This window comes from Vibrio ruber DSM 16370 (genome assembly GCF_900163965.1).
GTDB lineage: Bacteria > Pseudomonadota > Gammaproteobacteria > Enterobacterales > Vibrionaceae > Vibrio > Vibrio ruber.
In genome coordinates, this window is record NZ_FULE01000013.1 from 1 (window position 1) to 115,343 (window position 115,343).

Genomic DNA, 115,343 nt, shown 5'->3' on the forward strand with positions numbered 1-115,343 from the left:
TTTTCTTGCTTGAGCTGCCTTACCCACTTATCCATTGTCGATTTACCAACACCCATGGCTTTTGCAGCTTCAACAACGGTGTAGTTTTGATCGAGAACAAGTTGCGCTGCTTCGAGTTTGAATTCCGCACTGAAAGTGCGTCTGGTACGCTTGGTCATAGTTTCACCTGTCATGCTATGAGGTGTATTTTAACACCTCTAATCAGGTGGCCAAATTCACCGTACCACTACATTCAAAGCGCAATGGAATTGCTTGGGCATTCAATTTCACACTACAACGGAAAGAAGGAGCTTGACCGAAAGCTTCTCATACTACATCTGGCTAATGCTGTTGAGCTCATTCTTAAAGACTTGGTACTTGACGCAGGTCAGTCTATATATAAGAACGCCAAAGAGACAATAACAATTCAAGGATGCTTAAGTGCTTTAAATGAAGCTAATGTAGGGCTTCCATTCTTAAATAAAATTGAGCTTTTAATCGATGAGCGTAATGCACTTCAACACAGGTTTGGATCACCCAATGAACTTACAAGCATTTTCTATATGAATATTGCCCAGAGTTTTTTTCAAGAGGTTCTAAAAAAGCACTATGGCCAAGATTATGATGAGGTTGTGAGTCAATTTGTTGATGAGCAAGACTTAGTTGCGTTCAAATTGGGTGAACCTACCAATGATCAAGAATTAGACAGATTAGTGGAGCTCGCCAAAATTCACCCATTAGGAGCTCTTCTATCTGCATGGTCATATCTAGAAAAAACTACGGAAAAATTCACTAACGATGCCGGCATGAATTTTCGGAGGAGGCGCCCATTTATTATGGAGTTAACACGCGGGAGCCTAGAACAGTTCGGCGTTGATATTCCTCAAGAGTTGATGGAAAAAATCGATGTTATGCGCCAAGTTAGGAATATGTCTGCACATGGTCGTATGGAGCCAACCCAAGAGCAGGTTCAAGAAACAATTACAACTATTGAAAACCTTGAAAAGCACCTTTATTCCTTAGATTTAGCTGAAATACAAAAACGAGCTCAAGTTGAAATAGAAAAAGAAGAAGCTGCGCGAATGAAACGAAGAGAAGAGATGCGCGAGTATCAAGAAAGAATGGAAGCCCAGAAAAAACTAGAGCTAGATAATGACTAACAAGGCTATTAACTACGCGCCTGCGGCACCGGACGCTCGTACCTCGTGCTAGTTATTGCAGCATTATATCCCCCAATAACCCCAACACCCCATAATCGAAAAATGATAAGAAAATACAACGAAGAAGACTTAGATTCAGTGCTGGATATCTGGCTGAAAGCATCAGTGAAAGCCCACGATTTTGTTTCAGCAGAGTTCTGGGAATCTCAAATCGAGAACATGCGCAATATTTATATTCCAGCCTCAGAGGTCTGCGTTTTCGAAACCGAGTCTCAAGTGGTCGGGTTTTACGCATTGTACGAAAATACCCTTGCTGCTCTATTTGTCGTACCTGAACTTCAGGGAAAGGGGTATCGGTAAGCAACTGTTAAATCATGCTAAAATGCAGAGAGCCCGGTTAAGTCTGTCCGTGTACCAAGAAAATCAGGCCAGCTATCAGTTCTATGTATCGCAAGGTTTTCATGTGGTGAGTGAACAACGCGATGAACATACGGGACATCCCGAATACACCATGCGTTCGGCCACATAAGCATCATTGTGTGTGATGCCTCGAAGCTGAAACTTGAGACAATCATCGGGGGACAGAAATAAAAAAGAACCGCGTCGCATTTTATCTTCCCACAATGCTAAAACTATGATAAACAGTGTTTTTTGCTGGATGCTTCTTTTATGCTAGAGCCATGTTATCCACCAAAGCGAAGCACGATTATGAAAACCTCCCTCGACCACCTGCCTGAATTCAAACAGCAAGAGCTTGCCACGATCTCGACCATTCTGCGCGATACGCTGGAAGACTATCTTGAGGGCAAAACGGGGAGTAAAAGTGAATTTCGTATCCTGAAAATTATTCTGTTCGGCAGCCACGCTAAAGGCAATTGGGTCAGCGATCCGGTCAATGGTTACATCAGTGATTACGATATTCTGGTGATCGTCAATAAAGCTGCCTTGGTGGAAAATTATGTGGTCTGGCAGCGTGCTGAAGAGCAAATTGATCGCAAAGTGAAATCCGCGCCGTTGGGTTTGATTGTTCACGATTTGCAGGAAGTAAATGAACGATTGCAGCAGGGGCATTATTTCTTTAAGGATATCCGTGAAGAGGGGATTGAACTGTTTGCCGCAACACCGAAACCGCTGATTGAGCCGGGGGATTTGACGGAGGAAGAATTGCGGGAAATTGCCCGAAAGCATTATGAACAGTGGTTAAAAGCGGGTAGTGATTATGTAAAAACATACCATTACCATCAATCAGAAGAAGATATGATTAATCTTGCGGCTTTCGATTTACATCAAGCCACAGAAAGATTCTTCGCCTGCGTATTACTCACATGCACCAACTACTTACCCAAATCCCACAATATCGAAAAGCTGAGTAAACTGTGCGCGCAAATCGAGCCTGAGTTTAAAACGATTTTCCCGCTCGACAATAAATTCCACCGTCGCAGCTTCCGCCGTTTGCAACGCGCCTATATCGAAGCCCGTTATTCCGAACATTATGAAATTACCGCAGAGGAGCTGGCTTATCTCGAAGGGAGAGTGTTGCAGTTAAAAGCAGTGGTTGAACGGGTCTGTTTAGCGCGGATAGATTCTGCTTAACCATTCTTCCTTGAATGATTTTCTTGGTTGAGTGGTTGATTTGAATAGAGTGAAATCTTTTTAAAAGCCAACTTGATCGATGATCTCAGGGGGAAAATTCAAGGATGAATTTTCAGGATTGCTTGAGCAGGATGCGAATCAATCCGACCCTGATTCAGTGCGCTGAACTCAAACCCTAGGCATTTTTGGGTACTTTTTCGGCCTTGAAAAAGTATCTGGGGCGCAGTCGGAGACGCTAACGAAACCGAGGAAAGTGATTGCGTCCCAAACTCAGCATCACAATTTTACTTTCCTACAGCCTATGGCTTCCAAATTTATCGTATAAACTGGATATCAACCGACGTACAGGGAAAAAGAAGATGAAAGTGTATCAGGGAAGTTGTTTATGTGGTCAGGTGACTTATGAGGTTCGTGGGCTGAGTAAGGACGGCGCACACTGCCACTGCTCGATGTGTCGTAAATTTCACGGCGCAGCATTCGGAACACTGTTTACTGCCGAACATGTACAGTGGACATCAGGACAGTCACTGGTGAAAGAATATGTTGCTCCGAACGGCACCATCCGGACTTTTTGTCGTGAGTGCGGGTCGAGTCTGGGATTCCGGGGGGAAGGACGTCCCTCAGAGCCGGATGGAAGTTGCTATCGCGACATTGGATGATGATATTGAAGCCACACCGGATGCGCACATTTATACCCGATATAAATCAAACTGGTATGTCATTGACGATCATTTGCCCCGGTTCGATGAAGGAAGAGAGGGGGAGTGAGGCTTTTTTCAGCAGAATATTGAAAACAGATTCTTAGCAATATACTGTACATAATTACAGTAAATAGCGATGAGATAAGAATTAATGAAAGAATCTGTTTCTTTATCTGCGCAGCGAGTGTGGCAGGATACACCTTATCGGAGGATTCGTTATGCGTGGTTGCACCAGTCAGAACCCGGCCCGAATATAGCATTACTTCAGCTGGAACAAGGCGCTTGTCTTCCGCGACATTTTCACCCGGGCTGGGAGCAAATCGATGTGATTTCTGGTCACATCGAAGTGAACGGGTGTCACCTGTTTGCAAACGATCATATATACATCGGAAAAGAGCAGGCACATGAAGTGATTGCCCGCGAAGCGTCACTCTATCATACCGTTTCTGAGGTTCAGGGCGTGACGATTTGTGATACGTCACCTGCCTCGCTGAACAACTAACGTTCCATCGTGGCCAGTTTTATTCCCATTAATACAAACAGTCCGGCGAAGCTTTTTTGGATCCGACGGACAATTTTGGGTGACTGGATGATGGCATGACGGATTTTATTGGCCAGCAGGCCGTAGATGACAAACACGATAAAGGTCATCAGCATGAACACCAGACTCAGGATCAACATGTGCAGTATCGGAGCCGTCTGTTGCGCGGGGACAAACTGAGGTAAGAAAGCGAGGAAAAAGATCGACAGTTTCGGGTTGAGTAAATTAATCAATACGGCTTTGGATGCAATAGCAAGATAACCCGTTTGAGATGTGTTCTCATTCTGAAGTGTCAGTGCTCCGGCGTCTTTCCACATCCCCCAAGCCAGATAAGCCAGATAGATCACGCCGGCATATTTCAATAGCTGAAACAGGACTGCGCTGGTATGTAAAATGGCCGCCAGCCCGAAAACGCTGGCAACCAGATGCGGAATAATACCGGCAGTACAGCCGAGCGCCGCATAGAGGCTGGCTTTGGCACCGCGAGTCAGGCCAATCGATACGGTATATAACACCCCCGTCCCGGGAAGCAGAACAACAATCAGTGAAGTCAGAAGAAATTCAATTGGCATAAACAATCCTTGTGCTGAGCCAGCATGTTTTGAAAACAATCGGATATATCATATCGGAGTGGTGAAGTATTGACCATCATTGTTTGGTTTGGGTCGTTATCGTTCCATCGATGCCATCCAGTCACAGTGATCGTATTGAGGTATAGATATCAGCAGATATGGGATCCTCGTGTTGTTGTCCCATGAGGCCGGAACGTCTCGGCATCATGGGAATGTTCATACATCGAAAAGGCGGCGAGTGGATACGATTTATTTGCTGTTCAGCGCGTTAGTATACTCTACGGGTAACCAGCGATATCCGCGTTGTGCTTTTACGACATGCCCGAAGCCCGGGAAGGAGATATGCGCAGCCGCGACGAGATCGCCTTCTTTGACCACTTGTTGCAAGACTTTCTTCCGTGTTTCAACGGCTTTTTGCTGATTGACGTCAAAGTGAATTGCGACTGAAGGTGAGGGGAGTTGGATGGTTTTGATATGGATAATATCGCCCCACAACACCAGATTTTTCCCTGCGCTGGACACTTTGTAAATCACGCTGCCCGGTGTGTGTCCCGGTGCCGGAATCGCTTGTATGCCCGGAAATAATGCTACCGGTGCCTGAAACGTGGTTAATTTACCGGCATCTTTGACCGGGCCGACCGTCTTTTGGGTGTCGGCAAATGTATGGCGCTGGTCTGCCTCAACATGGCTGATGTTTTTCTCGTTCAGCCAAAAGTCAGCATCATGCTGATCGACATACACGGTGGCGTTAGGAAATGCCAAATGTCCGTTTCTGCTGACGCCACCGGAATGATCGGCATGGATGTGGGTCAGTAATACCGCGTCGATGCTCTCTGCCGGATATCCGGCGGCGGCAAGATTACTGAGCAGGTGTCCGCCCAAGTCGCCAAATAGATCGCCAGCTCCGGCATCGACTAAAATCTGTTGTTTACCATCATCAATCACAAATGTATTGATTGATGTTTCTACCGGTGATTGCAGATAGGCGGATTGGAGTGCCTGATGAATCGATTTTTTGCTGGTATGGGTCAGGATTTTATCGAACGGTACATTGACCGTCCCGTCTGAAACTGCCGTCACAAGTAGTTTACCGAGTTTAATCCGATAGTAGCCCGGCGCTTGCTGTGCATCGAGATAGGTGGATGCATTGGCGAAACTCGCTACCAACATAAAAGATATGATCCAAAATTTTTTCATGGTTTCCTCTGATGAGATTGATCGATTGAGTTTCTGGAGTATATTCATACTCTGTTTATTAATTAAATTGATTATCTTGATGAACCATATTGTTATTGATGATATTAGACGGGTGGACTTAAATTTGCTGGTGGTGTTATTGGCTTTGTATCATGAGCAAAGTGTCACCAAAGCTGCGGAACGCTTGTATCTGGGGCAGCCTGCCGTGAGCGGTGCGCTGAAGCGACTCAGAGAGCTCGTCGGCGATCCCTTGTTCGTGAGACAAGGCAGCGGGATGATTGCAACCCCCCGTGCTGAAACATTGGTTCAAGCGCTGACACCGTTGATGGCATCACTCCACAGCCATCTGTTTGATGTGCCGGTTTTCTCCCCCCAAACCAGTGTAAAAACCTTTCGGATTGGCATGAGTGAATGGGTTGAGCAGTGGGTGATGCCAAAGTTTTTACAGCAGACATATCAAGATGCACCGGGGGTTTACTTCAAGGTTGTCAATGTCGATCCTTATACGGCGCGTGATGCGGTAGAAGAAGGGATTGTTGATGTGGCCATCTCGCTGGATACCATATCGACGCAGGAAACTGAGAGTGTGCAGGTCAGGAATATGGGCTATAAAACCGTTTGGTCACAAGCGCAAATGTCACTCTCAAACCCGATCACTTTGGATGAGTTTCTGAGCAAAGAGCATCTTTTGGTCTCTTACCGCAATGCATCAAGCAGTCAGCTTGACCAGTATCTGGCACAACAAGGCAAGTCACGCCGGATTCGTTATGTTTCGCCTAATTTCTCTTCCTATCCGCTGCTTTTAAATCAGCAGCCATTCTTAGCAACGGTGCCACATGGGCTCGCTGTCATTTGGCAACAGAATTACAATCTGACGGTAAGTGATGTGCCGGTGGATTACGAGGACATTAAGCTTTGTTTGTTGTGGCATAAAAGACAGACTCAGGATCCGGCGCTGAGCTGGCTTTTAGCACATTTGCAGCAAGCCATGAATGATGGATTAGGGCACCCATAGATAAAAAAAGCCAATCACAAAGCGTGTGATTGGCTATCGATATGAACAATTTGGTTCACTAACAACGTCAGTTGGCTAGGTGACCCTCGGCTTAATAAGGGTCATATGTACTAATGCACCATGTGTGCCAACTTTTTAATTGGTATTTAATTTATTGATTTATTTGTATTTGTTTGAATATTGGTCAGCATTCAATACAGTCATGCTCATATCTTGATTGCAAAATGCAAACGAGTTTCTATTTTGCAATGGTGGGGCGTGGTGTTTGATCCTAAAAATGAACGGGCCACTCGTTAAAGTGGCCCGTATTGAGAGAACATTCTGGCTTAACTTAATATCTTGGCCAGCCGTTGCTATCCCAGTTAAGTGTGCTAATCAGCAGTTTAGCCTTACCGCCATCAGTCGCATCATAAGCATGACGGACAATCACATCGGTATTGGCAATGTCCTGACCGCCGGGGCCAATCCACCGGTTGCTGCCGCCATCAAGTAAAGTCCCGCCGCCTTTCATCATGTCTTTACCACTTTTATCCAGATACGGGCCGATAATTTTGGTCGCCCGGCCATAACGGATCTGGTAGGTGCTGTCGACGCCACGACAACAGCGGCCTGTGGATACAAACAGATAATAGTAACCGCGACGATAAACAATACTAGGGGCTTCAATCCCACCGGAACGACTTGCCAGACTCAACAGATCGCCAATCGGTTTCATGGTGATTGGGTTGAGCCGAACCAGCTTGATACCCGAACCAAAAGAACCAAATGTCAGCCACGGATCACCGTCTTTATCAATCACTAAGTCAGGATCAATGGCGTTGTAGTTACTGGCTGCAGTGGTATGAATCACCACCCCGTGATCTTGCCAGTCACTATTGGCTAAACTTGAGGCCGAAGCCAAACCAATCGCTGACACACGGGAGCCAAATGTTGAAACTGCATAATAAAGCCATACCCGGCCATTATAATGTTTCACATCCGGTGCCCAGACGTCATCGTTTTCCAAATCGGGGACATAGCTGTACCACCAGCGTAAGCCATTCGGAAAAACGGATGGCAGCGGGTTCCAGTCCAAGCCGTTATCACTGACTTTACCGTAGATACCTTTGCCGGTCTGGAATTCCCACCAAGTCCCGTTTTCATAGGCAAGCGTCGGATCATGTGTGCCTAGGTTACCGCTCAGCGGCCAGTGATTGGCACGACCATTGGTGGATGAGGTATCCACCGGCTTGCCGCCAGAGGCCTTAATTAAGCTTAAGCGAAACTGCTGGGCATCGAGATTATTGACCTCCCACTGATCAAGATTGGCACCGTCAGATGTGTTCCAGTCCCATAAATCCAGTGCTTTACCACTGTTTTTATTGACCAGCACATGGTAGTTGTTATTCAGATCCCGGATATCCCACTTTTGGGCATCACCACCCCAATACTGCCATTGTGAGACATTATCACCATTCGCCTTACCAGCCTCGTATACTTCCATTGCTTTGGCACTGTTAAGATTAATGATGGAGTAGTAGCCGTCATCGCGCTTGGTAATGAGCCAACGTTGTGTGTTATGGCCGTTATCCGGCCATTGACTAATGTTGGCGCCATTACTTTTGTCAGCATTCGCGACTTCGACTAACTTACCACTGACCTTCGACTGAATGGTATACACACCATTTCTGACGTCTGCCTGTACAGTTCCTGCGAGCGTTATGCCCGCAAGAAATATAATGTAGAGTGTTCTCATTGAAACGCCTTCACTATAATGAGAGGTCAACGATCAACAGTTACTTAACGGTGTTTGAATCCCACAACCGTTGTAACATGTCCCATTTCTCAGTTTCGAAGCCAGTCCATTCACCCCAGCCAGATGTGTTGGTCCGTGCATCATAGGCGTGACTGTACAAACCACCTGTATCGTCTGATTCTGGGTTGATACTCCAGTAGCAACCTTCAATGTTCTTGTCTGACATGTAGTCAACCAGCGCATTTTGCCATTTTTTATCGTAGTCAGAACGAGGGAGGTAGCCCCACAAGTCTTGGATACGGATTGCACCAGATTCCGGCCAGTCATAGTGACCACCGAATTCACCGATCACAATTGCATAGCCTTCATCTTTGAGATAACCAAAGTGTTCTTCCCAGCCTTCTCTGAGCAGTTCAGGGTTAATCACAATGTTACATTTTGCTTTAGCCGCTTCGTCTTCAGACAAGCCAGCACATTCTGGTTGAGCAGGGTCCATAAACTGTTTCTGTACAGATACAGAAGGACCATAGGTATGTGGTGACAGCACTAAACGGTCTTTTGGAATATTCAGTGGGTCAGTCGCCATTGAGAAGAAGTTTTCACCCCAGTTTGGATTAGTTGCTTCATCACCATGAGGGCTTTGTGTACCAGCTGATGTACCACCACTGATCCCTTCAACCCAGATCAACACATTTTTGTTTTCTTCGTTGATGGCTTCATATGCATGTTCAGCCAGCGTTTTCCAATCAGTCCAAGTGTAATCCCATGGTTCGTTAAAGATATCGATCCCGAGGATGTTATTCACTTTCAACTCATCTGCGAAACGTGCCAGTTGACGGAGGTCTTCAAGCCATTTCTGTTCGTTGTATTCCTGAACAGTGACACCGGGGCCGACATCAGTACCGCAGGAGTAGTTTTCACGTTTGTAAGGGTAGTTATTACGATTGGCATCTGCATAAGGTGGTGTCGCGTCTAAACGTCCGGCACGCCAGCCAAGATAATTCGAGCATGAGTGAATATCGAGCAGGATATCAAGTCCGTTTTTGTCAGCAAGTTTGATGAAGTCTTCAAGTGCCTGACGTGCACTGGTAGCACGTACTGATGGGTGGTTTTTAAAGACACGAGGCTGACCTTGCGGGTCATCCGGATCGAGTGTTTGCGGTGCAATCGGCAGACGAATCAGGTTGATGCCTTTGGCTTTGATTTCATCCATGGTTTGTTGGATTGTCCGGCCTGTACCTTGGCTGTTGTTCGCCCAGAATGTGTTACCCATATAGAGTTCCATCGGTGCGCCGCTAGGGTTGGTAGCGTCATTTGCCTGTTCGTGACGACCTTCCAGACCAAACCATGAGCCACAGCGAACCGGTTTGACGACATCATCTTTGGTGATATGACCATTTTCATTGACCCGGAAGACAACTTGGTTGCCTTTACCGCCGTCGCCAGGGTCACCGGGGTCACCGGGATCACCGGGGTCACCACCGTCACCACACAGTGAACCGGTTAGAGTCGGAACTTCCGATGTGCCAGTGCCTTGAAAGCCGAATGAGGTGCTGGATCCGGGCTGTAAGCTACCGTTTGAAGGGGTATTAGTTGCTGTGTATGGGTTACTGCCTGACAGGACAGCGTTCCAGATATTGGTAATTTGAGCACCTTTGGTATACTCCCAGCCCACGTTCCACGCTGATACAGCACTGGAGGTATCATTTTTGACAGTCACGTTCGCAACGAAACCAGAGCCCCAGTCACTCTGAACTTCATAGGTACATCCTGCATACGCAGAACCGGATAAAGCAGCCAGAGCCAGACTGATCCCAATACTGAGGGTCTGTTTCTTACAACTGATGTTTTTGAAAACTTGCTGTTTTCTCATTTGTTACTCCTTTCAATTATTTTTAAGTATTTATTTTTATTGCTGAATATGATCTGTTGCTATCCATAAATGAATGTTCATCCACCCCCTGACTCAACCCTGAGTCCATAAGTTGAGATAAAAATTTGAGATGATTTATTTGCTTGAATTGGTGACCGTTTGGCAGAACTACAAATTCGTCAGTAAAAAACTGAAAATAAACTAAAGTCAAATAATCTCATCAAACACATTAACCATTAGTGACAGAATAACGGCCTGTCAAAATTTGAATGTGTTATTCATCGAATTAATTATTGAACTGTTATTTTTATCGAAAAAAATAAGCGAATAACTTATATGCCTATCATCATAAATTATTGTATCGTAGGGTGGATTGGTCTGTTGGGTAAATAAATAATTATTGATTTTTATCAAGTAATAAATAAAACGTCATACGTTATGGTGAGGATGAGCTGAATCAGTAGGATAACTGATGATATTCGAGGGTTAGTTTGTTTTTAATTGTATTATGTATGTAAATATATGATTTAATTTATTTTTTATAATTAATTCTTTCTGTTGTCTCTCATCGGTGCCGATGATGTTGTTGTGGTTTTTTTGAAATGTGTCATTGTTTTGAGCTCTTCGTGAAATATTTCATGATATTTTTAATGTTATAGTTTTATCTTATTTAATAATGACATTGATAAATTTTGTTTTAAAAATGAAATATTATTTCAAAACATTAATAAAATATAAAAATGGAAGATGTATCATGTTTTATGTGATTGAAAATTACAGGCTGGTATTCAGTTTAAAGTAGTAATTTCTAATCAATTATCGGTGAGGATTTAAATGATTAATCTGGATGATTTAATCAAGAAACTGTCTCCGTATGCATTGAAACGGCAATTAGCTTATCATCATACAATGTAGACCGAAGCGATGTTGCTTCGGCCGGGGTGTTATTGTACGGATAATCAATGATGCCAATGGTTAAGATTATCTTGAGGATTTGTCATAGGCTTTGATGAGCACTGAAGTGTCCATTCTTCCTAGGCCTTGATCCTGAAGTTTTGCGTACATGCTATCCACTTCTTTTGTCATCGGGAGCTCAATCTGGTGACGAGCCGCTTCATTCAGGCAGAAGCCTAAATCTTTTCTCATCCAGTCTATAGCAAAGCCAAAATCAAATTTATTTTGTGACATTGTCACAGCACGATTCTCCATCTGCCAGGATCCGGCAGCACCGTGTTTGATCACATTGACCACTTGTTCAATATCCAGATCAGCGGCTTGTGCCAGTTGCAATGCTTCACTTAATCCCTGAAGTACCCCGGCAATACAAATTTGGTTGACCATTTTACAGCGTTGGCCTTGGCCGTGCGTACCGAGTAACTCCGCCTGTTTAGCGTAGTTAGCCATAACAGGTTGAATTTGGTTGAAAATGTCTGCTTCACCACCACACATGATTGTGAGTGTGCCATTCTCGGCGCCGGCTTGTCCTCCGGATACGGGGGCATCGATGAATGAGATATCTTTTTCTTTACACGCCTGAGCCAGTTCAAGTGCAAGTTCTGCCGAGGTCGTGGTGTGATCCACGATAATTGCCCCCGGTTCAGTACCGGCAATTATCCCATCATCCCCATACATGACGCTGCGGACATCTTGGTCGTTCCCGACGCAAAGAAAAATGACTTCACAGCCTTTCGCAGCGAGTTTCGGGGTTGGATAAGATTTTCCGGGATAGTGTTGTTCCCAAGCGGCTGCTTTGGTCTGTGTCCGGTTATAGACACGTGTTTGATAGCCAGCTTTGGCAAGATAACCAGCCATTGGGTATCCCATCACACCTAAACCGATAAATGCGACATTGGTAATATTCATGTGTGCTCCTTGCGTAATAGAGTGAACAATTGATATATGTTATTTTATAAATATGATTTTTAAGGAAAAATTATATTTATATGCAGCTTTTACGAGTTGATGTCACTATAAAATGACAATTGACATATGTCAATTGGTAATTGTGAATGATTGCTTCTGCTATGAGTGTTGATCGCTTCAGGCGAGATGAACAACAAATTCAACCGGTGAGGTGGTCCGATTCCATCGTGAATCATGCGAGAGTACCCTGATTCAAAGAGATAACCTTCAAAGCAGAGAAACTGAGAGATCACTCAGTGATTTTGTGCATGTGATTCAAATAATGAACATTTTTAGTATAGAATTGCACAATAATTCCCAGTCATCTCATGATGATCCGGTATAGGTTGTATTGAATTTCGTGAACTAAACTGTCATTAACCGCGAAAATAATCAGTATTATAATTATATAGAGTCGGGGATTACTCGGTTGGTATTACCTAAGTACGGAAGTCGCAAACTAGGATTTAATATGGCAGATCATCCATCCGGTAAGCTGAATAAGACCAGCAAAATCAAATCATACGCTTTAGCTTTGAAGCAACCAGTGCAATTGATTTTTCTTACCGTTCTCTTTCTTGGCATTTTTGCGCAGATGATGATGACGACATTTCATCGTGAAGAAATGAAAAGTGTGGCTTATCTTGCTCTCAGTCATGCAAGTCAAATCGCAACCCAGTTGACGCAGGCAATGGAATTGCTGGCTGACAGTGATACGATTCCATGCAGTCCGGAAGATGAAAATATAATGCAGGACATTCTGCATGTTAACCACTTTGTTGCCGATATCGGGCGGATTGAAGATGGGATGATTCAATGCCTGACGCTCAAGAAATTAGAGATGCCACTCCGGTTGCCTGAAGCACAATATCGGTTAAATGGTTATTCTTTCGTGAAACGTTACCAGTTTGCATCATTGCCGAATCATTCCCCGATTGATCTGACTTTTCGCGATAATATCATTGCAATGACTGCCCCCCGAGCCTTTGAGGGCTTTGAAATCTCGACGAATTATACGGTTGAAATCCGCAGTTCTACACTAGCGCATACTTTTGAACGGTTAGGTGATACGAAGTTACCGGAAATTCAGCCGGACGGACGCATGTCACATTTGCTGATTGAAAAGCAGTGTAGCCGTCAACCGTCGCTCTGCGTGTTAGTCAGAGATAATCATCCCTTTCTCTACAATGCTTTGAATGGCCCGACCTTAAGTGCTTTTTTGGTCGTGATCTTATTTATCTTGCTGAGTTATAAAGCATGGGGAATGCCAGCTTCCCGGGATAAACAATTGAAGAGCCGTTTACGCAAGGCGATTGCGAACCGGCAACTCTCATTGGTCTATCAGCCTAAATTTGTGCTCAAAGATGAACGGATCCAAGGATTCGAAGTGTTATGTCGCTGGCATGATCCATTGTTGGGGAGTGTCAGCCCTGAGGTGTTTATTCCTTTGGCGGAACAGACAAAGCAGATTCGCCAGTTAACGTTGTTTGTTGTCGAACAGTCGATTCAGGATATGGCACGGGTTTTACAAAAGTATCCGGAATATACGTTGAGCATTAATTTGGCGGTGGATGAGTACCTGACTGAGACTTTTATTGAGCGTGTCACTGAGATTGTGAAAAAGTATTCGGTCAATGTGAATCAGATTATGTTTGAAATTACCGAGCGTTCATCTTTTGGTTGTCAGGATGTGGTTTCCGTGTGTGATGCGCTCCGGTTACGTCATTTCCGAGTATCGCTTGATGATTTCGGGACAGGATATTCAAATTTGTCGTGGCTGAGTGATATCTATACGGACGAAATCAAAATTGACCGGATGTTTACCAGTGCGTTGGGGACTGACACGATTGCTGGACGAACCGTGAACATGATGTTAGATCTGCTGGAAGGATTTGAGGATGTTACAATTGTGTTGGAAGGGATAGAGACTCTCGAACAGGTTGATTATCTGCGTAAACGAGATATCGCAGTCATCGGGCAGGGATGGTACTACGCCAGACCAATGCCGATTGAAGAGGTTAAAGCCTTCATTCATCGCCATTCGGTCAGAAATATCATTTAGGTCTGACACGTCAAATCAGGATAAAGTATTGCTGGTTTAGAGTATCGGTGTTGATTTTGTCATATCCGACATCACAGACATGGCGGGAGGTTTGAGTGAAAGAATCCGAGCAGATGCCTGATATTTATCGGTTAGGAGAGCACAGTTATGTGCTTCAGGCACCGGAACCGGTGACATTAACTCAGCAACATAAAATCTGGTTCATCGCAGAACAGCTTAGAATCAGGGCTGAAATGGTTGATGTTGTACCCGGGATGAATAATCTGACGGTGCGTATTCAACACCATATGACCGGTAATGACTCCGATGAATATAACTATGTCCACGAGCTGTTTTGTCACTATTGGACCAGTGATGACATGATATTGACCGACGGACGAGAACTCGATATTGCCGTGAGATTCGGCGGTGAGGATGGCCCTGATTTGACCCATGTTGCCGACCTCGCCGGATTGAGTATTGACGCGGTGGTTCGTCTTTATACTGAGGCTGAATATCGCGTTTATTTTTTAGGTTTCCAACCGGGTTTTGCTTATCTTGGCGGATTACCTGAAGCGCTGCATACCCCCCGACATGCCTCGCCCCGGACCACAATCCCCGCGGGTTCGGTGGCGATTGGCGGGGCTCAGACTGGTGTCTATCCCAATGCTTCGCCCGGAGGCTGGCAAGTGATTGGACGGACTGACGTAGTCTTGTTTGACCCACAACGCACTCCCCCTTCTTTTTGGTTACCCGGTGATCGGGTTAAATTTTCCGTTGCGGAGGTTGCTTGTGATTGAGGTGCTACAAACCGGCCCGTTGGTGAGTGTTCAGGATTTGGGGCGCGTCGGCTTTCGTCATCAGGGTGTGTCTCGTTCCGGGGCGCTCGATAACCTTGCGCTGACGATTGCCAACCGACTGGTCGGTAATCCTGACCATGCCGCGGGACTGGAAATCATGTTCGGGAATAGCACGTTTCTTTTTCAGGCTGATATTTGTTTTGCACTGACCGGTGCGGATAGTTTTGCCCGGTTAGATGATACCCCTGTCTACCCGGGATGGCGTTACCACGCCCATGCCGGACAAAAATTAAAGCTTCACATGCCTAAGCGAGGATTGTGCACTTATCTGGCGGTTCAGGGTGGGATTGATGTACCGCTGGTGATGGGCTCTGCTGCAACCGATTTACAGGCTGGTTTCGGTGGTATTGATGGGCGAGGGTTGTGTAAGGCTGACCGGCTGGTTGTGGGAGAAAACCGTCATTCCTGTGATGCGTTGTCGGATAACACGGGGATTTTACTCCCGGTGCCTGATGGCGTGCTTCGTGTTTGTACCGGGCCTGAATTTGACCACTATTCTGTTCAGGCTCAAACCCAGTTTTTTACCACTGCGTGGCAAGTGAGTGCCAATAGTAATCGGATGGGATTTCGACTGAAGGGATCGCCAATTGAAGCACAGACTGAGACCAGTCTACTATCTCATGCGGTCTTCCCCGGTGTGATTCAATTACCACCGGACGGGCAACCGATCATTCTTGCGGCGGAAGGGCAGACCAGTGGGGGTTACCCGAGAATGGCTGTGGTGATTGACAGTGATTTGTGGCGTTTAGGTCAACTGCGCCCGGGTGAGTCGGTTTATTTTCAACAGGTCTCTTTGGCTGAAGCTCGGATGGCTGCCGAAGTTCAGGCGCGTTATTTACAACGCGTGGCACTGGCCTTGGCTTCTCGGTGAACGGGAATTGCAAGGGGTCTGGTTATTTACTGATTAAGCAATGAGGGCAACATGAACAGCATCGATCTGAATTGTGACATGGGAGAAAGCTTCGGGGTGTATTCACTCGGTAATGATGTAGCATTGATGGATTATGTCAGTTCAGTGAATATTGCCTGTGGTTTTCATGCCGGTGATCCGGGAGTAATGCGTGAGACGGTCAGACATGCATTAGAGAAAAGTTTAGCGATCGGTGCACATCCGGGATTGCCGGATCTCGCTGGATTCGGTCGCCGGACGATGGCGATTTCCCCCCGGGAAGCTTATGACATGGTGGTTTACCAGATCGGGGCATTGTACGGGTTTGTCCGTGCTGCCGGGGGACATTTGCACCATGTAAAGCCACATGGCGCTTTATATAATATGGCCGCTCAGGATACGTCGCTGGCAGCCGCAATTGCGCAGGCGGTGAAGGATGTTGATCCGACTTTGATATTGTACGGACTATCCGGCAGTACGCTGATTCTGGCCGGAGAAGCTGAAGGGTTACGTGTGGCCAATGAAGTTTTCGCTGATCGCACTTATCAGTCTGACGGGACGTTAACACCACGTAGCCAGCCTGATGCTTTGATTCATCATGATGATGAGGCATTGAATCAGGTTCTTGATATGGTCAGCCAAGGTAAGGTTCAGGCAACTGACGGACAGTGGATCGATATTCAGGCTGACACCATCTGTATTCACGGTGATGGTGCCCATGCCCTTGAATTTGCCGTAAAAATCCATCAGACCTTGCAGCAGTCAGCTGTAGTTCAGTCAATGTAGATTCAGTCAATGTACGTGGTGATGTCACACTCCTCATTCATTGATGAAGGTTCTGGCAACACGCCGGGTCAGCTGAATCACCAGTTCATAGGGGATCGTTCCGACTAATTTCGCGACTTGCTCAATCGGAACATGCTGACCCCAAAGTTCAACGCAGTCACCGACCTGATCGGTTGCATCCGGGCCTAAATCGACGGTGATCATATCCATCGAGATCCGACCGGAGATTGGCACAATGCGGCCATTAATATAGACGGGTGTACCATTCGGAGCCGATCTCGGATAGCCATCACCATAACCCATTGCAATCACACCGATGTAAGTCTCTCGATCTGAGGTCCAATTTTCACCATAGCCAACGGGTTGGTTTGCCTGATGGCGGCGAACGGCAATTAATCGGGACTGTAATGTCATCACCGGTGTCAAATGATGGTGCTGACCGATTTCGTCAACATTCGGGGCAATACCATATAAAGCGATTCCCGCACGGACGGCATCAAAGTGAGATTCAGGCCAGTAGAGAATTCCCGCTGAATTGGCCAGAGTTTTCATCCCTTGATACGCTTGAGTCTGAGTTTTAAAACGTTCAAGCTGAGCCGGTGTTGTGTGTGAACTCGGAATGTCAGCGCAGCTGAAATGGCTGATAAAGCCAATGTTCCCCGCGATTTTACCGCTCTTTTCCAACCGCGTGACGTAAGTGTTGATTTCGTCAGCCTGAACACCGAGGCGGTGCATCCCTGTATCTAACTTTAACCAAACTGAGGTGTGTTGCGTCAGTGGTGTTTGCTCGAAATCCTGAAGTTGCTCAATGCAATGGATCGTGGTGTGTAAACTGAGCTGTGCGGCAAGCTGGAGATCCTCGGGGCAGAAGCAGCCTTCCAGTAGTAAGATGGGTTGAAGAATATCTGCTGAACGCAATTCAATTGCTTCTTCAATCCGAGAGACGGCAAACATATCGGCATTTGGTAGTGCGCGTGCGACTTGGATAGCGTTATGCCCGTAAGCATCACCTTTTAATACCGCGATCACTTTGGTGTCACTATCACAGTGAGATTTCAATAAGGCGAAATTATTCCTTAATGCATTTAAATCAATAACCGCTTCAGCAGTAATCATAATCGTTCCTGATTTGGGCAAACATAGAGCTCATCTTTTATTTTCGGTGACAACAGTGTATATCGCCTGATTAAGCAATGCATATATTAATCATTAACATATTAATAATACGGATCATATCGCGTTTGATTCAACGTGTGTGTCATCAGCGGATAAGATTTGTACAATTTTCATTGATATCCAAACGTCAGGGCAGAGGAAGCAATATACAGGCCAGTGCTTGTCGCATACTGACATCGGTTACGGGAAATTTTCCGACCGTGTACTGATGTCAGCAAGCCACATCGGTGCTGTATGTGCCAGAGAAATATGAATCATAATGAGTTGTTTCATTTTATGCTGCAAAACTTGTATTTTTTGGTTTTAAATTTTAATAACCCCAGAGGGTGGTTGGATGCGTGATTTGTTATCTGTATCCGTTGATATCACGTGATTCCTATTCCCTGATGGTGTTTTATATCAGCAAGATATCCATATTGAGCACCTTTTTAGTGCAATATGCACCACTAAGATGCATTCTCAACATTGGGTCCGACAGATATATACATAAATTATCACTATTTTAGTGACTATAGTCACACATTTGTAAGATTTTGTTTAGCTCACTTTAATAGTTTGAATCACTGATAAATGGTCGATCCTGTAAAATTATATAAATTTAAAAAAGGGAGATAGGCCGTGTATTTTTCTGATTCAGCCAGTCGGTTTAGAATAAGACTCTGAGAAAATGCCCAGAGCTGGCGGTTTCTATAAGTATATTTATGTTTGAATTGGATGAATTTTTATTCTTTTATTGGCTTTAAATTGAGTTTTTATTCACTTTTTGTGCTCAAAAATGATTCTGTTGTGCATTCCTTTCCTTCATGTTGTCATGTATTTTGCTCTGTAAATGATGATTGACCCATAATGAACATTTTAATATTCATGCTGATTCGGATGGAGTGACTGCGAGATGGAACTGAAGAAACCGTATTTATTATTTTTAGGTGATGCAGCCGATGCATTAGCAGCGAAGGTTGCTCAAGGCATTAAAACATGGCGTCCTGAGTATTGTGTCGGACAGTTTCGTTTAGAGAACTGTCATGCAGATTGCGGCTTGCCTGATATGAGTATATCGGACGCCGTGGCAGCCGGGGCCCAAACGTTGGTGATTGGCGTTGCCAACCGTGGGGGCATCATTTCTGATGAGTGGATTAATGTACTGGTTGAAGCATTAGAAGCCGGGATGGACATTGCGTCGGGATTACACAATAAGTTGACTGATATCCCCACCTTGGTCGCGTGTGCTGAGAAACAGGGGCGGGCTTTGTTTGATGTGCGTTATCCGACTCAGGTTTACCCCGTTGCAAATGGTAAAAAGCGAAGTGGTAAGCGGTTGCTCACCGTCGGAACCGATTGTTCTGTCGGGAAAATGTATACCTCTCTTGCGATTGAAAAAGAGATGCGTGATCGTGGGATGGATGCTGATTTTCGGGCCACCGGTCAGACCGGGATTTTGATTTCAGGAGAAGGTGTTAGCGCAGATTGTGTGGTGTCTGACTTTATTTCTGGTGCGATTGAAACCATATCTCCTGCCAACAGCCCTGATCACTGGGACGTTATAGAAGGCCAGGGTTCGTTATTTCATGCGTCGTTTGCCGGAGTGACAACCGGATTGATTCACGGCTCTCAGGCAGATGCGCTGGTGCTGTGTCATGAGCCAACGCGTCAGCATATGCGAGGATTACCGGAGTATGCATTGCCGGATATTGACGTCTGTATGGCTGCCAATCTGGCGACAGCGCGCTTAACCAATCCGAATGCTCAGTTTGTTGGCGTGTCGATCAATACATCCGGTTTAGAAGAACAAGCGGCACTGTCTTACATGGCCGAACTGGAGGAGCAGCTTGGGTTACCTGTGGTTGATCCTTTCCGGCAAGGTGTCGGACGTATTGTTGATCAGCTGGTGGTGGGTGCATGAATATTCGTCTCTATCGCAAAAGCTGGCCAATCCGGGGGAGCTTCACGATTTCTCGTGGTAGTAAGACCTCCGCGGAAACCATCGTGGTTGAGATTGAAAAAAACGGTTCTATCGGGCGGGGAGAATGTGTGCCCTATCACCGTTATGGTGAGTCTGTAGACAGTGTTATCGCCCAGATTGAAGGGATTTTTCCTGAAATCAAGTGTGGGATTAACCGTCAGCAGCTGCAACCTTTATTACCTGCCGGAGCAGCCCGAAATGCAGTCGATTGTGCGATGTGGGATCTGGAATGTAAGCTTAGTCAAACCACAATTTGGTCACAGCTCAAGATCACACCGGATGCGCTGACAACCGCATATACCTTGTCGCTCGATAAACCTCACAAGATGGAAGAGGCGGCGGTCGCGAATGCTTTTCGGCCGTTGCTCAAGTTAAAGTTAGGTGGTCCGGAGGATCTGGAACGTGTTCGGGCGGTTCGTCGTGGTTCACCTCAGGCAACTATTATTCTGGATGCCAATGAAGCTTGGGATGTCGCGACCTATCAAACGTTGATTCCTGAGTTAGAGCAGCTCAATGTGGCGATGATCGAACAGCCATTCCATGCCGATGAAGATGGGGTTTTAGATCAACTGCCTCGGCCGATTCCAATTTGTGCTGACGAATCTTGCCATGATCGGCATAGCCTGAGTCATGTGATTGGTCGCTATGACATGATTAATATTAAAACCGATAAAAGCGGTGGTTTGACTGAAGCACTGGCGTTGAAGCAAGCCGCTCAGGAAGCCGGATTACAGATTATGGTGGGTTGTATGTTGTCATCCTCACTCAGTATGGCACCGGCATTCGTCGTTGCTCAGGGGGTTGATGTTGTTGATTTGGATGGCCCGTTATTGCTGAGTCAGGATATTGAACATGGCTTTGAGTTTGAAAAAAATCAAATGCTGCCTTTTGGTTCAGAACTCTGGGGATAAAGGAAAAAATTATGGAACGGATTGTTTATGTTAATGGGGCGTATGTTCCTGAATCAGAAGCGAAAGTATCAATTTTTGACCGAGGTTTTCTGTTTGCTGATGCCGTGTATGAAGTGACATCGGTATTGGATGGTAAACTGATTGATAATGCGGGACATCTTGCCCGTCTGGAGCGTTCTTGTCGTGAGTTAGGGATCAAAATGCCGACGACAGCAGAACAGCTGACGTCCATTCAGCAGACGTTGATCGAAAAAAATCATCTGGTTGAAGGGGGCATCTATCTGCAATTAACCCGGGGTAATGAAGGGGATCGTGACTTTTCTTACCAAGATGCGATTGAGCCGACATTAGTTTTATTTACTCAGGCAAAGCAATTGGTTGATAGCCCGAAAGTGAAACATGGGATTAAAGTGATTTCATTTGGTGATATCCGCTGGAAGCGCCGGGATATTAAAACCACCAGTCTGTTGCCGGCGTGTCTGGCAAAACATGCAGCACATGCAGCGGGAGCTGATGATGTGTGGCTCATTGAAGACGGATATGTGACTGAAGGCGGTTCCAGCAATGCTTACATTGTGACGCAAGAAGGGACATTAGTCACTCGGCCACTCAGTCATGATATCTTGCATGGGATTACTCGTGCGGCTTTGATGAAGCTGGTTCAGGATACCGGAGTGGCGATTGAAGAACGCTTATTTACTATCGAAGAAGCCATGCAAGCCAAGGAAGCATTTATCAGTTCGGCAACTACGTTTGTCTGGCCGGTTGTGGCAATCGATGACCAGCCCGTTGGTGATGGTCAGCCGGGGTCGATTGCGTTGCAGCTCAGAGATATTTATATCCAGACTGCGAGAGCACATTCCTGATTCAAATTGCGCTGTTCATGCCGACTTGAAACCCAATCATTTTGATTGGTTTTTTTTGTTTGTACCGATCTTATTTCAGATAAGTATCTGTAATAATTATATTCAACTTGTATGGTAATCTATCATTCCTGTTATGAATATTCATTGATAAATATATTATATTAATTACTTCAATTACTTAAAATATGGTCATTATTAACCACGCTTTAACCCGATAAATATCTAGAATATAGTTAGTTCTCTGTCATTTGGTGACAGTATGATTTGTGACGGCTGATAAAGTGCCTCCATACTCTATACGTATGGGTGATTGATGCTGCTTGATTTGTGTAGGCTTGTAGAAATTCTTCGCAGCGTCACTGTGAACACAATGATGACTGAATCACGTACAGAATAAGGAATGAGGTGCTGAAGTGATGTAACTTGAGTACCAGTAGCATAGTTTTAGGAGAGTAATTCATGACGAAAACCTTCCCCTTTTATCGCCGGTCACTAGTTGCCTTTGGGCTGGTGTTTACACTTGCCGGATGCCAGCCGGATGGCTCTCAGGCTGAAGCAACCGCACCACAAAAGCCACAAGCTGTCGCGGTCGATGCTGTTGCGATTCAATATCAGCCTGTTGAGTTGACGACTCGTCTCCCCGGCCGGACAAGTGCCTACCGGGTGGCGGAAGTGAGACCTCAGGTGGCTGGGATTATCATTAAACGTTTATTTGTTGAAGGGAGTCTCGTCAAAAAAGGCGAGGTGTTATACCAAATCGACCCCGCAACATATGAAGCGACGCTTGATAGTGCTAAGGCCAGCCTTGCTTCTGCTCAAGCCACGTTAGAAAAAGCGAAACTACAAGCTGAACGTTATCAGACACTGGTGAAAAGCCGTGCGATCAGTGAACAGGATTATGAAGATTCCCGCGCGACTTACCGTGAAGCGCTTGCTGCGGTGATGTCTGCTGAAGCCTCCGTGAAATCTGCGCAGATCAATTTAGATTATACCCATATTAAGGCACCGATTTCCGGACGGATTGGTAAATCAAGTGTGACCGAAGGTGCACTGGTGACCACAAATCAGACGAACTATTTGGCAACGATTCAGCAACTTGATCCTTTATACGTCGATCTTTCTCAATCCAGTAATGAACTGTTGAAACTGAGAAAACAGACTGTCGGCGGTGACAAGAAACTCAGCGGCATTAAATTGAGTCTCGATGACGGGACCCAAATTGAACAGGAAGCGACGTTACAGTTTGCTGATGTAACGGTGAATGAGAAAACCGGTACAGTAAATCTGCGTGCTTTACTACCAAACCCTGATCAGGTTTTGCTGCCGGGGCTGTATGTCCGAGCTGATGTGCCGACAGAATACCGTGAAAAAGCGATTTTGGTCCCTCAGGCTGCTGTGGTGCGTGATGCCCAAGGCCAAGCCCACGTGATGGTTATTAATGCAGAAAACAAAGTCGAAGATCATGTGATCACCACCAACCGGATTGTCGGAACTCAATGGTTGGTTGATTCCGGCCTTAAAGCCGGAGACAAAGTTATCGTAAACGGATTACAAAAAATTCGTCCGGGAGCGATGGTGACGGCAAACATGGTAGAGCAGGGGCAATAAGATATGGTTCGCTTTTTTATCGACAGACCGATTTTTGCATGGGTGATCGCGATCGTCATCATGCTGGCCGGTGTTCTGTCTATCAAAACCTTACCGATTGAACAGTATCCGCAGATTGCGCCGCCAGCGGTTAGCATTTCTGGTGTTTACGTCGGTGCATCTGCGAAAACCGTGGAAAACAGTGTGACGCAGGTTATCGAACAAAACATGAACGGTATCGATAACCTGTTGTATATGTCTTCCAACAGTGATTCGTCCGGTTCATTTTCTATCAGTCTGACGTTTGCGACGGGGACAGACCCTGATATCGCACAGGTTCAAGTACAGAATAAATTGTCTGCCGTTGAATCGTCTCTGCCTGAGTCGGTTGTGACGCGGGGGATTACGGTTGCAAAATCAACCAGTAGTTTCTTGATGGTCATCGGTTTTATTTCTTCTGATGGCAGCATGGATAACACCGGTATCGCGGATTACATCGTTTCAAACGTAAAAGATCCGATTAGCCGTGTGCAGGGCGTGGGTGAAACCCAAGTTTTTGGGGCGCAACATGCGATGCGAATCTGGCTTGATCCACACAAACTGAACAAATTCAGTCTGACTTCTAATGATGTTGTCAGTGCGATTCAGTCTCAGAATACCCAAGTATCCGTCGGTGAACTGGGTGGCACGCCCGCAGTAAAAGGGCAGCAACTGACTGCAACGATCACGGCTCAGGGGCGTCTGAAGAGCGTAAAAGATTTCAAAAATATTTTGCTTAAAGTTGATACGGATGGCTCTCAAATCCGGTTACAGGACGTTGCACGCGTTGAAATCGGTGGTGAAAGTTATGCCGCTGTTGCTGAGTTTAATGGTTCACCGGCGACCGGTCTGGCGATTCGGCTTGCGACAGGCGCTAATGCACTGGATACAGCGGATGCTGTACGTGCCAAAATGGAAGAACTGAAACAATTCTTCCCCAACTCTCTGAAAATCGTTTATCCGTATGACACGACCCCATTCGTTAAAATTTCGATTGAAGAGGTGGTTCATACCCTGATTGAAGCGGTCGTGCTGGTCTTTTTGGTCATGTACCTCTTCTTGCAGAACTTCCGTGCGACTCTGATTCCGACCATTGCGGTACCGGTGGTGTTATTGGGGACGATGGGCATCATGGCTGCCTTCGGCTTTTCGATTAATACTCTGACGATGTTTGGTTTGGTGCTGGCGATCGGTCTGCTGGTGGATGACGCAATTGTCGTGGTCGAGAACGTCGAGCGGGTGATGGCTGAGGATGGTTTATCGCCATTAGAAGCAACCCGTAAGTCGATGGGGCAGATTACCGGTGCATTGGTTGGTATTGCTCTGGTTCTGAGTGCGGTATTTATTCCAATGGCTTTCTTTGGTGGTGCCGCCGGGGCGATTTACCGGCAGTTCTCCTTGACGATTGTCTCTTCTATGGCGCTGTCTGTGTTGGTGGCGATGATCCTTACACCGGCACTGTGTGCGACGATTCTGAAGCCGCTTTCAGAAGGTAGTCATCAGGCAAAACGCGGACCGATTGGCCTGTTTAACCGATTGTTTAATCAGGGAACGGTGCGTTATAAAGGCACGGTCGAAAAAGGAATTCATCAGAAAATCAGATATCTGGTAGTTTATGTCTTAATCGTCGGTGGCTTAGGTTTGTTGTGGCACAAACTACCGACTTCATTTTTGCCTGATGAAGATCAGGGTGTCTTAATGGTGATGGTTAAACTACCTTCCGGTGCAACGCAAGAACGGACACTCAACGTGATGGAGAAAATCCGGGGTCACTTCTTGCAAGATGAAAAAGATGATGTGGTTTCGGTCTTTACTGTTGCAGGGTTTAGTTTTGCCGGTCGCGGCCAGAATATGGGGCTGGCATTCGTCAAACTCACTGACTGGAGTGAACGAACCAAGCCTTCACAGTCCGTCGAAGCCATTATCGGGCGAGCATGGGGCGCTCTGGGACAGATCAAAGAAGCGCAAATATTTGCGTTCAACTTGCCTCCGATTATTTCGTTGGGAACAGCCAGTGGCTTTGATGCTTATCTGGTTGACCGGGGTAACCTCGGTCATGAGGCATTGATCCAGGCTCGTAACCAACTGTTGGGAATGGCAGCAAAGAACCCGAATCTGGTGTCTGTCCGGCCAAACGGGATGGAAGATACCGCTCAGCTCCGGATTGATATCGATTATGAAAAAGCGATGGCAATGGGCGTTTCTGTGAACGATATTAACTCAACCTTATCGACGGCATGGGGTTCGACTTATGTGAACGACTTTGTCGATAACGGGCGGATTAAGAAAGTGTACGTTCAGGCTGATGCGCCATTTCGGATGAACCCTGAAGACTTCGACCTGTGGCATGTTCGCAATTCAGAGGGGGACATGGTGCCGTTTAACGCCTTTGCCAAAACGTACTGGACCTATGGATCGCCACGACTGGAGCGTTTTAATGCTTCCCCTGCGGTCAATATTCAGGGTTCGGCTGCGCCCGGAAAGAGCTCTGGTGAGGCGATGCTTGAGATTGAAAAAATGGTTCGCCAGTTGCCAAAAGGCTTTGATGTGGAATGGAGTGGATCTTCGTATCAGGAAAGACAGTCCGGTTCCCAAGCCTCGTTACTGTATGGTATTTCTTTGCTTATCGTATTCCTCTGTCTGGCTGCACTTTATGAAAGTTGGAGTGTTCCTTTCTCGGTGATTTTGATTGTGCCGTTGGGGATTTTCGGGGCTGTATTAGCGACCACCCTGAAAGGATTAGCGAACGATGTTTACTTTCAGGTCGGCCTGTTGACGACGATTGGTTTGTCGGCGAAAAATGCGATTCTGATCGTTGAGTTTGCCAAAGCCCAATATGATGAGGGCATGGATCTGTTCAAAGCAACCGTTGAAGCTTGTCGGATGCGTTTACGTCCGATTCTGATGACCTCTTTTGCATTTATTCTGGGGGTTTTACCGTTGGCACTGAGTAGTGGTGCGGGGGCTGCCAGCCGGAATGCGATTGGTTGGGGGGTTGTCGGCGGCATGGTGTCTGCAACGGTGTTGTCTATTTTCTTTGTTCCGGTGTTCTTTGTCTTGGTAATGCGTTTGTTCCGCACTAAACCAAGAGGCGATCTCTCTGCCGCTCCTGCCGTGGAGGATAAGTCAGATGCAAATTAAGTTACTGCCGCTGATAATGACTGCTGTTTTAAGTGGCTGTAGTCTGGCGCCGGATTATCAGCAGCCAGAACCCCCGTCAACACAAGGGTGGCAAGGTGTTGAGGCAAGCCAGACGGCTGAAACCGAGCTGCCTGACTGGCGTACTTTTATGCCGGATGAGCGGTTACAATCGCTGATTGAGTTAGCGCTGGCAAATAATAAAGACTTGAAAACAACATTGCTGAATGTGGCTTCTTTACGGGCAACATACCGAATTCAGGATGCTGAACGCTATCCGGGGCTGGATGCCTCGGGAAGCGGTTCGAGAACACGTTTTTCTGATGCAAATACAGGCAATGGCAAGTCATATTCTTCGCAGTATAAAGCAACGGTCGGTGTGACGAGTTATGAGTTGGATCTGTTTGGCCGGGTACAAAACCTGAGTGAGCAGGCGCTTGAGAGTTATCTGTCTCAGGATGAGAATCGTCGCAGTACCGTGATTGCGCTGATTAGTGAAATTGCCAGTGCCTACATGAATTTGCTGACCAACCAAGAGTTGCTGACATTAACGACAGAAACGGTTGATGCCTATCAGGAAACCTTGTCACTGGTGCAAACGCGTTATGATGCCGGATATAGCGATGCTTTGACGCTCGCACAAAGTAAGACTGCATTATATAGCGCCCAAGCGAAGCAAGCACAGTACAAGTTGGCTGTTGCGAAGGGATACAATGTGTTGCGACAGCTGGTCGGTGCACCGATCATGCAATATATCGATGGCCGTTTACCTGAAGAAAGCGGGCAAATGTTATCTGCGTTGCAAGTTGGTACATCATCGGAACTGTTGCTCACGCGTCCGGATATTCTGGCTGCTGAACATGCACTTAAGGCGGCCAATGCGAACATCGGTGCGGCCCGGGCTGCATTTTTCCCGAGTATTCGTTTAACCGCGAATGCCGGTAGTGCCAGTAACTCCCTGTCAGGATTATTTAACTCAGATTCGGGGTATTGGCAATTTTCACCCTCTATTTCTTTACCGATCTTCGATTGGGGAAGTAATCAAGCGTCTCTGGATGCGGCAAAAATCAAGAAACAGAGTTCGATTGTTGCTTATCAGCAGGCGATTGAAACTGCATTTAAAGAAGTTTCTGATGCTTTGTTAGGGCAGACGTATTATATGGAGGAGTGGCAAGCGCAACAGAATAATATGGCTGCGAATCAAGAGTATTATGAGCTGGCAAAAATGCGTTATGAAAAAGGGAATGACAGTTATATGGATCTTCTGGACGCGCAACGGTCATTGTTTAGCGCCCGGGAGAGTGAATTGTCATCGCATTTGAATTTACTGCTGAGCCGGGTCAATTTATATAAAGCACTCGGTGGTGGTTGGCGTGCGGCTGATGAACAAGAGTCTGCTCAGGTTTCATCGGTTCTGGAAACCATGGAACAATAAATCTGAGACTGATGATTTGTTGGCGGGATATAACGTGTTTGTAATGAATAAGCGTGCCGAAAGCACGCTTATTTTTTTGCCTGAAATGTTGATTCGTGCGCCATTCGCTGTTGATCATACTGGTGTTGAATGTGCCGGATATCGATAATATTGTCTTCGAGCCATTCGATAAGAACGGCTGCTTTTTGCGTCACGGTGTGACCATGCGGTGTGAGCTGATACTCCACATGCGGTGGTACTACAGGATGCGCAATCCGCGTCAGAAAACCATCACGTTCTAAAGTTTGTAGGGTCTGCGACAGCATTTTTTCACTGATCCCGGTAATTTTCTTCCTCAATTCACTAAAGCGATGTCGCGCGTCGTCATTCAAAGCGATTAATACCAAAATCCCCCAACGGCTGGTGATATGGTTGAGTACCTCCCGCGACGGACATTGCGCAATAAAGACATCACCACGTTGATGTTGTTCAGACTGAGATATTTTTTCCATACTTACCTTTTTGTACGTACTTACTAAAAGTTAGCTTTGGTTCTATTATAGGATGAGTCGGTCTTGTGAGCAATGAATCAGTCATACTCAATAAGTAGGCCGTAATTGATTTTGAGATGATAGCAAGTCAAGGTAAAAGGAGAAATTATGTTAGCGATTACTGGAGCAACCGGCCAACTTGGCCGTCTCGTGATTGAAGCTTTGTTACAGAAAGTACCTGCATCACAAATTGTCGCAGCGGTTCGTGACGTTGATAAAGCGAAGGAGCTGGCCGGGCAGGGAATTCAGGTGCGGTATGCCGACTATTCTCAACCAGAGTCATTGCGTGATGCCTTTGCCGGTGTGGATAAAGTGCTGCTTATTTCTTCCAGTGAAGTGGGGCAGCGTGTTGAGCAGCATCGGGCTGTGATTGAGGCCGCAAAAGCCGCGAATATTGCTTTACTGGCTTATACCAGTATTTTGAATGCTGACCGTTCTTCACTCATGCTGGCCGAAGAACATGTTGCGACAGAAGCCATGATCCAAGAATCCGGACTGCCTGCGGTGATTTTAAGAAACGGCTGGTATTCGGAAAACTATACCATGGGGATCCCAGCGATTTTGCAACACGGAGTTATGATTGGGTGTGCCGGAGAAGGACGTATCTGTTCTGCGCCGCGTCGCGATTATGCGGAAGCTGCAGCGCATGTTCTGACACGTGACGGACAGGCTGGCAAAATCTACCAACTGGCGGGTGATCATGGTTTCACGCTGGCTGAATTTGCCAATATGTTATCTGAGGCAACAGGACGGCCGATTGTTTATCAGAATCTGTCTGAAGCCGATTATATTCAAGCGTTGGAGAATGCAGGTGTTCCGGCGCCATTTCCGAAGGTATTAGGGAATTCTGAAACCGGTGCGTCTGCCGGTGATCTATTCAGTCCATCGAGTGATTTGAGCCAGCTTCTCAATCGTGCCACGACACCGATAGAGGTGACGATTAAAGAGGCGTTATCCGAGGTTGCGGCGTAACGATATTGATCGTGCTCCGCGATGTTTGATGTATCAGTGATCCCCCGAAGCGCTCCGGGGGATTTTTCATTTCTTGCTGACAGAACATCGGAATTTCTGTTAACAGGCGCACTGTTTTGTCCCTTCGCGTTGCTGAGAATCAGCTACACTAAACCTAACGCATTGAGAAAACAGCGTTCGTAAAATATTACGTATCGATTTCATCTCAGTTACCTTGAGGAATGATCATGGCGGACTTACAGTATTTTCAGCCGGCAAGGGTTGCAGACATGGTTGGTGAAGAAAACGTCGATGAGATGCTCAGCGGCTATCTTACTTCCTTGGACGAATCTCTCTCCTTGTTACGCTCCTACTGGCACAAAGGTGATGTACAACATGTCAGAATGACGTCTCACCGCATGAAATCCTCAGCCCGATTTATCGGTGCCGATGAACTTGCTGAAGTTCTGCAGAAAATTGAAACGAATTCGCTCAATGAAGCGAATAATATTTGTGCGCAGACGACTCAGCTTAGTGTGGTTGAACAATGGTGTCATGAACTGACACAGGAGATTAACCACTATCTGGATTCTGCGCATTAAGGATTAGGCTATGGCAAGTCTTGAAGTTATATGTGTTGATGATGATGAATTTATGCTAAAAGCCATTGGCCGTCTGGTGCGTCGTTTGCGTCCCGAATGGCGGTTCCTGCTCCTCGATGAGCCGATGAGGTGGGAGGAGATTATGGCTGCTTCGGAAATTGAACATCCGGCGATATTTATTTCTGATCTATTGATGCCAAAGAAGCGTGGTGATGTATTACTCAATGAAGTCAAAATGAATTTGCCAGAATCGATCCGGGTGCTGCTGACGGGCGATACAACCCAAGAATTACCCCAAAAAGCACACGGTTATGCCCACTTTGTCTTACCCAAACCTTTTACTCAGGAAGATTTTGAGCACCTGTTTCAGTGTGCAGAACGTTTGCACAAAATGCCGTTTAATGCTGAATGCAGACAGAAATTAGGCTCTTTATCCGGTTTGCCGGTATTGCCACATACGGTGCAGGAATTGCAGAGCACGATTGCTTCCCCGAATTGTGACATGCATTTAATGGCTGATGTTGTCAGCCATGAGCCTTCGTTAGTTGCCCGGATATTCCAAATTGCTAATTCATCGTACTTTGGATTCAGAAGACATACCGACTCGCTCTCTGAAGCGGTCAGCCGATTAGGGGCGACATTAATTGAAACGATCGCGGTTTCTTTGTTAACTCAAATTCAGCATCACCGGGTTTCACCGAGTCAGCATAAGCAAGTCGCTGAACGAGCTCTGAGAGTCGGATCGATTGCACGATTGATCGCGAAAGAGATGAGTTTTGCCCGGTGTGAACAGGATAAAGTATTTGTTGCCAGCCTATTGACGTCGATTGGCACACTACTCGTACTTGAAGAAGGTGCAACGCTTGAAAATGTCAGAACCTATCTGGGATTACAGGAGGGTTTCTATGATCATCATGTTGCCGCGGCTTATCTGCTGATTTTGTGGGGATATGATATTGATATCGGTGACATTATTTTATCTCAGAGCAATATCGATTTTCTCAGTCCGGATGAGACAGTCGTGTATGGCAGTATTGTTGGTTTGGCTTATATGATTGAGAAATTAAAAACGGAAGCACAACTGAAGCAAGTTGCCGGGCAGTTACCCGACTCTGTCGGTGACGTGGTGCTAACGCTAATCCCGTTATTATTAGAAACGGCATAACCGTATGATTAAAAACAATATAATTACTGCAATATGCTGTAAGTGATATCACAACAGCGCAGCGTTGAGGATTTTTGACTGTGGGGGAGATGTAAATGGCGATTAATGTAACGATAGCGGATGATTCAAAAATGTCGCGTAAATCAGTGATGAGAGCATTACCTGAGCGATGGGATGTGAATATTCACGAAGCGTCGAATGGGAAAGAGGCGATTCTCAATTATAGTCAGGGGCTGGCGGATGTGATGTTTCTCGATTTAACCATGCCTGAAATGGATGGTTTTCAGGTTTTGGAGCACCTGCATCAAATTGATGCGAAAAGTATTGTGATCGTCATTAGTGCAGATATTCAGCCTTATTCTCAGGAAAGAGTGAAGCAATTAGGTGCCGCATCATTTATTCAGAAGCCGTTGGATCCGACACAATTGGAACATGTATTACATGGGGTAGGGTTGCTATGAATACGGTTTTTTCCGCAGATCACCAAGATGCGCTCCAAGAGTTTATGAATATATCGATGGGTCGGGCAGCGAATAAGCTGGCGACTTTACTCGATCTTCATATCACGATTTCTGTGCCGAATATTCGTTTAGCCACCGATGAAGATTTAGCCCGACTGCAAAAATCAGAGGCGGATTACTATTATACGCGGCAGTCATTTTTTGGCGGGATGGATGGGGAGCTGATTACGTTGCTCAGTCGTCTCGGGTGCCAACAGATTGTGACAGATTTGAATCGGATTAAGGGCGATACTTCCAATTCAATTAATATAGAAGAAAGTATTCTGGATATCTCGAATATTCTGTCCGGAGCGAGTCTCAGGGGGTTGTGTGAACAGATCGGTGTTAAAACTAAGATTCAGCCGCCGGTATTATTTGAACCCTCTAAGCAACCTTTACCGATCTCTGAGTGGAAGCTTTCTCTAATCATGGAAATTTCATTTCTGGTTGAAAAAGACTCGTTTTCAGCGAGGACGATTATCTGTTTTGCGGACAGGGAATTAGACAGAATGCTTGAACGCCTGGATGAATTATTATAGGAGTCACTATGGCAAAAAGTAGGCTATTGCTGTCAGATTTATTAGATCAGCTCAATTTTGCATTGTGTATTATTCGTAACGATTACGTGATTGTTAAAGCAAATGAGTATTTTCAGTCACGGGCGATCTACGCGGGTGACACAATGCAAGGGCAGAATGTTCTGACGCTATTTCCTCAGTCGGCTGATTATCTGAAGCGCAAAATAGATACTGCATTAGTGATTGAATCATCGAGTTTTTCGTCATGGGAGCAAAAACCCCACGTTTTACCCTTCAAAAGTTCTCGTCCGGTATCGGGCGAAGAAGAGCAGATGTTCCAAAATTTAGAAGTGATACCGATTCATAATGAAGATGGCTCGATTGAGCATGTTTGCCTGTGTATTTATGATGTGACCATTCAAGCCAGCCAGCAAGCGCAGCTACGGAATATTTCCCAACAATTGGAAGCTGAACATCAAGCACAAAAGTTGTTGATTAAGAAACTGGAAGATACTCAGGGGCAGTTGATTCAATCTGAAAAAATGGCATCTATCGGTCAGCTATCGGCGGGGATTGCGCATGAGATTAATAATCCGGTCGGTTTCATCACATCGAATATTCAGACATTGCATGATTACTTTCAGCGCCTGGCTCAAGTCATCGATAAGATGAAAGAGATGATTGACGAGGCAGGTGATCGTGCTTTGGCGGAACATTGTGAAACCGTTTTACACCAGCAACAAGTTGATTTTATTTTAGGAGATACATCTGATTTAATTCAGGAGTCGTTGGAAGGGTCATCCCGGGTGATGTCGATTGTGAAGAATCTGAAAGATTTCTCGCATGTTGATGGTTCGGAGTGGGGATATGCGAGTCTTGTGAATGGGATTGAATCAACACTGAAAATCATTCATAACGAGATTAAGTACAGTATTAAGATTGAAAAAGATTACCAGCCTGATATTCCGGATGTTTATTGTCAGCCTATGCAAATCAACCAAGTATTGCTGAACGTTTTACTGAATGCCAGTCAGGCAATTGAAGGGGAAGGAACGATTTATATCGCTGTACATCAGGCCAATGACCGCTATGTTGAAATTCGGATTCGGGACACGGGAACTGGCATTCCACCTGAAATTCAGGATCGTATTTTTGATCCATTCTTTACTACGAAAGCTGTTGGCTCCGGCACAGGGTTGGGATTATCGGTATCTTATGGGATTATTAAAACGCATAAGGGGACAATTGCCGTTCAGAGTGAGATCGGCGTCGGCAGTGAGTTTATTATTCAGCTCCCTATCGATGAAGTAACCGCAACCGATGAAGCCATTGCACAAGCAACAAGATGAGTTGTGCTGTCTGGTTTTGACCTGAACAGTGAAGGGTAGATAATGTGGGACATCCGTCAATAAAAAACGACATTCAAGTCAAACCGGTGATTTTTTCTGAAGCGGTGCAGCCATTTACAGAAAAAAAGTGCACAGAAAAAAAATACACAGAACAAACCCTTTTTCTGGATATTCTGCGGTTGATGCTGGCAACTGAAAGTCAGGACGACAGCATCGACCTGTTTCTCGATTTCATGAGAAAAACCTTTGCTAATACAAAAGTCTATCTGTTTGCTCTCCATGAACCTGAGGTGCTGCGTTTAATTCGTTCTCATCCGGTATTGACCGGTTCGATCTGTGAGCAGTCCTTTCCGGTTTTGACACAAGATGAGTTTTGTTTGATTGAGCAACTCGAAAACTCTGCTTTCTGGGCTGAACATTATGCCCCGTTTTTCCCGAAAATGAGCAAAGCACTGGTGGTGACTGTTCAGGTTCGTTCTCGTCACTATGTGATGCTTTTGACTTCCCCGTCTGAAGTGCTGTGGCAGCAACACAATTTAGAGACATTGTATTACATTGTTGAAACGGTGAAGATTGCGCTCACTTATATTACATCGACCGAGGTGATATATCATAAGCGGGATATGGAACAGACCGAGAAATTTGCTTCTTTAGGGAAACTGGCAGCGGGCGTTGCCCACGAAATTAATAACCCTTTGGGATTCGTTATGAGTAATTTAGGGACGTTAAGTGCCTATATGGACGAATTTAAACAGTGGATTTCGGCATTGCCTGATGCACAAAAAACAACCATAGCCGATGTGCTGGATGACAGTGCGGATATCATCTCTGAGACACTTGAAGGTTTGACCCGAATTCAGAATGTTGTTTCGAGTTTAAATGTCTACAACCATGTGGCCAGTTCAAACGTTAGGGTGGTTGACCTGCGGGATGTGATTAGTTCATCGCTGGGACTGATTCTGGGTGAGCTTAAGATGCGGGCTAAGATTGATTATCAGGCTCCGGAGCGAGCTATGTATGTCAAAGGCCAATCCAATAAGCTGCAACAGGCTTTTATCCATTTGCTCATGAATGCTTTTCAGTCGATTACCAATGCCGATGGTGTGATTCGCATTCAGCTGACATATGAAACCAGTATATTGCAGCCAAGAAAGCGCAATCTTTGTTTGTCGATCCAAGATAACGGGAAAGGGATTGCCGAGGAAGATTTACAACATATTTTTGAGCCGTTTTTTACCACCAAGCAAGTGGGGAGCGGTGCCGGGTTAGGGTTATCGGTTGCCAAAGAAATTATTGAAGAGCACCTTGGTTTCATCTCGATTGAGTCTGAATTAGGCAAAGGGACTGAGGCGGTGATTCGGTTGCCTTGTGTTGTCAGCATGCCTTAGGCGCAATCTAATCGTCAAATTAATGTTCCCTTGGCTCATCTCTGCCAGAGCCGCTCAAAGCCATCTCTGATATCAAATCAATGCTGATGACCGATCCATTTCCGGGACATTTTTCACCAATTCTTGAAAAGTATAATATAATTGAATTACTTACAGAGAAAATTCTCTTGGCAGTGATTCGGGGTCGGTAGCTCGATCTGATCAGTTCAAGCACAACATTGTTCTCTCACAGCAAACAGAAGCGGGAGCGATCATCATGGAAAGCCATGCAACAGCGTCGGAACGACTGACTCTGCTCTTATTAGATGATGAAAATGATATTCTGAAAGCGCTTAATCGGGTGCTGCGTCTTGATTATGATGTCGTGAGTTTCAGTGATGGTCGGGAAGCATTGACGTATTTGAAAGAGAATGAAGTCTCAATCATTATTTCCGATATGCGAATGCCCGAGATGGATGGTGCGGAGTTTTTATCTCAGGCGAAAGAAATTGTACCGGATGCGATCAGGATTCTTCTGACGGGATACAGCGATATTCAGTCGACCGTCAGAGCGGTGAATTCCGGAGGCATTCACACCTATATCAGTAAACCTTGGGATAATGAAAATTTAAAACTGATCATTGCTAAATCTGCTGAATTTTTCCGTTTAACCAAAGAAAGAGAGCGATTAGCACAAGAACTCGAAGAACGTAATCAACAGCTTGAAACTATGAACCAGGCGTTGGAAGCATCCAATCAGAAATTATCTGATTTTAACCATCAACTGGAATTACAAGTTCAGGAAAGAACCAAAGCATTAAGTTCATCGAACTCCCGGCTGGAAATGTTGTTGAAAAGCCGCAATAAAACTTTCAGAGATATTCTGGGGATGGTGACTGCGATTATTCAGCATCGAACTGGATTCCCCGCAGATCATGCTGAGCGGATAGCTAATCAGGCGAAATCCGTTGCCCAGCGTCTCAAATTACCGGAGACAGAAATCGGACATATCTATTTGTGTGGTCTCATGCACCAGATTGGCCTGATTGGTGCGCGGGATTCGGAAATTGAAATGACCAAAGTCGATCCGGAAAGTCAAATCCCGATTTCACCGAGCGCAAATGCGGTTGTCGGAGCAACGATTGTCGAACGAATCAAGCGTTTTGAGCCATTGGTCGAAATTATTCGTCATCAGGATGAACTCTATAATGGTCTGGGACGGCCGGATCATTTGCGAGGGCAGGAGATACCGATCGGCGCCAGAGTGATTAAGGTGATTAAAGATTATGATTTTTATGTTGCTTCACCTTATAACCCGAAGAGAATGACCACTCGCAGTGCGCAAGGCTACCTCAAACAACAGGCAGGTGAAATATATGACCCGCAGGTAGTTGAAGTGTACCTTGAGATGCTGAAACAGCCCAGCAAGGTCGAGGAAGGCGTCGAACTTTGTATCGGTTTGAGTGAAATTAAACCGGGGATGGTGATTAAACGCGATCTCTATCTGCCGAATGGCAACCTGATGTTAACTGCAGGCCATGCCATCAGTGCCGCTTTATTGTCTCGGTTGAAGTCAATCGAGAAGCAGACCAATATGCCGATTACGGTTTATATTGGTTGATGATACCGAACCTACGGAGCAGATTGACGAGCCGTTGATTATTGAGCAGCAGATTGTGGATAGAAATGATGTAGCGGCCCTTTTCCCTGACCCACATCCAATTGATGCGCATAACGAATTGCACCGGTAATATAGCTTTTCGCGGTTTCGACTGCGGCAGGGAGTGAATAACCCCGGGCTAAGTAAGAAGCAATGGCCGAAGCAAGTGTACAGCCTGTGCCATGGGTATTTGTTGCATGGATCCGAGGGGCGCTGAACATTGTTGTTGCTGAGGCTGTGATTAACCAATCATGACTGTAATGCGGGTCATCGGCATGGCCGCCTTTGAGTAAAATAGCAGGCAGACCGAGTTGTTGTAAATCCGCAATCATTGCAGGGCTTGCCCACATCTGCTTATCACCTGAGTTCTCCGTCGGATAACCAAGCAGCACTGCTGCTTCAGGAAGATTTGGCGTGATTAGATCAGCCATTGGCAGCAATCTGTCTTGTAATGGTTTCAAGGCTGCCGGACTCAGCAACGTCCGGCCACTGGTTGATAACAAGACAGGATCGATGACCAGATGACGGGGACGAACCGCCTGAAGCTTGTCCGCGACAGCTTCAACAATCTCGGCATTGGCGAGCATTCCTATCTTGACGGCCACAATGTTTAAGTCTGAAAACACTGCATCAAGCTGTTGCGTCACATGGCGGACAGGGAAGGGGAATACATCGAATATACCTTGCGTATTTTGAGCGGTAGATGCGGTCATCACAGAGCAGGCATAACTACCGGTTGCGGAAATAGTTTTGATATCAGCTTGAATCCCCGCACCGCCACTGCTGTCACTACCGGCTATGGTCAGTACAACCGGAATTGATGATGAGGAAGACGGGATCATATCTGTGTGTCCTTTTCGATTGTACCGTGGCGGAGGGCGGCAATTTTGCTGAGTGAAGATGATTTTAAACATCCAATCGATACGATATCAACCATCTCATGCTGACTGATATAACATTATTTTGAAAATAAGAATGACTCTCATATTTGTTTAGATATAATGCAGTCTCTTTCTGATTTTTAGATGCAGCAGCGTATTATCCGTTATCCACGATTTTAGTCAGAGAAATGGAGCCCGGGATGACAATGGACGGGGATACCTTGCTGTTCGTATTACCGATTTATGATAGAAGTTATGGTTCATCGAGCCATATGTCACCGGAGTTAAAACATGCAAGTCGATTTAATGCTTGAAGCCATTGCAAAACAGAGAGCGAATGAAAGAAGGCGTTGGACCGTCATTGGGACGATTCTGGCAATACTCGCTGTCTCGTTTATTCTCGATGTTGCTACCGGGCCGTCAATGCTTGATGTATCACAGGTCAGTAACGCATTATTGCAGTGGCTGGGTTTTTCTGTTTCAGTCGACCCGATGACACAAGTTATCGTCACCAATCTTAGATTACCGATTGCTCTGATGGCGGTGATTGTTGGTGGTTCGCTCGGTATCGGTGGTGCAGAAATGCAAACGCTGCTGAATAATTCGATGGCGAGTCCTTATACATTGGGCATGGCTGCCGCGGCAGGGTTTGGTGCTGCGCTCATGCTTTATATGGACTCTCTGGGACTGGAATCATACATTGCCGTACCGCTGGGGGCTTTCTTCTGCTGTATGCTTTCCGCCTGTTTTCTCTTTGCGTTGGCAACGATGCGCCATATCACTTCCGGACAGTTAATTCTGGCCGGGATTGCATTACTTTTCCTGTTCCAGTCATTGTTGTCACTGGTTCAGTTCGTCTCGTCTCCGGAACTGAGTCAGCAAATCTTATTCTGGCTATTTGGTAGCCTTTCGAAAGCAACGTGGACAAACCTGATTATTACCGCAGTGATAACGGTTATTTGTATGCTGATGTTATTGAAAGATTCTTGGAAACTGACCGCATTGCGGTTGGGAGAAGAGCGGGCTAAAAGCCTCGGTGTTCATGTTGCCCGTCTGCGGCTGAAAACCCTGTTTATTGTTGCAGTGATGACAGCAACAGCGACCAGCTTTGTCGGGATCATCGGTTTTGTCGGGATTGTTGCACCGAATATTGCCCGGATGCTGGTCGGGGAAGACCAACGTTTCTTCCTGCCGTTATCTTTTTTGATCGGTGCTTTCTTACTGTCCAGTGCGTCGGTTCTTTCTAAAGTGATTGTCCCGGGAGCACTGTTTCCGATTGGGATCGTCACCGCGATTATCGGGGTACCGTTTTTCTTCTGGCTCATTATTGGTAAAAGGCGTTCATAATGCTGCATGTGACTGACTTAAATTTAAATATTGATGGGTTAACTTTGGCGGATCAAATGGGGTTCAGCCTTCAGCCCGGCAAAGTAAGTGTCATCATCGGTCCGAATGGCACAGGGAAGAGCACATTATTGAAAACTCTGTTTGGCGATATTGTTCCTCAGTCCGGAGAGATCGTATTTGGTGACCAAAAACTTCAGCCTAAGCAAATTTCGGCCTGGCGCCAGCAATTTGGTTACATGCCACAGGATATTCGACTGGATGCCAGCCTGACGGTGACTGAAGTCGTCTTACTCGGTCAATTGGATGCATTGAGCCTGCGGGTTGATGATCAAATGCTGGAAGATGCGCTGGCTGCATTGGAACAAATCGGTTTATTACACCTGGCGAACCGGGATGTCCGGACTTTGAGTGGCGGACAATGTCAGATGATTCTATTTGCACAGGCACTGATGCGTCGTCCTGAAATTTTAATGTTGGATGAGCCGGTAAGTGCATTGGATCTCCATTTTCAACATGTCTTGCTGGACCATCTGGTTGAGCGGACGGAAAGCCAGCGTTGGGTGACATTGATGGTGTTGCACGACTTGAATCTGGCCGCGCAGTATGCTGATCATCTACTGGTTCTCAAACAAGGCAAGGTTGTTGCGCAAGGAAGCCCGCAAAAGGTATTAACCCCGCAATTAATTCGGGATGTGTATGGTGTTGATGCTGAAGTAACGCATGACCAGCTAGGAATTCCTTTTGTCCGGACATTACGTTCCGGTCGTGTCAACCGCGCAGCAGCATAATCACAGCTTCTTGATGAAGTTAACCGACTCTTAACCAAAATTTTATTACATTACGTGTGGATATAGACAATAGACACACGTAACCTGAAGATGCTTAGAATGATGATTCAGCAATCGGGTAAAAATTGCGGGTAAGAGGGTGAGCAGAATTTCAGATGCTGAAAGTATTACTTGTCGAAGATGATTTAGATTTGGCGACCGCCATCATCGATTACATGGCGCTTGAGGATATCGAAGCGGATTATGCAGCCGACGGGCAGATTGGTTATAACCTCATTACCAGCCATACATACGATGTGATTGTGCTGGATTTAAACCTGCCTAAAATCGAAGGGCTGATGGTTTGTGAGCGGGTTCGTTCTCAAGGCATCCAAGTCCCGATCTTGATGCTGACCGCAAAAGATACACTTGATGATAAACTTCGGGGATTTTCAAAAGGTGCAGATGACTATCTGGTGAAACCGTTTGAGATGGAGGAGTTGATTGCGCGGGTGAACGTCTTATCCAAAAGAAAGAGCGGACAGATTTCCAAGCTGGTTGTCGAAGATTTGGAGTTAGATTTGGCGGGCAAAGAAGTTCGTCGAGCCGGTGAATTACTGAAGCTTTCTCCTATCGCGACCAAGATTCTCGAAGTTCTGATGCGAGAATCCCCTTCTACGGTTTCACGGGAAAAACTCATCCAGACGGTTTGGGGCAGTGAACAGCCCGATAGTAACAGTTTAAAAGTTCATATTTTCAACCTGCGCAAACAGGTCAACAAAGAAGGTTTCCGCCCGTTAATTCACACCATTCCTAGTTTTGGTTTTGCTATCAAACCAGCGGAAGACTGATATGCAAATTCGTCGTAGTCTGAAAATTTATTTTCTATTTGCCGTGATTTCGGTCGGAACACTGGTCGTCCTCGTTTTTTCTACCTTAGCCGCAAGTTTCTTTATCCAAGGTTCTGATGTGACCATCCGTTACAGTATGACTCAGATGGCACGTGAAATCGCGAACTCAGAGATGCAACCCAATAATTTAAAGGGGTTTGCTGTGTATCAGCGTTGGGAAGATATCCCTGAGCTTGTGAGGAAGCATATCCCGAAATTGCAGAGCCATCAGGCTTTTGGCAAATATATAAAACGGGACAACTGGTTTGATATTCCGACCACCACCGCTTTTGTATTACGTTATGATGATGCGACACAAGGGACGTTCTACATCTCTTGGGTTTTTACGGATATCGTATCTCACCTTCGACAAAATAATGCCGATACCAATTATTATCTGCGCATTATGATCTACGCCATTATTGCGATTACCCTCTTTACATTGATTATGGTGGTGCTATTACACCGGATTGCTATTCCGATTGAGCGCCTTATCGGCTGGGCAAAAGAGCTCTCTTCCGGTAACCTCAACCGCGCAGCCCCCGATTTTTACTACAACGAGTTAAATAATCTGGCTGAAATTATTCATTCAAGTTTACAGTCAGTACAGACAACCCTGAATCGAGAGAAGCAATTTCTGTCTCATGCCAGCCATGAGTTAAGAACGCCTATTTCAGTGGTTCGAAGTAATAGCCAGTTGATGAAACGTCTCCTACAAAAAGAAGGAACCGAAGAAAAGCAACAGGAAGTGCTGGATCGGATTCTTCGGGCCGGCATGACGATGACCGAGTTGTGTGAGACGCTACTATGGTTGAATCGGGGTCAGTTTGACAATTTATCGACGGAGCCGGTGGATCTGGAAAAATTAGTACATCAGATCCGTTATGAACTGGATTATTTGGTTCGTGATAAAGAGATTGATATTACTATCGAAACTGAGCCCGCCAGTTATCAACTGCCTTTGGGCATGGTCAGAATTGTATTGGGGAATCTGATCAGAAATGCCTTTCAGCATACTTATCATGGTCAGGTAGAAATCATTCAGTTAGGGCAAACGGTGAAAATTAGAAATTACAGTGCTATCGGCGATACGGACGAAAGCCTTGGCTTCGGCTTAGGACTGCAATTAACCAGCTGTATTATCAAACATTATCAGTGGCCTTATCACGTTGAAGAGCTGGCAACCGGGAGAGATGTGTATATTAGCTTCACTGCTGTTGAGACGGATAGTGAATAAATCTCAGCAATGACAGATATAAAAAAAGCCCATCAATGATGGGCTCGGGGGCATAGGTGAGAGTTAATTAAGCCACAGCTTTGGCCTGCTGTTTGGCTTTATTTCTCACACCGAGAGCATAAGTTAATCCAAAGGCCGTGATAAACGAAATGGCCATACCAATAATATAATAGCTGAGTTTTGCCGGATTAATGGAAATAATTCCCGGTAAGCCTGCTGCGCCCAGTGCATGTGCTTTGACATGGAAAAATGTAATGAAAGCACTGGAGACAGCTGAACCGGTGATTGCGGCAATGAAAGGATAGCGCATTTTTAAGTTGACACCGAACATAGCTGGCTCTGTGATACCGAGCAGTGCTGTAATCCCTGATGGGATTGCAATCCCTTTCAGTTTTTGATCCCGGGTTATCATACCGACAGCGAGAGATGCTGCACCTTGGGCAACGTTAGACATCGCCGCGATAGGGAAGATAAATGTACCGCCGGTGACTGCAATATCAGCCAGAAGCTGTGTTTCAATCGCAATGAAACTATGATGCATACCAGTAATGACGAAAGGCGCATAAATTAAACCAAAAATTGCTCCGCCGATAAAGCCTGCCGATTCATATAGCCAGTTCAGTCCGTCACCCAATAAGAAGCCTAGATCTCGTGTAAACGGACCGACAACGGTAAAGGTGAGGAAACCGGTAATGAAAAGTGCCAGTAGCGGTGTGAGCAGGTTATCCAGTACTGAAGGAACCACCTTCCGCAGGTTAAGTTCAATCTTCGCCAGAATGAATGCGCAAACCAATACCGGCAGGACAGAACCTTGATAGCCGACTTTCTGAATCTCCAAGCCTAAAATATTCCATGTCGGGATTGTCCCGTGGACAGATGCACTACCGAATCCCCAACCATTGAGTAAATCCGGGTGAACCATCAACATCCCGAGAGCGGCACCGAGGAATGGATTTCCGCCGAATTTTTTGGTTGCGGAGAATGCCAGTAAAATCGGTAAGTAAACAAACGGAGCATTGGCAAAAGTATTGATCATGCTGGCAAGGTCAGCCAATCCGGGGTTTGCATCAATCAGCGACTGACCATCAATGAATAGCCCCTTGGCAGTGAGGACATTAAATATCCCCATCAATAAACCACCGGCAACAATCGCTGGAATGATGGGAACGAAAATGTCAGACAGGCCTTTGACCGCGCGTTGGATAATATTTTGTTTCTGAGCACCTGCTTGGGCAACATCATTGGTTGACATTTCAGCCATACCGGTGGCTTCAGACATAGCGGCATATACTTGGTTGACAATTCCTGAACCAAAAATAATTTGGTATTGTCCGGCAACTTTAAACTGGCCTTTAACACCTTCTATTTCACTGATTGCATCTTCATTAACCACAGATTCGTCTTTAAGTGCTAATCTCAAACGAGTTGCACAATGTGCCAGTGCTTGGATGTTCTGCTTGCCACCCAGATGCTCTAGCAGCTGTTTCGCGATGACTGGATAGTCCATAACTTACTCCGATTCTGTTATTGGATTATATTTCTTGTGTATAAATAATTTTATGTTTTGGGAACGTTTGCAATTTGGATTTTTGTCAATAATTAACAAATGGTCAAAACCATGTGGACTATTATGTGAGTCAGATCGCTAATGAGACGACGAATTATGATGAAAACAAGGGTAAAATCACGTTGTCACGATTGAGCGTGACATTTTATCCTGGTTTTTTGCAGACGCTGGGTATGATGATAATTGTATAAGGAAACAGAATGTCGAGTTTACATGATGTCGCAAGGTTGGCCGGCGTATCAAAATCAACAGTTTCTCGTGTGATTAATAATGAATATGGTGTCAAAGAAGCGACTAAAATCAAAGTATTAGAAGCTGTTTCTCAATGTGGCTATGTCGTCAATCAGGTTGCAAAAGACTTAAAATCTCAGAAAACTAATCTTATCGGTGTCATTGTACCGCGGGTGTCATCACACGCGACAGCGCAGGGTGTTGATGGTTTAACGGCCATTTTTGAGCCAGCAGGAAAGCATGTTTTGCTGGCGAATACCCATCAAAACCATAGTAAAGAGCTTGAATATATCCAGATTTTTAACCAGAAACGAGTTGAAGGTATTGTCTTTTTTGCGACTCATTTGGATATGCCATTGATCAAAGCCATTCAACAATCATCTGTACCCGTGGTGCTGATCGGGCAAGATGGATCTTTATATGATATCCCCAGTATTACCCATGATGACTTTCGCGTCGGTTATGAAGCCGGGCAGCGTTTGCTCGCGCGAGGATGCCAACAGATTGGGTTCATCGGTGTACAAACAGATGACCTTGCTGTTGATGAACTCCGGTCTCAGGGGTTGGAAAAATCGCTGCAAATGGCGCAGCAACAGGTTATTTTTCATGCTCATGGTGACTTTTCGATTGAATCCGGTTATCGGCTGGCACGTGAATTTTTACTGGCATATCCAGAAACTGACGGGCTGTTCTGTGCGACGGACAGAATTGCAGTCGGGGCGATTAAAGCCCTGAGAGAGATGGGGATCCCCGTCGGAGAGCAGGTGAAAGTGCTGGGGGTTGGTAACGATGAATTGGCGTATATCAGTAGTCCGGCACTTTCGACATTTAATTATGCTTTTGGCAAAGCCGGAGAAAATGCAGCGCGAATGCTGTTAGACCGAATCGAAGGGCGTGGCAGAGAAATGAGTAAAGTGGTACTGACCTTCGAAAACATTCAGCGTGAAACTTGTTGAACATCGCAGAGTTGTGTTGATGTTCACATAATATGAATTTGGTATGACCAATAAGTCGCGTTCTCTTGCATTTTTCGAATAGATCTATATTTTGAGAACGTTCCCAGAAATATAGGATTATCGATACATGTGCTTAGAAGACCTCATCGAGCTGGCGGGTGGCCTCAGTAATATCTACCGGGTTCTGCTGCCAGAACATCATGTTTCTCTCGCGGTCCGAAATCCGGATGTGATCAAGGATTTGCCTGCGGATGTTGTTCTTGAAAAAGTATTAGAAGAGTGGCATCTCACTGCCTTATCTGATGAGACAGTGAATGAAGAGGCGCTATTCGAACTGGGCAGATCCATAGAAGCACATCAAAGAGCACAGCTGATTGATTTGGCACAACCGGTTGCCTGTCATTATCGTCCGTCCTGGCATATCGCGCCGCCTCGCGGGTTATTAAATGATCCCAATGGTTTTATCTTCCATGACGGGCAGTATCATTTATTTTATCAGTGGTCTCCGGTTGGTTGTGCCCATACTGATAAATATTGGGTGCATACAAAGAGTGACGATTTATTGAACTGGCACTGGAATGATGTCGCGCTGACACCGTCAGACTGGTTTGATAGTCATGGTGTTTACTCAGGCCATGCTGTCAGTCTGGATAAAGCACTGATGGTCTTTTACACCGGGAATGTCAGGCTGGGTGCAGAGCGTTATCGCCAGACGATGCAGTGTGCTGCGATCTCACAAGCGGGAGAACCGCTGCATAAAATTGGTCCTGTCATTCGGGAACTACCTCCGGGCGTCACCGAGCACACACGTGATCCGAAGGTAATTTACAGAAATGGCAAGTGGATGATGTTTCTCGGAACACAAACGACTGCAATGCAAGGCCGTTTAGCTGTCTACCATTCCGAAGATTTGCACCATTGGCAATTTGATAATTTGTATGGTCATGAACTTGGTGATTTTGGCTATATGTGGGAATGCCCGGATATTTTCAGTGTGAATGGTCAGGATTGTTTCGTGTTTGCGCCGCAAGGTATCCCATCTGAAAGTGAATTCAACACCGTTCCACATCAAAATCGCATTGCGCAAGTATCATTTAACGAACGGGATGAAATCTCAATTTCAAAATTGCAGATTCTGGATCACGGCTTTGATTTTTATGCACCGCAGAGTATGGAAACACCAGATGGCCGCCGTGTGATGTGCGGCTGGATGGGATTACCCGACGAGCTCAAGCATCCCACTTGTCATTCCGGTTGGATTCACCAGCTGACTGCGTTACGTGAGCTTGAATTCGTCGGTGGTAAGATTGTTCAGCATCCGTTACGGGAGCTGTCAGCACTGCGGGGTGAATTACGTGATATCCAGTTAGACAATGCATCTGTCGATCTGAACACCAAAACATTTGAGCTGTTGACGGAACTTGAATGGGGAGCCCGGCTGCGCTTATTTGAAGATGACCAGTACAACGTTGAAATTTATCTTGATCCGATTAAACATCGTTTGCTGCTGGATCGCACCAATACGCAAATTGAAGAAGGGGATACCGTTCGCGAAGTTGAATTATCTTCCGGCAATGTTGCGTTGCAGATTCTGGCTGATAACTCTTCACTGGAAATATTTATCAATCATGGTGAAGCCGTGATGACGGCCCGGGTCTTTACGCCCGAGTCAGCCACACGACTATCAGTTAAAGATGCCACAGTGAATTTACAGGTTTACGAACTTCAGGCACCAACGGCACCTTATCGTGCATAGCATCTTTTGAAGAAGCGGGTGAAGCAGCAACTTCACCCGTTTTTATCTAACATTAGCTACCAATGAGTTCGAGTAGCTCATGACGATGTGGCAGGGCGGTCATGGCGCCTTTTTGTGTGGTTGCCAGACCGCCACAGCAATTACCCCATGTGACGGCATCAATGATCGTTGCTCGGTTTTTCCACTGTTCGAATTCAGATAAACGGCAGAGCATCCCTCCAACAAATGCATCACCGGCACCCGTGGTATCAACGACATTCACTTGACGGCTCGGCACTTTGAGTTGTTCGCCTTGGCTGACAACGAGTGTACCTTCAGCACCTAATGTGATAACAATCAAAGGGATGGAAAATTCAGCCAACGTTTCCAGACCGGCTTCAATCGTTTCAGTTCCCGTCAGTAAAGTCAGCTCTTCTGCGGAGAATTTGACCACATCCGCATGACGAACGACTTGCATCACTGTGGGAATCATCTCTGCAGGATTTGACCAGACTTCTTCTCTTAGATTTGGGTCAAAACTGAATGAGCCACCGGCTTGCTTGATCTGTTGAATAGCTGTGAGTGTTGAACTTCGGCTGGGTTCGTTTGCCAGCGCAATAGAGCACACATGCAACCATTCATTGGGTTGAAAATGCGGGATATCATCAGTGGTTAAAAATTGGTCGGCACTTGGCTTTACCATAAATGTGAAACTACGTTCACCGTGATCATCTAAATCAACGACAACAGTCGAAGTCCGCTGGGTCCGGTCAAGTGATAAATAATCGGTATTGACTGCTTCTGACGTCAGCGTTTGTTGCATGAATTTACCCATCGGGTCTAAACCGACGCGACCAAAAAATGCACTTTTTCCACCTAGACGAGCGATCGCAACAGCAACATTTGCTGGTGCTCCCCCCGGACATCTTAAATAATGAGATTCACCGTCGGGGATTAAATCAACGACAGCATCTCCGGTTAACCATATCGTATTCACTGTGATATCTCCTGTACATTATACGGTTATTATTTTACCTGAATCTATCAAATTGATCACGTGTTGTTATGACAATTATATGAATAAATTATACTTATTTATCAATGTCTTATTATTTCATTGTGTTGTTGATCGAATGTCATATCTATATGATTTTCGTAGTTGAGACTAGAGATGTAACTGGGTAGTGGTTAATGGATGGATAAATTATGCCATTGGATGAGTTATTGTTATTTTATTTATATTTACATGTGATTTGTTGATTATTTATGGGGCATTGAATGTGGTATTTTTATACTAAAAATACTATTGATATTATTATTTAATTTATTTTTAAACGGTGATGTTTAATATTATTTTATGTATAGATGGTGAATTATTAATATATTTAATTGCCATGTAAGTGGCCATTTATTGGTTTATTCGAATTATTTGAATATGAAAGCCAGAGATGGTGAGTGTTGAATCTGACTATCTTTTCCTATAATCCACTTACACAGAGATAAGGGGGGTTTATGGGAAAGCTTATTGAAGGTACATGGCATGATGTTTGGTACGATACAAAGAGCCAGCAAGGGCGTTTTGTGCGTGAGGATGCGGGGTTTCGTCATTGGGTCAGGCATGATCCCGATGCGACGTTTCAGCCAGAATCCGGACGTTACCACCTTTATGTCTCTCTTGCTTGCCCGTGGGCGCACCGCACCCTGATTTTCCGTCAGCTAAAAGCATTGAATGATCATATTGATGTCACGATTGTCTGTCCGGATATGATGTCTGAAGGATGGACATTCGGGATACCTGAGCCGCTTTTCGGCCATACCCGTTTGCATCAGATTTATACACGTGCAAAAGCAGATTATACCGGTCGGGTGACGGTGCCTGTCTTATGGGATAAAAAGACCAATACAATTGTAAGTAATGAATCGTCTGAGATTATTCGGATGTTCAACAGTGAATTTAACCATCTGACGGGGAATTCGCTGGATTTTTATCCGAAAGCATTACAAACAGCGATTGATCAGTGGAATGACCGCATCTATCCAAATGTGAACAATGGGGTCTACCGTTGTGGATTTGCGACCACTCAGGATGCTTATGAAGAAGCGTATGAAGCGTTATTTGAGGAACTGGATAAGATCGACGCCCATCTGTCGGGTAGCCGTTATCTGGTTGGTAACCAGCTGACCGAAGCGGATTGGCGGTTATTTACCACCTTGATTCGTTTCGATGCAGTCTATGTCGGGCATTTCAAATGTAATAAGCGGCGTATTGCGGATTATAAGCATTTATCCGGTTATCTGAGAGAGCTGTATCAAATACCGGGTATACAAGATACGACCGATTTTTATCATATTAAGCGGCATTATTACTTCAGCCATACAGGGATTAATCCGACTCAGGTGGTTCCCGCTGGTCCTGAGTTGGATCTGCTTGCTCCACATGGCAGGGCGCATCTCACTTAAGGGTAGAATCAATCACTGGCTCGTATGAATGTGTCATGGATGGTTTTATATAAAAAGCCCTCACTTCAAAATGAAGTGAGGGCTTTTTTACGAACCAGACATTAATTTATTTCTGCTCTTGGCTCGCCTGAATTGCTGTCAGAGCGATGGTGTAAACAATATCGTCAACCAAGGCACCGCGAGACAAATCGTTGACAGGCTTACGCATCCCTTGCAGCATCGGCCCGATAGAGACCAGATCAGCAGAGCGCTGTACTGCTTTGTAGGTGGTATTACCGGTGTTCAGATCGGGGAAAACAAATACTGTTGCTTTACCGGCAACCGGTGAGTTCGGTGCTTTTGACGCAGCAACATTTTCCATGATCGCGGCATCGTACTGAAGCGGACCATCAATGATTAAATCAGGCCGTTTTTCTTGCGCGATGCGAGTCGCTTCACGGACTTTATCAACATCCGCGCCCTGACCAGAGGTTCCTGTCGAGTAAGAAATCATCGCGACACGTGGCTCAATACCAAACGCAGCGGCTGAATCGGCGGATTGAATTGCAATTTCAGCCAGTTGTTCTGAATTTGGATCCGGGTTGATAGCACAGTCACCATAAACCAGAACCTGATCCGGAAGCAGCATGAAGAAAATTGAAGACACGAGCGAAGCATTCGGAGCAGTCTTAATCAACTGAAGGGGTGGGCGGATGGTATTTGCCGTTGTGTGTACAGCACCGGAAACCAAGCCGTCAACTTCACCTTTTTCCAGCATCATTGTGCCCAGAACAACAGTATCTTGCAGTTGTTCTCTGGCAACAACTTCGGTCATGCCTTTGTTCTTACGTAGTTCAACCAGACGTTCAACATACTGTTCACGCGCATCACTCGGGTTGATGATGGTGATACCTGTACCCAACTCAACACCTTGTTGAATGGCGACACGTTTGATCTCTTCCGGGTTACCCAGCAGAACACATTCTGCGATACCACGTTCAGCACAGATAGATGCTGCTTTGACGGTACGAGGTTCATCACCTTCAGGCAGCACAATGCGCTTGTTCGCACGACGAGCAAATTCGGTGAGCTGATAACGGAAAGCCGGAGGGCTAAGGCGACGGATACCCTGTGTACCTTCAGTCAAGGTATCGATCCATGGCCCGTCGATATGGCTGGCAACATGCTCGTTGACGAATTCGATCCGTTCTTTGTCATCTGCCGGTACTTCAAGGCTGAAACTCTGTAAGTTCAGCGATGTTTGCCAAGTATTTCCCTGTGCTTTAAAGATCGGCAAGCCGGATTCAAATGCCGGGCGACACAGATTCATGATCGTTTCCGGCATGTCGTAACCACCAGTCAGAAGCACGGCACCGATGTCAACGCCGTTCATGGCTGCTAATGCTGCTGCGACCATGACATCAGGACGATCTGCCGAGGTCACTAGCAGAGAGCCGGGTTTGAAGTGCTCAATCATGTTCGGGAGTGAGCGGGCACAGAATGTAATACTTCTGATCCGACGCGTATTGATTTCACCTTCGTTGATGATTTCTGCGTTCAGGTGTTTTGCCATATCAATAGCACGCGTCGCAATCAGATCGATACGCCATGGCACGCAACCCAGCACTCGAATCGGACTGGAGTTGAAGATTTGCATCACTTCAAGATTGGTCTGTTTGGCTTGATCCGTATCATCAAAAATTTCAGACAAATCAGGGCGCGTGCGGCCATCTTCATCAACAGGCGCATTGAGTTTGTTGATAATCACACCAGCAATATTGTTATTTTTGGTGCCGCCGAAGTTGGAACAGGCCACTTCAATCCGTTCTTTCAACTGAGTTGGATTATCTGTTCCCGGTGTGGCAACGAAAACGATTTCCGCACCCAGTGTTTTAGCAACTTCTGCATTGACTTGATTGGCGAACGGATGTTTCCGTGTCGGCACAAGACCTTCGATCAGGGTGACTTCAGAGTCTTTGTTGATTTGATTATATCTTTCAACAATGCTCTCAAGAAGCACATCCATTTTTTCACTACCAATGAGCGTTTCAACTTTGGACATCTGCATCGGTTCAGCGATTTTGATATCGCTGCTTGAACTTAAAATGGCTGAAGTCAGATCAGGTTGGTCTCCGCCGTGACGAGGCTGGGCGATTGGTTTGAAAAAAGAGACCTTTACACCTTTGCGCTCCATCGCGCGGATTACCCCAAGACTGACACTGGTTAAACCAACACCGGCACTGATAGGGATCAGCATAATAGTACGAGACATGAGTGAGTACCTTTAGCTATCGATTGCAATACAAACGGAAATTTGCTTGCAGAAAGGAACAAAGCTTAACGAATAGACATTGTTAAGCCCCAGAACAAAACTGGCTAACTCATTGAGTTAGCCAGTGTGACATTACAGACCTGCGAGTCTTGCAGTGTCTTCAGCGATGACCAACTCTTCATTGGTGGAGATGACCATGGCTGGAATTCGACTGTCTTCAGTGGTGATTGTACCTTCACCACCGAAGCGGGCTTTCAGGTTCGCTTCTTGGTTCACCTGAATGCCGAAGATGCTTAAACGATTCAACACCATTTCACGAATAGGTGCTGAGTTTTCGCCTATACCACCGGTAAATACGATGGCGTCCAGACGGCCATCCATACTTGCTGTGTAACCGGCAACGTATTTTGCCAGACGGTGGCAGAACACATCCATTGCACGAGTTGCATCTTCTTTTGTGCCGTAGTTGTCTTCAACATAACGACAGTCAGAAGTGACTTCAGTCAGACCTTGTAACCCGGACTCTTTGGTCAGCATGGTGTTGATATCATTTACTGAGTAGCCAAGTGCATCATGCAGATGGAAAATAATTGCAGGATCGATATCACCACAACGTGTACCCATGACAAGGCCTTCCAGTGGGGTTAGACCCATAGAAGTATCGACAGATTGACCGTTTTTGATAGCACAAACAGAAGCACCGTTACCTAAGTGGCAGTTGATGATGTTCAGTTGATTGGCCGGTTTACCCAGGCGTTCTGCCGCTTCACGCGTAATAAACAGGTGAGATGTACCGTGCATCCCATAACGACGGATGCCGTGTTCTTTATAGAGTTTGTATGGTAGTGCGTATAAGAATGATTCTTCCGGCATCGTCTGATGGAAAGCTGTATCAAATACAGCCACATTTTTCAGACTTGGGAATGCGTGCTGTGCGGCTTTAATGCCGATAACATGGGCAGGGTTATGCAGTGGTGCAAATGTGGCTGCCTCTTCAATGCCTTTTAAAACAGAATCATCAATCAAAGCGGATTGAGTAAACTGTTCACCGCCATGAACAATTCGGTGACCGATCGCTGCCAGATTATCTGCCAGTTCAGGTTTAGATGCGAGAATGGTTTCAACGATAAAAGCTAAAGCTTCTTCATGGGCAGCACCGTTTCCTAGTTGTGCTTCATGCTTACCATCCAATTTCCATTTGATTCGAGCTTCTGGGAGGTGGAGACATTCAGCAAGACCTGTGAGATGCTCATTACCATTTTCGGCATCAACGATCGCGAACTTAAGAGAAGAACTACCGCAGTTTAAAACTAAAACTAGCTTTGACATGAGTAACTACCTGTATAATCGGTTTAGATAAAAATCGGTTCCAAGAGTAATATGACAAAGAGGGTCATCAACTAATCTTGGTCAAACAAACATCAACTTACGTCTACCTATCGTGATTGACTTAAAGGTTACACGTTTTATTATCGCCTAAAGTAAGTTTCAAAGTTGCTTAAATAACAAATCGAGGCAACAATGAGAGTAAGGCGCGCAAAGGATAGCGATGTTCGGCCATTATAACAAAAAAATTTGAACAAATATTAATTTTGGACAAGATTTTACGGGATTAGTTGAAGATTTCAATTATTCTTATAGTTTGTCTGCCAGTGAGTGAGAAATGCCAATGAGCCATAACGCAGGATTGATTCATAATCTGAGAGATGGGCAAAAGTACATGGATATCTGGCCAATGCGCAAAGAGTTAGCCCCGATGTTCCCTGAACAAAGGATTATCAAAGCGACTCGTTTTGCGGTGAAGGTCATGCCAGCAGTGGCAGCGATTAGTGTGCTGACCCAAATGGTTTTTCACAATATCGGAGCCATGCCTCAGGCGATTGTCATTGCTCTGTTTGCGATCAGCCTTCCCTTGCAGGGGATATGGTGGTTAGGGAACAGGGCTAACACACGGTTGCCACCTTCGCTAGCCGGATGGTATCGCGAGCTACATCAGAAGATTGTTGAGACCGGTTTTGCTTTAGAGCCGCTGAAGGCCAAGCCTCGATATAAAGAGTTGGCGTCAGTATTAAACAAAGCATTTCGCCAGTTGGACAAGTCAGCACTTGATCGTTGGTTTTAATTACTGCCCATCGACATTTCTTCTGTTTTATATCCATAGCCTTTTTTCGCGAAAGGCTATGATATCTATTTTATATTTGCACCCTGCCTGATTGTGAATTATGTATATATCTATCACTATTTATTCTTCTGAGTGAATGAAGGCATAAATCACACTTCCCTTTACTGTAACTTGCTGGTAATAATGTTGTTGATTGCAACCTGTAACGCAGTAATAACAAGTCAAATACATTAAACACAACATTAAACACAACATTAAAACTTAATGCCTTAGATTTAAGGAGTCACGATGAAAGCAGGAAAACTTGCAGTAACCGCTGTTCTGGCCGGGGCGGCACTCATTTCCTCCACCGCTATTATGGCGAAAACGGCCAAAGTCGCCGTGTCACAAATTGTTGAACACCCAGCTTTAGATGCTACCCGCGAAGGGCTTGTGGATGGATTGAAAGCGAAAGGGTATATCGAAGGAAAAAATCTGGATTTTGAATATAAGACAGCGCAAGGGAATCCCGCGATCGCTGTGCAGATCGCCAGACAGTTTGTCGGTGAGCGTCCGGATGTTCTGGTCGGGATCGCTACCCCAACTGCTCAGGCTTTAGTTTCCGCAACCCGTTCTATTCCCATCGTTTTTACTGCGGTTACTGATCCTGTTGGTGCGAAGTTGGTTAAAACCATGCAGCATCCGGGAAAAAATGTGACGGGTCTGTCCGATTTGTCTCCTGTCAAACAGCATGTCGAGCTGATTAAAGAATTGATGCCGGACGTCAAAACTATTGGTGTTGTCTACAATCCCGGTGAAGCAAACGCGGTCAGTTTGATCGGGCTGCTCAAACAGAGTGTCAAAGAAAATGGTCTGAAACTCGTTGAAGCAACCGCACTGAAAAGTGCTGATGTTCAGTCTGCAACGCAAAGTATTGTTGAGAAATCTGACATTATCTATGCCTTAATCGATAATACGGTTGCCAGTGCCATCGAAGGGATGATTGTGACGGCCAATCAGGCGAAAACACCAGTTTTTGGTGCTGCAACTTCCTATGTTGATCGCGGTGCGATTGCAAGTCTGGGTTTTGATTATTATCAGATCGGTATTCAGACAGCCAATTATGTGGCTGAGATTCTGAACGGCAAAAAGCCGGGGGATATTGATGTAACTGTCGCGAAAGGCTCAGATCTGGTGGTGAATAAAACTGTTGCAGATAAGCTGGGTTTCAAGATTCCTCAATCTATTCTGGATCGTGCAACCAGTATTAAATAATCACAACAATAAACGGGCTGGCTGACCAGCCCGAAATGAAGTAAGCAGAAAGGGAGTACAGAATGTCTGCTTTTGCCTTTTTTGGAGCTCTGGAGATAGGGCTAATTTATGGATTGGTTGCACTTGGGGTTTATTTAACATTTCGAGTGCTTGATTTTCCGGATCTAAGTGTGGATGGCAGTTTTCCGATGGGGGCCGCAGTTGCTGCAACAGCGATTGTCGCAGGGATTAATCCGTGGATCGCAACCGGGTTAGCGATGATTGCCGGTGCAATGACTGGTTGGGTGACCGCTTTTCTCACGGTTCGGTTCGGTATCTTAAACTTGCTGGCCTCGATCCTGACTATGATTGCCGCATTTTCAATCAATATTCGCATTATGGGACGTCCGAATCTGGCGCTGATTGGTGAAGATACGATTTTGACACCATTTGAAGCCATGGGGGATCCCATGTATATCCGTCCGTTGGTTGTTGGTGTGTTGGTATTATTATCCGCTTTCTTTATTATTCGTCTGCTGAACAGTGATTTTGGTCTCGGTCTGCGAGCTACGGGCGTTAATGCACGTATGGTTGCGGCTCAAGGCGGCAGTACCGCATTTTATACCTATTTTGGCTTGGCGCTGTCGAATGGTTTTGTCGGTTTTGCCGGTGCTTTGTTCGCCCAGACCAACAGTTTTGCCGATGTGACCTCCGGTGTCGGAACTATCGTTGTCGGGCTGGCGGCTGTCATTCTGGGACAAACGTTAATTCCCGGAAGACGCATCTGGGTTGCCGTGGTCGCGGTGATTCTTGGTTCTGTGCTTTACCGTCTTGCTGTTGCATTTGCACTAAGCTCAGGCATGTTTGGTCTGCAAGCATCGGACTTAAATCTTGTCACGGCTGTATTAGTAGCAATTGCGCTGATCATGCCGCGTATGAAGAAGAAAATGAAAGCGAACCGGGCCGGAGGTGCAGCATGATTCGGCTGGAAAATATACAAGTGACTTTCAACCCGGGAACTATTCTTGAGAACCGTGCTTTGAAAGGCGTTTCTTTGACGGTACCTGAACATCAGTTTCTGACGGTGATTGGGTCAAATGGTGCCGGAAAATCAACGCTATTGGGCGCGGTGACTGGTGAAACACCAATGGTTGGCGGCAAGGTGTTGATTGATGATATCGATGTGACACGGCGGAGTGTTGATCAGCGTGCTAATTTCTGTGCGCGTGTGTTTCAGGATCCACTCGCGGGAACCTGTGGCTCGCTGACCATCGAGGAAAATATGGCGCTGGCTTACAAGCGCGGGAGCCGTCGCAGTTGGAAACATGCACTCTCTTCCAAACGTCGCCAGCTGTTTCAGGAGCGTATCAGTATTTTGGGGTTGGGGCTGGAAGATCGTCTCGGTGACAGCATCGGTCTGTTATCCGGCGGACAGCGGCAGGCCGTGAGTCTGGTAATGGCGACGCTTGCTGAGAGTAAGTTACTCCTATTGGATGAACATACGGCTGCGCTGGATCCACGAATGGCAGCATTTATTATCGACCTGACCAATAAAATTGTGAAAGAGTTTAATCTGACGGTGATGATGGTGACCCATTCGATGAAAGATGCACTGGCTTGTGGTGACCGGACGGTGATGCTCCATCAGGGAGAGATTGTCCTCGATGTCTCCGGAGAGCAGCGGCAACATATGGATGTCCCGGACTTGCTGGATATGTTTTCAAAAGTCAGAGGTGAGACATTGGCTGATGACAGTTTACTCTTGAGTTAAGTCTGTTTTTAGCAATTTCTTAAATGAAAAAGACGTGCAGTGAGCGCGTCTTTTTGTTTTGTTGTCAGAAATCAAATCAGACGATGATGGATGCCTTCATGAGTTACAATGCTGATATTTTTCACATTATTATGAGTTAACCATGGAATTGTTATCATAATATATTGAACCAATTAATTTATTTCATGTATGATGCCTCCATTTAGTATGGGGAATATCGATTAATATGAAAAAATTTTTATGGCTAATATTGGCTACTTTTATCCTGACTGGCTGTGCCGCGACATCTTCACAAAACCGCTATATTACGGTTCAGGATAATGTTGTTTCAGCGGATCCTTACAATACTCGGATTGTGCTCAGTGATGGATTTGTGTTAATGCATCAGGAAGACAGCAGTGAATTTCAGAAGTTTAGTAATACCTTTGATCAGGGAAACATCATCACGAAAAAGATGGTGTTTGATAAAGATAACATCGAAGTGCAGATTATCGATGAAACAACTGTCGATGTGAATTCTTACTGGATCCCTAGATCCCATTTGATGGGTGATAAGTATAAAAAATCAACTTTCTACCATGCCGGTAATAAATATTATATCCAACAGTTTGAGCAAGATGGTTATAAAATTGAAGGGTATACGACTGCAGTTGGACGTTATCAGTTGCAAGTCTATGTCATTTATCCGGAAGATATGGATGTCAACATCGATGATGTCCTGACTTTAACCGCAATGTAATGAGACAATTTTAAAGAGAAGTGCGTTGAGACGACGCACTTTTTTTATGCATATTTCAGAGCATATCCATCAATTTCATATAACAAAAATCAATTCTTATTATCTTTTCATATCAAATTTTGATATAAGTCGATGCTTTCAAATTTTTGTTGTCCCTCTTTGTATTACGCTTAAAGGAACAACACCATCACTGAGTGTATATCCGTTAATGAAGACATATTTTGCTGTAAAAGGGCGGCTTCTGACCCCACTCGTTTTTGCTTTTGCGCTCGTAGGAATACTGTTTGAAGGGCATATCAGACAATTGGAGAGAAAACTGAATGAAGAGTATGAAAGAATTGAACGGGAATTCTTTCGTGCATCCAAGATGTTGACCATTTTGGACTATAGTCTGAATAATTACATTAAAGTCCGTCAGTCTTTGAGGTTGGCACACACAACAGAGATAGTGAACGGTGTATGTCATATGCGGCCAAAACTGGCAGTTACAGATGATGGGGAAAATTCTCAAGCTCACTTACAGGCCCTTGAATACATTATCGTCGGTGATAAAGCGTTGTGTGACAGAAACAGCACGCTCCATCATGAAGTGGGATTCAGAATTGCTCTGGCACCGGTGATTTCATTGCTGCATGATTTGGATGAGTATCTGATTGGCGTTCATTATATTGATCCATCGGGTTATATCATTTCTTCTCCCGATACACTGTCGATTAATGTGACGGCAGATATGCTCGAAAAAATTCAATCCCCAAGCTGGGATGTGTATCAGAATCTGAGGGAAGACCAGCTGATAAAAGTTCGTGGGCCGACGGTACTTCAGGAACTGCAATCAACGGAAAGACTCGTTTCTTTGATGTTGCCTGTTTACGCGAACCATCAGTTTAAGGGGGTGATATCACTGAATATCATGCTCGACAAGTTGTTGAACGCGAATCAACGTCTTGCGGGTCGATTGCATTTTATTGATACGCAAACAACATCACTACCAGAGAATGCTTTCCAGCCTTATTCACTTCGGGATGCGGGAATCTCATTTCATCATACAGTTTACTACGATATGAATTGGTGGTACGAGTTCTGTCAGTTTGTCAGTCTGAAACGGAGCACCCTGATTCTTATCACCTTGATGTACCTATTGGCTGTGACATTCTTTTTGTTTATGAATACCCGTCATGCGAAAAGTTATTATGAAGGTCTGGCTGTGCGAGACCCATTGACAGGTTTACGTAATCGGCGTGGGTTTGAAGTGTTTCTTGAGCGGACACCACATCAGTCTTATGTGGCGATTGCGATGTTTGATATTGATGACTTTAAAGCGATCAATGATCACTTTGGTCACGATGTCGGGGATGATGTTATCCGCTATGTCGGTGACCAGATTCGCTGTCATATCCGTACTACCGACACGGTTGCCCGCTATGGTGGCGAAGAATTTGTTCTGTATCTGACCGCTGAACGTGAAAGCCATCTCAGGAAGACGTTACTCCGGATTAAAGATGCTCTGAGTGAAGAGTCTAAAGTAGTTGTGGAAGGCGGGTTTACGATTTCCGGCGGGGTTGAGATTGTCCCTTGTAGTGAGCTGTGTGATATTGATGCTATTTTGAAATCAGCCGATGAAAAATTATATATTGCCAAAGAGAGTGGTAAAAATCAGCTCATTTTCTAGGGTGTTGATTTTTGTGAGCAGTGTGTGATGACAGCGATTTCTACAGCTCAGATTGATGATGCTGAATCCGTTCAACAATAGGTTCTACGGTTGTCAGCGTCCGGATTTCCCGGAATAAAGCATTGGCCTGAGGGTATGCCTGTCGCAGATAGGAAAACCACTGTTTGACTCGGTTTGGATAGTATTTGCTCTTATCTCCGTTCACTTCACAGCGAGAATAAACCAGCAAAAGCTCGACAATTTGAGACCAAGAGAGCGGCGTATGATTGTGTTTGATCATGTTGCCCAGATTCGGACGATTTAATGCCCCGCGACAAACCATCAGGCTCTCAACACCGGTGACATCAATACACCGTTGCGCATCGGCTGCATCCCATATTTCCCCGTTGGCAATTAACGGCAGATGAGTTTTCTGGCGAATTTGCTGGATATATTCCCACTTGATTTCACTGGCTTTATAGCCACCGGCTTTGGTACGGGCGTGAACGGTCAGTTCATTGGCGCCAGCCTGTTCAATGGCATCGACAATTTCAAAACAGTCTTGCGGGTTTTCTAGCCCTAAGCGGATTTTCGCCGAAACGGGGATTTGCTCGGGAACGGCTTCCCGGCAGGCTTTGACGACCTGATAAATTAATTCCGGAAATTCAAGTAGTGCTGCACCACCTTTACTTTTATTCACGGTCTTGGCCGGACAGCCAAAATTCAGATCAATACCATGTGCGCCGAGTTCTGCGGCAAACGCAGCATTTTCTGCCATCCAGTCGGGATCTTGTCCGAGTAATTGAATATTGACCGGAACCCCTGAACGGGTGCGCGAGCCATGTTGTAGTTCAGGGCAGAGGCGGTAGTAGACATGTTTAGGCAGCAGCTGATGAACAACCCGGACAAACTCTGTCACACACAGGTCATAATCATTCATCTCTGTCAGTATTTCTCGCATCAGGTGATCGAGAACACCCTCCATCGGGCCCAGAACAATACGCATAAATTTCCGCTCTTTTATCAGGACGCGCGATTGTAATTGGCTCCGTCGCAAATGTCACGCCAGAATCTTTCTGCTGCGTGTCATTGATTTACGTTCTGGGTATAATGGCCATGACAGAAAAACAGGAACAATATGTATCATGACTTATCAATTGCTGAATATAACTGAACTTCCGAGCGACGAGTCGCCATTACTGATTGAAGGTGCGGTACTGGCAGCCAATATGGCTTGTCAGCCGTTGGAAGCTCATTTATGGATGTCTCATCTGGTGGCTGAACTCACAGACACAGCAGAGCAAGCTTTTACGGCTCATTATCAACAGCAGTATTCAGCATTACTGGCCCGGCAGTACTCCGTTGGTGACTTGCTGGATGTGACTGACCGCGAAGCATTGGCTGAGTTTGCGTCAGGGTTTATGGGAGTCTGGCCTTTAGTGGAGCCCCACTGGCAACGAGTCGCTGTATCCGACGGCACACAAAGAATGTTACAAGGGTTGTTGACGACGCTGATGTTAGCGATTGATGAAGCGGAAACTCGCCAGCAGATGAAAGATGCGGGGGTTGACGTACCGCCTTATCTGACAGAGATGGCTGAACACCTGGACATGATGATTCATGAAGTGGCTTGTGCCGCGGATGAACAGCAAAGTGGCGCCCGGTCACATCGTGTCAATCCTTATAAAACGGTCGGCAGAAATGATGACTGCCCGTGCGGTAGTGGTAAAAAATTCAAGCAGTGTTGTTTGAAAACGGCATGATTTAAATTGAACGTGACGGATGGCCGGTCACGCTGCATTTTTCGGCTGATAGATTTTTTTCGACATACACATGACAAAAAGCCGCAAATAATGGTCTATATCCATCAATAATCATTCACATTTGTTCAGCAACGGAGAATACATGAAAAAACTGGTTGCCTTCTTTCTATTGATATCAATGGCCTGTAGCTTTTCAGCACTGGCGGATCCGAAGGATGAATTAAGTGCGAGGCTTGCGTTAAATGATGGGTTCAGTGCTCATTTTCAACAGCAGGTTGTCAGCCCTGACGGGGAAGTCGTTTCTCAGGGAGAAGGGAAAGTCGATATTGCGCGTCCGAGTCTGTTTCGTTGGGAGACGGTTACCCCGGATGAGAACCTGCTGGTCTCTGACGGAACCACCGTTTGGTATTACAATCCTTTTGTCGAACAGGTGTCTATTTACAATCAGTCTCAGGCAACTGAGCAGACACCATTTGTGTTGTTGACGAGAAACCGAAAACAAGACTGGGAACATTATCGAGTTTCGCAGCAAGGCGATGATTTTACACTGGTGCCGACGACAACAGACAGCAGACAAGGTGAGTTTCATATTCGAATTGATCAAAAAGGTGTTGTCAAAGGGTTTGATGTGATTGAACAGGATGGCCAGAAAAGTTTATTCTCGTTTCAGCAAATAAAACTACAACGTCCGGATAGTCATCTGTTTCAGTTCAAGATTCCGGCAGGGGTCGAAGTGGATGACCAGCGCCAGTAGTTTCAAATAAGTTGTTTCAAAAAAGAGCAGTCGCTTCAAAGCATGACGGATGAGCATCATTGTGAATAACTATAGTTTGGATTTTTCAGGGGATGAAGATTTTCGTCCGCTTGCAGCAAAGATGAGACCCCAGCGGATCGAGCAATATATTGGTCAGCAGCATATTCTCGGTCCGGGAAAGCCCCTGCGCAGAGCGCTGGAAAGCGGCCATCTACACTCGATGATTCTCTGGGGCCCACCGGGAACCGGCAAAACTACATTAGCTGAGTTGGCAGCAAACTATGCCAATGCGCGTGTAGAGCGTGTATCTGCTGTAACCTCCGGGGTGAAAGATATCCGTGCTGCGATTGAACGTGCCCGGGAAAATCAGCTAGCAGGTTTCCGTACTATTCTGTTTGTCGATGAGGTGCATCGGTTTAATAAATCGCAACAGGATGCTTTTCTGCCACATATTGAAGACGGCACGATCACCTTTATCGGTGCGACGACTGAGAACCCTTCATTTGAGCTCAATAACGCATTGCTCTCCCGGGCGCGGGTCTACAAGCTGACATCACTCAATACACAAGATATTGCCGATGCTCTGCAACAGGCAGTGACCGATAAGGAGAGAGGGTTTGGCGGGATTGCCGCTGACTTTCAGGACCAGGTGCTAGATCGTCTGGCTGAATTGGTTCAGGGTGACGCCCGTATGGCATTGAATTATCTGGAACTGTTATATGACATGGCTGATGAAGATACGACGGGTAACAAGGTCATCAGTCTATCTTTGTTGGCGGAAGTCGCAGGGGAAAAAGTTGCCCGTTTTGATAATAAGGGTGACATATGGTACGACTTGATTTCCGCGGTTCATAAGTCAATTCGCGGTTCAAATCCTGATGGTGCGCTGTACTGGTCTGCGCGGATGATCGCTGCTGGCTGTGATCCGCTGTACCTTGCCCGTCGTTTACTGGCGATCGCTTCGGAAGATATTGGTAATGCTGATCCAAGGGCGATGCAGGTTGCTTTATCCGCATGGGATTGCTTTACACGGGTCGGCCCCGCTGAAGGCGAAAGAGCGATTGCACAAGCGGTGGTTTATTTGGCTTGTGCGCCGAAGAGCAATGCGGTGTACACCGCATGGAAGCAGGCTTTGGCGGACGCCCGTGATGAACCCGAGTATGAAGTCCCGTTTCATTTACGCAATGCACCGACGAAATTAATGAAAGAAATGGGCTATGGTGATGAATACCGCTATGCGCACGATGAGCCGGGCGCTTATGCTGCCGGAGAGCAATATCTCCCGCCTGAAATGGCCGGAACTTGCTATTATCACCCCTCGGAAAGAGGCTTGGAAGGAAAGATCAACGAGAAACTCAAGTATCTGGCTGAGTTAGACGCAAAAAGCACACGAAAGCGCTATGAAAAATAGCCACTTTTCGTTAATCTCTTATACCCAAATTGCTTCAGGTTATCTGTCAGGCTATCTGTCAGGGTTCTGGGCATGTCAATTTTCATGACGTTTTGTGCTGTTACCTCTGATTGGTACAGAACAGAGCGCTTTTTACAACCCATTAAGCATAGGATTAGCAATGCTGGATTCTAAATTACTTCGCACAGAGCTGGATGAAACAGCGGTAAAACTGGCGCGTCGCGGATTTACCCTCGACGTAGAGACCATTCGTCAACTTGAAGAGAAGCGTAAATCGATTCAGGTCGAAGTTGAAAATTTACAATCCACTCGCAACTCCATTTCGAAACAGATCGGTCAACTGATGTCAGCCGGTGATAAAGACGGCGCGGAAGCGATCAAACAGCAAATCGGTTCTCTGGGCAGTGATTTGGACGCTCGTAAAATCGAACTGGATCAGGTACAGAAACAGCTGGAAGATATTGCATTGTCGGTCCCCAATATTCCTGATGATGCGGTACCGGATGGGCTGGATGAAGAGAGTAATGTTGAAATTTCCCGCTGGGGTGAGCCGAAGCAATATGATTTTGAAGTCAAGGATCATGTTGATTTAGGTGAAATGGGGGACGGGTTGGATTTCGCCAGCGCGACGAAAATTACCGGTGCCCGGTTTATTGTCATGAAAGGCCAGTTTGCCCGTCTGCACCGGGCGATTGCTCAGTTTATGTTAGATCTACATACAGATCTGCATGGTTACACTGAAATGTATGTGCCTTATCTGGTCAATGCCGACACGCTGTATGGTACGGGGCAGCTGCCTAAATTCGGTAAAGACTTGTTTCATACCGAACCGTTGGTCGAAAAAGTGAATGATGAAGAGCCGCGTCGTTTGTCGTTGATTCCGACGGCTGAGGTTCCTCTGACGAACTTAGTCCGGGGTTCAATTTTGGATGACTCTGAGTTACCGCTGAAGATGACGGCACATACGCCTTGTTTCCGTTCTGAAGCCGGCTCTTATGGGCGTGATACCCGTGGCCTGATCCGGATGCATCAGTTTGATAAAGTCGAGCTGGTTCAGATTACCCGCCCTGAAGATTCGATGAATGCATTGGAAGAACTGACGGGTCATGCGGAAAGAGTGCTGCAGTTACTCGAGCTGCCTTACCGTAAAGTGATCCTGTGTGCCGGAGATATGGGATTTGGTGCTCGTAAGACTTATGATCTGGAAGTCTGGGTGCCTGCACAGGAAACATATCGTGAGATTTCATCGTGTTCAAACATGTGGGATTTTCAGGCACGTCGCATGCAGGCGCGTTTCCGCCGCAAGGGTGAGAAAAAGCCCGAGTTGGTGCATACCCTGAATGGCTCCGGTCTTGCTGTCGGCCGGACAATGGTTGCGATTTTGGAGAATAATCAACAAGCCGATGGCCGGATTGCAATTCCTGAGGTGCTGCACAAGTACATGGGTGGCCTGACTCATATCGGGTAAGTATTTTCCACCAACATGATGAATCATAGATAAAAGCCGGGCGTTTAGATCCCGGTTTTTTTATGGGTAATTTTCGGAATTGGATTATTCATCATAATCGCGGTGTTTGGCTGACGGTGAGCCGGTGTCACAAATCGTCACAGTCAGCGAAAAAAAATGAATATACTATTTAGATATACCAATGGGAGCAGGCGAAATTCAGGGATGGATTTTTAATTTTAACGATTTGAGATAATTGTGTTTTTATAAATAACTCAACAATGGTGAACTTCGATGATAAAGTCATTTTTAGGGTTATGGATTCTGGTTTTCGGTCCCTTATTTTTTCTACTCTATCCAAGTGATTTGAACCCAATATTATCATTTAATAATCATATCGAAGGGCAGCGCTATGAACGGATCTATCAAGGGACATTTACTTTGATCGAGTCCCGGCTTGATACGATCCCGATCGACACTTGGCCTGATGAAATAGAACAATTGAGTCAACATTTTGGTTATGCGTTGCAGTTGCTTGATATGAATCAGACTCATTTAGGCACTTTAAAATGGGATGAAATTGAGCAGCATCAGATTATTTTTTTCAATGAAGAACCCGAGTTTTTGATTAAGAAGATTGGCAATAGCCATTTCATCCTGAAAATATTTGTTGATTCTTCAGAAGAAGAAAAAATACGCCGAGGTGCAGAAGGAACAGTGTATTTGCTTCAGGAACAGTTTGCCGCCACTGAACAAGAGCATTGGCCGACACTGTTACGTAGCATGGCAAATTATTTTCCGTTTGATTTACAAATTGTCCCAGAAAAGCAGATCAATATCAGTCAAACCGAGCAGAACCAACTTGCGACCGATTCTTTTTTTTGGCGAACTAATTTCAATGATGAAATTACATTTTATATCCGACTGAGTGACGGAGCGTCTTTCCTGTTAGCCAATTTAATTCCGATGTCCTCAATTCACCCGTCGGTTATTATTGTGCTGGTTTTAGTGTTTGTCCTCTCAATTTCTGCGGGGATGTTTTTCTGGACTTATCCGCTGTGGCGGGATTTGAAAAACTTGTTGGCGGCAACATCGCGATTTGGTAGCGGTGACTTGAACAGTCGGGCAGTGGTATACAAAATTTCGATGGTGGCGACCCTAGGGAAAGCGTTTAACCACATGGCGGATCGGATTGAGCAATTGTTAAAAGGGCAAAGAACACTCACCAATGCAATTGCACATGATCTGCGAACACCCCTTTACCGACTCAGGTTTGCGTTTGAGATGTTAGCGAATGCTAAGACGGACAGAGAAAAGGAAAAATACCAGCAATCGATCTCTAAAAGTCTTGAAGACTTGGATAGTCTAATTAACCAGACTATGGTTTTATCACGTTACAGCGGTGACAGCCAATTACTCTCCTTTGCTAAATATCATCTCGCACAATTACTCGATGATGAGTGCTCGAGTGTTGTTCAACTCTATCCGGACATTCATTATCAATTGCAAATCGCACCTGAAGCGAGCGGAAAGCAGGCACTGATTGATCAGATGGCAATGAAAAGGGCGATCAGTAACTTATTAATCAATGCGTGTAAGTATGCCCGGACTACCGTGGTGGTGCGCTTATCATTTGTCAACGAGACAGATATGTTTGTGATTGATGTGTGCGACGATGGTATCGGAATTGATGAAAGCGATTGGGAGCGGATTTTCTTACCATTCGAACAACTGGATAACGCCCGAAGTCATGCGGCTTCCGGGCATGGGCTTGGGTTAGCGATTGTCAAACATATCGCACAATGGCATCAAGGTACGGTATGTGCAGGACGATCTGATTTAGGGGGGGCGCGATTTACATTCACTCTCCCAAGTCGGACGTAAGGATTGCTTAACGGAGAATTCACCGCTTTTGTCGGTGTGACTCATTTTATGATGAATTGACAGGAAGGTGGAAAATGACCCTTGAACGTAAATTAGCGACACTATTCCATTTAGATGATAACGGATGGGGCAGACATGCCAATCCGTGGAGTGTCTGGACCCGATATAGTGTATTACCGCTTTTTATCATTGCCGGTTTATTAAGGGAGTGGAATGGTTGGTTGAGTCTGCTGATTTTGGTGATGGCACTGGTATGGATGTTTTTAAACCCGATCTTATTTCCGAAACCGCTCTCGTTACAAAGCTGGGCAACGAAGTCCGTGCTCGGAGAGCAAATTTATTTAAACCGGGACAAAGAACCACTGCCTAAAGTGCATCAATTACCTTTATTTATGATTCTGCACTTGACGTCGACACTCGGACTGATATTGGCGGGGTGGGGTGTTTATCAGTACGATATACAGCTCTGTACTTTATCGGTGCTGATTACTTACCTTGCGAAAAGCTGGTTTTTAGATCGAATGGTCTGGTTATATTGTGATTTCAGTCGTGAACATCAGTCATCTGAGTAGAACCATCTATTTTTATTATAAAGCAACCTGATAAATGATGATTTTATATCTGAATTCGATAATTATCACTAAAATAAGACTTAAGATAATTTAGTTTTATGCAATATTATTATGACTTTATCTGTCTGTTTTTGTCTTAATTGAGCAACAAGTTGCTACATAAATAAAACGTGAAATCCATTAACTTATTCACCATAGTCAATAACTGAATGGTGAGTGGCAAATGAAACAATTAATACAAATTAGTGTGGTTGCATCAATGCTTATTTTAAGTGGCTGTAATCATAAGATAAATGAAAATAAAAATGAGGATAAACCGGTCGAACCAAGTATTTGGGTATCAGAGAATTATGGGTCCGCATTGAAAATTATGTCTGATTCGGTGATTCAGTATGAGTTTACTTCTGATTACTGTGTACTAACAAATCAAGAAATATTCAGCAAGGAAACGTTTCAAAAACGTTATCAGCAAGTCGGTGACCAATTCGTTAGCTATATTTATCCGGGTTTGAATGCTTATCCCAACGATTACACGATCAAATATGTAAAACATGCTGAATTACCAAATAGTTGCCTCACTAATTTGAGTGTTGTCAATGTGGCGGAAAACGATCCGATCCGAAACTTGAATATGTTTCTCCAGACCTTTGATCAATATTATTATAATTTAGATGTGCCCGGTATTGACTGGACGCTGATGAAACAAAATGTGCTTGGTGAGGTTTCTGAAGATTCAACGCGAGAGCAACTTTTCCATATGATGTCATCAATGATTGGTCCATTACAGAATGGCCATGCTTACGTATTAGATCAGGATAAACTGGCTCGTTTCAGACAGCAGGATCGACCGGTTTTATTCGACAGGCTACGGCAAGAATATATCGATGATAATGGCCTGGTTGCACCTTTCACTGAATCTGAAAATACGGCGATTCAAAAGTATATTGATGATAATGAGGCGCTTATTCGATCTATTATTGCCAATCAACTGAATCTGTCGGGTGGTTTGGGTGAGCATATTATCTGGGGAAAAGGAAAGAGTGATAATATTGGCTACTTATATATTGATGGATGGAGTGATTTTGTCGCGGGCAATGACCATGCTGAAACTTTAGCTGTATTCAGACAGACAATGAACCAAGTTATGGATGATTTTGCATTAACCGATGGAATGGTGATTGATCTGCGCTTTAACGGCGGTGGTTATGCTTATCTTGCAAGAGCTTTAGCCGAATATTTTGTTGATCACCAAACCTTAGGCTATATCAAGAGCGCCCGTGACGGGGCTGGATTCGAGCCCGAGCATGACATTTATCTTGAGCCACAATCCCCGGGTTATCGAAAGCCGGTCGCTGTTCTGATTAGTAATACGACAGCATCCGCTGCTGAGTTATCGGCACTCATGCTCAGTGCTTCGGATCAAGTCATATTGATTGGTGAAAGAACGCAGGGGATGTTATCGGGCAGCTTAGGTAAAACGCTCCCTAACGGGTTTCGCTTTGGTATATCGAACATGAAGACCTTATCAGCCGATCGGGTGGACTATGATCAAGTCGGTATTCCCCCGGCGATCACCACTTCATTTTTTGCGAAAAATGATCGCACCAATGGAATCGATACAGGACTTGAAGCCGCTTTTAACTGGATAAGACTTATGTAACGGATGTTAATGAATGCTAAATGGAGTTGAATATGAGCACCGATTTTATAATTAAAGCACTTGATGATAAATATTTTTCTCAGTATTTGCAGATGAACGAAGAACAACTGGCTAGGGTGAATGGCTGTTGGCTTACTGCTGATGAAAGCCCGGGTTATCCTTGTCGAGTGACGTTGCAAGAAGCTGAGGTTGGTGAGAAAATCCTTTTAATTCACTATCCGTATCATGATGTTAAATCGCCTTATCGCGCAACAGGACCTATTTTCGTTCGGGCGAATAAAACAATGGTTGAATTGGCGATTAACGAAATTCCTGAAATATTGCAGACGCGATTATTATCGGTGAGAGCTTATGATGTGAACAGTATGATGGTTCATGCTGAGACAGTGCAAGGCCCCGCTTTGGAAGACGTTATCCGCAATAATTTTAAAAACGATCAAGTGCACTATCTACAAATTCATAACGGCAATCCCGGTTGCTTTAATTGTAGTGTCTTTAGGGCTTAAGCAATCATTTTTAATTTGGCATATGGCTGACTGAAGGGCAATGAGTTATCAATTGCCCTTCATTTTTAAATATAATCCCTTCTTTGAAAATAAATCCGCTCAGACCATCTGCCTTTTTATTATTTTCTATATGGAATTGAAACCGCAAACAATTGGTATAATATGAAATTAATCTAATAACAAGTGTCAGTTTTTATCACTGGGTTGCATATCAATTGTAATTTTTCGAGAGCGGTTAAACAATATTGATACTTCAGACTGTGCTATAGGTATGATTTTATTATCTATTTATTCCGTGATCTATGACTGAAAATTCAATATGATCGAGTGATTGAATATATATCTTCGAGCAATAAGACAGATTCGAAAATGTATTGTTGGAGAGATAATGAAATTTACCCATTACGATCTTGATATTTGTGAACGAGGCCAGAAAATAGAAGTGACGTTGAAAGATAATACGGCCAATGTCCTTTTACTTGACGATGACAATTTTCAAAAATACAAGAAACGTCGCACTTATAAATATAATGGCGGCCATATGACAGATACAGTGAGTGTATTGCTGGTGCCTTACTCAGGGCATTGGCATGTAGTGGTGGATCGGGGAGGGTATGCCGGGACGGTTCAGTCGAGTGTCCGGGTGATCCCGTTGTAAAACGTGGGTTGTTCAGGAGACCGACAACACAGGTATTGTAAGTCTCCCATCGTGATTTGAGTTGAATTAGCCGATCAGGCCTTGTTTCGCCAGATATTCATCATAGGTGCCGTGGAAATCATTCACGCCATCTTTGGTAATTTCGATAATCCGTGTTGCGATTGAGGAAACAAACTGACGGTCATGAGAGACAAATAACAGTGTCCCCGGGTAGTTTTCGAGAGCTAAGTTCAGAGCTTCGATAGACTCCATATCCATGTGGTTGGTCGGTTCATCCATCAGCAGAATATTGGGTTTTTGCATAATCAGTTTTCCGAACAACATGCGACCTTGTTCTCCGCCGGAGATGACTTTCACTGACTTTTTAATCTCATTTTGTGAAAATAGCATTCGACCGAGAATACTACGTACGGTTTGTTCGTCATCACCTTCTTTTTTCCATTGCCCCATCCAATCCATTAAATTGAGATCTTCGCTGAATTCGTGGGCATGGTCTTGCGCATAGAAGCCAATATTGTTGTTTTCGGACCATTTGATCTCACCGGACATAGGAGTCATAACGCCAGCCAGTGTATTCAACAGCGTTGATTTCCCGATCCCGTTTTCCCCGATAATGGCAATACGTTCACCGACTTCGACCATCAGGTTGACATCGTTAAACAGAATGTTGTCACCATACCCTTGTTTGAGGGCGTTGACTTCGAGCGCATTACGGAACAGCGGTTTCTCCTGCTCGAAGCGAATAAATGGTGACTGACGACTGGAAGGTTTGACCTCTTCAAGCTGAATTTTTTCAAGCTGTTTCTGACGAGATGTGGCCTGTTTGGCTTTTGATGCGTTGGCTGAGAAGCGACTGACAAAGGTTTGTAGCTCTGCGATTTGAGCTTTTTTCTTGGCATTGTCAGCATGGAGGCGTTCTCTGGCTTGCTCGGCGGCAATCATATATTCATCATAGTTACCGTGGAACAAGCGGAGTTCACCATAATCCAAATCGGCCATGTGAGTACAGACGGTATTCAGAAAATGGCGATCATGCGAAATAATAATCATGGTACAGTTGCGAGCCAATAGCGTCTGCTCTAACCAAGAGATCGTATGCATGTCCAGGTTGTTGGTTGGCTCGTCGAGCAACATGATTTCCGGTTCGGCAAACAACACCTGAGCCAGCAATACCCGCAGTTTCAGACCCGGAGCGATTTCACTCATCAAGCCAAAGTGCTGGTCTTCCGGAATGCCCAGTCCGAGCAACAGTTCTCCGGCACGGGCTTCGGCTGAGTAACCGTCCATTTCAGCAAATTCTGTTTCCAGATCACCGACTCGCATACCGTCTTCGTCTGACATTTCGGGTAATGCATAGATGCGGTCCCGTTCTTCTTTGACTTCCCATAGCTCTTTATGACCCATGATGACAGTGTCAATAACGGAGAATGTTTCGAATGCAAACTGGTCTTGTCCCAGTTTTGCCATTCGTTCATTGGGATCTGTTGCAACACTCCCGACGGACGGTTCCAGTTCACCACTCAGAATTTTCATAAAGGTGGATTTGCCGCAACCGTTGGCGCCGATAAGACCGTAGCGGTTACCGTGACCAAATTTAATTGAGATGTTTTCAAATAATGGCTTATCGCCAAATTGCATGGTGATGTTTGCAGTTGATAGCACAGGAAATTCCAGATTGAGTGGTGAATATAAAAAAAGCTGGCCTTGCGGCCAACTGAATAGATAAGCGTCATATTAACAGATTATGTGATAGACATCACCCCTCGTGTAGCACATGACTATGATGATGTTACCGCACTGTGGTGAACACACTGCCATGGTTGATGTTGGGCTTTTCTTTGCCATATTTTCTCGTGGAAATAATAGGCGCAGGTATTGATACTCGGCTCAATCAGTGCCATAACCCCGCCGATCAGCCAGCTACCGGTCAGTAGATAGGTGACATTAAAGGCGACACTGAAATGGATCACCGCGAAGCTGGCAGTTTTAATATGGGGTGCTGCCGCATAACGTTGTAGCGGTGCATACTGAGACCATACTTTTTCATGGAAATAGAATGCCACGGTGTTGACCATGGGTTCGAGCATGGCAATTAAACTTCCCAGAATCACATCGCCTGTCAGAAGATAGGCCACGGTAAAGGCAATGCTGAAGTGAATGGCGGCGAAACTAATGGTCTTTTTCATAGGGTGTCCAACCTGAATCATCTGCTTTGATATCAATATTATTGATAATTATTATCATTCAGTATATTCGATTGTATCTATCTATAGGATAGGCAAAACCGCATATGAGCCGATCATGGGGAAGTGTTAACGCTGCGTACTACTGAGCGGCGAATATGCTTGTGAGAGTCAGTTATTGATAGTTTGACTGAGTGCGTCCGTCCTGCTTCGTGAGGTGCATCATAAGCGTGTATATCGAGATGTCATGAGCCCCAACAATCTGTCTGATTGTGATCCTGCTAACTCACCCGGTTATTTATTTTTATGTAAAATAAAACATTGTTTCAATTTTATGATTAAGTGAGTGTATGCGGTGTTGCGCTCTTTTTCTGCTTATTAAGGATAGTCAAAATGAATCAGTTGATGAAAAACATACTGTTGACGAGCATGATCACCCTGACCAGCTCAACCGTATTTGCTTACAGCAATGATGCCCAGACAGGGTCGGATTACGTCACGCAAGAAATCGATTCACCGGATAGTAGTTTCCCGCTGTTTTATGAAAAATTGAAAGCGGTGCGGATGCCGTACCAACTTGCTTGGCATGACGAATATAATCCGGAGATATGGCACAACATCGCGAAGGCCAAGGCGCAGGAAATTATTTTACCTTACCAAGATGACACACCATTTAATCCGCTGGTGATTGACCAGATTGATCGGGGAAGCTATATCGCCCAGAAAGTTGTGTTTAATATCAGCCATGAGAGCCGGGTACTGGCATTGATGTTAACCCCGAAGGGGGACGGGCCTTTCCCTGCGGCTCTATTTTTACATGATCACGGTGCGCGGTTTGATATCGGTAAAGAGAAGTTTGTGCAGACTTGGGGTGATGATGCGCGCTTATCGTCATCGCGGGAATGGGCGCATCGCTATTTTACCGACCGTTTTCCCGGTGATGAATTGGCAAAGCGAGGTTACGTCGTTTTATCCATCGATGCACTGGGGTGGGGGGATCGCTCCGTTGAAGGATTTAGAACCGACTCACAACAGGCGCTGGCCTCGAACTTATTTAATTTAGGTAGTTCATTTGCCGGCATCATTGCACTGGATGATTTACGGGCGGCGAAGTTTCTGGCTAGCCTGCCACAAGTGGATAAGTCACGAGTCGCATCTGTCGGTTTCTCCATGGGGGCATTCCGTTCTTGGCAAGTGGCAGCGTTATCGGATGATATCACCGCGAGTATTGTTGATTCATGGATGGGGACAATGAAAGGTTTGATGGTGCCCGGCAATAACCAGCTCAAAGGGCAATCTGCCTTTACGATGTTACACCCGTATATGGCTCGTTATCTGGATTATCCCGATGTTGCTGCCATTGCAGCACCGAAGCCGATGTTGGTGTTTGCAGGAGGTTTAGATCCATTGTTTCCCGTCGATTCTGTCCAACAAGCATTCGCTAAACTGCACCAGGTATGGCGAGCCAATGGCGCAGAAGATAAACTCAACACCCGAATCTGGCCGAATAAGGGGCATATCTTTACCGAAGATATGCAGGAAGCCGCGTTCAACTGGTTGGATCAACAGTTTGAGATGAATTAGGTAAAAACGTATTTATCACGGTGTCATGAACAGCGCGGGCTTACATTTCGCAATGAGATGCCCGCGTAATTTATGCTACGGCGTGATGTATACTAAAGAATATAACCCACCCGTTTATACACCTGTATCAGCACCAACGAGAAAATCATGGATAGCAGGGCGCAGCCGATCGCCATAGGCGTATTCTCCCACGGATGAATTTTGGTCAGGACACTTAAACAGAACGGATGAATCAAATAAATGGCCGTTGAAAAATGCGCCAGATACTTGTTGTTGGTGGTGCGCTGAGAACGCATGGCCAGCAGGAATAGTACCGGGCAGATCCATATCAGCGAAAGGTAGTTATCAAATACCCCGGTACGAGACGGCTGATTAAGGTTGAACCAGCTTTCCCCCAGTAACAGCCCGATACCGATGAGAGCTGCAATGTACAGTGTGCTGGTCGATGTTTGGGCAAACAGTTGATGTTTGCGGATAAAGAAACCGAGATAGAAGAACGGGAAGCCTAACAATAAAAAATTGCGATGGGTGAAGCCGATATTGAAGAGTTCATCGGCAAATGTCGAAGACATCAGATGATAATTACCGATGTACTGTATAACCACACCCAGCACAAAGCAGAGTAACGCAAGTTGTATACCTGTTCGGGTCCGATCTCTGAATACATAGGTCATCAGTCCTGCACCGAGCATACCAATCAAATACCATAAATGGTGATAGCCGACGATGAGTGTTTCAACGACAGTCATCATCCCGATGAAATTCATGGTGAGTGGCTTGAGCCAGAAATAAGCATAAAAGATGGTCCAGAACAGATAGAGTATCGCGACTCTTTTACTCCACTGGAGCAACTTATCTGTCGTCGCTATTGAGATGAAGTAATAACCATTGATGATAAAGAAAATCGGAACAGCAATTCTGAAAATACCGGCGGTGATGAGGTAGTATCCTTCGGTGGTCAGTTCACTGAGAAAATTGCTGTGGATACCGATGACCATGAAAGCTAAGACGATTTTGAAAATATCTAACGTTAAATTTCTGTTGTGCATAAGTCCGGATAAACTGATTGTGGTGGGGGACTAATGTACCATTCTGAGCAATGGATAGGGTTTTCATTGTGTCATTTCTCTGAAATAAGACACTCATGATGAGTTACTATCCGTTGCAGTCAGTTTATTCGTATGGCGCTTGAGAGTCAGAGTACAAGTTCAAGCTTTATTGAGCTCCTGACAGGCTTCTGTCCGGGCTTTGCGCAGATAGTAAATGTTGGCACCGGTAATAAACAGGTTTGCAAGTGTTACCGGCCATGAATCAATAATCAGACCGTAAGTGACGAATAGCAGGCAGCCGATACAGTTGACGATTCGTAACTTGACGATATCTTTCATTGTAAATGACAGCGCGACCATCAGTGATGCGGCGTAACCAATGATTTCTACTGTGTTTGCATTCATTATGTGACCCTTGTCTGATTTATTCGCGGGCACTATAACAGCACAAGATGTCGGTTCAATCCCTCGTCAAAAAATTTGGGAAGGGGAACGATAACGCAATCGTTTGACTGAACAAAATAAGGATTTGCTTTGGTCTTTCCGGAGAGCAAGCTGAGACCCTGAACACAACATCAGGCGCTGAAAAATCATTGAAGTCTTGCTTTTGGTCATTCTGACTTTTGATGGTGCTTTATGGTTATGTTTTTATTTTGTTATATTTTTGTTTAATTTGTGTTAATTATATGATGTTTTTGTGTAATAAAATTACATAAAATGCATTATTTAACATTTTTATAACAATTTTGTTGGTAAATTGAAACATTTGCGTGCGCTTATCACACTATTTAGCGGCGCTGAACAAGCGTTAATAATATACCTATTAGTATCTACGCATCTACTCACCACTCGGTAGATAATCCCTACAGATTATCCAATAAAGGATGCGGATATGAAAGAAATTACAAAGAAAGCCATAAAAATAACGCTATTAAGTTTGCTTTTCAGTTCAGCTTCAGCGCTTGCGAAAGACTATGAAATCGTAAACGTCGTTAAGGTCGCGGGTATTCCCTGGTTTAACCAGATGGAAAAAGGCGTATCACGAGCTGCTGATGTGTTGCACGTTCATGCGCGGCAATTAGGCCCGGCCACGCCGGATCCTGCCCAGCAAGTTAAAATTATTGAAGACTTGATTGCCAAAGGTGTTGATGCCATTACGGTTGTCCCCAACGATGTAAAGGTCTTAGAGCCTGTATTTAAGAAAGCAAAAGAGAAAGGAATTGTTGTTTTAACGCATGAGGCACCGGATGGTCATGGCGCTGACTGGGATATCGAAACGATTGATAACCAAGCATATGCCAAAGCGACGATGGATGAACTTGCTCATCAAATGGGTGGTAAAGGTGGCTATGCGATTTATGTTGGCTCATTGACGGTCCCCCTGCATAACAACTGGGCTAATCTTGCTATCGCTTATCAGAAAAAAGCTTATCCGGATATGTATGAAGTAACTGATCGTATGCCTGTCGCAGAAAGTATTGATGCATCTTATGCTGCGACAAACGATTTGATGAAAGCTCATCCGGATATGAAAGGGATCATTTCATATGGTTCATTAGGGGGGATCGGGGCCGGTCAGGTGATTAAGAAAAAACGTGCCAAGGATAAAATTGCAGTCGTTGGTATCATGATGCCGGGTCAGGCTGCGCCATACTTGATGACCGGTGATATTGACAAAGGCTTTTTGTGGAATCCTGCCGATGCTGGTTTCGCGCTTGTTGCCGTGGCCAAAGATATTCTCGATGGTAAAGATATATCAAAAGGTTTAGATGTTCCGACTCTGGGTAAGGCGGAGATTGATACACAAGCTAAAGTTATCAAGTTCAATAAAATTTTAGAAGTTGATAAAAGTAATGCGACGAAATTAGGTTTTTAACCGATATTTTGGGGGGCTATTGAATATAGCCCCGATGATCAATTGCCGAAGGTGAACGAATATGTCTGAAGTGCCATTTATCACATTGAAAAATGTATCTAAATACTTTGGTAATGTAAAAGCGCTGAATAAAGTAAATTTAGAGTTCAACATGGGGGAGGTACACTGTTTAGCCGGGAAGAATGGTTGTGGCAAAAGTACTTTATTTAAAGTGATTTCCGGTATCCATGTGCCGGAGCCCGGATCGGAAATAATTTTGAATGGTAAAAAGTATGAAAGACTGACGCCAGAAATATCAATTAGAAAAGGCATACAGGTTATTTATCAAGATCTTTCCTTATTTCATAATTTAACTGTCCAAGAAAATATTGCTATCCAAGAAAATGTGAAATCTCCATTTGGATTAGTGAATAAAGATAAAGCAAAAAAAATCGCCCTGAAAGCGATGGAGAAAGTTGGGATTTCTCTTCCTTTAGATATCACCGTTGATCAGTTATCTATTGCACAATGCCAAATCGTTGCGATTTGTCGGGCAATGGCTTCAGCAGCCAAATTAGTGATTATGGATGAACCGACCGCCTCCCTGACTCGTCACGAAGTGAATCAGCTCATTAAAGTAGTTCTGGATTTGAAAGCAAAAGGGATTACCGTGGTGTTTGTCAGTCACAAACTGGATGAAGTTATGGAGATCTCTGATCGAATTACCGTGATTCGTGATGGTGAAACTGTCGGGACATACAATGCCAATGAAACGAGTCGTGACGATTTGGCCTTTTTAATGACCGGGCAAAAGTTCGAATTTAAACCGCTACCGGCCTACAACCATCACGGAACGACGCAATTAGAAGTGAAGCATTTAACGCGTGCCCATGAATATGAAGATATTAATTTCTCTGTTCAAACGGGTGAAATTGTAGCGATCACTGGTTTGCTGGGATCTGGTCGAACCGAGTTGTGTATGAGTTTGTTTGGTATGACCCAACCTGATTCGGGCAGTATACTCGTTAAGGGAGAAGCCGTTTCTTTCAAGTCCAATCGAGATGCTATTGCATCCGGGATTGGCTATGTATCTGAAGATCGGATGTCCACGGGTCTGGTCATGGCTCAGTCCATTCACGATAATGTTATCTCCGCCATTTTCTCCAGATTGAAAAGCAATCATGGATTACTCGACCATGAGAAAGCCAAATCTTTGGTACGTCGATTAATTCAATCATTAAGTATCAAAGTTTCTGATCCTGAATTGCCTGTGACCAGCCTGTCTGGTGGTAATGCGCAGCGTATTTCAATTGCAAAATGGATTGCCGCCGAACCAGAGTTATTAATTCTGGATTCACCGACAGTCGGCGTTGATATTGCCAATAAAGAAAGTATTTATCGGATTATGCAAGATTTAGCTAAACAAGGGATTGCGATATTAATGATCAGCGATGAAATTCCTGAAGTTTATTATAATAGTCATCGCGTTTATGTCATGAAAGAAGGTCGGCTAACTCAAGAGTTTTATCCTGAAAATTGCTCAGAAGTTGAAATAATGGAGGCGGTCAATGCCTAGTCAATTAAAACTCTCTTGGATTACAAAGCAACATGAATTTTATTTATCGGTTTTGATTATTGTACTGATGCTGGGGTTGTCTATGACAACAACAGATTTTTTTACCGTAGGTAACTTATTTGATATGACTGTCAGCTCAGCAATTCTAGGTATATTGGCATGCGGGTTATTTGTTGTTCTGGTATTTGGTGGTATTGATATTTCGTTCCCGGGGATGACAGCGATATCACAATATATAACGGCATTATATATTTTGCATTATGGTGGTAATTTTTATCTTGCCTTTGCCATATCAATAATCGTCGGGTTTATATTAGGAACCGTCAACGCGCTGCTCGTCTATCGCCTTAAAGTACCTGCAATTATTATTACGATTTCGACACTGAATGTCTGGTTTGGTTTACTGATGTATTTCAGTCGTGGCGATTGGCTATATGGTTTCCCTGAATGGTTCATGAATGGCGTTGAGTGGTTCACCTTTACCGGTTCTGATGGGTATCAGTATGGGGTTTCTTTACCGATTATAGCCTTGATCGTTGTTGTCGCCTGCACCTCGTTGTTAATGAATAAAACCACGTTAGGAAGACAAATCTATGCGGTTGGTGGTAACACGGAATCGGCATCCAGAATGGGGATCAATATTTTCAGGTTACACATCTTTGTTTATGGCTTTATGGGGGCTGTTTCCGGGATTGCCGCTGTGATTCAGACACAAATCACCCAATCTGTCGCGCCGAATTCATTGATGGGATTTGAGCTGATTGTGCTCGCTTCTGTTGTATTAGGTGGGGCAAGTATGACCGGGGGAAAAGGGCGGCTGATTGGGGTCGTGCTTGGCGTTATCTTACTGGCCATCGTGAAGAATGGACTGACGCTATTGAGCATCCCATCTTACTGGCACACCGTCCTGACCGGGATCATCATTGTTGCAAGTATTAGTGCTACGGCGATGAATGAAAGAAAACAAGCATCGAAGGGATTGGCATGGAAATGATCATCAATAAATTGAAAATGTCGTCAGACAAAAATATTCAATATTTAATCTTTATATTAGTGGCAATCTTTTTACTGATGTTTCTGACTGCCGGTGGCAGTTTTTTCTCATTAGATAACATTCAGTCAATGGCTTATCAAATCCCAATTCTTGGTTTGTTAGCGCTCAGTATGGCTGTGTGTATGCTGACCGGAGGAATCAATCTTTCGATTATCGCAACCACCAATGCGTGTAGTCTGGTGATGGCCAGTATCATCAATGTTGCTCCCGATAATTTAATGGTTACCCTGATCGCAATACTTGCCGGACTTGTTACAGCCATCATCGTCGGTCTATTCAACGGTGGCTTAATTGCTTATGTCGGTGTATCTCCGATCCTCGCAACGCTGGGTTCGATGACGTTCATCAATGGATTGAATGTCCTTATCTCGGGCGGTGCGGTGATTTCCGGTTTTCCTGAGGCGATCCTGTTTATCGGCAATGGCTCTGTTGTAGGCGTTCCGTTGCCGTTAATTCTATTTGTTGTCTTTGCGCTCTCACTGTGGATATTGCTGGAACATACCGGACTTGGCCGGGCGATTTATCTGATGGGATCTAACGAAAAAGCAACGAGATTGTCCGGCATTGATACTCAAAAAGTGACTGTTTATGTCTATATTATTTCCTCAATGCTGTGCTGGGTGGCCGCCTTAGTGATGATGGCGAAATTTAACTCGGCTAAGGCCGGATATGGGGAGTCATACCTACTCATCGCGATTTTAGCCTCGGTGCTAGGCGGAATAAATCCTGATGGCGGCTTTGGTCGCATATTGGGTATCGGCTTAGCACTGATCGTCCTCCAGTCTTTAGAAAGTGGTCTTAACTTACTCGGCGTTAGTAGTTATTTAACCATGGCACTTTATGGCGGGATTTTAATATTTTTTATTTTTTTACAAAGAAATAGTCAGCGTTCATAAAAAGTGCGGGGTGAATTATGGGTTCAATTTATTTTATTGGCGTTGATGTTGGTAGTGGTAGTGCACGAGCCGGAGTGTTCGACATTTCTGGCCGGATGCTTGCAGAGTCAAAACGCAACATCATGATGTTTAAACCGAAAGCAAATTTTGTTGAACAATCATCAGATGATATTTGGCAATGCGTTTGCTTGTCGGTAAAAGATGCAATCTCGAAAGCAAATGTAGACCCGCATGATATTCAGGGGATCGGCTTTGATGCAACGTGCTCGTTAGTGGTACTCAATAAAGAAGGAAAACCACTCACCGTCAGCCCAACGGGGCGAAATGAGCAAAATGTGATTATGTGGATGGATCACCGTGCAATCACTCAGGCGAATCGTATCAATGAGACAAAACATAAGGTGCTTGATTATGTCGGCAGCCGTATTTCTCCTGAAATGGAAATGCCTAAGCTAATGTGGTTAAAACAGCATAAACCAACCACTTGGTCTAATGCCGGGTATTTCTTTGATTTACCAGACTTTTTAACATGGAAAGCGACCCATCGTAATTCTCGTTCGCTTTGTTCTACGGTGTGTAAATGGACTTATTTGGGCCATGAGGGCAAATGGGATCGTGACTTTTTCAAACGCATTGGTTTAGACGATCTGTTGCTGGATGATGCACAGAAAATCGGTAACGAGATTATTCCGATGGGACAGCCGGTGGGGAACGGATTAACGGCACATGCGGCCAACGATCTCGGACTGATTACCGGTACCCCGGTAGGGACGTCGATTATTGATGCGCATGCCGGTGGCATTGGTGTTTTAGGCGCCTCAAATATTAACAAGAATGCTCATGTCGATTTTGACCGGCGGCTGGCATTAATTGGCGGTACCTCTTCATGCCATATGGCGGTGTCCAAATCCGCCAGATTTATTGATGGTGTTTGGGGCGCGTACTACGGTGCGATGGTGCCAGATTATTGGCTCAATGAAGGTGGTCAGTCAGCCACGGGCGCGCTCATTGATCATATCATTACGTCACATCCGGTTTATCATGTGGCACAAGAGCGAGCCCAAAGTCATTCACAAACTATTTATGAGTATCTGAATGACATTTTATTAAATTTAGCGGGGGCAAAAGACCGAATCGCTTTCTTGGCGAAAGATATGCATGTATTGCCATATTTTCACGGGAATCGCTCGCCCCGTGCTGATCCCAGTTTAACCGGTGTGATGACCGGATTGCAGATGATTCAAACGGAAGAAGATTTAGCACTTCAATATCTGGCAACGATACAGTCAATTGCTTTAGGCACCAGGCACATTATTGAATCCTTAAATCAGTCTGGTTACTCAATTGATACGATCATGGCATGTGGTGGCGGGACTAAAAACCCCATATTCATTCAAGAACACGTCAATGCGACCGGCTGTACTATGTTACTGCCAGAGGAGAGTGAAGCGGTATTGTTAGGCTCTGCGATGCTTGGTGCGGTCGCTTCCGGTACTTATACCGATATTCCGACAGCGATGGCTTCAATGAGTCGAATTAGCAAGACGGTTATGCCACAAACCGAACTGATCAAATCTTTCTATGATTTGAAATACAAGGTATTTCTAGAAATGTATGCAGATGATATGAAATATCGGAAAATCATGGGAGAATTGAATATCTCATAATGATTTGTACGAAATCGTTGCTCAAAAAGCTTACATCCATCGGGTAAGCTTTTTGGATATCATCCGTATTGGCAGAATATGAACAAATTGCACATCATCAAACAGTACTGGCTGAACATCATGCTATTGATCCTTGCCGCGATCACGGTATTGTCACTATGGCCGCTTGCCACCTTACCGAATGTTCCGGGAACCGATAAGACCCATCATTTCATCGCTTATGCCGCGCTGATGTTTCCGGTAGCATTACGCCAACCCCGGAGATGGGGATGGATAGGGGTTGCTTTACTTGCCTACAGTGGTGGGATTGAGCTGGTTCAACCTTATGTCAATCGTTATGGCGAGTGGCTGGATTTGGCAGCCAACGGCGGTGGGCTGGTTTGTGGCTGGCTGCTAGCAATGGTGTTGAATTGCTTTGATTCGCGAGACGGATCAGCACAAGATCGATAATAGTGTCGTGGGTCAGATATGTCACCCAACCCACTCAGTGATGATTCAGCCGCTCGGGTCATTGAGAAAGCAAATCACTGAAAAAATAGTGCCGGTTGTTGTAAGGCCCGTTCAATGGCCTGAATCAACTGAGCCAAATCATCATCGGTCGAAAGGTAAGGCGGCATCAGATAAATCAATCGGCCAAACGGACGGATCCAGACGCCTTGGCGGACAAAGTGCGCCTGAATCTCGGCCATTCTGACTGGTTGATGGGTTTCGATGACACCAATGGCTCCGAGCCAACGGACATCTTTCACCATCCCGTACTGTTGCAGCGCTGGCAGATGAGTGGCAAAGAAATGCTCGATCTGCTGCACTTGGGTTTGCCAATCACCTGTTTCGATCAGACTTAAACTTGCCTCGGCAACTGCGCAGGCTAACGGGTTGCCCATAAATGTCGGACCATGCATAAAACATTGCGCTTCTCCGGAACAGACGGTTTGTGCCACGTGTCGAGTTGTTAATGTCGCTGATAACGTCATATACCCACCGGTTAATGCTTTCCCGACACAGAGAATATCCGGCTCGATCTGCGCGTGTTCACAAGCGAACAATTTCCCCGTTCGGCCAAATCCGGTGGCGATCTCATCAGCAATCAGCAATACATTAAATTGATCACACAGCTTTCTGACTTCCTGTAAGTAGCGCGGATGGTAAATCCGCATGCCGCCTGCACCCTGAACAATCGGTTCAAGGATCACGGCGGCAATGGTGTGATGGTGCTGTTCAAGCTGAGATTGAAAATCGTCGATATCTTGTGGATGCCACGGCTCGTAAAAGCCGGTTTGTGGGGACTCTGCGAAGAGATGTTCCGGCAGAAATCCCCGATACAGACGGTGCATCGAATTATCCGGATCCGTCACAGACATGGCGGCAAATGTATCACCGTGATAGCCGTGACGTAGTGTCAGGAAACGGGGACGGGATTCTCCGCGGCTATGCCAGTATTGCAGCGCCATCTTCAAGGCAACTTCAACAGCAACCGATCCGGAATCGGCAAGAAAAACATGCTGGAGTGACGGAGGAACCATTTGCAATAATTTTTGACATAGCCCGATAGCCGGTTGATGGGTCAGACCGCCGAACATCACATGCGACATGCGGGACAACTGTTCAGTGACCGCGCTGTTCAGCCGGGGATGGTTGTAACCATGAATAGCTGCCCACCAGGATGACATCCCATCGATCAACACTTCACCACTTTCCAGATGAATTTGATTGCCGACAGCATGACTGACCGGATAACAATTGAGGGGCGAGATAGTTGATGTATAGGGGTGCCAGATGTGATTTCGGTCGAAATCTAAATCTAATTTGTTCATTATTTAATCTATTGTAAACTTGGTGAATTTTATTTTGTTGACAGTGTAGCGCTTCTGTTTAGACTAGCCAACAAAAGTCTCTCTGATAAGAAGAAGGAATACACGTGGAAGTTCGTCATGATTGGACGGTTGCAGAAGTGCAATCTCTGCTCAATAAACCCTTCATGGATTTATTATTTGAAGCCCAGCAAGTGCATCGTCACTACCAACCGCATAACTATGTTCAGGTCAGCACATTGTTATCGATTAAAACCGGTGCATGTCCTGAGGATTGTAAATACTGCCCGCAAAGTGCCCATTATCGTACAGATGTGGATAAAGAACGTCTGATGGAGGTTGAGCGAGTATTGGATGCGGCTCAGAAAGCAAAAGCATCCGGCTCGACCCGTTTCTGTATGGGTGCTGCATGGAAGAACCCGAAAGCACGGGATATGCCGTTGTTAAAAGAGATGATTTCCGGAGTGAAAGATATGGGGCTGGAAACCTGTATGACACTGGGAATGCTCACCGCAGAGCAAGCGCAGGAGCTGGCTCATGCCGGATTGGATTACTATAACCACAATCTTGATACTTCCCCTGAATTTTACGGCAATATCATCACTACCCGAACTTATCAGGATCGTCTCGACACACTGGCACATGTCCGGGATGCCGGGATGAAAATTTGCTCCGGTGGCATTATCGGCATGGGGGAAAGCACGGATGATCGCGCCGGGCTGCTGGTGGAGCTGGCCAATCTGCCGACCCAACCGGAAAGTGTACCGATCAACATGTTGGTGAAAGTCAAAGGGACACCGTTAGAATCGGCTGAGGATGTGGATCCCTTTGACTTTATCCGTCTGATTGCGGTTGCCCGGATTATGATGCCGCAGTCTGCTGTTCGCTTGTCTGCCGGACGGGAGCAAATGAACGAGCAAATGCAGACACTCTGTTTTATGGCGGGTGCGAATTCTATTTTCTATGGCTGTAAATTACTGACGACGCCAAATCCGGCAGAAGACAGTGACATGCAATTGTTCCGTAAACTGGGAATTAATCGCCAGCAAGTGGTACAAAAACCGGACGAAATTCAGGAAAACGAGTTACTGGATCGTGTGGTTGAACGTGTTGCTGCGCGTCCCGGAAAAGATGACCTGTTCTATGAAGCCGGCATTTAAACACCGGATAACGACTGCGCTAGCTGAGCGCGCCGCGCAGGGACTGACCCGGGCACTGACTCCGCTGGCACGTCAAAATGAAGCGCAATTCGTTCATCAAGGACGGACATATCTTAATTTTTCCAGTAACGATTATCTGGGGCTTGCCACTGATCCGGCGCTGATCGCTGCGTGGCAGGAAGGCCTGAGTCGTTACGGATGTGGCAGCGGTGCCTCACCGTTAGTGACGGGGTTTCACCAATCCCATCAAACACTCGAAGCAATGCTGTGTGAGTGGCTGGGATATGAGCGGGCGATTCTGTTTAATTCAGGGTTTAGTGCCAATCAGGCAGTTTTGTTCACGCTATTACAACGGGGTGACTTATTACTTCAGGATCGGTTAAATCACGCCTCTCTGATGGAAGCCGGATCACTTTCGGCAGCCACGATGAAGCGCTTCCGTCACAATGATGTGAACCATCTCTCGACATTGCTTTCCACCGACCAAACCAATGTCGTGGTGACCGAAGGTGTGTTCAGTATGGATGGCGACTGCGCACCGCTTGCTGAATTGAGTGCTTGTGTGCAGCATCGGGCGGTCTTGATGGTTGATGATGCCCATGGTATCGGAGTTCTGGGACGAGATGGGGCGGGGAGTTGCGCAGCTGCGGAAATTCACCCTGATCTGCTGGTGGTCACCTTCGGTAAAGCATTCGGCCTCTCCGGGGCTGCGGTCTTGTGTGATCGGGACACCGGTGATTATCTCACTCAGTTTGCCAGACATCATGTCTATTCGACGGCAATCCCGCCGGCACAAGCTTACGCACTGAGCCGGGCGATTGAGATGATTCAGCGCGACCAATGGCGTCGTGACAAGCTCCGCCAGCTTCAGGAAATATACCATACACATCTCCCCAGACACGTCACTGCTTCACTGTCACAAACACCGATTCAACCGCTGATTATCGGCAGTAGTGAACGAGCTGTGCAGTTTGCGACAGCCTTGCGGGAGCAGGGGATTTGGGTCAGTGCGATTCGTCCGCCAACCGTGCCGGAAGGTACAGCACGACTAAGAATAACCTTGACGGCCGGGCATAGTGAGGCTCAGGTGCGTCAACTGGCGATGACAATGCAGCAAATTATGGAGGCTAGTGGTGAGTATTGAACTGATCCGACAGCCCTTATCAGCGGCTGTTTCCCAGCGAAAAGTGCGGATTGCCGCAGCATTTGGGAAAGCGGCACAAAGTTATGATCGCCATGCAGCTTTTCAGCGGGACGTCGGTCAGCAACTTCTTAACGAGCTACCGCAGGATTTACGGGGTTGTGTGGTTTTGGATCTCGGTTGCGGCACCGGATTTTTTTCGGAGCAGATACGTCAGCGTGGCGCAGAGGTGATTTGTGCCGATTTATCACAGCATATGCTGGAACACGCGAGGCAACGTTGTGGTAGCGCCGGGGTTGAATACTGCCACTGTGATGCAGAAGCGCTGCCTTTAGTTGATCACAGTGTTGATTTTGTGTTCTCGAGTTTAGCGTTGCAATGGTGTGAGTCGCTGGTGGTTGCATTGCGAGAAATCAAACGTGTTCTCAAACCTGCGGGGAAGGGCTATTTCTCTATTCTGGCTGCCGGTTCTCTTATTGAACTGGAACAAGCGTGGGCGGAAGTTGATTCAGCCCGACATGTGAACCGCTTTATCTCTGGGAATACGGTAAAAATTGCGTTAGCGCAAGCTGGGTGCACCCAGTATCAGATAGACTTATGTTCGTTCAGGCTTTGGTATGGTTCAGCAATGCATCTCATGAAAGATTTGAAAGGCATTGGTGCGACACATATTGACGAGCGGACGAATCGACTCATCAGTCACCGGATGCTTGCTCAGGTTGAGGTGGCGTATCAAAAATTCGCCAACCGAGAAGGGCTACTTCCTGCTACTTATCAGGTTTGTTTTGGGGTTATTCAGCAATGATCGACGCACTATTTATTGCAGGTACAGATACGGATGTCGGTAAAACGGTCGCATCAAAAGCGATCTTACAGGCGCTAGCTGCCAGGGATTTAAAAACGATAGGTTATAAACCCGTCGCGTCAGGATGTGAGAAAACGGAGTCCGGTTTCCGTAATTCTGATGCTTTGCATCTTATCAAGGTTGCGACCTGTCAGAGTGATTACGACAATATTAATCCTTATGCACTGGAATTACCGACATCACCACATATTGCTGCAAAACATGCAGGTGTTGCGATCGATTTTTCAGTATTAAGTAACCACTTAGCGCAGCATAAAGCGAATACAGATATTGTTTTGATTGAAGGGGCTGGCGGCTGGCGCGTACCCGTCTCAGATACAGAGTGTTTGTCTGACTGGGTGAAACAGGAACGCGTGCCCGTGGTCTTGGTGGTTGGTATTCAACTGGGATGTCTGAATCATGCTATGCTGACCGCAGAAAGTATTCGAGCCGATGGTCTGGAAATTGTCGGCTGGGTTGCCAACCGGATCAATCCGGGGACTGAGCATTATGCCGATATCATCGAAATGCTGGAACAGAAAATGAACGCACCAAAGCTGGGAGAGATCCCTTATGTACCCAGTGCGAAGCGTCAGGAGCTGGGACGGTTTATTGATGTTGAGCCGCTTCTCGTTTAGACGGAGCCATCACCGACTCGCTAATAACGATCAACATAAAAAATGCCGAGTTTTTCTCGGCATTTTTTATGGGTTGAAGGCATGTGCCACGCTTGGTGAAATAAGCGTTTGGTTAGCCTCCCCAGCTGCGGCTGGAAGAACCGAAGCTGCGACTTGAAGAACTTCCCCAACTTGATTTTGCTGAAGATGTTGAACCAAAACCACCGCGGGAGATTGTCCGGGTGACGGTTGGTTTGGGTTTCATTTGATCGCGATGAATCTTAACCGGATTGGTTCTATAACTTGAGCTGCCGTAATTATTCCCATTTGCGCTGCGCCACTGATGGTAATAAGGGCTATTCGGGTAATTGGAATAGAACATCGGTTGTGAATAGTAAGACCGGGGGCCGTCTAGCATTCTGGCAAACATGAACCCAGCCATTGCTGGCATAAACCAACTGTGATTATTCGGATCCGCACGACACATATCGACACCGAAATCGGCAATACAGTCATTGAGTGAATTGTATCGGGGCGCTGTCCGGGCAGATTCAGACACAGCGTTCTGATAAGCAGCCTTACACTCAGTGGTATGGCCTGAGTTATCGTTGATACAATCATCAACACTCTTATAAATAACGGCATCTTTACCGCTGTCACCACAACCGGACAGGGCAAGACCTGCGATTGCAACAGTAATCGGGGCATAAGCGGCACAACGCCAGTCTTTCTTCATGTGTGCCAGAACGACTTGTTTACTTCTCTTCATGATTCGGCTCCTAGTAGGTCATACAGGCCGCATTTAACAGACCGACAGAGATAGACATGGCTGCCATCAGAATGGCTGCTGGGATTTCTCCGCCTTCAATACGCTCTGCAAGTTTTGGCATAAAACCAAAGCGAACCACCAGAAAAGCGATAATCTGAGCAATCAGTGCGACAAGGCTCCAGACACAAAAATCAATGAGGTTTACTGCATTGCTGGCGGCACCGGCGAGTGCCAGAGAAAAGCCGATCATTGAACCGGATAAAGCAATTGCCGCAGCGGTATTTTTATCATCTTTGACCAGTTTCCACTCATCATAAGGGGTGATTCGTACATAGATCAGTTTAAACAGAATCAGAAAGGCCAGTGATATCACAAAGTAAAGTGAAAAATTACCTAATCCAAGGAGTGAATGACGTATAAGTTCCATAAATATATTCCTAATACAGCAGTAATAATATTATCCAATGATTTTAAAATCGGTCGGGGTGAGTTCAAAATAGGTACTTAACACTAAACAGTGTTCAGCTTTATGTTGATTGATGACTTCTTCTCCGGCTACCATCAGGCCCTCGAAATAGCCTGACTCCGTTTCTCGTTCATAAACCATGACAAACTGATCGGTTTCTGTGACCGAGCCGTCTTTATGCCAGGTTTTTTCTGTCATCGCGACGGGCACAATATTATCCCAGGCTTTTTGAAATTGATGGGATTCCAATGACCAGTCTGTTTTGACGATGCCACTTTCAAGCAGTGTCTGCCACTGATTCTCGGTATCGATCGGTGAGGTATCGTAGTAATAAAACATTTTGACTTCACGAACATCTGAGTCTTGTGTCCCTTCCTGCAATACTTGCACATAACCATCGTCGTCAGTGTAAAAACGCAGCAGACGGGTTTGGTTGTCTAGTTTGACTTCACCGACGGCTTGAATCAGTTGTGTGGATGAGACGCCTTCGATGATCAATTCTGGCTCGATTAATTTGAGTTTGAGGTCATCAAATTCAAATGCACCTCCCAGACGAAAACCGAGCACTTCAGGTGCTGTCGGCTCCGATGTTTGTGAATCAGTTATTTTATTCTTCAGCCAGCTAAACATGGTATCACCTTGGTTAAAATCACGACGCGCTGAATAACGAGCGCTTATTCAAGCAACGTCAGACAGACCACTGAAATTGATGAATGCGTTTTTCAGCGATATAAAATAGTTTGTCACCACCGCTTATTGATGTATTTAGTGGCGGGTTGAGTTCAATCCCTTGGCCGCGGTCAACAGCAATTAAAATTGCTTCATGTTGCTGTTTGAATTGCAGGAACAAGTTTTCAAGCGATGTTTTTTCTTGCCCGGACGGGTAGATGACAGAATATTGGGTCATCCCTTTTCCTGAGCTGAGTAATTCATGGTGAAGTGTACTTGAACCCGGGTCAACCGCAGCTTTCGCGAGCATTTCGACCGAAACGGAAGGAATACATTCGACATTCGGACAATGCTGTTTCAGAAGGGTACTGAGCCCCTCGTCATTGAAGTAAGCCAGAATGTGAGCATTCGGGTTCTGGCCTGAACAAAATAAAGCAGCGGAGAGTGTAATATCGTCTTCAGGGTTATCGATAATGATACAACTTGCGTGTCGGATTCCAGCGCGATCCATGCCTGCCTGATCGGTAAAGCTGGTCACGCGGACAAATTCTATCTCGCCGGGACGGGGATTTTCAATTTCCGGACGTACGCAAAGCACAATCGGACGTTGTGTATTCTGTTCGTTTTGTAACATATTGAGCAGGTGAAGGGTGCGTTGTTCATTCCAGCCCAATACTAAAATATGATCATTCACTTTAATCTTCCGTTTGCCAAGTAAACCACGTTTCCAGTACAGGATGAACAGCGTGGCGACACGACCGACCGTCAGGGCAAAAATTCCCAGCCCGACCGGAATAATGAACAATGCAACAAACCATTTACCCGCATCGGTCACGGGTGAAAAATCACCATAACCGACCGTTGAAGAGGTTACTACGAGGTAGTAGACGAAATCGGTAAATGACTGTGTGATTGCTGTCTCGCCTATAGCATTCAGTCCCAGCCAGCTAATCAGCAGATAACCACCAAATGCGAGAATAATATTCTTCTCGTTCATTTGGTTAATTTGTGTATATATCCAACGTCTTAATTGAATAAAGATAGGCATAATTGTTTTGAATTCTTTTGCTATGAGAGTCACTGAGCATGTGGCAGTTGTTCAGTACAACTGCCAACCTGTCAAAAGTGTGACCTTATGACTGACCACCTTTGAGGATGCGCTCAAGTTCATCACTGGCTGAACTTGTTCCGCCGGGAGTAATGCCGGCTTCTGCCAGTTTACGATCCAGACTTTGGCCGCTATTTTCTTCAGCCATTTCTGCGGCAGCTTCTAACTGGGCGCTTCGTTCAGCCTGACGTTTCTTAATCCGATCCAGAGATTCAACGGCAGTGTGCATTTTGGCATTGGCACCGACATTGGTTGCTGAAACAGCACTCTGGGCTTTTTGTACCGCTTCATTGGCTTTGACCACATCAATCTGCTGTTCCAACTGGCGGAGCTTACTTTTTGCCTGCGTGATATTGGTACGCATGACTTGCTCTGATTTTTTAAACTCTCCGAGATAGTTATTCTCTACAGAAGCATCATTTCTGAGATCGGCAACTTTTTGGGCACATTCCAGTGCGAGATCCTGCGCGCCTTTTTCCATTGCATTGCGAGCATGTGCTTCGTATTCTGCGATACCTTCTTCCAGAGAAGCAATTTTTTGCTCAGACAGTTTACGTTTCGCAACAATACCGACCAGTGCTTCATCTGAACGCTTCAACTCTGCTTTTGCTTCACGAATTTCCTGATCCAAAATACGCAGTGCTTGTTGATCGACTAGCGCTTCTGCGGTTTCGTTGGCACCGCCTTTAATAGCGGTAAATAATTTTTTCCAGACACTCATGATATTACTCCGTGACTAACTCTTCCTGATACAACTCGATAAATGCTTCAACATTACGAAACAGGGTTTCAACCTCAATGAGGATACTTTCTGCCTTGGACTGAGATGACAACGCACCGAAAGCGACGTAATAATCCGCTTGATTGATCTCGTTAATCGCAATGGTTGAGAGCGGGAACATCTTGTGTGTTTTCAAAATCAGCGCATTAAGTTGTGCCTGATCTTTGACATGCGCGGCTGGAAATAGCACCACTTCAGCAAGGATTTGTTCACCTGCAACTGCAATATAAGCCTGAATACCGTCAGCATTGGTGACAATCAGAGCATCGCCCTGAGTTTGAACTTGCCAATCGCCGTTGTGTTGAAGAATGGGCATCATTTCATGAATTTGCCACATAGGTTTCTCCTGTATGTGAAAGTACAATCAACTAAAGGTCAGGCGGTGATTTACAGCCTGAAAGACTGGAGCGTTGATGCATTTCATGTTGTTATCGATGGTTGATGTTACCTTGTCATTATCAAGGATAAACAACAACCCCCTTGATTGCTTTTATGGCTCAAAAACTCATAATATCCGCAGCTTAGCGGTTATATTGTTCAGTCAATAATGATATGGGGGACATAACGCGACATATCTTGTGTGACTCGCGAAACATCTTCCCGGATAGAAATCCCCGCGGCTTCCTGATTGACCAGCCAACTGCCGACCAAGGTATATTGCTGTCCGAACTTCGGTAACGGGTGGTATGCCTGATAGATGACGCCCTCATCACCATACGGGCCTTCAGTTCGGAGCGTCTGACGTCCGTTTTGAACAATCGTAATATTTGCACCTTCGCGGGCAAAAATGGGTTTAATGACATAATCTTTTAACGTGCCCAGATCTTTGTCATCGGCAAAATAGGCCGGTAAGAGGTTCGGATGATTCGGAAACATTTTCCATAGCAAAGGTAACAGCGCTTTGTTACTGATAATTGACTTCCACATGGGTTCTAGCCAGTTAACAGAAGCCGTTTGAATATTGGCTGCGTATTCTTCCCGAAACATGAACTCCCAAGGATAGAGTTTAAATATCCAATGAATCGGCTTATCGGTTAAATCGGTGAATTGCCCCTGAGTGTTGAGTCCGATGTCTTCGACATAAACAAAGGCTGTAGATAATCCGGCTTCTCTTGCACAGTCTTCCAGATATTGAACTGTGCCGCGATCCTCAACGGAGTCTTTACAACAACAGAGATGAAGAGTTTGGCCGGGCTGATAGGTCGCCAATTGTTGAAAGCGGCTGATCAGCAGCTCTTGCAGTAAATTACATTGATCCGCATCGCGGCGTATTTTGCCGTGATTGACCATGTCTTCCAGCCATAACCATTGCCAAAATGCCGTTTCATAAAGGCTGGTCGGGGTATCGGCATTATTTTCATACAGCTTGGCAGGTTGGGTACCGTTGTAAGCGAAGTCGACGCGAGAATACAGTGAGGGTTCACGTTTCTGCCATGAATCATATAAGCCTTGCCACATCGATTCCGGGATTTGGAATTTCTGGAGCCAGTATTCATTACCAACGACCGTATCGACAACTTCCAGACACATCTGATGGATTGCTTCGGTCGGTTTTTCTAAGTCATCTTCGATTTGTTTGAGTGTGAACTGATAATAGGCTGTTTCATCCCAGTAGGGTTCGCCATAAGCGGTATGAAATCCAAAGCCGAATTTTTTTGCTAAATCCCGCCAGTGTGGTCGTTCCTCGGCATTTAATCGAAGCATTATTCTATCGCTATGATCCGTTGTCGTTGGTGAAACTGTCCGAATAATGAGCACCCGGATAGATAAAAATCTCTAATATTCAGCTAATTGTATGAGTTTTACTGAGTATGCTTCAAGTGATTTATTCAATAGTAATGAAAATTATCAGCAGAGACGGTGATGACCTTTTGTGGTGAGACTGTTGTGAGAGGCAAATGTTCCGGGAAATATATGGGCAGAGGCCAATCATCGTGTCATAAACAAAAGCCGTCACTGAGAAGTGACGGCTTTGTATAGAAAATACTCACTAGTGTGTTGTCGGATAAGAGTATTGAGCAGACTTTGTATGTGATTGATGTTGTTGTTTATGCTCATATACCGGTTGGTCTATACCGAGCTGTTGTTTGGCTTCTTCTTCGGACAGACCTAAATGACAGCGTAATAAATCAATAGCCATTTGATAGTTGTTAGCTTCTGACATGACGGTTTCCTTGTTTATCATGTATGGAACGACATCGTACACGCTAAAAGTAGATGTCTTTCCGTCAATTGACAATAAGACTAAAGTCTAATGTTCTTATCATCGAATCATGATTGAACGTAGCCAGAGGCGTTGTTCGATGGTGGGTTTACACGGAGAATGATTGAAGGGATGTTGTCATCAAATGTTGCAATTTACCGCTTCACCTTGTTTTTGAAATAGACGACCATACTTTATGAATATATAGGTCAGTGCTGATGATTTTATGATCCATAAAAGACGCTGATGACTTTGTATAATAATGAATAATAGATCGTGACGACGTGAATGCAACGAACGATCAATTTGTGTATGTTTCTCATGGGAGAGTGAGTCATGAAACGCATTTTGTTATTTTTGGCAACCAACCTTGCTGTCATACTGGTACTCAGTATTGTCTTAAATATTGTGTATGCCGTGACAGGGATCCGAGCCGGGAGTTTGTCCGGATTATTGGTACTGGCCGCTGTGTTTGGTTTTGGCGGGTCATTGATCTCATTGCTAATGTCCAAAGGTATCGCATTGCGCTCGGTTGGCGGTATGGTTATTGAGAATCCACGCAATGAAACCGAGCATTGGTTGTTTGAGACCGTGAAACGTCAGGCGCAACAGGTGGGAGTCGGTATGCCGACGGTTGCAATTTATGATTCACCCGACATGAATGCATTTGCAACCGGAGCCAAGCGCAATGATTCGTTGGTTGCTGTTTCAACGGGGCTGTTACATAACATGACCCGGGATGAAGCTGAAGCGGTGCTGGCACACGAAATGAGCCATATTGCTAACGGTGATATGGTGACTATGACGCTGCTTCAAGGGGTCGTGAATACATTCGTTATCTTTATGGCACGCTTTATTGCCGGGATTGTCTCTTCCCGTGATTCAGATGAAGGCGAGAGCGGGAATCCAATGGTTTACTTTTTGGTATCCATAGTTTTGGAACTCGTATTTGGTATTTTGGCCAGTGTCATTACGATGTGGTATAGCCGTCGTCGAGAGTTCTATGCGGATGCAGGCGCGGCACAACTGGTCGGTAAACAGAAAATGATTGCTGCGTTAGAGCGTTTGAGAATGAGCCATGAATCTCAGCTGGAAGGTTCCATGATGGCATTTGGCATCAATGGGAAGCGTTCTCTGACTGAACTACTCATGAGCCATCCACCATTAGAGAAAAGAATCGCTGCATTACGTCAGTTATAATATGAAGGTGAGATTCTCTTCGACCTTCAATTTAAACGTAAAAAAGGCTTCCATGCGGAAGCCTTTTTTGATTCAAGCGAATCCATGATTCAGAGTTTGTCTGTTAGTTCGATCGCCAGACCGATATAACTCGCAGGTGTCATCTGTTTCAGGCGGACTTTCTCTGCTTCGGGAATGTCGAGTCCTTCGATAAACTGACGCATTGCTTCTCCGTCAACTCGTTTGCCGCGAGTGAGTTCTTTGAGCTTTTCGTAAGGCTTTTCGATACCGTAACGACGCATGACCGTCTGGATTGGTTCTGCCAGAACTTCCCAGTTTTGGTCTAACTCGGCCAGTAAAGCGTCACGGTTGACTTCCAGTTTGCTAATACCTTTCAGGGTTGAACTATAAGCGATCACGGCATAACCGACACCAACACCGAGGTTGCGAAGTACAGTTGAGTCGGTCAGGTCACGTTGCCAGCGTGAAATCGGCAACTTTTGCGCTAAATGCGTGAATACGGCATTGGCTAATCCAAGATTGCCTTCTGAGTTTTCAAAATCAATCGGGTTGACTTTGTGCGGCATGGTTGAAGAACCAATTTCACCCGCGATGGTTTTCTGTTTGAAATGACCCAGTGCAATGTAACCCCAAATATCACGATCAAAATCAATCAGGATGGTGTTAAAGCGAGCAACCGCATCGAATAGTTCTGCGATATAGTCATGTGGCTCGATCTGGGTTGTGTATGGGTTCCATATCACACCAAGAGACTCGGTGATAAATGATTCACTGAACTGATGCCAGTCTAGTTCAGGGTAGGCGGATAAATGCGCGTTGTAGTTACCCACGGCACCATTAATCTTTGCCAGAATTTCAGTATTCGCAATCTGTTGGTACTGACGTTCCATACGATAAGCAACGTTCGCCATCTCTTTACCCATGGTACTCGGTGATGCCGGCTGACCATGTGTCCGGGAGAGAAGGGGAATATCGCGATGCTCTTCTGCAAGTGCCCGAACCGCATCAATAATTTTACGGATTTCAGGAAGAATGACGGTATCTCTGGCTTCTTTCAGCATGAGCGCATGAGATGTGTTGTTGATATCCTCAGAAGTACACGCGAAATGGATAAATTCGCTCACAGCATTCAATTCAGGATGTGGCGCTACTTTTTCTTTCAGGAAATACTCAACCGCTTTAACATCATGGTTCGTGGTGCGCTCAATCTCTTTGATTCTCTCTGCATCCGCTTCACTGAAGTTGGCTGCAATCTCATTCAGAATATTGTTTGCTTCTTGACTGAAGGCAGGGACTTCTTGAATGCCGGGGGTGTTGGATAGCTTCTGTAACCAACGGATTTCAACGATAGTTCGATACTTTAGGAGGCCATATTCACTAAAGATACTGCGTAACGCAATCGTTTTACTTCCGTAACGGCCATCTACCGGTGAAACAGCAGTCAGTGCTGACAGTTCCATGTTTTTCTCCTGAATATTGATATTGAGTTAGATTTGAGAGTGAATTAGTTCGCCTGATTTGCGATATATTTTAAATTCGGGCTAAAAGAATTCTAGCCTGTTCGACCATTTTCTTCCGGCCAAAAATAAGATGACGGCGTTTGCCACCGACTTGACGCCATAAAACCGCGCTTCTGATCCCGGCAAGGAGTAAAGCGCGGACTTTATGTTGATTTGAGGTTTGCTGTAACACGGATGGTGTACCGGTCACTTGAATCCGTGGACCAATCGGGCTGATGACATCCAGATAAACACTCGCGATATTACTCATCATCTGTTCATCCAGTATCTCAAAATGAGCCGACTGGCGCTCGAGCATTTCGAGGCGATCACCGAGTTGCGACATGGCATCGCGACGGCTGTTCAGTTTACGTTCCAAAGCCATCAGGCTAATAATATAGCGTGTCAGTTCACTACCGGACGGAGTGCTGTCCAGCCCGTTTGTCAGGCATTCGAGCCCGAGTTTAAGATTCTCTTCGCGTCCGAACACATCAATGGTACTCGTCGGATTCATGTTCAGAATCGCTTTAATTGAAGTTTCAAAGGCGTCAGAGTCACATTGACCGTTCTTCGCAATCTGTTGTACCAGAAATGCTGCCTGACAAATTCCTGCAAAAGCGATTGTGCGGTCATAATTTGTGTTCGCCACGTAAAACTCCTGAATCTTATAATGTCGTGTATGGAATTCTTGTTTCGATGACCCCGCCACCGAGACAAACATCGCCAAGATAAAATACAGCGGACTGTCCAGGGGTTACTGCGATTTGAGGCTCATCAAAAATGACTTTTAGTTTACCATTATTGGCAGGGATGATAGTACATGGGATATCCGCTTGACGATAGCGCGTTTTCACGGTGCATTGCAGCGGACTTTCCGGTATGAGGCGATCAACCCAGTGCAGTTGCGATGCCACTAATCCTTCAGATTTGAGCAGAGGATGTTCCGCCCCCTGAACTGCAATCAGCACATTGCGTTGTAAATCTTTTTCGGCAACATACCAAGGTCGCTCATTACTGTCTTTGAGCCCACCGATGTGAAGCCCCTTGCGTTGTCCCAGCGTATGGTACATTAGCCCTTGGTGTTCACCAATGACTTTACCTTCCGGTGTTTCTATCTTACCCGGTTGAGCAGGAAGATAACGTGATAAGAAATCGGTAAATTTTCTTTCCCCGATAAAGCAGATTCCCGTGGAATCTTTCTTTTTCGCAGTAATCAAACCTTGTTCTTCAGCGATTTGACGAACTTGCGGTTTTTCCAGTTCACCAACCGGAAACAGGCTTTTGGCAATCTGTTCATGACTCAGGGTATACAGAAAGTAGCTCTGGTCTTTATTTTTATCTAAGCCTCTTAACATTTGTGGTTTGTCATGACCCGACGGGAAAGTCCGGCGGACATAATGTCCCATAGCGATGTAGTCGGCATCCAGAATCTCTTCAGCAAATTCCAGAAAGGCTTTGAACTTAATTTCTTTGTTACACAGAATATCGGGATTTGGTGTTCTTCCCGCTTTATATTCGGCAAGAAAATATTCGAATACATTATCCCAGTATTCAGCAGCAAAATTGATCGTATGAAGATAAATACCCAACTTATCGCAAACAGCCTGAGCATCGGCCAGATCTTCTGCCGCAGTACAGTATTCTTCGTTATCATCTTCTTCCCAATTTTTCATGAACAGGCCTTCAACTTGATAGCCCTGTTGTTGAAGAAGGTAAGCTGAAACGGATGAATCGACCCCGCCAGACATCCCGACAATAACTTTCTTCTGTGCGTTTGCTTCTCGGTTTTCTAACATCTCTCAATACCACTTGTTCTGTTGAGGTCGCTGATTCTATCAGAAAGAATGTAGCGGTTACAGCTTCATCTAGAGCAGTCATTTTGAGGGATTGATGACAATCTGAACTGGATGTATTTCACTCAGAATCAACTCATTTTATGAGGTGAATTGAAGTTGGATGATTATAGAAACGTTATCAATATATTATAAAAATGAAGGAAGTGAGTATACGAATATACAGCGTGTGTCCTTTTTTGCAGGAGATTTTACTATGTATAGGATAGCTTGATATTTTTAGTTACAAAAAAAGAGATAAAAAATAATCATCGAACGGTCATAAACTATATGTGATTGTTATAAAAATAGTTGTTCAGAGTCAGGATGATGTGATGATGTCTCATCATACAATGATGATTTATTTGTCAAGTTTATATTGGGTCAGAAATATTGAAAAATATGGAACGGAGATAATAGTTTTATAAAATTAACGTTTAATTGCATCTGAATTCACGCGCTATATTTCATATGTTTGTGTCAGAGTCACCTTATTTTTGATGTGAAATCGATTACTGTTGTTTGGAGCCATTGCCGAGGACTATATTGGCGGCTAAACTTACGCAGTCTTTTAATTTACGATAATTTAAATATGAAGTTTCCCGGCCAGCGTAAGTCAAAACATTATTTTCCTGTCGACGAGCGAGATCTGCTCATTTTACGAAGCTCCCAACGCAAAACGACACCTCATACACACGTGATTGGTATTGACCAAATACTTGTTGATATTGAAGCGGTAGTTGATGAGGATTTAATTCAGCGGTATGGATTGAGTGTTGGGCACTCTTTAGTTATTCCGGATGAAACGGCTGAGTTACTTTATTCTGAATTGGTTGAAAAGCGTCTGATTACCAATGAATATGCTGGTGGTACAATCGGAAATACCTTGCATAACTATTCTGTATTGGCTGATGACCGTTCGACCTTATTAGGTGTCATGTGTAAGAATATTGAGATCGGCAGTTATGGTTATCGTTATTTGTGCAATACCTCCAGCCGGGTGGATTTGAACCATTTACAAGGGATTGATGGCGCAATTGGGCGCTGTTTTACATTGATTACTTCAAGTGGCGAACGAACTTTTGCTATCAGTGAAGGCCAAATGAATCAACTTCACCCAGAAAATATTCCGGAGCATATTTTTCAGTCGGCTTCTGCTTTAGTTTTAACGGCATATTTAATTCGCTGCCAACCGGGTGATCCAATGCCTCAAGCAACAATGAAGGCGATAGAATATGCGAAAAAATATCATGTTCCGGTGGTATTAACGCTGGGGACAAAACATGTGATTGAACAGGATCCGGCCTTTTGGCAAGACTTCTTAAAGCAGCACGTCACGGTGGTTGCGATGAATGAAGACGAAGGCCATGCTTTAACCGGAGACGCTGATCCGTTGATGGCTGCAAATAAAGCCCTTGATTGGGTTGATCTGGTATTGTGTACGGCAGGACCACTTGGTTTATTTATGGCAGGATATACAGAAGATGACGCCAAACGTCAGACCAGTTTGCCTTTATTACCGGGTAGTATCCCAGAATTTAATCGTTACGAATTTAGTCGACCGATGATGAAGCATTGCTGCACCCATCCGATCAAAGTGTATTCACATATTGCGCCTTATATGGGCGGACCTGAAGTGATTAAAAACACCAATGGCGCCGGTGATGCTGCATTATCAGCGTTATTACATGACATGGCGGCAAATAGATATCATAAAATGAATGTGCCGAATTCAATTAAACATCAATATGATTTTATTACTTATTCTTCGTTCTCCCAAGTCTGTAAGTATTCTAATAGAGCAAGCTATGAAGTTTTAAGTCAGCATTCACCGAGATTATCGAAAGGCTTGCCAGAAAGAGAAGATAGCTTGGAAGAAGCATATTGGGAACGATAACAAAAAATAATTTGGTGAAAAAAGTAGATAAAATGTTTCGCTAAGAATAATTGGTTTCGCATAAAGGTTCATATAATTACTCTGAATGAGAAACAATAAAAAAGGCTCCATGAGGAGCCTTTTAATATTTATGTCGCTGGAATTAGAGCGCAAAATCATCCAGAGACTTGCCTTCATCAAGGGCTTTTTGAATTACAGATGGTGTACGACCTTGACCTGTCCAGGTTTTTTCTGCGCCGTTTTCATCGATATATTTATATTTCGCTGGGCGTGGTGCACGTTTACCTTTTGTCTTACCTTCGGTGGAAAGTGCAGAAATTAACGCGTCTACATCGATACCATCTTGTGCAATTTGTTCAGCAATTTGAGCCAGTTTTGCTTCTTGCTTTTCTCTTTCTGCTCGTTCTTGTTCCTCTGATTCTCTACGTTCTTCAACGACAGAGGTCAGTTTTTCTAAAGCTTCCTCTAACTGAACGAGTGTTAAATTACGTGCATAGGCACGTAAGCTACGAATATTCAGCAGAGTTTTAGTTAGTTCCGACATTTTGTTATTCCCACAACTTTATTTAAACACAATGTAATAATAAACGCAGATATTTATTATGACAACATTAGCGAACTAATAATATATAAAAAAACTGGCAGAATCGTAAATTATTGTAAATGCCTATGTCAAATTATCATTAATTACGATGGATATCATATATGAGCTTGATTTGTTAACTTGAGTTATTCATTGGGATTAATACGAAGTCTATTGCGTGGTGACTGCCCCCTTTTTGATTTGAAGAAAGGATAAAGCTATTGCAAATGGTTCCGGTATTTGTACAATGGGCGCGTTCTAATTCGGTCATCAACATATACTGCCGTTACGCTGTCGAAGTGGTAGTGAATTGTTCTAGTCCGTGTAGAGGTGCAATCAAGATAAGTAAATCAGGGTAGGGTGATGCCAGTAACCTTGATTAAAAGGCTTTTTTGCCGAAGTAAACGTGTTTATCAGAGACCGTTTGCTGGGGTTGTTCTCGAATAGGGGCAACACTGCCATAGTCTATTATTTGTTGTATAACTATGGAGCGCTACTGTAGGACTGGGTGAAACTAGATTGCTTTTCACTTGGTTCATCTTTGAATGCCATCGACAGGTTGTTCATATAATTACAATGCAGTAGGTCTCTTACCATATAAATTATTGGTTATTGAAGATCATGACATTAGTTGATTTTTCCTCCTCCTTAATATCTCTTTTTCCACCCGTTGTTGCGTTGGGTATGGCAATCCTGACCAGACACGTGCTGCTTTCTCTAGGCGTTGGCATCTTGTTAGGAGCCTGTCTGCTGAACGATTATTCTTTGTTTTCTTCATTAGATTATATTCAGGGTAAAGTTTATACGCTGGTCATTGAAGATGGTGCAATTAACAGTTGGAACATGAGCATTATCGGTTTTCTTCTTCTGCTGGGGATGATGACTGCAATTTTGACGCTTTCCGGTGGAACACGTGCGTTTGCATTGTGGGCTGATAAAAAAGTGAAAGGCAAAAAAGGGGCACAATTGCTGTCTGCTTTTTTGGGTGTTTTTATTTTTGTCGATGACTATTTTAATAGTCTGGCGGTTGGCTCAATTTCTCGCCCGGTCACTGATCGATTCGGGGTTTCACGCGCAAAACTTGCGTATATTCTTGATTCAACTGCCGCTCCCATGTGTATCATCATGCCAGCTTCCAGCTGGGGCGCATATATTATGACCATCATCGGTGGGATTTTAGTTTCCCACGGTATGACCGAATATACACCGCTGAATGCTTATGTTGCGTTAATTCCGATGAATTTTTACGCCATTTTTGCTTTATTAATGGTGTTCGCAATGATCATTTTTCAGTTAGATATCGGTCCGATGAAACATCATGAACACAGTGTTTCATCCGGAATCGGGCGCAATGATCAGGCAACTGAACTTAAAGATGAACTCGATATTCAGGAGAGTGAATCAGGGCGAGTACGTGATTTAATTGTGCCGATTGTGGCATTGGTAATCGCGACTGTCGCTGCAATGATTTTTACTGGCTGGCAGTCGCTGCAGGCGGCTGGTGAAACATTTAGCATCTTAGGCGCGTTTGAAAATACGGATGTAGGGATATCTTTAATCGACGGTGGTTTAGTCGGGTTATTGATAGCGCTGTTTTCGGTATTCAGACAACGGATGCCGTTGAATATTATCCTGAAAACGTTGTTTATCGGAATGAAATCAATGTTCGGGGCAATCTTAGTGCTGTTTTTCGCATGGACGATTGGCGCGGTCATTAAAGATATGCAGACAGGGCTCTATCTCTCGTCCATGGCGCAGGGTAACATTCCGGTGCATTGGTTACCGGCAATTCTGTTTGTATTGTCGGGGTGTATGGCATTCGCGACCGGTACATCATGGGGAACGTTTGGTATTATGCTGCCGATTGCCGGGGATATTGCCGGTGCAACCGAACTGGCACTGATGATGCCAATGTTGGCGGCGGTGCTGGCAGGTTCTGTCTTTGGAGATCACTGTTCACCAATCTCTGACACAACGATTCTGTCGTCAACCGGGGCGCGGTGTCATCATATTGATCATGTTTCAACTCAACTTCCTTATGCGTTGCTAGTGGCGTTTATCTCGCTGATTGGCTATATCGTTTTAGGGCTGAGCGATTCCGTTAGCTTATCCTTACTGGTGACATTGGCCGTATTTGCCGTCATCTGTTTTGGCTTTCGTATCCGACAGCAATCTCAACATAAGTGTTCCGGTGATAACTGATGTCCGAAGCGCTTATCGGGTGCGATTGGTCTTATGAAGATTATTTGCATAAAAAGTCAAAAGAGGGGTTGCAAAATCCCTCAAGCTTGTATAGTGTGAAGAAAACTTGATAGGCAAGTTAAAAATTTTTCCAAGTATGCGCGGTCTCATTATGAAAAACAGTTTTGTTGTAAACATTCATCACCATCATCATCCCTAAGTTATCTTTCGGGAGATGAGCGCATACCCGGGAGATAAAATTCTCCCGGAGGTGAAATGAAGATATTCAATGAACCCTCGGGAGTAATTCCGAGGGTTTTTTTATATGTTTTACATTATGAAACAGCAGATATTCAAAAAGTTGAATGGATACTAAATAGAACAATGGTTGACAAGGAATTATTTATGCAAGCACAACAACGCCTGAGAATTGCAGTCCAAAAGAAAGGCCGCCTGAGTAAGGAATGTATGGCGCTCCTGAAGCAGTGTGGTGTGAAGTTTAATGTGATGGGAGAGCGTTTGGTCGTCCACTCACTCAATATGCCGATTGATCTGTTGCTCGTTCGTGATGACGATATTCCGGGATTGATTATGGATGGGGTCGTGGATTTAGGGTTTGTCGGCGAAAACGTACTCGAAGAGGTTCGTTTGGATCGGCTGGCACTGAATGAACCGAATGAATTCGTTTCTTTAAGACGTCTGGAGTTCGGCGGCTGCCGTCTGTCGATTGCAATTGATAAAGATAAAAGTTACAACGGCCCGCAAGATTTGAATGGGATGAGAATCGCGACAACATATCCTCATCTGCTAAAAGCTTATATGGATCGTCAAGAGATCCCATTTACAACTTGTATGTTGACTGGCTCGGTTGAAGTCGCCCCCAGAGCAGGGCTGGCTGATGCAATCGCTGATTTAGTCTCAACCGGGGCAACACTCGAAGCCAATGGTCTGAAAGAAGTTGAAGTGATTTTTGAGTCAAAAGCGACATTGATTCAGCGACGTGGTGATTTTGCTGCAGATAAGGTTGCTTTGATCGATAAGCTACTGACTCGGATGCACGGTGTTCAGCAAGCGAAAGAGTCAAAATATATCATGTTGCATGCACCGGTCGATAAACTGGCAGAAATTAAACAATTACTGCCCGGAGCGGAAGACCCGACGGTATTGCCGCTGTCAGCTGATAAATCAAAAGTTGCGGTGCATTTGGTGAGTTCCGAGAATTTGTTCTGGGAAACAATGGAACATTTAAAAGCCTTGGGTGCCAGTTCGATTCTGGTTCTGCCGATTGAAAAAATGATGGAGTGATCATAATGAGAACGGTTGTATGGCAATCTTTAAACAAAGACCAACAAGCATCAGTTTTGGAGCGTCCGGCTATTATTGAAGGTGCAAATGTCACGGCAGCTGTCGCTGAGGTGATTGAGCAAGTTCGTCTCAACGGTGATCAGGCTCTCCGGACGCTGACAGAGAAATTTGATCGCGTGAGCCCTGAAAATATTCGGGTTTCGGCTGAGGAAATTCAAGCAGCTTCGGCACGTCTGTCCGAAGAGATGAAGCAGGCACTGGATCAGGCTTACGCAAATATTACCAAATTTCATAAAGCACAGATCTCCCAACCGATTCAGGTTGAGACAATGCCTGGTGTTGTCTGTGAACAAATAACACGTCCTATTAATACTGTCGGTTTATATATCCCGGGCGGGAGTGCGCCGCTTCCTTCAACGGTTTTGATGTTAGGCGTGCCGGCTCGAATTGCGGGTTGCCGGAAAGTCGTTTTGTGTTCTCCGCCACCGATTGCCGACGAAATTCTCTATGTCGCCAAACTGTGTCAGATTGATGAAGTTTATAATGTCGGAGGCGGGCAGGCGATTGCAGCGATGGCTTATGGCACAGAATCTGTTGCCAAAGTCGATAAAATTTTTGGGCCGGGCAATGCTTATGTGACGGAAGCCAAACGTCAGGTGAGTAATGATTTTCGCGGTGCTGCGATTGACATGCCGGCAGGGCCTTCGGAAGTGATGGTCATTGCTGATGAAACAGCCGACCCGGACTTTATTGCCGCAGATTTACTCAGTCAGGCCGAGCATGGCCCTGATTCTCAAGTGGTGCTTGTGACACCATCACCGATTATTGCTGATCAGGTCACCGATGCGGTGAAATCTCAACTCAGTGTGCTTTCCCGCGCTGCAACGGCTCAAAAAGCGTTGGCATCCAGTCTGGTGATCATTTCTGAGTCGATGACGCAGGCTGTTTCGATTTCTAATATCTATGGTCCGGAGCATCTGATCGTTCAGACCAAGAACCCACGGGAACTGTTGCCCTTACTCGACAATGCCGGCTCAATCTTTTTAGGCCGCTGGTCACCGGAGTCTGCCGGTGATTACGCATCCGGAACCAATCATGTTTTACCCACTTATGGTTATACCAAAACCTATTCCAGTCTTGGGTTGGCTGATTTTAGTAAGCGCATGACCGTTCAGGAACTTTCCGACGATGGGTTGCGTCAGCTGGCTCCGACAGTGGTAACGATGGCAGAAGCCGAAGGATTGGATGCACACAAACGTGCCGTGACTATTCGCATTGAAAAATTAAATCGGGCGGAATCATAATGGAAAAACTGGCCAGACAACAGGTTCAAAAATTAACCCCTTATCTCTCCGCCCGACGTATCGGCGGCAGTGGTGATGTGTGGCTCAATGCCAACGAATCACCTTTTGATAATACCTATCAACTGAATTTGTCCGGATTGAATCGTTATCCTTCCTGTCAGCCGGAAGGGATGCTCTCTGCTTATGCCGCTTATGCCGGTGTTCAACCGGAGCAAGTTTTGACAACGCGGGGAGCAGATGAAGGCATTGAGCTGATCATTCGTGCTTTTTGTGAGCCGAATGAAGACGCGATTCTTTACTGCCCGCCAACATACGGCATGTATGCTATCAGTGCTGAGACGATTGGAGTAGCCAGAAAAGTGGTGCCGCTGACATCCGACTGGCAACTGGATTTGCCAGCTATCGAAGCCAATTTAGATGGCGTCAAAGTGGTGTTTGTGTGTAGTCCGAATAATCCGACGGGTAATTTAGTCGCTCGGGAAGACATTGTGGCACTGCTGGAGCTGACCAAAGACCGCGCCATTGTCGTGATGGATGAAGCTTATATCGATTTTTGCCCACAGGCTTCGACGGTTGATCTGTTGGAACAGTACGAGCATCTGGCTATTTTGCGCACGTTGTCGAAGGCATTCGCGTTAGCGGGCTTACGTTGCGGATATACACTGGCCAATGCCGAATTAATTCAAGTATTACTCAAAGTCATTGCCCCTTATCCTGTTCCTTATCCGGTTTCTGAAATTGCTCAGCAAGCGCTGTCAGAAAGTGGTTTGGCGCGGATGAAATATCAGGCCTTGGAAATTAATACCAATCGCGCATATCTTCAGGCCGGGCTCTCTGCTATTCCCGGGGTGACGGTATTCGATGGCTGGGGAAATTATCTGTTGGTTGAGTTTCCTGATGGTGATGCATTATTCCAGGCTGCATGGGATAACGGGATGATTTTACGCAATTCACCGATTGAAAACTGTGTCCGGATTAGTGCCGGTAACCGGGAAGAGTGTGAAAAAACCTTAGCGTTTATTCGCCGCTTTTATCAGTAATGGATCGACCAGTAACAGATGGAACAAGAATGGACCGTTTGACCGATAATAAAAGGATGTCTCTGTGAGCAAACAACAAAAGATTTTATTTATTGACCGGGATGGCACGTTAATCGTTGAACCACCGATTGATTTTCAGGTGGATCGCCTCGATAAACTCAAGCTTGAACCAGATGTCATTCCCAGTCTCTTGTCACTCCAGAATGCCGGATATCGTTTGGTGATGGTGACCAACCAAGATGGCCTCGGAACAGAGAGTTACCCCCAAGCTGATTTCGATGCCCCGCACCAAATGATGATGGATATTTTTACCTCACAAGGGGTGATATTCGATGATGTACTGATCTGTCCGCATTTTGAAGCGGATAATTGTAGCTGTCGTAAGCCTAAACTTGGTTTGGTCAAACCGTATTTACAGGAAGGACGGGTGGATTTTCAGCGTTCCGCAGTGATTGGTGACCGAGCCACCGATTTGCAGCTCGCTGAAAATATGGCAATTCGCGGTATTCAATACAATCCACAGACAATGGGATGGAAGGCGATTGTTAAACAGCTGACTACAGCGCCAAGAACGGCAGAAGTGGTTCGTCGGACTAAAGAAACGGATATCGCCATTACCGTTAATCTCGATGAAGCGGGTAACAATCAAATCGCAACCGGGCTCGGGTTCTTCGATCATATGCTCGATCAGATTGCTACCCATGGTGGATTCAGTCTCTCGGCTCAGGTTCAAGGCGATCTGCATATTGACGACCATCATACGGTGGAAGATACCGCGTTAGCTTTAGGGCAGGCGCTCAAAGAAGCGTTAGGGGACAAACGCGGGATTGGTCGTTTTGGTTTTTCACTGCCAATGGATGAGTGTTTGGCACAGTGTGCTCTGGATCTGTCCGGTCGGCCCTATTTCAAATTCGATGCCCAATTCTCTCGCGAGCAAGTCGGTGACTTTTCAACGGAAATGACTTACCACTTTTTCCGCTCGCTGACCGATACTTTGGCTTGTACGCTGCATCTCTCTTCTGCGGGTGACAATGACCACCATATTATTGAGAGCCTGTTTAAAGTATTTGGCCGGACACTGCGTCAGGCGATCAAAGTTGAAGGGAATGAATTACCCAGTAGTAAAGGAGTGTTGTAATGACGAAGGACAAAGTTGTCATTATTGATACCGGGTGCGCCAATGTGTCATCCGTACGGTTTGCTGTCGAACGACTCGGCTATTCGGTGACGATTTCCAAGCAACCGGAAGTGGTGCTAGCCGCAGATAAACTGTTTTTGCCCGGTGTCGGGACAGCGAAAGAAGCGATGAAAAATCTCAAAGAACGAGATTTGATTACGTTAGTGAAACAGATTGAGCAACCGGTGTTAGGTATCTGTCTGGGAATGCAATTGCTTGGCAAATTCTCTGAAGAGAAAGTCATGGATGGCAGTGATACGGTCGAATGTCTCGGTCTCTGTGACGGTATCGTGAAACGGATGGATAGCGGTGCGTTACCGCTGCCACATATGGGGTGGAATACCGTGAATGCAACCGATAATCCATTATTTAAAGGCATTGAAAGCGGACATTATTTCTATTTTGTACACAGCTATGCGATGCCGGTCGGGGATTACACCATTGCCGAGTGTGATTATGGCCAGCCGTTCAGTGCCGCCATTCAAAGTGGTAATTATTACGGGGTTCAGTTCCACCCGGAGCGTTCCAGTAAAGCCGGTGCGAAATTGATTCAGAACTTCTTAGAACTCTGAGCAGCAGACAAGGGATATTGTTGTGATTATACCTGCATTAGATTTAATTGATGGTCAGGTTGTCCGCCTGTTTCAAGGGGATTACGGACAAGTGACTGAGTATAAAGTTGACCCGGTTGAGCAGTTCAATCGTTACCATCAGGCTGGTGCTGACTGGTTGCATCTGGTCGATTTGACCGGCGCGAAAGATACAGCAGCCCGCCAGTTAGACTTGATCGCCCGATTATTGGCGGGAACGCCTGCCAATATTCAAATCGGAGGCGGGGTTCGTGCCGAGCAAGATGTTGTCGATCTGCTTCAGGCCGGGGCGCAACGGGTGGTGGTCGGGTCTACTGCTGTCAAGCAGCCTGAAATGGTCAAGACATGGATGACAACCTACGGCCCGGAAAAAATTGTACTGGCGCTGGATATTAATATTGACGCTAACGGGCAACGCCGGGTGGCAATCTCTGGGTGGCAGGAAGATTCCGGAGCCACGATTGAATCCTTAATTGAAGATTATCTGACCGTCGGCTTGAAACATGTATTGTGTACCGATATTTCACGCGATGGCACATTGAGTGGTTCGAATGTCGATCTGTACATTGACCTTTGTCGTCAATATCCGCAAATTGCATTTCAGTCTTCCGGGGGCATTGGCTCTCTGGATGATATTCAAGCGCTAAAAGGTTCTGGGGTGGCAGGTGTGATTGTTGGCCGGGCACTATTGGATGGTAAGTTTACCGCAGAGGAGGCATTTGCATGTTGGCAAAGCGAATAATCCCATGTCTTGATGTCAGAGATGGTCAGGTGGTCAAGGGCGTACAGTTTCGTAATCACGAGATTATCGGTGATATCGTGCCTCTGGCACAGCGCTATGCTGAAGAAGGTGCCGATGAGCTGGTCTTTTATGATATTACCGCATCCAGTGATGGCCGCGTGGTGGATAAAAGCTGGGTTCAGCGGGTGTCTGAAGTGATCGATATACCGTTTTGTGTTGCAGGAGGGATTCGAACCGCTGAAGATGCAGCCCGTATTCTGGAATTCGGTGCAGATAAGGTGTCGATCAATTCGCCTGCTTTAGCCGATCCACAGTTGATTACTTCCCTTGCGGATCGATTTGGCGTGCAGTGTATTGTGGTCGGAATCGACTCCTATTTTGATCAGCAGACCGGTCAATATCAGGTGTATCAGTTTACCGGTGATGAGCACCGCACCAAAGCAACCCAATGGCAGACGCAAGATTGGGTACAGGAAGTTCAGCGACGCGGTGCCGGTGAAATTGTCTTGAATATGATGAATCAGGATGGGGTGCGTCAGGGATATGATATTCAGCAGCTCAACATGGTGCGTGAAGTCTGTGATATTCCCTTGATTGCTTCCGGTGGTGCGGGCGAAATGGTGCACTTTGCCGAAGCATTTTTACAGGCCAATGTTGACGGTGCATTAGCTGCATCAGTATTCCATAAGCGGATCATTGATATTGCCGAACTCAAACAGTATTTAAAATCAGAAGGGATCGAGGTGAGATTATGAGTGGTAGCGAAACACTGGCATTCCTTTCAGAGCGGATTGACTGGGAGAAAGTCGAGGGGTTGGTTCCTGCGATCATACAGGATTTTCAGTCAGGTCAGGTGTTGATGATGGGGTATATGAATGACTCTGCACTGGAAAAAACCGTATTGACTGAACAGGTCACGTTTTTTTCGCGGACGAAACAGCGCTTATGGACCAAAGGAGAAACCTCCGGCAATGTGTTACAGCTGAAAAATATTGCACTGGATTGTGACAATGACACGTTGCTGGTTAAAGTCGATCCGGTCGGGCCGACCTGCCACACCGGGACAACCAGTTGTTGGGATGCCGATCAGCAAGAAGAATCACAAATGGTGTGGCTTCACCAGTTGGAGCAACTTTTGGGTGAGCGCAAACAAGCCGATCCCGAATCTTCCTACACTGCCAGTCTGTACGCCCGTGGCACCAAGCGTATTTCGCAAAAAGTGGGCGAAGAAGGCGTTGAAGTCGCGCTTGCAGCGACGTCGGGCGATAAGGCGGAACTAGTTTGCGAGTCTGCCGATTTGGTCTATCACCTGTTGGTGTTGCTACAAGATCAGGGTTTATCGATGAACGATGTTATCAATAAACTCAAAGAGCGTCATCGATAGCCGAATTTGGTTATCAACGGAATCAGCGCCTTAAGAAGCGCTGATTTCTTGCCACTCACCGGGTTGCAACGATCCTAATGTCATCTCTCCAATCGAATAACGAATCAGACGCAGTGTCGGGTAGCCAATATGTGCTGTCATCCGTCGAATCTGACGGTTGCGTCCTTCAATAATCGTGATCGATAGCCAGGTGGTCGGAATCGCTGCCCGAAACCGAACCGGTGGTGTGCGTGGCCATATCTGAGGCTCAGACATGATTTCAACGATTGCGGGAAGCGTCGGGCCATCTTTCAGTGTTACGCCACGTCTGAGTTGTTCCAGATCTGATTCTTCAGGCGCTCCCTCAACCTGTACCCAATAAGTTTTGGGAGATTTGGACTTCGGTTGTGTCAGCTTAGCCTGTAACTGACCATCATTGGTCAGAACCATCAAACCTTCACTGTCTCGATCCAAGCGACCGGCAGCATAAATATCTTTGATCGGAATAAAATCAGCCAGCGTCTGGCGACCCTCACCGTCAGTAAACTGGCTCAGTGTGTCATAAGGCTTATTGAACAAAATGACTTTCCGGGTTTCGGGTGTCTGCTGCGGTCGTGATTTTCTCTGTCCGGAATGATTTGCCCGCTGAGAAAATTTTGCGTTTTTTGACTGCTGACGAGTGGAGCGACGCAACGATGAGGAGTTGCGTGACGGGAAAGACATGTTAACTTCCTTGCAAATTTGTAAATGAACTGTATTTCTGAGTTTTCACAATGTTGAGTTTAAGCTATTATTTGCGCGCTCTGATACGATTATGAAGTGTGGATAATAGACTATTTCTTCAGTTTCGTTTAATTATACTCAATCAGCCTGTCATTCGATAGGCCGTAATATACCCGGATTGCTTTTGGTACGATGACGCTCAGCAAGTCGTACAGAGTGAATAAAAATTACCACACGATGATCCGAAGTCGTTTGGGTATGGCAATCATCCACTCACGAATCCGTATCGGATATTTGCGAAGATCTTCCGATACGGCTGGGTGGTTCATTAAGAGTGGCCTGAACAATCACTCAGGACATCTCAGATATTCACATAACTAACTGCCACAATCACATGGGGTTGTTAAGAACAGATAGGGAAAGTTCATGCCTACAGACAAACCTACCATTATTTATACGATTACGGACGAAGCACCCGCTCTTGCAACTTATTCTTTATTGCCCATTATCAAATCTTTTACCGCATCGTCAGGAATTAAGGTTGAAACCCGGGATATTTCACTGGCCGGGCGTATTATCGCTAATTTCCCTGAATGCCTGACAGAAGAACAGCGTATCGGTGATGCTTTAAGTGAGCTGGGTGATTTGGCTCAAACACCGGAAGCCAACATCATCAAGTTACCTAACATTTCAGCGTCGGTTCCTCAGTTGAGAGCTGCAATTAAAGAATTACAGGAAAAAGGGTATAACCTGCCGGATTATCCTGCAGAACCAAGTAATGATGCTGAAGCTGCGGTAAAAGCGACATACGATAAGATCAAAGGCAGTGCAGTGAACCCTGTGTTGCGCGAAGGAAACTCTGACCGCCGGGCGCCTTTGTCTGTGAAGAACTATGCGAAGAAAAATCCACACTCAATGGGGGCATGGTCAGCCGATTCGAAATCACATGTAGCATCCATGGAAGCGCAGGATTTCTTTGGGACTGAAAAATCGCTGACGATTCAGGGTGACACTGAAGTTTCCATTGAATTTGTGGGTAAAAATGGTCAGACCAAGGTTTTGAAAAAACCATTTGCGTTACTCGATAAAGAGATTATCGATACCTCGATCATGAGTCAAAAAGCTTTGAATGCATTTTTTGAGCAGGAAATCGAAGACGCAAAAGCGCAAGATGTTCTGTTTTCTCTGCATATGAAAGCCACGATGATGAAAGTCTCTGACCCCGTCATTTTTGGTGAAGCAGTCAAGGTCTTCTATAAAGACGTGTTTGCTAAATACGGTGAGTTGTTTGAGCAGTTAGGTGTTGATGTCAGCAACGGTTTTGGCGATGTTTACGCGAAAATTCAATCATTGCCGGCCGAGCAGAAAGCAGAAATTGAAGCCAGTATTCAGGCTGTTTACCAGAGCCGCCCTGAACTGGCGATGGTTGACTCTGACCGCGGTATCACCAACTTGCATGTGCCGAGTGATGTGATTGTCGATGCGTCGATGCCTGCCATGATTCGTGCATCCGGACAGATGTGGGGACCTGACGGCCAGCAGAAAGATACCAAAGCTGTGATTCCGGATCGCTGTTATGCCGGTGTTTATCAGACTGTGATTGACTTTTGTAAAGAACACGGTGCGTTTGACCCTTCCACAATGGGCAGTGTACCAAACGTTGGTCTGATGGCTCAGAAAGCGGAAGAATACGGTTCACATGATAAGACATTTGTCATCGATGATGACGGTGTTGTGCGCGTGGTTGACCGTGACGGTCATACATTGTTGGAGCAAACCGTTGAAGTCGGTGATATCTTCCGGATGTGTCAGGCTAAAGATGCACCGATCCAAGATTGGGTCAAACTGGCAGTGACTCGTGCTCGTTTATCCCAGACACCAGCAATTTTCTGGTTGGATCCAGAGCGTGCTCATGATGCTGAGTTGATTAAGAAAGTTGAGCAATATTTACCGGAACATGATACCTCCGGACTGGATATTAAAATCATGTCGCCAGTAGAGGCGACTCAATACACGCTCGCACGGATGAAAGACGGTCAGGATACCATTTCTGTGACTGGTAATGTGCTGCGTGATTATCTGACGGATCTATTCCCGATTTTAGAATTGGGCACTTCGGCAAAAATGCTGTCTATCGTACCGTTGATGAATGGCGGTGGCCTGTTTGAAACAGGTGCCGGCGGCTCAGCACCGAAACACGTCCAGCAAGTGCAGAAAGAGAATCACCTGCGTTGGGATTCATTGGGCGAATTCTTGGCATTGGCGGCATCGTTAGAACATCTTAGCGTGACGATGAACAACAAGAAAGCTCAGGTTCTTGCTAATGCGTTGGATAAAGCAACCGGTGTATTCTTGGATGAAAACAAGTCACCTTCACGTAAAGTGGGTGAACTGGATAACCGGGGCAGTCACTATTATCTGGCGAAATATTGGGCTGAGGCACTGGCAGCACAGACTGATGATGCTGATCTTGCTGCTGAATTTGCACCGATTGCACAACAGTTGTCGGCTGAAGAAGAGAAAATTGTTGCTGAGCTGAGTCAGGTTCAGGGTGTTGCCGGAGATTTGGGCGGATACTATTTACCTGATTTCTCTAAGGCTGTACAGGTGATGCGTCCGAGCCAAACATTGAACGCCATCATTGGACAGTAAACGCGTTGTCGGTCAATATTCTCGATTGACCGACACGTATAAATAATGAAACCCGCCGTTGGCGGGTTTATTGCAACCATGTATAGACATGTTTGGCAGCGACAATGACTATTTTTTACTTGGCTTGTTGAGCCTCGATTGGTACAACGGCGCTAGCGTGGAAGCCTTTTGGTCCTTGTTCAATCTCATATGACACATGTTGACCTGCTTTTAAGGTACGATATCCATCCATCTGGATCGTGGAGTAGTGAGCAAAAATGTCGCCTTCTCCTTCTTCAGAGCAGATAAAACCAAATCCTTTGGCGTTATTGAACCATTTTACTTTACCGGTAGCCATGCTTTACATCCCTCATGCATTTTGTTACTGATGTTGTCGACAAGAAAACGTTACTGTTTTTTACAATTTTGTTTTCACTGCTGTGAGCTTTAATTCAGCGCTGCTGCCAAATTAACCAGTCACTAATTGTCCAATTTAAACAATCAGAGGTGACAGTCAATAGAAAAAGTGTGTAAACATCGACATCTTTGCAACAAATTGCGTTATTGTTTACATTTCTATAACTACAATAAGCAGACATCAGTCGTGAAAAAGTAGTCGCATCGATTTCGTGATTCGAATTAGCAATCTTTTATTTGCAGCGATACAATTGGTGCATTAGTCTCTAAGTATGAGATGTTTTCGCTTCGGCGCCCGGAACTTCATATCAGTTGGCTAACAAACATAGTTCTATTGCTAGAAGCCTAAATAATTAATCTAAATGGAAAACTCTCTGATTCACAACCGTTATGAGTAAAAATTTTGAATGGGTGGCTCCAGACTCAGAATTACTGGAGAAGGAAAAGACAGCAGTGCAGCCCCCATCTATGTATAACGTGATTTTGATGAATGACGATTATACACCGATGGATTTCGTGATTGAGATACTGGAGCGATTTTTCGCGATGGATATTGATCAAGCGACTCAAGTGATGCTGAAAGTGCATTACGAAGGGAAGGCGATTTGTGGGACGTATACTGCTGAGGTGGCTGAGATGAAAGTGACACAAGTGTCACTCTATTCGAAGAAACATGAACACCCATTGCTTTGTATCATGGAGCGAGCTTAGTACTTGCCGAACAACAAGGTTGTTCCTTAAGGGGGTCCCAATGCTTAACAAAGAACTAGAATCTAGTTTGAACAATGCTTTTGCCCGAGCCCGGGATAAAAGACATGAGTATATGACTGTCGAGCATCTATTGCTTGCATTGTTAGAGAATGGAGCAGCGAAAGAAGCGTTAATTGCTTGTCGAGCGGATCTGGATGCTTTGCGTTCAGAGTTGGATGTGTTTATCGACAAAACGACACCCCTAATCCCGGAAAGTGACGAAACGCGGGAAACTCAGCCAACACTGAGCTTTCAGCGTGTATTACAACGCGCGGTATTTCATGTTCAGTCTTCCGGACGAAATGAAGTGACCGGTGCGAATGTTCTGGTTGCAATTTTTAGTGAACAAGAGTCTCAAGCCGCTTATCTGTTGAAAAAACATGATATTAGCCGCTTGGATATCGTCAACTACATTTCTCACGGTATTACCAAAACCTCAGGCTCCAGTGATGAGTCTGCCCCTGATTCTTTCGGTGCTGACAGCGCGGAAGATACGCCGTCTGAAGAGCGTCTGGAAAATTTTGCCAGCAACCTGAATCAGTTAGCGAAAAATGGTCAGATTGATCCATTGATTGGCCGAGACTATGAACTGGAGCGGACTGTCCAGGTTCTATGCCGTCGCCGTAAAAATAATCCGCTGCTGGTTGGTGAAGCCGGTGTCGGTAAAACTGCCATTGCTGAAGGGCTTGCCTGGCGAATCGTCGAAGGACAAGTGCCGGAAATTATCAAAGACAGTGTGATCTATTCACTTGATATCGGTTCTTTGTTGGCAGGAACAAAATATCGTGGTGATTTTGAGAAACGCTTTAAAAATATCCTCAAACAACTGGAAAAAGAAAAAGACGCGATTCTGTTCATTGATGAGATTCATACCATCATTGGCGCCGGGGCTGCTTCGGGCGGACAGGTTGATGCCGCGAATCTGATTAAGCCGCTCCTGAGTAGTGGTAAGTTACGGTGTATCGGTTCTACGACTTATCAGGAATACAGTAATATATTCGAAAAAGAGCGTGCGCTTTCTCGCCGTTTCCAAAAAATCGATATTGCAGAACCATCTTTGGATGACACCACGAAGATTTTGATGGGACTGAAAGCGAAATATGAAGCTCACCATGAAGTGCGTTATACCAATAAAGCGCTTCGGGCTGCGGTTGAGTTATCCGCGAAATATATCAATGAACGGCACTTGCCTGATAAAGCAATTGATGTGATTGATGAAGCGGGTGCGAGAGCGCGTTTGGTGCCTGCAAGTCGCCGTAAGAAAACGGTTGGTGTTTCGGATATCGAAACCATGGTCGCGAAGATGGCTCGAATTCCTGAGAAATCACTGTCTTCTTCTGACAAAGATGTATTACAAAGCCTTGATCAGAAAATGAAGATGTTGGTCTTCGGACAGGATAATGCGATTGATGCACTGAGCGAAGCAATCAAATTATCGCGGGCCGGACTGGGAGCGGAAAATAAACCCGTCGGTTCATTCTTGTTTGCCGGTCCGACAGGGGTCGGTAAAACGGAAGTGACCATTCAGCTATCGAAATTGCTGGGGATTGAATTGCTGCGGTTTGATATGTCTGAATATGGTGAACGT

Annotated in this window: 103 protein-coding genes, 1 pseudogene, 1 riboswitch and 1 other annotated feature (1 of these 106 running past the window's edge); of the genes and pseudogenes, 71 read left to right on the forward strand and 33 right to left on the reverse strand. The window is 45.3% G+C overall.

From position 1 onward, the window contains the following. A partial coding sequence (locus VR7878_RS03585; RefSeq protein WP_077333657.1) for a transposase occupies window positions 1–158 on the reverse strand: 158 nt, incomplete at its 3' end. Between the two features lie 84 nt (window positions 159–242). On the opposite strand from VR7878_RS03585, the gene VR7878_RS03590 reads away from it, so the two are divergent. The 5 genes and pseudogenes from VR7878_RS03590 to VR7878_RS03610 all read left to right on the forward strand — a co-directional run bounded on the left by VR7878_RS03590 (window position 243) and on the right by VR7878_RS03610 (window position 3,935). Beyond that, window positions 243–1,139, forward strand: a complete 897-nt coding sequence (locus VR7878_RS03590; protein WP_077333541.1) for a hypothetical protein — start codon at window positions 243–245, stop codon at window positions 1,137–1,139. Window positions 1,140–1,241: 102 nt separating this feature from the next. Beyond that, window positions 1,242–1,668: pseudogene (locus VR7878_RS03595) on the forward strand (N-acetyltransferase). Between the two features lie 179 nt (window positions 1,669–1,847). Further along, window positions 1,848–2,732 carry a HEPN domain-containing protein gene (locus VR7878_RS03600; protein ID WP_159440425.1) on the forward strand — a complete coding sequence of 295 codons (885 nt, stop codon included), beginning with the start codon at window positions 1,848–1,850 and terminating at the stop codon, window positions 2,730–2,732. 359 nt (window positions 2,733–3,091) lie between these two features. Further along, window positions 3,092–3,391 (forward strand): GFA family protein, encoded by a 300-nt coding sequence (locus VR7878_RS03605; RefSeq protein ID WP_306345794.1) that lies wholly within the window; start codon window positions 3,092–3,094, stop codon window positions 3,389–3,391. Between the two features lie 193 nt (window positions 3,392–3,584). Further along, window positions 3,585–3,935, forward strand: a complete 351-nt coding sequence (locus tag VR7878_RS03610; protein ID WP_077333545.1) for a cupin domain-containing protein — start codon at window positions 3,585–3,587, stop codon at window positions 3,933–3,935. Here VR7878_RS03610 and VR7878_RS03615 read toward each other — a convergent pair. After that, window positions 3,932–4,546 (reverse strand): LysE family translocator, encoded by a 615-nt coding sequence (locus tag VR7878_RS03615; RefSeq protein ID WP_077333547.1) that lies wholly within the window; start codon window positions 4,544–4,546, stop codon window positions 3,932–3,934. The two genes, VR7878_RS03610 and VR7878_RS03615, sit on opposite strands and share 4 nt — an antisense overlap. A 249-nt stretch (window positions 4,547–4,795) precedes the next feature. Further along, window positions 4,796–5,716 carry an MBL fold metallo-hydrolase gene (locus VR7878_RS03620; RefSeq protein WP_205409416.1) on the reverse strand — a complete coding sequence of 307 codons (921 nt, stop codon included), beginning with the start codon at window positions 5,714–5,716 and terminating at the stop codon, window positions 4,796–4,798. Between the two features lie 106 nt (window positions 5,717–5,822). Here VR7878_RS03620 and VR7878_RS03625 point away from each other — a divergent pair, with 106 nt between their 5' ends. Next, entirely contained in the window at window positions 5,823–6,758 is a 936-nt protein-coding gene (locus VR7878_RS03625) for a LysR family transcriptional regulator (protein ID WP_077333658.1), read from the forward strand. 331 nt (window positions 6,759–7,089) lie between these two features. Here the strand turns inward: VR7878_RS03625 and VR7878_RS03630 are convergent, their stop codons facing one another. The 3 genes from VR7878_RS03630 to VR7878_RS03640 all read right to left on the reverse strand — a co-directional run bounded on the left by VR7878_RS03630 (window position 7,090) and on the right by VR7878_RS03640 (window position 12,229). Continuing rightward, entirely contained in the window at window positions 7,090–8,493 is a 1,404-nt protein-coding gene (locus VR7878_RS03630) for a family 43 glycosylhydrolase (RefSeq protein ID WP_077333552.1), read from the reverse strand. 40 nt (window positions 8,494–8,533) lie between these two features. Continuing rightward, window positions 8,534–10,366, reverse strand: coding sequence for a cellulase family glycosylhydrolase (locus tag VR7878_RS03635; protein ID WP_077333554.1), 1,833 nt, complete (start codon window positions 10,364–10,366; stop codon window positions 8,534–8,536). A 981-nt stretch (window positions 10,367–11,347) separates the two neighbouring features. Continuing rightward, the gene (locus VR7878_RS03640; RefSeq protein ID WP_077333556.1) at window positions 11,348–12,229 is read right to left on the reverse strand and encodes an NAD(P)-dependent oxidoreductase; all 882 of its coding nucleotides are present in this window, start codon (window positions 12,227–12,229) and stop codon (window positions 11,348–11,350) included. Between the two features lie 511 nt (window positions 12,230–12,740). On the opposite strand from VR7878_RS03640, the gene VR7878_RS03645 reads away from it, so the two are divergent. The 4 genes from VR7878_RS03645 to VR7878_RS03660 all read left to right on the forward strand — a co-directional run bounded on the left by VR7878_RS03645 (window position 12,741) and on the right by VR7878_RS03660 (window position 16,844). Then, on the forward strand, window positions 12,741–14,330 hold the full coding sequence (locus VR7878_RS03645) for an EAL domain-containing protein (protein WP_077333558.1): 1,590 nt from the start codon (window positions 12,741–12,743) through the stop codon (window positions 14,328–14,330). Window positions 14,331–14,425: 95 nt separating this feature from the next. Beyond that, entirely contained in the window at window positions 14,426–15,109 is a 684-nt protein-coding gene (pxpB, locus tag VR7878_RS03650; protein WP_205409417.1) for a 5-oxoprolinase subunit PxpB, read from the forward strand. After that, on the forward strand, window positions 15,102–16,040 hold the full coding sequence (locus VR7878_RS03655) for a 5-oxoprolinase subunit C family protein (RefSeq protein WP_077333560.1): 939 nt from the start codon (window positions 15,102–15,104) through the stop codon (window positions 16,038–16,040). Before pxpB ends, VR7878_RS03655 begins: the two co-directional genes overlap by 8 nt. 51 nt (window positions 16,041–16,091) lie before the next feature. Beyond that, window positions 16,092–16,844 carry a LamB/YcsF family protein gene (locus tag VR7878_RS03660; protein ID WP_077333562.1) on the forward strand — a complete coding sequence of 251 codons (753 nt, stop codon included), beginning with the start codon at window positions 16,092–16,094 and terminating at the stop codon, window positions 16,842–16,844. Between the two features lie 33 nt (window positions 16,845–16,877). Here the strand turns inward: VR7878_RS03660 and alr are convergent, their stop codons facing one another. Continuing rightward, a complete protein-coding gene (gene alr / locus VR7878_RS03665) occupies window positions 16,878–17,960 on the reverse strand; it encodes an alanine racemase (protein WP_077333564.1) in 1,083 nt (360 codons plus the stop codon). A gap of 952 nt (window positions 17,961–18,912) precedes the next feature. Between alr and dgcN the strand changes: the two genes are divergently transcribed. From dgcN to VR7878_RS03695, 6 genes are all read left to right on the forward strand, one after another. Then, window positions 18,913–19,920 carry an N-acetyltransferase DgcN gene (gene dgcN / locus VR7878_RS03670; protein ID WP_077333566.1) on the forward strand — a complete coding sequence of 336 codons (1,008 nt, stop codon included), beginning with the start codon at window positions 18,913–18,915 and terminating at the stop codon, window positions 19,918–19,920. After that, on the forward strand, window positions 19,917–20,891 hold the full coding sequence (gene dgcA, locus VR7878_RS03675; protein WP_077333568.1) for an N-acetyl-D-Glu racemase DgcA: 975 nt from the start codon (window positions 19,917–19,919) through the stop codon (window positions 20,889–20,891). The genes dgcN and dgcA overlap by 4 nt, the downstream gene beginning before the upstream one ends. An 11-nt stretch (window positions 20,892–20,902) precedes the next feature. Next, window positions 20,903–21,757 (forward strand): D-amino-acid transaminase, encoded by an 855-nt coding sequence (locus VR7878_RS03680; RefSeq protein WP_077333570.1) that lies wholly within the window; start codon window positions 20,903–20,905, stop codon window positions 21,755–21,757. Window positions 21,758–22,216: 459 nt separating this feature from the next. Beyond that, window positions 22,217–23,365: an efflux RND transporter periplasmic adaptor subunit gene (locus VR7878_RS03685; protein ID WP_077333572.1), complete on the forward strand. Its 1,149-nt coding sequence runs from the start codon at window positions 22,217–22,219 to the stop codon at window positions 23,363–23,365. 3 nt (window positions 23,366–23,368) lie between these two features. Then, window positions 23,369–26,524, forward strand: coding sequence for an efflux RND transporter permease subunit (locus tag VR7878_RS03690; protein ID WP_077333574.1), 3,156 nt, complete (start codon window positions 23,369–23,371; stop codon window positions 26,522–26,524). Continuing rightward, window positions 26,514–27,956: an efflux transporter outer membrane subunit gene (locus VR7878_RS03695; protein ID WP_077333576.1), complete on the forward strand. Its 1,443-nt coding sequence runs from the start codon at window positions 26,514–26,516 to the stop codon at window positions 27,954–27,956. The genes VR7878_RS03690 and VR7878_RS03695 overlap by 11 nt, the downstream gene beginning before the upstream one ends. Before the next feature lie 68 nt (window positions 27,957–28,024). On the opposite strand, the gene VR7878_RS03700 is transcribed toward VR7878_RS03695, so the two are convergent. Beyond that, window positions 28,025–28,447, reverse strand: coding sequence for a winged helix-turn-helix transcriptional regulator (locus VR7878_RS03700; protein ID WP_139344001.1), 423 nt, complete (start codon window positions 28,445–28,447; stop codon window positions 28,025–28,027). A gap of 147 nt (window positions 28,448–28,594) precedes the next feature. On the opposite strand from VR7878_RS03700, the gene VR7878_RS03705 reads away from it, so the two are divergent. The 8 genes from VR7878_RS03705 to VR7878_RS03740 all read left to right on the forward strand — a co-directional run bounded on the left by VR7878_RS03705 (window position 28,595) and on the right by VR7878_RS03740 (window position 36,559). Further along, window positions 28,595–29,458 (forward strand): SDR family oxidoreductase, encoded by an 864-nt coding sequence (locus tag VR7878_RS03705; RefSeq protein ID WP_077333578.1) that lies wholly within the window; start codon window positions 28,595–28,597, stop codon window positions 29,456–29,458. Window positions 29,459–29,685: 227 nt separating this feature from the next. Then, on the forward strand, window positions 29,686–30,039 hold the full coding sequence (locus VR7878_RS03710; RefSeq protein WP_159440426.1) for an Hpt domain-containing protein: 354 nt from the start codon (window positions 29,686–29,688) through the stop codon (window positions 30,037–30,039). A gap of 10 nt (window positions 30,040–30,049) precedes the next feature. Then, the gene (locus VR7878_RS03715; protein ID WP_077333581.1) at window positions 30,050–31,204 is read left to right on the forward strand and encodes an HDOD domain-containing protein; all 1,155 of its coding nucleotides are present in this window, start codon (window positions 30,050–30,052) and stop codon (window positions 31,202–31,204) included. A 95-nt stretch (window positions 31,205–31,299) separates the two neighbouring features. After that, entirely contained in the window at window positions 31,300–31,665 is a 366-nt protein-coding gene (locus VR7878_RS03720) for a response regulator (RefSeq protein ID WP_077333582.1), read from the forward strand. Beyond that, window positions 31,662–32,243, forward strand: a complete 582-nt coding sequence (locus tag VR7878_RS03725) for a chemotaxis protein CheC (RefSeq protein WP_077333583.1) — start codon at window positions 31,662–31,664, stop codon at window positions 32,241–32,243. Before VR7878_RS03720 ends, VR7878_RS03725 begins: the two co-directional genes overlap by 4 nt. Before the next feature lie 8 nt (window positions 32,244–32,251). Continuing rightward, window positions 32,252–33,571: an ATP-binding protein gene (locus VR7878_RS03730; protein ID WP_077333584.1), complete on the forward strand. Its 1,320-nt coding sequence runs from the start codon at window positions 32,252–32,254 to the stop codon at window positions 33,569–33,571. Window positions 33,572–33,615: 44 nt separating this feature from the next. After that, entirely contained in the window at window positions 33,616–34,959 is a 1,344-nt protein-coding gene (locus VR7878_RS03735) for a sensor histidine kinase (protein ID WP_077333585.1), read from the forward strand. A gap of 256 nt (window positions 34,960–35,215) precedes the next feature. Beyond that, window positions 35,216–36,559 (forward strand): response regulator, encoded by a 1,344-nt coding sequence (locus VR7878_RS03740; RefSeq protein ID WP_077333586.1) that lies wholly within the window; start codon window positions 35,216–35,218, stop codon window positions 36,557–36,559. Between the two features lie 38 nt (window positions 36,560–36,597). Here the strand turns inward: VR7878_RS03740 and thiD are convergent, their stop codons facing one another. Next, on the reverse strand, window positions 36,598–37,440 hold the full coding sequence (thiD, locus tag VR7878_RS03745) for a bifunctional hydroxymethylpyrimidine kinase/phosphomethylpyrimidine kinase (RefSeq protein WP_077333660.1): 843 nt from the start codon (window positions 37,438–37,440) through the stop codon (window positions 36,598–36,600). A 330-nt stretch (window positions 37,441–37,770) separates the two neighbouring features. On the opposite strand from thiD, the gene VR7878_RS03750 reads away from it, so the two are divergent. The 4 genes from VR7878_RS03750 to VR7878_RS03765 all read left to right on the forward strand — a co-directional run bounded on the left by VR7878_RS03750 (window position 37,771) and on the right by VR7878_RS03765 (window position 41,720). Further along, window positions 37,771–38,826 carry a FecCD family ABC transporter permease gene (locus tag VR7878_RS03750; protein WP_077333587.1) on the forward strand — a complete coding sequence of 352 codons (1,056 nt, stop codon included), beginning with the start codon at window positions 37,771–37,773 and terminating at the stop codon, window positions 38,824–38,826. Next, window positions 38,826–39,614 (forward strand): ABC transporter ATP-binding protein, encoded by a 789-nt coding sequence (locus VR7878_RS03755; protein ID WP_077333588.1) that lies wholly within the window; start codon window positions 38,826–38,828, stop codon window positions 39,612–39,614. The genes VR7878_RS03750 and VR7878_RS03755 overlap by 1 nt, the downstream gene beginning before the upstream one ends. A gap of 155 nt (window positions 39,615–39,769) precedes the next feature. Beyond that, complete coding sequence (locus VR7878_RS03760; protein ID WP_077333589.1) at window positions 39,770–40,444, forward strand: response regulator transcription factor; 675 nt, start codon at window positions 39,770–39,772, stop codon at window positions 40,442–40,444. 1 nt (window position 40,445) lies between these two features. Then, the gene (locus tag VR7878_RS03765; RefSeq protein WP_077333590.1) at window positions 40,446–41,720 is read left to right on the forward strand and encodes a sensor histidine kinase; all 1,275 of its coding nucleotides are present in this window, start codon (window positions 40,446–40,448) and stop codon (window positions 41,718–41,720) included. 67 nt (window positions 41,721–41,787) lie between these two features. Here the strand turns inward: VR7878_RS03765 and VR7878_RS03770 are convergent, their stop codons facing one another. After that, window positions 41,788–43,227, reverse strand: a complete 1,440-nt coding sequence (locus tag VR7878_RS03770) for a sucrose-specific PTS transporter subunit IIBC (RefSeq protein ID WP_077333591.1) — start codon at window positions 43,225–43,227, stop codon at window positions 41,788–41,790. A gap of 260 nt (window positions 43,228–43,487) precedes the next feature. Between VR7878_RS03770 and VR7878_RS03775 the strand changes: the two genes are divergently transcribed. Continuing rightward, entirely contained in the window at window positions 43,488–44,474 is a 987-nt protein-coding gene (locus VR7878_RS03775; RefSeq protein ID WP_077333592.1) for a LacI family DNA-binding transcriptional regulator, read from the forward strand. 127 nt (window positions 44,475–44,601) lie between these two features. Next, the gene (locus VR7878_RS03780) at window positions 44,602–46,230 is read left to right on the forward strand and encodes a glycoside hydrolase family 32 protein (RefSeq protein WP_077333593.1); all 1,629 of its coding nucleotides are present in this window, start codon (window positions 44,602–44,604) and stop codon (window positions 46,228–46,230) included. A 52-nt stretch (window positions 46,231–46,282) separates the two neighbouring features. Here VR7878_RS03780 and cscK read toward each other — a convergent pair whose 3' ends face one another. Next, a complete protein-coding gene (cscK, locus tag VR7878_RS03785; protein WP_077333594.1) occupies window positions 46,283–47,206 on the reverse strand; it encodes a fructokinase in 924 nt (307 codons plus the stop codon). A gap of 515 nt (window positions 47,207–47,721) precedes the next feature. Here cscK and VR7878_RS03790 point away from each other — a divergent pair. Then, window positions 47,722–48,669 (forward strand): glutathione S-transferase family protein, encoded by a 948-nt coding sequence (locus VR7878_RS03790; RefSeq protein ID WP_077333595.1) that lies wholly within the window; start codon window positions 47,722–47,724, stop codon window positions 48,667–48,669. 106 nt (window positions 48,670–48,775) lie between these two features. Here the strand turns inward: VR7878_RS03790 and pta are convergent, their stop codons facing one another. Together pta and VR7878_RS03800 are read right to left on the reverse strand one after the other, a co-directional pair. Beyond that, window positions 48,776–50,920, reverse strand: a complete 2,145-nt coding sequence (gene pta / locus VR7878_RS03795) for a phosphate acetyltransferase (protein WP_077333596.1) — start codon at window positions 50,918–50,920, stop codon at window positions 48,776–48,778. 132 nt (window positions 50,921–51,052) lie between these two features. Then, entirely contained in the window at window positions 51,053–52,249 is a 1,197-nt protein-coding gene (locus VR7878_RS03800; protein WP_077333597.1) for an acetate kinase, read from the reverse strand. A gap of 340 nt (window positions 52,250–52,589) precedes the next feature. Here VR7878_RS03800 and yfbV point away from each other — a divergent pair, with 340 nt between their 5' ends. The 6 genes from yfbV (at window position 52,590) to VR7878_RS03830 (ending at window position 58,454) form a co-directional block, all read left to right on the forward strand. Then, a complete protein-coding gene (gene yfbV, locus VR7878_RS03805) occupies window positions 52,590–53,042 on the forward strand; it encodes a terminus macrodomain insulation protein YfbV (protein ID WP_077333662.1) in 453 nt (150 codons plus the stop codon). A 288-nt stretch (window positions 53,043–53,330) separates the two neighbouring features. Then, window positions 53,331–54,296 carry an ABC transporter substrate-binding protein gene (locus VR7878_RS03810; protein ID WP_077333598.1) on the forward strand — a complete coding sequence of 322 codons (966 nt, stop codon included), beginning with the start codon at window positions 53,331–53,333 and terminating at the stop codon, window positions 54,294–54,296. 62 nt (window positions 54,297–54,358) lie between these two features. Next, the gene (locus VR7878_RS03815) at window positions 54,359–55,255 is read left to right on the forward strand and encodes an ABC transporter permease (protein ID WP_077333599.1); all 897 of its coding nucleotides are present in this window, start codon (window positions 54,359–54,361) and stop codon (window positions 55,253–55,255) included. After that, entirely contained in the window at window positions 55,252–56,046 is a 795-nt protein-coding gene (locus tag VR7878_RS03820; protein ID WP_077333601.1) for an ABC transporter ATP-binding protein, read from the forward strand. The genes VR7878_RS03815 and VR7878_RS03820 overlap by 4 nt, the downstream gene beginning before the upstream one ends. 226 nt (window positions 56,047–56,272) lie before the next feature. Continuing rightward, entirely contained in the window at window positions 56,273–56,785 is a 513-nt protein-coding gene (locus VR7878_RS03825) for a lipoprotein (RefSeq protein WP_077333602.1), read from the forward strand. Window positions 56,786–56,993: 208 nt separating this feature from the next. Further along, complete coding sequence (locus tag VR7878_RS03830) at window positions 56,994–58,454, forward strand: sensor domain-containing diguanylate cyclase (RefSeq protein ID WP_159440427.1); 1,461 nt, start codon at window positions 56,994–56,996, stop codon at window positions 58,452–58,454. Between the two features lie 40 nt (window positions 58,455–58,494). Here the strand turns inward: VR7878_RS03830 and dusC are convergent, their stop codons facing one another. Next, on the reverse strand, window positions 58,495–59,439 hold the full coding sequence (gene dusC / locus VR7878_RS03835) for a tRNA dihydrouridine(16) synthase DusC (RefSeq protein ID WP_077333604.1): 945 nt from the start codon (window positions 59,437–59,439) through the stop codon (window positions 58,495–58,497). A gap of 139 nt (window positions 59,440–59,578) precedes the next feature. Here dusC and VR7878_RS03840 point away from each other — a divergent pair, with 139 nt between their 5' ends. From VR7878_RS03840 to VR7878_RS03880, 9 genes are all read left to right on the forward strand, one after another. Then, on the forward strand, window positions 59,579–60,196 hold the full coding sequence (locus VR7878_RS03840) for a YecA family protein (protein WP_077333605.1): 618 nt from the start codon (window positions 59,579–59,581) through the stop codon (window positions 60,194–60,196). A 142-nt stretch (window positions 60,197–60,338) separates the two neighbouring features. Next, window positions 60,339–60,950, forward strand: a complete 612-nt coding sequence (gene lolA / locus VR7878_RS03845) for an outer membrane lipoprotein periplasmic chaperone LolA (protein WP_077333606.1) — start codon at window positions 60,339–60,341, stop codon at window positions 60,948–60,950. A gap of 61 nt (window positions 60,951–61,011) precedes the next feature. After that, entirely contained in the window at window positions 61,012–62,361 is a 1,350-nt protein-coding gene (locus tag VR7878_RS03850) for a replication-associated recombination protein A (RefSeq protein ID WP_077333664.1), read from the forward strand. A 160-nt stretch (window positions 62,362–62,521) separates the two neighbouring features. Next, window positions 62,522–63,829, forward strand: a complete 1,308-nt coding sequence (gene serS / locus VR7878_RS03855; RefSeq protein ID WP_077333607.1) for a serine--tRNA ligase — start codon at window positions 62,522–62,524, stop codon at window positions 63,827–63,829. Window positions 63,830–64,102: 273 nt separating this feature from the next. Further along, a complete protein-coding gene (locus VR7878_RS03860; RefSeq protein WP_077333608.1) occupies window positions 64,103–65,692 on the forward strand; it encodes an ATP-binding protein in 1,590 nt (529 codons plus the stop codon). A 74-nt stretch (window positions 65,693–65,766) separates the two neighbouring features. Beyond that, window positions 65,767–66,264 (forward strand): DUF6653 family protein, encoded by a 498-nt coding sequence (locus VR7878_RS03865; protein WP_077333609.1) that lies wholly within the window; start codon window positions 65,767–65,769, stop codon window positions 66,262–66,264. A gap of 223 nt (window positions 66,265–66,487) precedes the next feature. Next, the gene (locus tag VR7878_RS03870) at window positions 66,488–67,924 is read left to right on the forward strand and encodes a S41 family peptidase (protein ID WP_077333610.1); all 1,437 of its coding nucleotides are present in this window, start codon (window positions 66,488–66,490) and stop codon (window positions 67,922–67,924) included. Window positions 67,925–67,956: 32 nt separating this feature from the next. Then, a complete protein-coding gene (locus VR7878_RS03875) occupies window positions 67,957–68,430 on the forward strand; it encodes a DUF1203 domain-containing protein (protein ID WP_077333666.1) in 474 nt (157 codons plus the stop codon). Between the two features lie 388 nt (window positions 68,431–68,818). Then, window positions 68,819–69,088, forward strand: a complete 270-nt coding sequence (locus tag VR7878_RS03880) for a DUF1883 domain-containing protein (RefSeq protein ID WP_077333611.1) — start codon at window positions 68,819–68,821, stop codon at window positions 69,086–69,088. A 66-nt stretch (window positions 69,089–69,154) separates the two neighbouring features. On the opposite strand, the gene VR7878_RS03885 is transcribed toward VR7878_RS03880, so the two are convergent. After that, window positions 69,155–70,750, reverse strand: a complete 1,596-nt coding sequence (locus VR7878_RS03885) for an ABC-F family ATPase (protein ID WP_077333612.1) — start codon at window positions 70,748–70,750, stop codon at window positions 69,155–69,157. Between the two features lie 116 nt (window positions 70,751–70,866). Further along, window positions 70,867–71,274, reverse strand: coding sequence for a DUF2061 domain-containing protein (locus VR7878_RS03890; RefSeq protein WP_077333668.1), 408 nt, complete (start codon window positions 71,272–71,274; stop codon window positions 70,867–70,869). 390 nt (window positions 71,275–71,664) lie between these two features. Here VR7878_RS03890 and VR7878_RS03895 point away from each other — a divergent pair, with 390 nt between their 5' ends. Further along, on the forward strand, window positions 71,665–72,855 hold the full coding sequence (locus tag VR7878_RS03895) for a dienelactone hydrolase family protein (RefSeq protein WP_077333613.1): 1,191 nt from the start codon (window positions 71,665–71,667) through the stop codon (window positions 72,853–72,855). A 92-nt stretch (window positions 72,856–72,947) separates the two neighbouring features. On the opposite strand, the gene VR7878_RS03900 is transcribed toward VR7878_RS03895, so the two are convergent. Together VR7878_RS03900 and VR7878_RS03905 are read right to left on the reverse strand one after the other, a co-directional pair. Next, window positions 72,948–73,904: an acyltransferase family protein gene (locus tag VR7878_RS03900; protein ID WP_077333614.1), complete on the reverse strand. Its 957-nt coding sequence runs from the start codon at window positions 73,902–73,904 to the stop codon at window positions 72,948–72,950. 159 nt (window positions 73,905–74,063) lie between these two features. Beyond that, entirely contained in the window at window positions 74,064–74,309 is a 246-nt protein-coding gene (locus VR7878_RS03905) for a YgjV family protein (RefSeq protein ID WP_077333615.1), read from the reverse strand. Between the two features lie 487 nt (window positions 74,310–74,796). Here VR7878_RS03905 and VR7878_RS03910 point away from each other — a divergent pair, with 487 nt between their 5' ends. The 6 genes from VR7878_RS03910 to VR7878_RS03935 all read left to right on the forward strand — a co-directional run bounded on the left by VR7878_RS03910 (window position 74,797) and on the right by VR7878_RS03935 (window position 81,402). After that, entirely contained in the window at window positions 74,797–75,780 is a 984-nt protein-coding gene (locus VR7878_RS03910) for a substrate-binding domain-containing protein (RefSeq protein ID WP_077333616.1), read from the forward strand. Window positions 75,781–75,841: 61 nt separating this feature from the next. Continuing rightward, window positions 75,842–77,335, forward strand: a complete 1,494-nt coding sequence (locus VR7878_RS03915; protein ID WP_077333617.1) for a sugar ABC transporter ATP-binding protein — start codon at window positions 75,842–75,844, stop codon at window positions 77,333–77,335. Beyond that, entirely contained in the window at window positions 77,328–78,329 is a 1,002-nt protein-coding gene (locus VR7878_RS03920; RefSeq protein WP_038179554.1) for an ABC transporter permease, read from the forward strand. Before VR7878_RS03915 ends, VR7878_RS03920 begins: the two co-directional genes overlap by 8 nt. Continuing rightward, window positions 78,320–79,285: an ABC transporter permease gene (locus tag VR7878_RS03925; RefSeq protein WP_038179556.1), complete on the forward strand. Its 966-nt coding sequence runs from the start codon at window positions 78,320–78,322 to the stop codon at window positions 79,283–79,285. Before VR7878_RS03920 ends, VR7878_RS03925 begins: the two co-directional genes overlap by 10 nt. Before the next feature lie 17 nt (window positions 79,286–79,302). After that, window positions 79,303–80,952: an FGGY-family carbohydrate kinase gene (locus tag VR7878_RS03930; protein ID WP_077333618.1), complete on the forward strand. Its 1,650-nt coding sequence runs from the start codon at window positions 79,303–79,305 to the stop codon at window positions 80,950–80,952. A gap of 78 nt (window positions 80,953–81,030) precedes the next feature. Next, on the forward strand, window positions 81,031–81,402 hold the full coding sequence (locus VR7878_RS03935; RefSeq protein ID WP_077333619.1) for a VanZ family protein: 372 nt from the start codon (window positions 81,031–81,033) through the stop codon (window positions 81,400–81,402). 74 nt (window positions 81,403–81,476) lie between these two features. Here VR7878_RS03935 and bioA read toward each other — a convergent pair whose 3' ends face one another. Then, window positions 81,477–82,766, reverse strand: a complete 1,290-nt coding sequence (gene bioA, locus VR7878_RS03940) for an adenosylmethionine--8-amino-7-oxononanoate transaminase (protein WP_077333620.1) — start codon at window positions 82,764–82,766, stop codon at window positions 81,477–81,479. A 104-nt stretch (window positions 82,767–82,870) separates the two neighbouring features. On the opposite strand from bioA, the gene bioB reads away from it, so the two are divergent. Genes bioB through bioD form a run of 4 tightly spaced genes read left to right on the forward strand, consistent with a single transcriptional unit; the run spans window position 82,871 to window position 86,546 of the window. After that, complete coding sequence (gene bioB, locus VR7878_RS03945; RefSeq protein ID WP_077333621.1) at window positions 82,871–83,923, forward strand: biotin synthase BioB; 1,053 nt, start codon at window positions 82,871–82,873, stop codon at window positions 83,921–83,923. Then, window positions 83,907–85,067: an 8-amino-7-oxononanoate synthase gene (gene bioF / locus VR7878_RS03950; RefSeq protein ID WP_077333623.1), complete on the forward strand. Its 1,161-nt coding sequence runs from the start codon at window positions 83,907–83,909 to the stop codon at window positions 85,065–85,067. The genes bioB and bioF overlap by 17 nt, the downstream gene beginning before the upstream one ends. Further along, window positions 85,063–85,869 (forward strand): malonyl-ACP O-methyltransferase BioC, encoded by an 807-nt coding sequence (bioC, locus tag VR7878_RS03955; RefSeq protein ID WP_235862844.1) that lies wholly within the window; start codon window positions 85,063–85,065, stop codon window positions 85,867–85,869. Before bioF ends, bioC begins: the two co-directional genes overlap by 5 nt. Next, window positions 85,866–86,546: a dethiobiotin synthase gene (gene bioD / locus VR7878_RS03960; protein WP_077333624.1), complete on the forward strand. Its 681-nt coding sequence runs from the start codon at window positions 85,866–85,868 to the stop codon at window positions 86,544–86,546. Before bioC ends, bioD begins: the two co-directional genes overlap by 4 nt. A gap of 112 nt (window positions 86,547–86,658) precedes the next feature. On the opposite strand, the gene VR7878_RS03965 is transcribed toward bioD, so the two are convergent. From VR7878_RS03965 to VR7878_RS21040, 8 genes are all read right to left on the reverse strand, one after another. Then, the gene (locus tag VR7878_RS03965) at window positions 86,659–87,294 is read right to left on the reverse strand and encodes a DUF1190 family protein (protein WP_077333625.1); all 636 of its coding nucleotides are present in this window, start codon (window positions 87,292–87,294) and stop codon (window positions 86,659–86,661) included. Between the two features lie 10 nt (window positions 87,295–87,304). After that, the gene (locus VR7878_RS03970) at window positions 87,305–87,721 is read right to left on the reverse strand and encodes a DUF350 domain-containing protein (RefSeq protein ID WP_077333626.1); all 417 of its coding nucleotides are present in this window, start codon (window positions 87,719–87,721) and stop codon (window positions 87,305–87,307) included. A 30-nt stretch (window positions 87,722–87,751) separates the two neighbouring features. Further along, window positions 87,752–88,390, reverse strand: a complete 639-nt coding sequence (locus tag VR7878_RS03975; protein ID WP_077333627.1) for a YjfK family protein — start codon at window positions 88,388–88,390, stop codon at window positions 87,752–87,754. 58 nt (window positions 88,391–88,448) lie between these two features. Then, a complete protein-coding gene (locus VR7878_RS03980; protein ID WP_077333628.1) occupies window positions 88,449–89,477 on the reverse strand; it encodes an ion channel in 1,029 nt (342 codons plus the stop codon). Window positions 89,478–89,562: 85 nt separating this feature from the next. Beyond that, complete coding sequence (locus tag VR7878_RS03985; RefSeq protein WP_077333629.1) at window positions 89,563–90,258, reverse strand: PspA/IM30 family protein; 696 nt, start codon at window positions 90,256–90,258, stop codon at window positions 89,563–89,565. A gap of 4 nt (window positions 90,259–90,262) precedes the next feature. Beyond that, window positions 90,263–90,637, reverse strand: a complete 375-nt coding sequence (locus tag VR7878_RS03990) for a DUF2170 family protein (RefSeq protein WP_370737067.1) — start codon at window positions 90,635–90,637, stop codon at window positions 90,263–90,265. A 218-nt stretch (window positions 90,638–90,855) separates the two neighbouring features. After that, on the reverse strand, window positions 90,856–92,022 hold the full coding sequence (locus tag VR7878_RS03995) for a glutathionylspermidine synthase family protein (RefSeq protein WP_077333631.1): 1,167 nt from the start codon (window positions 92,020–92,022) through the stop codon (window positions 90,856–90,858). Between the two features lie 286 nt (window positions 92,023–92,308). Then, window positions 92,309–92,482 carry a hypothetical protein gene (locus tag VR7878_RS21040; protein WP_159440428.1) on the reverse strand — a complete coding sequence of 58 codons (174 nt, stop codon included), beginning with the start codon at window positions 92,480–92,482 and terminating at the stop codon, window positions 92,309–92,311. 375 nt (window positions 92,483–92,857) lie between these two features. On the opposite strand from VR7878_RS21040, the gene htpX reads away from it, so the two are divergent. Beyond that, window positions 92,858–93,721 (forward strand): protease HtpX, encoded by an 864-nt coding sequence (htpX, locus tag VR7878_RS04000; protein WP_077333632.1) that lies wholly within the window; start codon window positions 92,858–92,860, stop codon window positions 93,719–93,721. 89 nt (window positions 93,722–93,810) lie between these two features. On the opposite strand, the gene purB is transcribed toward htpX, so the two are convergent. The 3 genes from purB to mnmA form a co-directional block, all read right to left on the reverse strand. After that, the gene (gene purB / locus VR7878_RS04005) at window positions 93,811–95,181 is read right to left on the reverse strand and encodes an adenylosuccinate lyase (protein ID WP_077333633.1); all 1,371 of its coding nucleotides are present in this window, start codon (window positions 95,179–95,181) and stop codon (window positions 93,811–93,813) included. Between the two features lie 70 nt (window positions 95,182–95,251). Continuing rightward, the gene (gene hflD / locus VR7878_RS04010) at window positions 95,252–95,869 is read right to left on the reverse strand and encodes a high frequency lysogenization protein HflD (RefSeq protein WP_077333634.1); all 618 of its coding nucleotides are present in this window, start codon (window positions 95,867–95,869) and stop codon (window positions 95,252–95,254) included. A gap of 16 nt (window positions 95,870–95,885) precedes the next feature. After that, on the reverse strand, window positions 95,886–97,016 hold the full coding sequence (gene mnmA / locus VR7878_RS04015) for a tRNA 2-thiouridine(34) synthase MnmA (protein WP_077333635.1): 1,131 nt from the start codon (window positions 97,014–97,016) through the stop codon (window positions 95,886–95,888). A 628-nt stretch (window positions 97,017–97,644) separates the two neighbouring features. Here mnmA and VR7878_RS04020 point away from each other — a divergent pair. Then, on the forward strand, window positions 97,645–98,949 hold the full coding sequence (locus VR7878_RS04020) for an inosine/guanosine kinase (RefSeq protein ID WP_077333636.1): 1,305 nt from the start codon (window positions 97,645–97,647) through the stop codon (window positions 98,947–98,949). A gap of 142 nt (window positions 98,950–99,091) precedes the next feature. Here VR7878_RS04020 and VR7878_RS04025 read toward each other — a convergent pair whose 3' ends face one another. Beyond that, a complete protein-coding gene (locus VR7878_RS04025) occupies window positions 99,092–99,493 on the reverse strand; it encodes an H-NS family histone-like protein (RefSeq protein WP_038179597.1) in 402 nt (133 codons plus the stop codon). A gap of 356 nt (window positions 99,494–99,849) precedes the next feature. Continuing rightward, window positions 99,850–100,036, forward strand: a riboswitch (Lysine riboswitch). Between the two features lie 117 nt (window positions 100,037–100,153). Between VR7878_RS04025 and VR7878_RS04030 the strand changes: the two genes are divergently transcribed. From VR7878_RS04030 to hisIE, 9 genes are all read left to right on the forward strand, one after another. Then, complete coding sequence (locus VR7878_RS04030; protein WP_077333637.1) at window positions 100,154–101,734, forward strand: Na+/H+ antiporter NhaC family protein; 1,581 nt, start codon at window positions 100,154–100,156, stop codon at window positions 101,732–101,734. Between the two features lie 177 nt (window positions 101,735–101,911). Next, window positions 101,912–102,038, forward strand: a sequence feature (His leader region). A gap of 80 nt (window positions 102,039–102,118) precedes the next feature. Next, the gene (gene hisG, locus VR7878_RS04035) at window positions 102,119–103,018 is read left to right on the forward strand and encodes an ATP phosphoribosyltransferase (RefSeq protein WP_077333638.1); all 900 of its coding nucleotides are present in this window, start codon (window positions 102,119–102,121) and stop codon (window positions 103,016–103,018) included. A gap of 5 nt (window positions 103,019–103,023) precedes the next feature. After that, window positions 103,024–104,322, forward strand: a complete 1,299-nt coding sequence (gene hisD / locus VR7878_RS04040) for a histidinol dehydrogenase (RefSeq protein ID WP_077333639.1) — start codon at window positions 103,024–103,026, stop codon at window positions 104,320–104,322. Continuing rightward, window positions 104,322–105,362 carry a histidinol-phosphate transaminase gene (hisC, locus tag VR7878_RS04045; protein WP_077333640.1) on the forward strand — a complete coding sequence of 347 codons (1,041 nt, stop codon included), beginning with the start codon at window positions 104,322–104,324 and terminating at the stop codon, window positions 105,360–105,362. The genes hisD and hisC overlap by 1 nt, the downstream gene beginning before the upstream one ends. A gap of 64 nt (window positions 105,363–105,426) precedes the next feature. After that, complete coding sequence (gene hisB / locus VR7878_RS04050; RefSeq protein WP_077333641.1) at window positions 105,427–106,500, forward strand: bifunctional histidinol-phosphatase/imidazoleglycerol-phosphate dehydratase HisB; 1,074 nt, start codon at window positions 105,427–105,429, stop codon at window positions 106,498–106,500. Then, window positions 106,500–107,111: an imidazole glycerol phosphate synthase subunit HisH gene (hisH, locus tag VR7878_RS04055; RefSeq protein WP_077333642.1), complete on the forward strand. Its 612-nt coding sequence runs from the start codon at window positions 106,500–106,502 to the stop codon at window positions 107,109–107,111. Before hisB ends, hisH begins: the two co-directional genes overlap by 1 nt. A 22-nt stretch (window positions 107,112–107,133) precedes the next feature. Further along, entirely contained in the window at window positions 107,134–107,871 is a 738-nt protein-coding gene (hisA, locus tag VR7878_RS04060) for a 1-(5-phosphoribosyl)-5-[(5-phosphoribosylamino)methylideneamino]imidazole-4-carboxamide isomerase (RefSeq protein WP_077333643.1), read from the forward strand. Further along, window positions 107,853–108,626, forward strand: coding sequence for an imidazole glycerol phosphate synthase subunit HisF (gene hisF, locus VR7878_RS04065; RefSeq protein WP_077333645.1), 774 nt, complete (start codon window positions 107,853–107,855; stop codon window positions 108,624–108,626). Before hisA ends, hisF begins: the two co-directional genes overlap by 19 nt. Continuing rightward, window positions 108,623–109,255 (forward strand): bifunctional phosphoribosyl-AMP cyclohydrolase/phosphoribosyl-ATP diphosphatase HisIE, encoded by a 633-nt coding sequence (gene hisIE / locus VR7878_RS04070; RefSeq protein WP_077333646.1) that lies wholly within the window; start codon window positions 108,623–108,625, stop codon window positions 109,253–109,255. Before hisF ends, hisIE begins: the two co-directional genes overlap by 4 nt. A 30-nt stretch (window positions 109,256–109,285) precedes the next feature. Here hisIE and VR7878_RS04075 read toward each other — a convergent pair whose 3' ends face one another. Continuing rightward, window positions 109,286–109,957: a pseudouridine synthase gene (locus tag VR7878_RS04075; RefSeq protein ID WP_077333647.1), complete on the reverse strand. Its 672-nt coding sequence runs from the start codon at window positions 109,955–109,957 to the stop codon at window positions 109,286–109,288. A 426-nt stretch (window positions 109,958–110,383) separates the two neighbouring features. Between VR7878_RS04075 and VR7878_RS04080 the strand changes: the two genes are divergently transcribed. Then, on the forward strand, window positions 110,384–112,609 hold the full coding sequence (locus VR7878_RS04080) for an NADP-dependent isocitrate dehydrogenase (RefSeq protein WP_077333648.1): 2,226 nt from the start codon (window positions 110,384–110,386) through the stop codon (window positions 112,607–112,609). Between the two features lie 115 nt (window positions 112,610–112,724). On the opposite strand, the gene cspD is transcribed toward VR7878_RS04080, so the two are convergent. Further along, window positions 112,725–112,946 (reverse strand): cold shock domain-containing protein CspD, encoded by a 222-nt coding sequence (cspD, locus tag VR7878_RS04085; RefSeq protein WP_021019029.1) that lies wholly within the window; start codon window positions 112,944–112,946, stop codon window positions 112,725–112,727. A 449-nt stretch (window positions 112,947–113,395) separates the two neighbouring features. Between cspD and clpS the strand changes: the two genes are divergently transcribed. Next, window positions 113,396–113,716, forward strand: coding sequence for an ATP-dependent Clp protease adapter ClpS (gene clpS / locus VR7878_RS04090; protein WP_077333649.1), 321 nt, complete (start codon window positions 113,396–113,398; stop codon window positions 113,714–113,716). A gap of 40 nt (window positions 113,717–113,756) precedes the next feature. Further along, on the forward strand, window positions 113,757–115,343 hold the 5' portion of the coding sequence (gene clpA / locus VR7878_RS04095) for an ATP-dependent Clp protease ATP-binding subunit ClpA (RefSeq protein ID WP_077333650.1). It continues 681 nt past the right edge of the window; the window shows 1,587 of its 2,268 coding nt (coding positions 1–1,587); it begins with the start codon at window positions 113,757–113,759; its stop codon lies off the right edge, out of view.

Coding starts and splice junctions, on each gene's coding strand:
- VR7878_RS03590 (WP_077333541.1), top strand. CDS start 243: ATGGAATTGCTTGGGCATTCAATTTCACACTACAACGGAAAGAAGGAG.
- VR7878_RS03600 (WP_159440425.1), top strand. CDS start 1,848: ATGAAAACCTCCCTCGACCACCTGCCTGAATTCAAACAGCAAGAGCTT.
- VR7878_RS03605 (WP_306345794.1), top strand. CDS start 3,092: ATGAAAGTGTATCAGGGAAGTTGTTTATGTGGTCAGGTGACTTATGAG.
- VR7878_RS03610 (WP_077333545.1), top strand. CDS start 3,585: ATGAAAGAATCTGTTTCTTTATCTGCGCAGCGAGTGTGGCAGGATACA.
- VR7878_RS03615 (WP_077333547.1), bottom strand. CDS start 4,546: ATGCCAATTGAATTTCTTCTGACTTCACTGATTGTTGTTCTGCTTCCC.
- VR7878_RS03620 (WP_205409416.1), bottom strand. CDS start 5,716: ATGTTGGTAGCGAGTTTCGCCAATGCATCCACCTATCTCGATGCACAG.
- VR7878_RS03625 (WP_077333658.1), top strand. CDS start 5,823: ATGAACCATATTGTTATTGATGATATTAGACGGGTGGACTTAAATTTG.
- VR7878_RS03630 (WP_077333552.1), bottom strand. CDS start 8,493: ATGAGAACACTCTACATTATATTTCTTGCGGGCATAACGCTCGCAGGA.
- VR7878_RS03635 (WP_077333554.1), bottom strand. CDS start 10,366: ATGAGAAAACAGCAAGTTTTCAAAAACATCAGTTGTAAGAAACAGACC.
- VR7878_RS03640 (WP_077333556.1), bottom strand. CDS start 12,229: ATGAATATTACCAATGTCGCATTTATCGGTTTAGGTGTGATGGGATAC.
- VR7878_RS03645 (WP_077333558.1), top strand. CDS start 12,741: ATGGCAGATCATCCATCCGGTAAGCTGAATAAGACCAGCAAAATCAAA.
- VR7878_RS03660 (WP_077333562.1), top strand. CDS start 16,092: ATGAACAGCATCGATCTGAATTGTGACATGGGAGAAAGCTTCGGGGTG.
- alr (WP_077333564.1), bottom strand. CDS start 17,960: ATGATTACTGCTGAAGCGGTTATTGATTTAAATGCATTAAGGAATAAT.
- dgcN (WP_077333566.1), top strand. CDS start 18,913: ATGGAACTGAAGAAACCGTATTTATTATTTTTAGGTGATGCAGCCGAT.
- dgcA (WP_077333568.1), top strand. CDS start 19,917: ATGAATATTCGTCTCTATCGCAAAAGCTGGCCAATCCGGGGGAGCTTC.
- VR7878_RS03680 (WP_077333570.1), top strand. CDS start 20,903: ATGGAACGGATTGTTTATGTTAATGGGGCGTATGTTCCTGAATCAGAA.
- VR7878_RS03685 (WP_077333572.1), top strand. CDS start 22,217: ATGACGAAAACCTTCCCCTTTTATCGCCGGTCACTAGTTGCCTTTGGG.
- VR7878_RS03690 (WP_077333574.1), top strand. CDS start 23,369: ATGGTTCGCTTTTTTATCGACAGACCGATTTTTGCATGGGTGATCGCG.
- VR7878_RS03695 (WP_077333576.1), top strand. CDS start 26,514: ATGCAAATTAAGTTACTGCCGCTGATAATGACTGCTGTTTTAAGTGGC.
- VR7878_RS03700 (WP_139344001.1), bottom strand. CDS start 28,447: ATGGAAAAAATATCTCAGTCTGAACAACATCAACGTGGTGATGTCTTT.
- VR7878_RS03705 (WP_077333578.1), top strand. CDS start 28,595: ATGTTAGCGATTACTGGAGCAACCGGCCAACTTGGCCGTCTCGTGATT.
- VR7878_RS03710 (WP_159440426.1), top strand. CDS start 29,686: ATGGCGGACTTACAGTATTTTCAGCCGGCAAGGGTTGCAGACATGGTT.
- VR7878_RS03715 (WP_077333581.1), top strand. CDS start 30,050: ATGGCAAGTCTTGAAGTTATATGTGTTGATGATGATGAATTTATGCTA.
- VR7878_RS03720 (WP_077333582.1), top strand. CDS start 31,300: ATGGCGATTAATGTAACGATAGCGGATGATTCAAAAATGTCGCGTAAA.
- VR7878_RS03725 (WP_077333583.1), top strand. CDS start 31,662: ATGAATACGGTTTTTTCCGCAGATCACCAAGATGCGCTCCAAGAGTTT.
- VR7878_RS03730 (WP_077333584.1), top strand. CDS start 32,252: ATGGCAAAAAGTAGGCTATTGCTGTCAGATTTATTAGATCAGCTCAAT.
- VR7878_RS03740 (WP_077333586.1), top strand. CDS start 35,216: ATGGAAAGCCATGCAACAGCGTCGGAACGACTGACTCTGCTCTTATTA.
- thiD (WP_077333660.1), bottom strand. CDS start 37,440: ATGATCCCGTCTTCCTCATCATCAATTCCGGTTGTACTGACCATAGCC.
- VR7878_RS03750 (WP_077333587.1), top strand. CDS start 37,771: ATGCAAGTCGATTTAATGCTTGAAGCCATTGCAAAACAGAGAGCGAAT.
- VR7878_RS03755 (WP_077333588.1), top strand. CDS start 38,826: ATGCTGCATGTGACTGACTTAAATTTAAATATTGATGGGTTAACTTTG.
- VR7878_RS03760 (WP_077333589.1), top strand. CDS start 39,770: ATGCTGAAAGTATTACTTGTCGAAGATGATTTAGATTTGGCGACCGCC.
- VR7878_RS03765 (WP_077333590.1), top strand. CDS start 40,446: ATGCAAATTCGTCGTAGTCTGAAAATTTATTTTCTATTTGCCGTGATT.
- VR7878_RS03770 (WP_077333591.1), bottom strand. CDS start 43,227: ATGGACTATCCAGTCATCGCGAAACAGCTGCTAGAGCATCTGGGTGGC.
- VR7878_RS03775 (WP_077333592.1), top strand. CDS start 43,488: ATGTCGAGTTTACATGATGTCGCAAGGTTGGCCGGCGTATCAAAATCA.
- VR7878_RS03780 (WP_077333593.1), top strand. CDS start 44,602: ATGTGCTTAGAAGACCTCATCGAGCTGGCGGGTGGCCTCAGTAATATC.
- VR7878_RS03790 (WP_077333595.1), top strand. CDS start 47,722: ATGGGAAAGCTTATTGAAGGTACATGGCATGATGTTTGGTACGATACA.
- pta (WP_077333596.1), bottom strand. CDS start 50,920: ATGTCTCGTACTATTATGCTGATCCCTATCAGTGCCGGTGTTGGTTTA.
- VR7878_RS03800 (WP_077333597.1), bottom strand. CDS start 52,249: ATGTCAAAGCTAGTTTTAGTTTTAAACTGCGGTAGTTCTTCTCTTAAG.
- yfbV (WP_077333662.1), top strand. CDS start 52,590: ATGAGCCATAACGCAGGATTGATTCATAATCTGAGAGATGGGCAAAAG.
- VR7878_RS03810 (WP_077333598.1), top strand. CDS start 53,331: ATGAAAGCAGGAAAACTTGCAGTAACCGCTGTTCTGGCCGGGGCGGCA.
- VR7878_RS03815 (WP_077333599.1), top strand. CDS start 54,359: ATGTCTGCTTTTGCCTTTTTTGGAGCTCTGGAGATAGGGCTAATTTAT.
- VR7878_RS03820 (WP_077333601.1), top strand. CDS start 55,252: ATGATTCGGCTGGAAAATATACAAGTGACTTTCAACCCGGGAACTATT.
- VR7878_RS03825 (WP_077333602.1), top strand. CDS start 56,273: ATGAAAAAATTTTTATGGCTAATATTGGCTACTTTTATCCTGACTGGC.
- VR7878_RS03830 (WP_159440427.1), top strand. CDS start 56,994: ATGAAGACATATTTTGCTGTAAAAGGGCGGCTTCTGACCCCACTCGTT.
- dusC (WP_077333604.1), bottom strand. CDS start 59,439: ATGCGTATTGTTCTGGGCCCGATGGAGGGTGTTCTCGATCACCTGATG.
- VR7878_RS03840 (WP_077333605.1), top strand. CDS start 59,579: ATGACTTATCAATTGCTGAATATAACTGAACTTCCGAGCGACGAGTCG.
- lolA (WP_077333606.1), top strand. CDS start 60,339: ATGAAAAAACTGGTTGCCTTCTTTCTATTGATATCAATGGCCTGTAGC.
- serS (WP_077333607.1), top strand. CDS start 62,522: ATGCTGGATTCTAAATTACTTCGCACAGAGCTGGATGAAACAGCGGTA.
- VR7878_RS03860 (WP_077333608.1), top strand. CDS start 64,103: ATGATAAAGTCATTTTTAGGGTTATGGATTCTGGTTTTCGGTCCCTTA.
- VR7878_RS03865 (WP_077333609.1), top strand. CDS start 65,767: ATGACCCTTGAACGTAAATTAGCGACACTATTCCATTTAGATGATAAC.
- VR7878_RS03870 (WP_077333610.1), top strand. CDS start 66,488: ATGAAACAATTAATACAAATTAGTGTGGTTGCATCAATGCTTATTTTA.
- VR7878_RS03875 (WP_077333666.1), top strand. CDS start 67,957: ATGAGCACCGATTTTATAATTAAAGCACTTGATGATAAATATTTTTCT.
- VR7878_RS03880 (WP_077333611.1), top strand. CDS start 68,819: ATGAAATTTACCCATTACGATCTTGATATTTGTGAACGAGGCCAGAAA.
- VR7878_RS03890 (WP_077333668.1), bottom strand. CDS start 71,274: ATGAAAAAGACCATTAGTTTCGCCGCCATTCACTTCAGCATTGCCTTT.
- VR7878_RS03895 (WP_077333613.1), top strand. CDS start 71,665: ATGAATCAGTTGATGAAAAACATACTGTTGACGAGCATGATCACCCTG.
- VR7878_RS03900 (WP_077333614.1), bottom strand. CDS start 73,904: ATGCACAACAGAAATTTAACGTTAGATATTTTCAAAATCGTCTTAGCT.
- VR7878_RS03905 (WP_077333615.1), bottom strand. CDS start 74,309: ATGAATGCAAACACAGTAGAAATCATTGGTTACGCCGCATCACTGATG.
- VR7878_RS03910 (WP_077333616.1), top strand. CDS start 74,797: ATGAAAGAAATTACAAAGAAAGCCATAAAAATAACGCTATTAAGTTTG.
- VR7878_RS03915 (WP_077333617.1), top strand. CDS start 75,842: ATGTCTGAAGTGCCATTTATCACATTGAAAAATGTATCTAAATACTTT.
- VR7878_RS03920 (WP_038179554.1), top strand. CDS start 77,328: ATGCCTAGTCAATTAAAACTCTCTTGGATTACAAAGCAACATGAATTT.
- VR7878_RS03925 (WP_038179556.1), top strand. CDS start 78,320: ATGGAAATGATCATCAATAAATTGAAAATGTCGTCAGACAAAAATATT.
- VR7878_RS03930 (WP_077333618.1), top strand. CDS start 79,303: ATGGGTTCAATTTATTTTATTGGCGTTGATGTTGGTAGTGGTAGTGCA.
- VR7878_RS03935 (WP_077333619.1), top strand. CDS start 81,031: ATGAACAAATTGCACATCATCAAACAGTACTGGCTGAACATCATGCTA.
- bioA (WP_077333620.1), bottom strand. CDS start 82,766: ATGAACAAATTAGATTTAGATTTCGACCGAAATCACATCTGGCACCCC.
- bioF (WP_077333623.1), top strand. CDS start 83,907: ATGAAGCCGGCATTTAAACACCGGATAACGACTGCGCTAGCTGAGCGC.
- bioD (WP_077333624.1), top strand. CDS start 85,866: ATGATCGACGCACTATTTATTGCAGGTACAGATACGGATGTCGGTAAA.
- VR7878_RS03965 (WP_077333625.1), bottom strand. CDS start 87,294: ATGAAGAGAAGTAAACAAGTCGTTCTGGCACACATGAAGAAAGACTGG.
- VR7878_RS03970 (WP_077333626.1), bottom strand. CDS start 87,721: ATGGAACTTATACGTCATTCACTCCTTGGATTAGGTAATTTTTCACTT.
- VR7878_RS03975 (WP_077333627.1), bottom strand. CDS start 88,390: ATGTTTAGCTGGCTGAAGAATAAAATAACTGATTCACAAACATCGGAG.
- VR7878_RS03980 (WP_077333628.1), bottom strand. CDS start 89,477: ATGCCTATCTTTATTCAATTAAGACGTTGGATATATACACAAATTAAC.
- VR7878_RS03985 (WP_077333629.1), bottom strand. CDS start 90,258: ATGAGTGTCTGGAAAAAATTATTTACCGCTATTAAAGGCGGTGCCAAC.
- VR7878_RS03990 (WP_370737067.1), bottom strand. CDS start 90,637: ATGATGCCCATTCTTCAACACAACGGCGATTGGCAAGTTCAAACTCAG.
- VR7878_RS03995 (WP_077333631.1), bottom strand. CDS start 92,022: ATGCTTCGATTAAATGCCGAGGAACGACCACACTGGCGGGATTTAGCA.
- VR7878_RS21040 (WP_159440428.1), bottom strand. CDS start 92,482: ATGTCAGAAGCTAACAACTATCAAATGGCTATTGATTTATTACGCTGT.
- htpX (WP_077333632.1), top strand. CDS start 92,858: ATGAAACGCATTTTGTTATTTTTGGCAACCAACCTTGCTGTCATACTG.
- purB (WP_077333633.1), bottom strand. CDS start 95,181: ATGGAACTGTCAGCACTGACTGCTGTTTCACCGGTAGATGGCCGTTAC.
- mnmA (WP_077333635.1), bottom strand. CDS start 97,016: ATGTTAGAAAACCGAGAAGCAAACGCACAGAAGAAAGTTATTGTCGGG.
- VR7878_RS04020 (WP_077333636.1), top strand. CDS start 97,645: ATGAAGTTTCCCGGCCAGCGTAAGTCAAAACATTATTTTCCTGTCGAC.
- VR7878_RS04025 (WP_038179597.1), bottom strand. CDS start 99,493: ATGTCGGAACTAACTAAAACTCTGCTGAATATTCGTAGCTTACGTGCC.
- VR7878_RS04030 (WP_077333637.1), top strand. CDS start 100,154: ATGACATTAGTTGATTTTTCCTCCTCCTTAATATCTCTTTTTCCACCC.
- hisG (WP_077333638.1), top strand. CDS start 102,119: ATGCAAGCACAACAACGCCTGAGAATTGCAGTCCAAAAGAAAGGCCGC.
- hisD (WP_077333639.1), top strand. CDS start 103,024: ATGAGAACGGTTGTATGGCAATCTTTAAACAAAGACCAACAAGCATCA.
- hisC (WP_077333640.1), top strand. CDS start 104,322: ATGGAAAAACTGGCCAGACAACAGGTTCAAAAATTAACCCCTTATCTC.
- hisH (WP_077333642.1), top strand. CDS start 106,500: ATGACGAAGGACAAAGTTGTCATTATTGATACCGGGTGCGCCAATGTG.
- hisF (WP_077333645.1), top strand. CDS start 107,853: ATGTTGGCAAAGCGAATAATCCCATGTCTTGATGTCAGAGATGGTCAG.
- hisIE (WP_077333646.1), top strand. CDS start 108,623: ATGAGTGGTAGCGAAACACTGGCATTCCTTTCAGAGCGGATTGACTGG.
- VR7878_RS04075 (WP_077333647.1), bottom strand. CDS start 109,957: ATGTCTTTCCCGTCACGCAACTCCTCATCGTTGCGTCGCTCCACTCGT.
- VR7878_RS04080 (WP_077333648.1), top strand. CDS start 110,384: ATGCCTACAGACAAACCTACCATTATTTATACGATTACGGACGAAGCA.
- cspD (WP_021019029.1), bottom strand. CDS start 112,946: ATGGCTACCGGTAAAGTAAAATGGTTCAATAACGCCAAAGGATTTGGT.
- clpS (WP_077333649.1), top strand. CDS start 113,396: ATGAGTAAAAATTTTGAATGGGTGGCTCCAGACTCAGAATTACTGGAG.